This window comes from Photobacterium sp. Hal280, from assembly GCF_037162255.1.
Classification (GTDB): Bacteria; Pseudomonadota; Gammaproteobacteria; order Enterobacterales; family Vibrionaceae; genus Photobacterium.
Genome location: NZ_JARLUO010000005.1, coordinates 2805099 through 2902238, shown reverse-complemented (window position 1 = coordinate 2902238; position 97140 = coordinate 2805099). Strand labels below are relative to the sequence as shown.

The window sequence follows — 97140 nt, the reverse complement described above, 5'->3', positions numbered from 1 at the left end:
GAGCGGCGGACGGGTGAGTAATGCCTGGGAACATGCCTTAGTGTGGGGGATAACCATTGGAAACGATGGCTAATACCGCATAATCTCTACGGAGCAAAGCGGGGGACCTTCGGGCCTCGCGCGCTAAGATTGGCCCAGGTGGGATTAGCTAGTAGGTGGGGTAACGGCTCACCTAGGCGACGATCCCTAGCTGGTCTGAGAGGATGATCAGCCACACTGGAACTGAGACACGGTCCAGACTCCTACGGGAGGCAGCAGTGGGGAATATTGCACAATGGGGGAAACCCTGATGCAGCCATGCCGCGTGTGTGAAGAAGGCCTTCGGGTTGTAAAGCACTTTCAGCAGTGAGGAAGAGTTGGTGTTTAATAGATGCCATCTTTGACGTTAGCTGCAGAAGAAGCACCGGCTAACTCCGTGCCAGCAGCCGCGGTAATACGGAGGGTGCGAGCGTTAATCGGAATTACTGGGCGTAAAGCGCATGCAGGCGGCGTGTTAAGCCAGATGTGAAAGCCCGGGGCTCAACCTCGGAATCGCATTTGGAACTGGCAGGCTAGAGTCTTGTAGAGGGGGGTAGAATTTCAGGTGTAGCGGTGAAATGCGTAGAGATCTGAAGGAATACCGGTGGCGAAGGCGGCCCCCTGGACAAAGACTGACGCTCAGATGCGAAAGCGTGGGGAGCAAACAGGATTAGATACCCTGGTAGTCCACGCCGTAAACGATGTCTACTTGGAGGTTGGTGTCTTGAACACTGGCTTTCGGAGCTAACGCGTTAAGTAGACCGCCTGGGGAGTACGGTCGCAAGATTAAAACTCAAATGAATTGACGGGGGCCCGCACAAGCGGTGGAGCATGTGGTTTAATTCGATGCAACGCGAAGAACCTTACCTACTCTTGACATCCAGAGAACTTTCCAGAGATGGATTGGTGCCTTCGGGAACTCTGAGACAGGTGCTGCATGGCTGTCGTCAGCTCGTGTTGTGAAATGTTGGGTTAAGTCCCGCAACGAGCGCAACCCTTATCCTTGTTTGCCAGCACTTCGGGTGGGAACTCCAGGGAGACTGCCGGTGATAAACCGGAGGAAGGTGGGGACGACGTCAAGTCATCATGGCCCTTACGAGTAGGGCTACACACGTGCTACAATGGCGTATACAGAGGGCGGCAAGCTAGCGATAGTGAGCGAATCCCACAAAGTACGTCGTAGTCCGGATTGGAGTCTGCAACTCGACTCCATGAAGTCGGAATCGCTAGTAATCGTGGATCAGAATGCCACGGTGAATACGTTCCCGGGCCTTGTACACACCGCCCGTCACACCATGGGAGTGGGCTGCACCAGAAGTAGATAGCTTAACCTTCGGGAGGGCGTTTACCACGGTGTGGTTCATGACTGGGGTGAAGTCGTAACAAGGTAGCCCTAGGGGAACCTGGGGCTGGATCACCTCCTTACCTAAAGACTGTGTCACTGACGCAGTGTCCACACAGATTGCCTGGTCGAAATGTAGAGAGCCACTCATGCTGCCCAACAGCATGGGTACGAATTAGCGGAAATGTTTCGCTGACAGAATTAGAGTCCCATTCGTCTAGAGGCCTAGGACACCGCCCTTTCACGGCGGTAACAGGGGTTCGACTCCCCTATGGGACGCCACGGGTCGTTAGCTCAGCTGGTAGAGCAGTTGACTTTTAATCAATTGGTCGCAGGTTCGAATCCTGCACGACCCACCATTCCTGCCACGGGAATGAAAAAATACCGTGGGCGATTAGCTCAGTTGGGAGAGCACCTCCCTTACAAGGAGGGGGTCACTGGTTCGAGCCCGGTATCGCCCACCACTCTCTAAATACTTTCTGCACGGATACGCAGATTCAATAGCTTAATTGTTGTTGGATCGATTCTCTGACGCTGAAAGCCTTTAGAAAGTGGTTATTGAAAGATAATTCACATGCTCTTTAACAATCTGGAAAGCTGACTAGTAAATTCAATCCTAGAGATTGAATACAAACTGTTTCGAGAGAAACAGAGTTCTCAAGCAATACACATTCAAGTGTCTTGTGTTCGTTGTGTTCACTGCGGTGAAGACAACATGAGTCCGGCGAATAAACCAATTGTCTCTTTGTCAGAGACACAACCTTGGTTGTTTGAACATACGAAACCTCTTGGGGTTGTATGGTTAAGTGACTAAGCGTACACGGTGGATGCCTGGGCAGTCAGAGGCGATGAAGGACGTACTAACTTGCGATAAGCGGTGATGAGGCAGTAAGAGCCACTTGAGTCACCGATTTCCGAATGGGGAAACCCAGCTGCATAAGCAGTTATCATCAGGTGAATACATAGCCTGGTGAGGCGAACCGGGGGAACTGAAACATCTAAGTACCCCGAGGAAGAGAAATCAACCGAGATTCCGGCAGTAGCGGCGAGCGAAACCGGATTAGCCCTTAAGCGTTTTTAGTGTCAGGTGAAGGTCCCTGGAAAGGGCCGCGATACAGGGTGACAGCCCCGTAACCGACGATGCTTTAAGCGTGAAAACGAGTAGGACGGGACACGTGTTATCCTGTCTGAACATGGGGGGACCATCCTCCAAGGCTAAATACTCCTGACTGACCGATAGTGAACCAGTACCGTGAGGGAAAGGCGAAAAGAACCCCTGTGAGGGGAGTGAAAAAGAACCTGAAACCGTGTACGTACAAGCAGTAGGAGCACCTTCGTGGTGTGACTGCGTACCTTTTGTATAATGGGTCAGCGACTTAATTTCAGTAGCAAGGTTAACCGTATAGGGGAGCCGTAGGGAAACCGAGTCTTAACTGGGCGTACAGTTGCTGGGATTAGACCCGAAACCAGGTGATCTAGCCATGGGCAGGTTGAAGGTGAGGTAACACTTACTGGAGGACCGAACCGACTAATGTTGAAAAATTAGCGGATGACTTGTGGCTAGGGGTGAAAGGCCAATCAAACCTGGAGATAGCTGGTTCTCCCCGAAAGCTATTTAGGTAGCGCCTCGGACGAATACTACTGGGGGTAGAGCACTGTTAAGGCTAGGGGGTCATCCCGACTTACCAACCCTTTGCAAACTCCGAATACCAGTAAGTACTATCCGGGAGACACACGGCGGGTGCTAACGTCCGTCGTGGAGAGGGAAACAACCCAGACCGCCAGCTAAGGTCCCAAAGTATCACTAAGTGGGAAACGATGTGGGAAGGCTCAGACAGCCAGGATGTTGGCTTAGAAGCAGCCATCATTTAAAGAAAGCGTAATAGCTCACTGGTCGAGTCGGCCTGCGCGGAAGATTTAACGGGGCTAAGTGATACACCGAAGCTGCGGCAATGCGATTTATCGTATTGGGTAGGGGAGCGTTCTGTAAGCGGTTGAAGGTGTGCTGTAAGGCATGCTGGACGTATCAGAAGTGCGAATGCTGACATGAGTAACGACAAAGGGGGTGAAAAACCCCCTCGCCGGAAGACCAAGGGTTCCTGTCCAACGTTAATCGGGGCAGGGTAAGTCGACCCCTAAGGCGAGGCCGAAAGGCGTAGTCGATGGGAAACGGGTTAATATTCCCGTACTGCTTATTATTGCGATGGGGGGACGGAGAAGGCTAGGTGGGCCAGGCGACGGTTGTCCTGGTTCAAGGGTGTAGGCTGCAGAATTAGGCAAATCCGGTTCTGCACTAAGGCTGAGACCCGATGTCGAGTCACTACGGTGATGAAGTCATTGATGCCATGCTTCCGGGAAAAGCCTCTAAGCTTCAGATAATAAGCAATCGTACCCCAAACCGACACAGGTGGTCGGGTAGAGAATACCAAGGCGCTTGAGAGAACTCGGGTGAAGGAACTAGGCAAAATGGTACCGTAACTTCGGGAGAAGGTACGCTCTTGGCGGTGAAGTCCCTCGCGGATGGAGCTGCTGAGAGTCGCAGATACCAGGTGGCTGCAACTGTTTATTAAAAACACAGCACTGTGCAAAATCGAAAGATGACGTATACGGTGTGACGCCTGCCCGGTGCCGGAAGGTTAATTGATGGGGTTATCTTCGGAGAAGCTCTTGATCGAAGCCCCGGTAAACGGCGGCCGTAACTATAACGGTCCTAAGGTAGCGAAATTCCTTGTCGGGTAAGTTCCGACCTGCACGAATGGCGTAATGATGGCCACGCTGTCTCCACCCGAGACTCAGTGAAATTGAAATCGCAGTGAAGATGCTGCGTACCCGCGGCTAGACGGAAAGACCCCGTGAACCTTTACTACAGCTTGGCACTGAACATTGACCCTACATGTGTAGGATAGGTGGGAGGCTTCGAAGCAGGTACGCCAGTATCTGTGGAGCCGTCCTTGAAATACCACCCTTGTCGTGTTGATGTTCTAACGTCGCCCCGTTATCCGGGGTGCGGACAGTGCCTGGTGGGTAGTTTGACTGGGGCGGTCTCCTCCCAAAGCGTAACGGAGGAGCACGAAGGTGGGCTAATCACGGTCGGACATCGTGAGGTTAGTGCAATGGCATAAGCCCGCTTAACTGCGAGAATGACGGTTCGAGCAGGTGCGAAAGCAGGTCATAGTGATCCGGTGGTTCTGAATGGAAGGGCCATCGCTCAACGGATAAAAGGTACTCCGGGGATAACAGGCTGATACCGCCCAAGAGTTCATATCGACGGCGGTGTTTGGCACCTCGATGTCGGCTCATCACATCCTGGGGCTGAAGTCGGTCCCAAGGGTATGGCTGTTCGCCATTTAAAGTGGTACGCGAGCTGGGTTTAGAACGTCGTGAGACAGTTCGGTCCCTATCTGCCGTGGGCGCTGGATGATTGAAGGGAGTTGCTCCTAGTACGAGAGGACCGGAGTGAACGAACCGCTGGTGTTCGGGTTGTGTCGCCAGACGCATTGCCCGGTAGCTAAGTTCGGCATCGATAACCGCTGAAAGCATCTAAGCGGGAAGCGAGCCCTGAGATGAGTCATCCCTGAGGCTTTAAGCCTCCTGAAGGGCTGTTCGAGACTAGAACGTTGATAGGCAGGGTGTGTAAGCGTTGTGAGGCGCTCAGCTAACCTGTACTAATTGCCCGTGAGGCTTAACCATACAACACCCAAGGGGTTTTACGGACTCCATGAGCACTTGAATGTTGTGCTGAGAACACTAGTTACTTTCCAGAATTGTGAAAATATCCCATCTGCTCAGGTAGCGCCGGGATAAAGTTCGATAGCAAGGCAAGTTGTGAGTCGAGAGAGGGAGTTTAGTTCGCTAAATGACCGAACGAGAGAGCAACTTAACGCTGATAGCGGGCTTTATAACCAGCGGGATATTTTCAAACAGAATTTGCTTGGCGACCATAGCGTTGCGGACCCACCTGATCCCATGCCGAACTCAGACGTGAAACGCAGCAGCGCCGATGGTAGTGTGGGGTCTCCCCATGTGAGAGTAGGACATCGCCAGGCTCCCTATTTGAAAAGTCCGTCCGGCGACGGGCTTTTTCTTCGCTCCCGACCTTCGGGTGGGAGCGGAGTCAACACAGAGTTTTTTGCTTTCAGGCCGGGACAGACCGGGATGAAAAAAGATGAAAATTTTGTCTTGACTTGAAACGAGGGAAGCGTATTATACGCGTCCTGACTGGCGGAAGCACACAGTGCTAACGCATTGAAAGTCAACGTTCTTTAACAATTTGACCATGCAATCTGTGTGGGCACTCGACAATGATACAGTCATCAAAGATTTATCAGTGAACTGAGTGACCAATTGGTAGCACTTTTTATAAAAGGGTTACCGGCACAGTCAATTCGTTTCAACTTCGGTTGGAACATCAGTAATCACTGAGCCGCTTTCCTTCGGGAAGGCAACAAAACTTTAATTGAAGAGTTTGATCATGGCTCAGATTGAACGCTGGCGGCAGGCCTAACACATGCAAGTCGAGCGGCAGCGACATCAACAATCCTTCGGGTGCGTTGATGGGCGGCGAGCGGCGGACGGGTGAGTAATGCCTGGGAACATGCCTTAGTGTGGGGGATAACCATTGGAAACGATGGCTAATACCGCATAATCTCTACGGAGCAAAGCGGGGGACCTTCGGGCCTCGCGCGCTAAGATTGGCCCAGGTGGGATTAGCTAGTAGGTGGGGTAACGGCTCACCTAGGCGACGATCCCTAGCTGGTCTGAGAGGATGATCAGCCACACTGGAACTGAGACACGGTCCAGACTCCTACGGGAGGCAGCAGTGGGGAATATTGCACAATGGGGGAAACCCTGATGCAGCCATGCCGCGTGTGTGAAGAAGGCCTTCGGGTTGTAAAGCACTTTCAGCAGTGAGGAAGAGTTGGTGTTTAATAGATGCCATCTTTGACGTTAGCTGCAGAAGAAGCACCGGCTAACTCCGTGCCAGCAGCCGCGGTAATACGGAGGGTGCGAGCGTTAATCGGAATTACTGGGCGTAAAGCGCATGCAGGCGGCGTGTTAAGCCAGATGTGAAAGCCCGGGGCTCAACCTCGGAATCGCATTTGGAACTGGCAGGCTAGAGTCTTGTAGAGGGGGGTAGAATTTCAGGTGTAGCGGTGAAATGCGTAGAGATCTGAAGGAATACCGGTGGCGAAGGCGGCCCCCTGGACAAAGACTGACGCTCAGATGCGAAAGCGTGGGGAGCAAACAGGATTAGATACCCTGGTAGTCCACGCCGTAAACGATGTCTACTTGGAGGTTGGTGTCTTGAACACTGGCTTTCGGAGCTAACGCGTTAAGTAGACCGCCTGGGGAGTACGGTCGCAAGATTAAAACTCAAATGAATTGACGGGGGCCCGCACAAGCGGTGGAGCATGTGGTTTAATTCGATGCAACGCGAAGAACCTTACCTACTCTTGACATCCAGAGAACTTTCCAGAGATGGATTGGTGCCTTCGGGAACTCTGAGACAGGTGCTGCATGGCTGTCGTCAGCTCGTGTTGTGAAATGTTGGGTTAAGTCCCGCAACGAGCGCAACCCTTATCCTTGTTTGCCAGCACTTCGGGTGGGAACTCCAGGGAGACTGCCGGTGATAAACCGGAGGAAGGTGGGGACGACGTCAAGTCATCATGGCCCTTACGAGTAGGGCTACACACGTGCTACAATGGCGTATACAGAGGGCGGCAAGCTAGCGATAGTGAGCGAATCCCACAAAGTACGTCGTAGTCCGGATTGGAGTCTGCAACTCGACTCCATGAAGTCGGAATCGCTAGTAATCGTGGATCAGAATGCCACGGTGAATACGTTCCCGGGCCTTGTACACACCGCCCGTCACACCATGGGAGTGGGCTGCACCAGAAGTAGATAGCTTAACCTTCGGGAGGGCGTTTACCACGGTGTGGTTCATGACTGGGGTGAAGTCGTAACAAGGTAGCCCTAGGGGAACCTGGGGCTGGATCACCTCCTTACCTAAAGACTGTGTCGCTGACGCAGTGTCCACACAGATTGCCTGGTCGAAATGTAGAGAGCCACTCATGCTGCCCAACAGCATGGGTACGAATTAGCGAAGATGTTTCGCTGACAGAATTAGAGTCCCATTCGTCTAGAGGCCTAGGACACCGCCCTTTCACGGCGGTAACAGGGGTTCGACTCCCCTATGGGACGCCACGGGTCGTTAGCTCAGCTGGTAGAGCAGTTGACTTTTAATCAATTGGTCGCAGGTTCGAATCCTGCACGACCCACCATTCCTGCCACGGGAATGTAAAAATACTGTGGGCGATTAGCTCAGTTGGGAGAGCACCTCCCTTACAAGGAGGGGGTCACTGGTTCGAGCCCGGTATCGCCCACCACTCTTTCCTCTGGAAAGAGACCCAGAAAGACGGGGCTATAGCTCAGCTGGGAGAGCGCTTGCATGGCATGCAAGAGGTCGGCGGTTCGATCCCGCCTAGCTCCACCACTCTTTAAGTACATTCCCTTGCACAGGGTGAGTGTGGTTACAAAGTGGTTATCTGTCGATAATTCACATGCTCTTTAACAATCTGGAAAGCTGACTAGTAAATTCAATCCTAGAGATTGAATACAACTGTTTCGAAAGAAACAGAGTTCTCAAGCAATACACATTCAAGTGTCTTGTGTTCGTTGTGTTCACTGCGGTGAAGACAACATGAGTCCGGCGAATAAACCAATTGTCTCTTTGTCAGAGACACAACCTTGGTTGTTTGAACATACGAAACCTCTTGGGGTTGTATGGTTAAGTGACTAAGCGTACACGGTGGATGCCTGGGCAGTCAGAGGCGATGAAGGACGTACTAACTTGCGATAAGCGGTGATGAGGCAGTAAGAGCCACTTGAGTCACCGATTTCCGAATGGGGAAACCCAGCTGCATAAGCAGTTATCATCAGGTGAATACATAGCCTGGTGAGGCGAACCGGGGGAACTGAAACATCTAAGTACCCCGAGGAAGAGAAATCAACCGAGATTCCGGCAGTAGCGGCGAGCGAAACCGGATTAGCCCTTAAGCGTTTTTAGTGTCAGGTGAAGGTCCCTGGAAAGGGCCGCGATACAGGGTGACAGCCCCGTAACCGACGATGCTTTAAGCGTGAAAACGAGTAGGACGGGACACGTGTTATCCTGTCTGAACATGGGGGGACCATCCTCCAAGGCTAAATACTCCTGACTGACCGATAGTGAACCAGTACCGTGAGGGAAAGGCGAAAAGAACCCCTGTGAGGGGAGTGAAAAAGAACCTGAAACCGTGTACGTACAAGCAGTAGGAGCACCTTCGTGGTGTGACTGCGTACCTTTTGTATAATGGGTCAGCGACTTAATTTCAGTAGCAAGGTTAACCGTATAGGGGAGCCGTAGGGAAACCGAGTCTTAACTGGGCGTACAGTTGCTGGGATTAGACCCGAAACCAGGTGATCTAGCCATGGGCAGGTTGAAGGTGAGGTAACACTTACTGGAGGACCGAACCGACTAATGTTGAAAAATTAGCGGATGACTTGTGGCTAGGGGTGAAAGGCCAATCAAACCTGGAGATAGCTGGTTCTCCCCGAAAGCTATTTAGGTAGCGCCTCGGACGAATACTACTGGGGGTAGAGCACTGTTAAGGCTAGGGGGTCATCCCGACTTACCAACCCTTTGCAAACTCCGAATACCAGTAAGTACTATCCGGGAGACACACGGCGGGTGCTAACGTCCGTCGTGGAGAGGGAAACAACCCAGACCGCCAGCTAAGGTCCCAAAGTATCACTAAGTGGGAAACGATGTGGGAAGGCTCAGACAGCCAGGATGTTGGCTTAGAAGCAGCCATCATTTAAAGAAAGCGTAATAGCTCACTGGTCGAGTCGGCCTGCGCGGAAGATTTAACGGGGCTAAGTGATACACCGAAGCTGCGGCAATGCGATTTATCGTATTGGGTAGGGGAGCGTTCTGTAAGCGGTTGAAGGTGTGCTGTAAGGCATGCTGGACGTATCAGAAGTGCGAATGCTGACATGAGTAACGACAAAGGGGGTGAAAAACCCCCTCGCCGGAAGACCAAGGGTTCCTGTCCAACGTTAATCGGGGCAGGGTAAGTCGACCCCTAAGGCGAGGCCGAAAGGCGTAGTCGATGGGAAACGGGTTAATATTCCCGTACTGCTTATTATTGCGATGGGGGGACGGAGAAGGCTAGGTGGGCCAGGCGACGGTTGTCCTGGTTCAAGGGTGTAGGCTGCAGAATTAGGCAAATCCGGTTCTGCACTAAGGCTGAGACCCGATGTCGAGTCACTACGGTGATGAAGTCATTGATGCCATGCTTCCGGGAAAAGCCTCTAAGCTTCAGATAATAAGCAATCGTACCCCAAACCGACACAGGTGGTCGGGTAGAGAATACCAAGGCGCTTGAGAGAACTCGGGTGAAGGAACTAGGCAAAATGGTACCGTAACTTCGGGAGAAGGTACGCTCTTGGCGGTGAAGTCCCTCGCGGATGGAGCTGCTGAGAGTCGCAGATACCAGGTGGCTGCAACTGTTTATTAAAAACACAGCACTGTGCAAAATCGAAAGATGACGTATACGGTGTGACGCCTGCCCGGTGCCGGAAGGTTAATTGATGGGGTTATCTTCGGAGAAGCTCTTGATCGAAGCCCCGGTAAACGGCGGCCGTAACTATAACGGTCCTAAGGTAGCGAAATTCCTTGTCGGGTAAGTTCCGACCTGCACGAATGGCGTAATGATGGCCACGCTGTCTCCACCCGAGACTCAGTGAAATTGAAATCGCAGTGAAGATGCTGCGTACCCGCGGCTAGACGGAAAGACCCCGTGAACCTTTACTACAGCTTGGCACTGAACATTGACCCTACATGTGTAGGATAGGTGGGAGGCTTCGAAGCAGGTACGCCAGTATCTGTGGAGCCGTCCTTGAAATACCACCCTTGTCGTGTTGATGTTCTAACGTCGCCCCGTTATCCGGGGTGCGGACAGTGCCTGGTGGGTAGTTTGACTGGGGCGGTCTCCTCCCAAAGCGTAACGGAGGAGCACGAAGGTGGGCTAATCACGGTCGGACATCGTGAGGTTAGTGCAATGGCATAAGCCCGCTTAACTGCGAGAATGACGGTTCGAGCAGGTGCGAAAGCAGGTCATAGTGATCCGGTGGTTCTGAATGGAAGGGCCATCGCTCAACGGATAAAAGGTACTCCGGGGATAACAGGCTGATACCGCCCAAGAGTTCATATCGACGGCGGTGTTTGGCACCTCGATGTCGGCTCATCACATCCTGGGGCTGAAGTCGGTCCCAAGGGTATGGCTGTTCGCCATTTAAAGTGGTACGCGAGCTGGGTTTAGAACGTCGTGAGACAGTTCGGTCCCTATCTGCCGTGGGCGCTGGATGATTGAAGGGAGTTGCTCCTAGTACGAGAGGACCGGAGTGAACGAACCGCTGGTGTTCGGGTTGTGTCGCCAGACGCATTGCCCGGTAGCTAAGTTCGGCATCGATAACCGCTGAAAGCATCTAAGCGGGAAGCGAGCCCTGAGATGAGTCATCCCTGAGGCTTCAAGCCTCCTGAAGGGCTGTTCGAGACTAGAACGTTGATAGGCAGGGTGTGTAAGCGTTGTGAGGCGCTCAGCTAACCTGTACTAATTGCCCGTGAGGCTTAACCATACAACACCCAAGGGGTTTTACGGACTCCATGAGCACTTGAATGATGTGCTGAGAACACTAGTCAGATTTCCGAGATTGTGATTTATCGCCTGAGGGCGGTAGAGAAAGAATTTGCTTGGCGACCATAGCGTTGCGGACCCACCTGATCCCATGCCGAACTCAGACGTGAAACGCAGCAGCGCCGATGGTAGTGTGGGGTCTCCCCATGTGAGAGTAGGACATCGCCAGGCTTCCTATTTAGAAATCAGAGTCAATCTGGTTTCTGCCGTGTGGAGCGGTAGTTCAGTTGGTTAGAATACCGGCCTGTCACGCCGGGGGTCGCGGGTTCGAGTCCCGTCCGCTCCGCCACTTTTTAAAGAAACCCAGTCAGCAATGGCTGGGTTTTTTGCTATTTGGGTGTGCACAATCTTTGTTTGATCGTCACTGATGCATTGCTTAGGCTGGGCGCCCAAAAAGTGCGCCGCACTTTGGTCGCGGGCCGGAATGCCGGATCATCAAGTCTCGGTCGTGTGCGACCCCAGCCTCCGCCACTGATTAAAGAAACCCAGTCAGCATTGGCTGAGTTGTTTGCTACTTGGTATTTAATCCACCGCTTGTAGACGAAGCCGTCTACCTCACTGCGAGGGGCTGGGTCAGGACTATCAGAAATATCCTCAGATTACAGGATGGTACGTAGATGCCTCACTTGTAACGATAAAATGCTTATTGAGGAGCTCAGTCAGATGAATTTTATATTCTTCATTTCGGTGATTTCCAAGTAGCTGAGCAATCTCCTGGCCGACAGGAGAAAAGCGGTAATATAGCAAGCTTAAGCCATTTTTGGCGGGCTGGATTTGATAATCATTCCCCTGATAATGAAAAGGCAGGGGGATACCATTCTGGAGTTTTCCCGACTCTAATTCAGTATTTAATATCAGCCCCATACCCATTAGCTCCAGCAAATGTGAATACGGTAAGTGGTAGTGTCCCAGATTGAGCCTGTCGATGGATGACTGCTTAAGAAGGAAACCTGAGCGATATTTCAGACCTGTTAGCAGCTTTTTGCTGTTGTCTTGGCCGAAATGGCAGGCTAACAAGCAGGCTCGTCGAAATAACTGAGCGTCACGCTGCGTCATTTGCTGGAAGGTTATCATCGCTTTTAGGGAAACAGAGCCAGGATTAATAATCTCTTGACGAAGGATACGGCTCCATAGTTTCTGCATGGCGGGACTGTAGATATTCTGCGCTATGGTCATGAAATGATGGATCCAATCAGGGTCTGGCTCTCCTGCTGTTTCATCTGAGCAGTTGTCATAACAAAGCCTGAAGATACGCTCTAAGTTCTGCTGCTGGCGCTTCTGTATATTTTGTTGGCGGCTTTCACTGCGTTCTTGTAGCGTTTTATCGTGATCTTCGTCGATCTGAGCATTTACATCATTATGACGGGCGATGGATTGAACCCGAAAGCGGCTACTTTTTATCGCATTCTTTGAATGACTTTTCTTATCCGTGACCGGTACTACATGGCTTGGCTCATGACTGGCCTGACTTTCGGTTTGCATACAAGGTTCGCTCTCAACAGTTATACCTATAGTTTTTACATTTGATCGTAATCTTTGGCAAGAGGCGTGACTTTTATGTTAATAGATGGTTAAATCTATGGGTCGCCCGGTGTGATGAGGCTGTGCTATCAAGGAGGGGCTGATGACGAAAAAATTCAGTAAGCGATTAACAGAAGTGTTGCTATTACTTGGGTATGTCGTGATTTTGGCTTACCTTGCTGCACATGTATAAGATAAGCCAAAAGACAGTAAGGCTATTTATCCGGCATCATCGTATTCTTCAATGAGCGTGCCTTGGAGCAGGTAACCCGTTTCAGCTAACTCGTGCTCTATGGTTTGTACATTTAACTTTCCTACCACATAGACAACATCCCAGAGTTGCTGAACTGGTGCGCCTTTAGGAAATTTTACGTAAACAATCTGATTGGGTGGCGGCGGCGGCACATGAATGCATGCGCCAAAGTAAGGCACCAGTAAAAACTCGGTGATCGTATTTTCGTCCCCTTCCAAAGGGATGACAAAGCCGGGAATTCTGACTGTACTGCCATCCAACTCTGGACGGACAGACCCCATACGTTTTTGCAAAGCGGCCTGATTGTTTTCATGATCGACGAAAGGCATACCTTGCTGGTCAAATAGCTGGCGTTCTTTTTTCGGGATCAGATCAATCCAGTCGAGGGTGAGCGTTTCTTGTGCGCTGGCCACGAAAGGCAGCCAGCAATACAGCAGAATGACAACAAGCTTCATGTTTTCTCCTTAAATCCGAATGGTCATGCCATCGGCGAGTGACAGTCTATACGCACGGAATGCAGGGATCAGGCTGGTCAGCATACCTGCGCTTAAAATCATTCCCATCAGCAGCCATTCATAGGAACTGGGCGCCTGGACTGGCAGATAGAGCCCGAATGTATCCAGCAGCCAATTGTGACTCAGAAATAATCCACCATAAAGTGTCACCATGCCTGCCAGAATGCCTGTCAGAGTGAGGGCTGTGGTTTCAACAAAAAGTAGTCCCGCTATCCAGCCGGGGCGGGCGCCGGTTGCGCGCAGAATTGCCATTTCTCTTCGTCTTTCATTCAGACTGGTCAGTAAGCTCGATAACATTCCCAGTAAGCCAGCAATGACTACAAACACCGAAACGACCATGAGGGCCTGCTCTGCGACAGACATCATTCCCCACAGTTCGTGAAGGGCAACGCCTGGCATGATGGCGCTTAACGGTTCATCAGGGAAGGTATTGATGTAGCGCTGCAGGGCAAATGTCTGAATTTTGGAGTTCAATCCCAAAAGAACGGCAGTGATCTGTTGGGGCTGAAAGGTTTGCTGGCTCAGGATCGCTGCATCCGGAGTGTGACCTAAGTTTGCGCCTGATTCCCAACCGACATGAATCGCTTCGATGGCTGCCAGAGTAACATGCACGCTGCGATCAACCGGTGTCCCTGTAGGTGCCAGAATTCCTGTGACAGTAAAAGGCAGGTTGTCGTGGCGCGTGAATTTTTTATCACTGATACCATGGGCAATAATGATTTTATCGCCAATCTGATACCCGAGCTTTCGAGCGACTTCTGCCCCAATCACAGTGTCGAACAAAGATTGAAAGCTGCTGCCTAGCCGGAAGGCCAGGTGCTGTTTCTGACCATATTGGTAATATCTGAAGTAGTCTTCATTCGTGCCAATCACCCGAAATCCGCGATGTGAATCGCCAAGTGAGATCGGAATAGCCCATTGAACGGCTTTGTGTGCTTTTAAAGTCTGGAAACTCTGCCAGTCGATGTTATTGGTGGCGTTGCCGATACGAAAGACAGAGTACAGCAACAGATTTACCTGGCCTGAACGCGCACCCACGATGAGGTCGGTTCCCGAGATGGTATGTGCAAAACTGGCTTTGGCCTGTGTCCGGACTTTTTCCACACCCAGCAGTAAGGTTGTCGAAATGGCGATGGTCAGCACGGTCAGAATGGCCGTCGTCTTTCGATTCCGCAAACTTTGCCAGGCAAGGAGCATCAATGTTTTCATGTCTGCTTCTCCGACTCGCATTGGTTAAGATCTTTGAGGTTCAAGATGCGATCGAACCCGTTGGTCAGGGTTGGGTCGTGACTGACGAAAAGCAGACTGGCGCCGGCCTGTTCACATTCGTCCATCAAGAGTTGGATAAAGTGATTGCGATTGTCGTGATCCAGCGCTGAGGTTGGCTCATCGGCGATGAGTAATGCCGGGCGCCCTATCAGCGCGCGCGCAGCAGCCACACGCTGCTGTTGTCCGATGCTGAGCTGAGTCACCTGACGGGACAGGCAGGACTCTGGTAACTGTAAGGACCTCAGGAGTCGCTTTGCTTCTTGTTCAGGATTGTTCGTTTTCTTTTTTCGGAGCGCTGAAAAGCGGCAGGGTAACAAGACATTGTCTATCACGGAAAGATAAGGCAGCAGATTGAACTGCTGAAAAATATAACCCACATGGTCGGCCCGGCGACGATCCCGCTTGGATGCAGAAAGAGTGCTGAAGGACTCACCCAGAAGCCGGATATCACCATGTAAGGGTTGATGAATGCCTGCCATTAAGCTGAGTAAGGTTGATTTTCCGCTGCCGCTTGGCCCCTGAAGAAAGACTTTTTCGCCCTGAGACAATGAGAAAGAGGCGATCTTGATGATATCGTCAGTCTGATCCGGCCAGCGAAAGCGTACCTGATCGAATTGGATTACTGTCATGCTGCTCTCCTAAAAAGGGAGCGATTGCTCCCTTTTTTGAGTCATTCTGATTTAGAAACGAAATTCGGTCTGACTGGCCGTAAGCGTTGCGGCTTGTTGTCCTTGTGCTGTAATCGCTTGCAATTGAATTTTCTCTGTTGCCGGGAACTGAGCGAACCACTTGAGCGTCAGTGTGTTGAGCTTGTCGATGGTATCGCAGTGATAGGTATACTGAATACTGAATTCACCATGCTCACCATGCTCACCATGCTCACCATGCTCACCATGCTCATCATGCTCGCTGTGCTTCTCATGGTCATGGTGATCGTGCTCATCATGATCGTGATCACTGTGTTTTTCATGGTCATGATCATGGCTATGGGTTTCAGCGTGCTCTGAAAGGGTATGTGAAACATGGCGTTCATGCAGCTGACATCCTGCTGCGGCATTTAAAGCCAGCAGGTTGTCAGGGCGATTCAGTTTCAGAATGGCGTCTTTCAGCACTTGTTGCTCCGCTTCTGTTTCCGGCGGATGTTCAAATCCGATGACATCCGCAGCGGGTGCGGTGAACTCTAACAGCAGATCGTTGCCGTCCTGCGCCATATTCAGTTCAACCTGACCATGAACATGTGCTTCATGTTGTGTGTATGCCCAGGCCGGAGCGGCGCAGGTAGCAGCAGAAATCAGCAGCCAGCTGGCTGCACGGAAATGTTGAGTTGGCATGTGTTACTCCCAAAAAATTAAACTGTGAAATCAGGGTGGAACGGGTGGGAGAACACAGGCGGATCCCGGGCAGACGCTTGGGCATTGAGCCAGTCGGAAAGGGGGTGTCGATATCGGGTCACCGGGTGAGCGACAGGACGAATGACAGGAAGCTCTATCTGCGGCGGTGGCAAATCATTGGAAACAGCATGGTGACAGGGGCAGTCCTGCTCAGAATGTTGTGGCTGAGTGAGCGCATCGAGTTTGTGAAGCACCTGAAGGGGAAATGTCAGAATGAACAGGCTGAAGCATAGCGCCAGAAGCCCTTGATGCCATAACTGGTTGAGCGGGTTACGCACCTTCAAGTCGCTGCCCTCACACAAAAAGAAAGGATGTAATGATATATTATTACATCCTTTCCGGGAAGGCAGATTACAGCAAAGACTGAATTTTTGACATGGCCTGATCAATGTCACTGCGGCTTAGTTCGCCTTCTTTCACAAACACCACCTGACCTGCAGGATCCAGCACGATAATGGCAGAGCTTTCTTCTTTCAGCTCCCAGCGGGAACGAACCTGACCTTTGGCATCCAGGACAATCGATGACCAGGCAAACTCTTTTTTGCTGTCTTCTGCTGAGGATTTCACGAAACCGCCGGTGCCCCAAATCGCATCATCCTGATTGATGATGGTGGTGGTCTGGTACTTATCATGAGGCAGATTAGCGGACTTGATGGTTTCGATAAAAGGGGCATTGAGCTCTTTGGCTGAGCTTCGTCCGGCAATGGCTTGAATCACCCGGACTTTACCGCTTAGCTGGCTGGTTTGCCAAGGCTGATAGACAACATCGTTGCCTTGCAGAATCAGCTCACCTTGATCAGTTACGCTGGTACTGGGTAAAGGCTGACCGACTGTCAGATTATGGGCATGAGCCGGTAACGTGAGTGCGGGTAGCAATGCGCAAAGTGATAGCAGTGACTTCATGTTCATGAGTGTTATTCCTTGTTTAGGGTTGTGCTGCCTTATAGTAGTGGAGTTTTGGATAACTGGTAGAACCAGTTTGTTATCCTTGAAGCGTATCACTGTTTTCGCTTGTCAGTTACCAGAAATGTGAGGGGTGAAATACCGTGCTGGCAAAGAAATTGAGCAGGCTCAGGAGTCATGTCCTAAAGTTGGGCGTGGCTGCCGTGTCGCATGAAGAACAAAAAATACAACTGGCAGGCGTTTTGCATATTTTTGACACAAGCAAGGCAACTTTTTTGTCTATTAAGGGTCACAGGTTCTGAGTGTTGAGGGACATTATGCTGAAAATATTTAAACAATATCGTCCAAACCAGATTGCACGTTATGTGAAAAGTTACTTTCGGGGCCGGCTGTTTATCGTAGGTATCGGAGCTTTCGAGTTTGACTGCGGACGTTTACTCCCCCGTCAGCCGTAATAAAAAAGCATTGAGTGTATTGTCGGAGGTGAATAAAGAAATCCAGGTGCTGGCCGCCGCCACTTATAGCAGCTAGCGCCAGAGAACGGGCCTGACGCTGGCTGAGAGATTTACTGCGGGGGCATGCAAACCCCGGTTCCGCCCAGACCGCAATAGCCCTGTGGATTCTTCTCCAGATACTGCTGGTGGTAATCTTCAGCGTAGTAAAACGCTGCGGCAGGTAAGATTTCAGTGGTGATAGTAGCAACTCGTTGATCGGCCTGCAGGGCCGACTGGTACCTTTGCTTGCTGCTTTCTGCCTGAGCCTGTTGCTCCTGGCTGGTGGTATAGATGACAGAGCGATACTGGGTACCAATGTCATTACCCTGACGCATGCCCTGTGTTGGGTCATGACTTTCCCAAAACTGAGCAAGCAGTTGCTCCAGTGTGGTTTGTGCCGGATCAAAAATCACGCGAACCACTTCAGTATGGCCCGTCTGTCCGGTACAGACTTCCTGGTAGGTCGGATTGGGAGTAAAGCCGCCACTGTAGCCTACCGCCGTGTTGATGACGCCAGGTTGTTTCCAGAACAGACGTTCTGCACCCCAGAAACATCCCATCCCCAGCACGATTTCTTCCATACCTTCAGGTACAGCAGCATCGATTCGGGTGCCAAAAATGGCGTGAGTTTCAGAGGGAGTCACTGGCGTTGAACGGCCAGGCAGGGCTGCTTCCGGAGAGATTATCTGCTGTTTATCCATCACACTGTTTTCCTAATTGCACTGTTAATAAGCCTGAAAGTAGAGGATTCACAGCTGACAATCAATAGGTGCGTAATCCTGCTTATGTGCAGCGCTAATTTTCTTTCGTGCGTAAAGGTTGGCACTTCGCTCAGCTCTTGTCACAATAAAGTATGCGCGTAATCTAATAACATTCTAATAAGTGAAGACAAATAAGAATGATAATCTTGTTTCGGCGCTGCTTGTTAGCAGCCGTCGCTTTAATGGTAACCATGCCAGCTTTGGCAGAGACAGAACTTAATATTGTCGGGCTGAAAGGCAGCCTGAAGAAAAATGTGGATATTTATGTTGCTGCCATTCCGAAGGAAGATTACAGCACCTCTTTGCGCTTCAAAGGCCAGGTCGAGAAGGAAATCCGTACCGCGCTGAAAGCGCTGGGGCGCTATCAGCCTGATATCGTTTTTAGTGTTGAAGAAGACGGCGAGGACAGCACCCTGACGGTCACGGTTGATGCTGGTCCGAGTACCAAAATTGCCAGAAGTGATATTCAGATCAAGGGCGAAGCGGCGGATGATCTGGATTTCTTCGTTCTCAAACGCGACAGTGATTTAGAGCTGGGCCGAACCCTGAACCACGGCAAGTACGATGCATTCAAATCCAGCCTGGAGAGCCTGGCGTTGCGCAAAGGCTATTTCGATGCCGAGCTGAAAACCAGCCGGCTGGAAGTGGCACCTGGCCGTAATCAGGCGTTTATTCAAATCGAGTTTGATTCGGGAAAACGGTACACGTACGGCGATATCCTTATCACCGGCAGCCAGATCAATGAAACCAAAGTCCGTTCGTTAGCCCCGTTTGAGGAAGGGGACTATTATCTGGTCTCGCAAGTGGGGGAGTTCAATCAGCGTCTGTCGACGGTAGGCTGGTTCTCTTCCATTTTTGTCGGTGGGGATGTGAGCAACCTGCAGGATAATGAGGTGCCGATTCAGGTTAATCTCAGGCCGGAAGTGAGAAATAAAATCGAAACCGGTATCGGTTATTCGACGGATGTTGGTGCGCGATTAAAATTTAACTGGCGTAAGCCCTGGATAAACAGTGAAGGTCACAGCCTGGATGTTCGCACTGAGATTTCTAAGGTCCAGCCGAAAGTGGAAGCAACGTATAAAATTCCGCTCGACAATGTGCTGGATGATTACTACCAGCTTATCGGGGCGATCCGTTATGTGGATAACCACGACACTATCAGTACCGAGTACCATCTTGGCGTTGAACGGCACTGGAACTTTGATCGGGTCTGGGATGGTGTTGCTTCCGTGCGTTTATTGTATGAGGACTACAATCAGGGCGCTTTTGAGACAGGCTCCGCCTTTATGGTGATTCCCGGGGTCAGTATTGACCGTACCCGCTTGCGTGGTGGCAGTTGGCCGACCTGGGGAGACAAGCAACTGCTGAAACTGGAATACTCCGACCCTGCCCTGGGTTCTGATACCCGTCTGGCCAAACTGCGCGGACGCAGTGCCTGGATTCGCACCTTTGCTGAAGATCACCGGGGCCTGGCCCGTCTGGACGCCGGGGCCATCTGGGCAGAAAAAGTAGAAGACATCCCGCCGTCCATGCGCTTTTTTATCGGTGGCGATAGCAGCTTGCGTGGTTACAGCTATGAATCTATTTCACCCCGGGACAGTGAAGGCCAGCAGATTGGTGGTGAGTTTATGCTGGCGTCCACGCTGGAATATCAGTACCGGCTGACAGGCAACTGGTGGGGGGCTCTGTTTTACGATTACGGTTCGTCCTGGACAGACAGCCCGGACTGGCAGGCTGGCGCGGGGGTGGGCATACGCTGGGCATCGCCGGTCGGCCCGATACGGCTCGACTTTGCCTGGGGGCTGGATAAGCCTGCTGATCGTTTCCAAATCCACTTCGTGCTGGGGCCTGAATTATGATCGGGTTGAAGAGATTGATGATTGGCCTGCTGACGTTTGTGTTGCTGCTGACACTGGCGCTCTGGGCGCTGCTATATACCCATGCCGGGGTTCGCCTCGCCCTGTGGGGAGCCCAGAAAGCGGTTCCTGCATTCACAGTGCAAGGCAGCACAGGTGCTCTGCTGAAAGGATTTACACTCAGTGGTGTCCACTACAAGGATGATTTGCTGGCGCTCAATAGCGACAGTCTTACCCTGGCTATCAATGATGATTGTCTGCCGATTCCGGCCCTTTGCGTGCGAGAGCTGAGCCTGAGTGGTTTGACGTTCTCCATGCCTGAATTACCGCCAGGCGCACCGGAGGAAGAAGAACCGGGTGAGCCACTGACAGAAATCGCTTTGCCTGTCCCAGTTCGGCTGGATCGTTTGACGTTGAATGACATCGACCTGAATATTCTGGGTAATCATGTGCGCTGGCAGCATTTCAGTTCAGCAGCCCAGATGCAGGGCAGCCACTTGACCCTGAAACCCACCGACTGGGAAGGCATAGTGCTGAACCTGGCGCCGCCGGCCGAGCAAGAGATTCAGGCACAGACGGAAGAGCAGGCCGAACAAGTTGCCGAGGCTTATAGCCAGGAAAAGCGTGAGCGCATCGTACTGCCTGAGGTGGTGCTGCCGCTGAAAATCACTGTGGAGCGCTTTACCGTAAAAGACTTTCTGCTGGAAGGCGCAACGCCGCAGAAAGTGAATGAACTGGAGTTGATCGCAGAAGCAGAAAAAAGCAGCGTGACGCTGACCCGCTTGTTTGTCGATGTGCCGCAAGCCACACTGGATGCCGAAGGGGAAGCTGAATTAAGTGGTGAGTACCCACTTACATTGAAGGCGAAATCTGACATTGCGCTGGAACCGGTGCAGGGACACCATATCAATCTCTCAGCGTCAGGCTCATTGCAGCAATTGGTGCTGGATGCGGCGCTCAGTGGGAAGCTGGATGCCAGGGTGACGGGAAAACTGTCTCCGCTGGATGCCGATTTGCCTTTTGACTTTAAGGTGGTGAGCAGTCACTTACAGTGGCCGCTTGATGACAAGCCTGATTTTGTTGCCAAAGAGACGGTTCTCAATGCCAAAGGGAACTTAGACAGCTTTACCTTTGATGCCGCAACCAAAGCGGACGGCGAGCCTATGCCGGCCGTCGATGTCAGCCTGAAGGGAACCGGATCTCTGACTGAGGTTGTCCTGGAAAGTCTGACCGTCAATAGCCTGGGTGGTCAGGTTACGGGCAACGCTCAGGCGAGCTGGGCTAAAACCGTCAGCTGGCAGGGCAACCTCTCATTTCGCGATATTCAGCCTGGACTGGAATGGCCCGAAGCAGACGGCAAGTTGAGCGGCAAGCTCAGTACCTCAGGCGGATTAACGGCAACAGGTGGCTGGTTTGTTAAATTGCCCGAACTGAATGTGGATGGTGAGGTGATCGGTCAGCCTTTTACGCTGGCAGGTCAGCTTGATGCCCAGGATGTGAGCGGTAAAGGGGATCTGGAGCTGGTAACGCAAGGTCTGGTGCTGAAGCACGGGCCGAATGGGCTGAATGCAAAAGGGAGCCTGAAGCAAACCTGGGATCTGTCCGCATTGGTCAATGCGCCCGATCTTGCGCAGTCAGTGCCTGGTTTACGCGGCAGGGTAAATGGCGATTTGCGATTAAGTGGCACGCTGGCCGAGCCAACAATCGATCTGAACTTAGTGGGGCAGGCACTGGGCTGGCAGGATCTGGCCCAGCTAAAAAGCCTGAACCTGACCGGCCGGGTGACGCCACTGCCTGCCCTGACGGCAGATATTAAGCTGAGCGCCAGAGAAGGCAGCTACCAGGATGCGGCCAAGCTGGAAGCCTTAGATATCACCTTTCAGGGAACCGAAGCCCAGCACACGCTGCGAGTGGATCTGAGTGGTGAACCTGTCAGTACATCTCTGGCTTTGCAAGGCAGCCTGGACAGACAGCAAGGTTGGCAGGGGATGCTGCAACGCGGCAATCTCGAAACGCCGGTTGGTCCGTGGCGGCTGAATCAGCCCACGGCGCTTGCATATAGCTTGAGTAAGCAGAGCGTCTCCGTCGCACCGCATTGCTGGCAGCAACAAGACGCTTCTGTGTGTCTGACTCAGCCGTTGGATGCCGGTGCGAGTGGTCAGGCGAGTCTGGCTATCAATCAACTCGGCTTTTCCATCCTGCAGCCGTTCCTGCCACCAGAGATAAAACTGGATGGTGAAGCCAATGCCACTGTCAACGCCGCCTGGTCGCCGCAACAAACGCCTGTGTTACAGGCTCAAGTGATCCTGCCTGCGGGCGGATTCAGACAACAGGCGGCGGCGGATCAGCCACCGCTGGCACTTGGCTGGGATAAAATTACCCTCAATGCTGATATGCGCAATGACGAGCTCACGGCAGACTGGCTGGTGGCGGTAAAAGATAACGGGGATTTGTCAGGCAACGCCCGAATTACCCAGTTATCAGGTGAACAGCAAATCGATGCCAAAGTGAAACTGGATACGTTCCGGCTGGATTTTCTGCAACCTCTGGTCGCTGATTACGACATTTTTAAAGGCCGGGTGGACGCAGATTTGCATTTAACCGGACCGATTATGCAGCCTCAGGTGAACGGTGTATTTAAGGTCTCTGAGCTGAAAGCGATCGGCAGAAAAGTCCCGCTGGATCTTGAACGGGGCGAGATCGTCGCTACTTTCAGTGGCTACAGCGCCATACTGCGCGGCAAACTGGATACCCCGGATGGGCGTCTGGTGCTGCAAGGGGATGCGAATTGGGCCGATATGGCGAACTGGAGTACTAATCTGAAGGTGAACGGGCGTGAACTTGAAGTGAATGTCCCGCCTATGATTGCCATGAAGGTCTCGCCTAACCTGAAGATCAGTGCTGCTCCTCAGGTGGCTGAAATCAGCGGCACAGTGTCCATTCCATGGGGCCGGATCACGGTAGACCGCCTGCCGGAATCTGCGGTCCAGGTTTCTGATGATGAAATCCTGCTGACCGATGATCTCAAGCCGGTGGATACCGGAAACAAAGTGCCTTTTGCTATCAAAACCAACGTGATGGTCAAGATTGGTCCGGATGTGCGTCTATCGGCCTTCGGTCTGGATGCCGGGCTGTCAGGGAATCTGAAAGTCAATCAGCAGGACAAAGCCCCGCTCGTCTATGGCGAAATCCGGGTTGATGACGGTACTTACCGGGCCTTTGGCCAGGAGCTGGTGATCCGGAAAGGCCAGATCACCTTCAATGGGCCAGCGGATCAGCCTTATTTGTCGGTGGAAGCGATCCGGAATCCGAACAATATTGAAGACGATGTGACAGCCGGTATTCGGGTCACAGGCCCAGCCGATGAGCCCAAGGTGGACATTTTCTCTGATCCGGCCATGCCGCAACAGAATGCGCTGTCATACGTGTTACGTGGCCGGGATCTCGACAGTGAATCGCCGGAAGGGGGCGGTGCGATGACTACGGCGCTGATCAGCATGGGGTTGTCACGCAGCAGCCAGTTGGTCGGTAATGTCGGTGAGGCATTCGGGATTCAGGATTTGGCGCTTGATACCGCGGGTGCCGGCGATGACTCTCAGGTCACGATTAGCGGTTATGTCTACCCTGGGCTGCAGGTAAAATACGGCGTGGGTATCTTTAGCCCTATCGGTGAGTTTACCGTCAGGTACAAGCTGCTGCAGGATTTGTATATCGAAGCGGTATCGGGGCTCGACAGTGCCGTCGATTTACTGTATCAGTTTGAGTTTAACTAATAAGGATGTTGTCAGCAGTGTACACACGGGTTTTTGTTTACGGCAGTTTGCGCCGCGGCCAGTCTAATCATGGGCTGCTGTCCCGGGCCTGTTATCTGGGAGAGTGCCAGCTGGCAGGTTACGCCATGTATGATCTCGGACCTTACCCTGCTGCGATAAAGCAGCCTGGGTCTGAGGGCGTGCTGTTTGGCGAAGTGTATGACGTGGATGCCGACACTTTCCGCGAACTCGATATCCTTGAAGGGCTGGGAGAGGAATATTGCCGCGAGCAAGTGGATACGCCTTTCGGACTGGCTTGGATCTATCTCTACCTGCAGCCGCTTGAGCGTGCCTTGCTGATCCCGCGGGGAGACTGGTCGCGCTGGTCTTCACTGTGATGGCTTCGCCCACAAAAAACGCTCCCTCGGGAGCGTTTTTTACTGGACGACAATCACGCCGGATTATTTTTCCTGAGCGCGCTTGTAAGATTCCAGGATTTCAGCTTTAGCTGCTTCAACGTCAGCCCAGCCGTCAACTTTTACCCACTTGCCAGATTCCAGCTCTTTGTAGCGCTCGAAGAAATGCGTGATTTGCGCTTTCAGCAGTTCAGGCAGATCGTTCACATCTTTGATGTGGTCGTATTCTTTGGTCAGCTTGCTGTGCGGTACAGCAACCACTTTCGCATCTTCACCTGACTCATCAGTCATCTTCAGAACACCAACCGGACGACAACGGATCACAGCACCTGGGTGCAGCGGATATGGGGTCGGAACCAGAACGTCAACCGGGTCACCGTCCAGAGACAGCGTGTGGTTCACATAACCATAGTTGCATGGGTAGAACATAGGCGCAGACATGAAACGGTCTACGAATACCGCGCCAGAGTCTTTATCGACTTCGTATTTGATTGGATCAGCGTTTGCCGGGATCTCGATGACAACGTAGATGTCTTCTGGCAGTTCTTTACCTGCAGGGACGTTGTTCAGGCTCATGATGAATTCCTTAATAGTTTCAGATGATTTTGTCGCCGGGAATTATAACCAGTCGCTGTGAAAAAAACAGCTTCTAACACCAAGAGGGAGAGATGCGGGGGCAGACAGGAAAAATGCCCGGTGCTGAGACCGGGCATAGCAACGGGATTACTCGGCGTCCGGGAAGGCTTCCAGGAAGCTTTCCACTTTGCGAACCATCTTGGTTGAGCCGACAAAGAAAGGCACGCGCTGGTGCAGTTCAGTCGGTTTGATCTCCATGATGCGATTTTTACCGTCAGAGGCAATACCGCCCGCCTGTTCGATCAAAAATGCCATCGGGTTGCACTCGTATAACAGGCGCAGCTTACCGCTAGGGTGGGTCGCAGTGCTTGGATACAAATAAATGCCGCCTTTCAGCAAGTTGCGGTGGAAGTCGGCGACCAGAGAGCCAATATAGCGCGAAGTATAAGGACGGTTATCTTCCGGCACGTTTTCCTGGCAATATTTGATGTACTTTTTCACGCCTTGCGGGAAGCGGAAATAGTTACCTTCATTGATGGAGTAGATTTGGCCATCATCCGGGATCGTCATATTTTCATGCGACAGGCAAAATACCCCCAGTGACGGATCATAGGTGAAACCATGAACCCCATTGCCTGTGGTATACACCAGCATGGTGGATGAACCATAAATGATGTAACCCGCCGCCACTTGTTTGTCACCAGGCTGCAGGAAATCTTCGATTTCAGCCGGGCCGCCAACCGGGGTCACGCGGCGGTAAATCGAGAAGATGGTTCCGACGGAAACGTTTACGTCAATATTCGAAGAACCATCCAGTGGATCCATCAATACCACGTACTTTGCTTCGCGGTTCAGTTCTTTATTGAATACCACGAGTTCATCTTCTTCTTCGCTGGCCACACCGCAGACCTGACCGCGGGCTTCCAGTGCAGCTTTGAATTTCTCGTTGGCATACACATCAAGTTTCTTTTGGGCTTCACCTTGGACATTCTCGCTGCCAACATCACCAGTGATATCAACCAAGCCGGCTTTGTTGATTTCACGGTTGACGATTTTGGCCGCCAGTTTAATGGAACCCAATAGAGAAGACAGTTCACCGCTGGCATGGGGGAAGTCATGCTGATTCTCGACAATGAACTCGCCAAGGGTTCTAATATCGGACATATACAATCCTTGCATCGTGTTGTCATGGGGGGATAAATATTCGGTACAATGCCTCTTTTCGGGCAATTGAACTGTACCCTTGGCCATTGGCCAGTTATTGTTTGATGCAATTGTATCTAAAGATCTTTTTTATGGTAACGAAGTAACACTGAAGCGTGGTCGTGACCAATATTTATTTTGTGAGCTGACAGTTATGCATATCCATATTCTCGGAATCTGCGGCACTTTTATGGGCGGAGCCGCCATGCTGGCCAAACAGCTTGGCCATAGAGTGACCGGCAGCGATGCCAATGTATATCCGCCGATGAGCACAATGCTGGAGTCACAAGGCATTGAAATTATTCAGGGATATGATCCTTCACAGCTAGAGCCCGCACCGGATTTGGTGGTGATTGGCAATGCCATGAGCCGGGGCAACCCATGCGTTGAGTCTGTGCTGAATAAAAATCTGCGTTATACCTCAGGCCCGCAATGGTTACAGGAATTTTTGTTACATGACCGCTGGGTACTGGCCGTTGCGGGGACCCATGGCAAGACTACGACGGCCAGTATGCTGACCTGGATCTTGGAAGACTGTGGTTACCAGCCCGGTTTTCTGGTGGGCGGCGTGCTGGGAAACTTCGGTGTTTCCGCACGCTTAGGCGAGAGTTGTTTCTTTGTGGTTGAAGCGGACGAATACGACAGCGCTTTTTTCGATAAGCGTTCTAAGTTTGTTCATTATCGACCACGAACCTTGTTAATGAACAATCTGGAGTTCGATCACGCCGATATTTTTTCGGATCTGGCCGCTATTCAGCGCCAGTTTCATCATTTAGTCCGCACTGTGCCGGGCGAAGGCAAGATTCTGGCTCCACACGGCGTGCCGGCTATTGATGAAACGCTGGCGATGGGTTGCTGGAGCGAGCTGGAATACAGCGGTGAACATGGTGACTGGCAAGCGAACAAGCACCAGCCGGACGGCAGTGAATTTGATGTGATTTTTGCCGGTAACACCGTGGGCACTGTGCGCTGGGATCTGATCGGGGATCACAATGTCAGCAATGCCCTGATGGCGATCGCCGCCGCGCGGCATGTCGGCGTGCTCCCTGAACTGGCCTGCGAGGCGCTGGCGCGCTTTGTCAATACCAAGCGCAGGCTGGAGCTGAAAGGTGAGCAGAATGGCATTAAAGTGTATGACGATTTCGCCCATCACCCGACAGCCGTTGAACTGACACTGGGCGGCTTGCGGGCCAAGGTGGGGGATTCGCGCATTCTGGCGGTGCTGGAGCCGCGCTCGAACACCATGAAGCTGGGCGTGCACAAAGCCGATTTGGCTCCGGCTCTGGCAGCGGCGGATGAAGTTTTCCTGTTTCAGCCGGACACGATTCCCTGGTCGGTACAGGACATCGCTGATCTTTGTTCGCAGCCAGCAGTGTGCGACGCCGACCTTGATGCACTGGTCAGGCATATAGTCGCTGCCGCCCGGCCTGGCGATACGATTCTGGTGATGAGCAATGGCGGTTTCGGCGGGATTCATGACAAGCTGCTTGCCGCCCTGGCACAGGGAGACAAAGATGCAGGATAAGCGTATTACACTGGCCTGGACAGGGGCATCCGGTGCCCCTTACGGGTTGCGTTTGCTGGAATGTCTTCTGGCGGCCGATTATCAGGTTTACTTATTGATTTCATCCGCAGCCCGTGTGGTGCTGGCGACCGAGCATGGTCTGAAGCTGCCGGCGGGTCCTGAAGCGGCACAGGCCGCACTGGCGGAGCACCTGAATTATCGGGGCGATAAGCTGACGGTCTGCGGTAAGGAGGATTGGTTTTCTCCGGTGGCGTCCGGCTCGGCAGCGCCGAAAAAAATGGTGATCTGCCCGTGTTCCGCGGGCACACTGGCCTCAGTGGCTCACGGCCTGTCGGATAATCTGCTGGAACGCGCGGCCGATGTAGTGCTGAAAGAGCGCGGTCAATTGCTGATGGTGGTCAGGGAAACCCCGTTTTCTTCCCTGCATCTGGAGAATATGCTCAAGCTCTCCAACCTGGGGGCGACCATCATGCCGGCCGCACCCGGTTTTTATCATCAGCCGAAGTCTATCGACGATCTGGTCGATTTCATGGTGGCGCGGATACTGGATCATCTTGGTGTCGAGCAAGGACTGGTTCCGCGCTGGGGCTATGATCATCGCCCGTCCTGAATCATAAACCCGGTGGTTTAATGATCAGGATATTGCCTGGTGCATTTTCCACCACTTTGGCTGCCACTGAACCCAGCACCAGTTTATCCATCGTAGAGTGCTGGTGGCTGGGCATAATGATCAGATCGGCCTTAACCTGGCGGGCATATTCAACGATGGTCGTCCAGGTTTTACCTTCCGACACGGTTTCAATATGTTTTACATCAGCAGGGATGTGTTGCTCGGCAAATTGCTTGAGGTTTTTTTGGGTTTCCTGCAGCATTTTTCGCGCGGCATCTTTCGGAAAGTAGCTGGACACTAAGGCCATATGAATTCCCGGCAGGACGTTGAGCAAGTGAATCACAGCATCTGATTGTCGGGCATGCCAGACAGCAAGTTCGATCGCTTTATCACAAAAGCCGTCCTCATTGAGATCGACCGGCACCAGAATATGGGAGTACATGGCATCCTCTCTGTCAGGCAGCCACAGATCCGTGCTGGCATCTGTGGCTGTATGTTTACTCTGACTAGAGTTTAGTCCTGTTCCTCATTTTTGTGCGCTTTACCTTTGACGGGCACATCCAATCTGGCTTTTCGCCGCTGATTCCAGCCCAGCAAAGCCAGCAGCGCCAGAGCAGGTACGAATACCCATTCTTTCATTGGTCGGGCTGCTGGCAGGCTGACAGTGACAATTTCCCAGCCAAAATCGATACCTGCCTGCTCGGCCGGGCTGCCGAATTCGACCAGCTCTACAATCATTTTCTCGCCTTCCTGCTTGAGCATCAGGCCAGTTGAGGCAATCTTTGCATTTGGGTCTACTGCGTTTTGATCAAACGGCAACAGCACATGCTTGGTCACTTCATCACCCAGCATGTCCATGCCGGTTGCCTGTACTTCCAGCGGTTCACCTACCGCCAGTTTATCGGCGGCATCGACAATCAGGGTGCCCGGCATGTCGTGTTTGGGCGGATAGATCATGTCCCACCAGAAGCCGGGCCGGAACAGCGAGAAAGTGATCAGCAGCAGCAGAATCGTTTCCCACCATTTAACTTTGGTGAACCACCATCCCTGGGTGGCCGATGAGAAGGTCAACATGGCAATAATAGCGGACGCCACGGTCAGGAACAGATGCCACCAGGTATCAATGTCCATCAGCAAGAGCTGGGTATTGAAAATGAACATGAAAGGCAGAATGGCAGTGCGGATATCATAGGTGAAACCTTGAATACCGGTACGGATAGGATCGCTTTTGGCAATCGCCGCGGCAGCAAACGCAGCCAAACCGACCGGCGGGGTATCATCGGCCAGAATACCGAAATAGAACACGAACAGATGCACGGCCAGTAGTGGAATGATCAGGCCATTTTCAGCACCCAGAGTGACGATCACGGGGGCCATCAAGGTCGAGACCACGATGTAGTTCGCTGTGGTGGGCAAACCCATTCCGAGGATCAGGCTGATCACGGCGGTAAATAACAGCATCAGCATGATGTTGCCGCCAGAGATGAACTCGACGAAGTCGGTCATCACCAGTCCAACGCCCGTCAGCGTCACCACGCCAACGATGATACCGGCCGCGGCAGTGGCAACACCGATACCTATCATATTGCGGCCACCGGTGACCAAGCTGTCCAGCAGATCAAGCCAGCCTTGTTTAGCCGCTTTAGCCAGTGTTTGCTCTTTGGTAAAGAGGGCCATGAGCGGACGCTGGGTCAGCAGAATGAAAATCATAAACACGGTTGCCCAGAAAGCGGATAAGCCCGGAGAGAAACGCTCAACGGTCAGACACCAGACCAGCACCACGATGGGTAGCAGGAAATACAAACCGGATTTCACTGTGGGACCGGGATCGGGCACTTCGGTCAGTTCCTGATCCGGATCTTCCAGCAGGTGATCCTGGTAGTTGGCGGCCAGGCGAATCAGGGCGATGTAAGCGATCAGGATCACTACCGCAATCATAGGTGTCGCAGCGGCGCCAAACACGTCTTTGGTCCAGCCGATGCCGTAATACACGATGGCACTGAGCACCATCAGGCCGACTATGGTACCAACAAAAGAGGTCAGCTTTTGCGCCAGGGTAGGCTGATAATGGCGGGGCAAGCCTGACATGCCGGCTTTACAAGCTTCCAAATGCACGATGTAAAGCAGGGCAATATAGGAGATTAATGCCGGTAGTATGGCCGCCCTGATGACCTCAACATAAGAGACCCCGACATATTCCACCATTAAAAAAGCAGCAGCGCCCATGATTGGTGGCGTGAGCTGACCGTTGGTTGAGGCTGCCACCTCAACAGCACCGGCCTTATAACCTGGGAAGCCAACGCGTTTCATCAGTGGGATCGTAAAGGTTCCCGTCGTCACTACATTGGCAATGGACGAGCCGGATACCAGACCGGACAAACCGGATGCTACGACGGCTGCTTTTGCCGGACCACCACGCATATGGCCAAGTAACGAAAAGGCAACTTTGATGAAATAGGCGCCCGCACCTGCCCGTTCAAGCATGGAGCCTAATAGCACAAACAGGAAAACAAAGGCAGTAGAGACCCCCAGCGCCACGCCGAAGACCCCTTCAGTGGTCAGCCATAAGTGCGACATGGCTTTATTAAGGCTGGCACCTTTGTGCGCAATGACATCCGGCATGTAAGGGCCGGCAAAGGTATACAGCAGGAAAACTGAGGCAACCACCATCAGCGGAGGGCCCAGTGCCCGTCGTGTGGCTTCCAGAAGTAACAGCATTCCCATCACCGCAGTGACGACATCCAGCGTGGTCGGCGCGCCAGAACGGCCAGACAGTGCTTCATAAAACAGGAAGATATAGGATGCGGAGAAACTGGCCAGCAACGCCAGTATCCAATCCTGCAGTGGAATGTGATCCCTGGGAGAGCCCTTCAGAGCCGGGAAAGCTGTAAATGCCAGAAAAATAGCAAAGGCTAAATGGATAGAACGCGCTTCGGTGTCGTTGAAAATGCCGATATCAAATATAAAAGGGAGCGGTGAGGCGTACCAAAGCTGAAACAGTGACCAGCAAAGGGCAACAACCCACAAAATTTGTCCCTGCAATCCTTGTGGGCTGCGTGCGCCGGTATCCGCCTGTGCCACCATGTCCTGGACATCGTCATGGTTGGTTTTTGTCATGCTACTTCCTTATTTCAGGAGCGATCCGTGATTAACTGTTTGAGGTTTCAGTTTTTATTGTAGTCTGGCGAGTTAATCTGACAGGGGCATTTTTGTGCTCTGACAGACAAAAAGTGCACCGTCAAGACGGTGCACTTTGCAAGATGAGTAGCCGTTGGCTTATTTGATCAAACCCACTTCTTTGTAGTATTTCACTGCGCCCGGATGTAATGGGATGGAAATACCGGCTTTGACCATGTCTTCTTTCTTCAGATTGGCAAAGCTTGGATGCAGGCGGGTGAAAACATGGAAGTTCTCAAATACAGCTTTGACCAGCGCGTACACTGCATCATCCGATACTTTGGTTGAAGACACTAAAGTCGCGGCAACACCGAAGCTGTTGACGTCGTTGTCGGTACCGCGGTACATCCCGCCCGGCACAGTGGTTTTAGTGTAGTAAGGATTATCAGCAACCAGCTTGTCGATAGCGGCGCCAGTCGCCGGGATCAGCTTGGCATCACAAGAGGTGGTTGCTTCTTTGATTGAACCGTTTGGATGACCGACAACATAGACAAAGGCATCGATCTTGTTATCACACAGTGCCTGAGATCGCTCAGAGCCTTTCAGTTCGGCGGCCAGTTTGAAGTCATCTTTGTCCCAACCCATGGCATTCATCACCACTTCCATGGTGGCGCGGTCGCCAGAGCCCGGGTTACCTATATTGACGCGTTTGCCTTTCAGATCGTCCAGATTGTTAATACCGGAATCTGAACGGGCAATAATGTTGAACGGTTCTGTGTGCAGTGAGAAAACCGCACGCATTTCTTTGTACGGACCTAACTCTTTAAACTCACTGGTACCGTTATAGCCATGATATTGCCAGTCAGACTGCACCACGCCGAAATCCAGTTCACCGGCACGCATAGTGTTCACGTTGTATACGGACCCGCCTGTCGATTCGACAGAGCAGCGAATGCCATTGGTTTTACGATCGTTGTTCACCAGCTTACAGATAGCACCGCCGGTAGGATAATACACACCGGTGACAGAACCTGTACCTATGGTGATGAACTCTTCCGCTTGCGCCAGTCCTGAGGCAAGAACGGTGGCAGATAATGCGCTGACTTTTAACAGTTTTGTAAACGCCATTGTGATCCCTTCCTGTTATGTTATTTCTTATCAGTGGTGCAGGTACACGGCCCGCAATGCTTTAAACAAATCAAAGAGATAATAGCAAACGATCGGCGTATTATTGAAATAATGTAAAAACCTTTTTGTGAAAAAGTAATGAGATTGCGACAGCGGACCATATTTCAGAGCATAACTATCCACTGCAAAGCGGGGGAACCAAGCGGGAAAAGACAGGATGGCGAAGGGGGAAAGCACGCCCTCTCAGGGTAAACGGAGAGGGCGTTGCCTGAAGATTGACTTACTTACTGTAATCAAACAGCGAGCAGACAGAGTCGAAGAGTTCTTCGGCGGTTGTGGTCAGGGTTGGCGTGATGAAAATCGTGTCATCCCCCGCGACAACACCCAAGATACCTTCGGCGCGGCCCAGTGAGTCAAGCAGACGGGCGATCACCTGCGCAGCGCCCGGGCCGGTGTGAATCACGACCATGGCATGGTTATAACCCACTTCCATGACCAGTTCTTTCAACGGACTGCTGATGGTCGGTACGCCCAGCTCTACGGGCAGGCAATACACCATTTCCATTTTAGCGTTGCGGGTACGTACCGCGCCGAATTTGGTCAGCATCCGTGACACTTTCGACTGGTTAATGTTATCGAAGCCCTGCGCTTTCAAGGCATCGACTATCTCACCTTGAGAGCTGAATTTTTCTTCCTTGAGTATGGATTTGAATGCTTTTATCAAGCGTTCTTGTTTATCAGAACTACGCATAAGTAAATTTCATGTACAGGGAGAGGGTCCGTATTTTGTCACAACCTGTTGGCTGGTAGCAAACAATGTTCATTCGAACTTGGAACTAGGTTACTGTTAATAGCTTAGTCGACTGCATAACTATTAAATAAATCCACTGTTGAGACAGTTCTTAGCTTTTTCGGCGCAAGGAAAAGTCAACCGGCTCTCTGCGCAACTTCGCAAAGCTGAGGGGGTATGATTGTATTTCGTTTAGGCTTGCTATACCGTCTTGGTGCCCGAGAAACTGAGAGACATTAGTAAGGGTTTGAAACATTGGGTATATGGCCTGAATTCTATCTGAAGGGGTCTGTCTGATGAACCCTGACTTCTATCGTAAAGGAGAACGAAAATGAAAGTTGCTGTTATTGGTGCGGCTGGTGGTATCGGCCAGGCTTTGGCCCTGCTACTGAAGAATGAACTGCCTGCCGGCTCTGACCTGGCACTTTATGATATTGCCCCTGTTACCCCTGGTGTTGCTGCTGACCTGAGCCACATCCCAACTCCTGTTTCTATCAAAGGTTATGCTGGTGAAGATCCAACGCCTGCACTTGAAGGTGCGGATGTGGTACTGATCTCTGCTGGTGTTGCCCGTAAACCAGGGATGGACCGTGCGGACCTGTTCAACGTCAATGCCGGTATTGTGAAATCACTGGCTGAAAAAATTGCGGTTGTCTGCCCAAATGCCTGTATCGGTATTATCACTAACCCGGTGAATACGACTGTGGCTATCGCGGCAGACGTCCTGAAAAAAGCCGGCGTCTACGACAAGCGTAAGCTGTTCGGTGTGACGACGCTGGATATCATCCGTTCTGAAACCTTTGTTGGTGAGCTGAAAGGCCTGAATCCGCGTGACGTGAATGTGCCTGTCATCGGCGGTCACTCAGGTGTGACGATTCTGCCTCTGCTGTCTCAGGTTGAAGGTGTTGAATTCACTGAAGAAGAAGTGAAAGCACTGACGCCTCGCATTCAGAATGCGGGTACTGAAGTGGTTGAAGCCAAAGCGGGCGGCGGTTCTGCCACTCTGTCTATGGGTCAGGCGGCTTGCCGTTTCGGTCTGGCGCTGGTGCGTGCCCTGCAGGGTGAGCAAAATGTGGTTGAGTGCGCTTACGTGGAAGGTAACGGCCAGCACGCTCGCTTCTTCGCACAGCCAGTTCGTCTGGGCAAAGACGGCGTGGAAGAAGTGCTGGATTACGGCAGCCTGAGCGCGTTCGAGCAGAATGCACTGGACAGCATGCTGGATACCCTGAAAGGCGATATCGCTCTGGGTGAAGAGTTCGCGGCGAAATAAGCCCGTACCGACACCAGGCTGTCATAGCCTGACGACAATGAACAAAGCGGCCCTTCGGCCGCTTTGTTGTTTCTGGCACGGGTATTTAAGGGGATTGCTCAGTAATAGTCGCCGCAGCCGCTGTGCAGCTGAGGTTCGTCGGTCAGTTCACTGCACGGGATATGGATCCTTTTATGATCCTTCAGATTCTCGATCAATGCGGTGTCATGATCCGGATCGATCTCGATCACTTCCGCGATCCCCTGCGGATATTCAACCCACATTCCCTTTTTCAGTTGATTGGCTTGCATGCGTCACCTCCGTCTTGGGAAGAAACGGTCAGGGCACAGGTCTCCCTTTACCTTGTATAACTATAGCGTAAAGCGGATTTGAGCTGAGGGCTGAGCCACTTCGTGAGTGAAACCGTGTCGAACAGCTTGGCTACCGGGGCTGTGTAGCAAGAGAGCGTAACAAAAAACGGCCTGGACAAGTGTCAGGCCGTTTTCGCTGAAGGGGCAGGTTTATTTGGTGCGATTGACTGATAGTCGGGCGACGGCAATCAGCGCATCTTTGTATTCGCTTTCAGCCAGTACCGACAGGGCAGCAATGGCTTTATCTGCTTCTTCTTCAGCACGTTGCTGAGTGTAAGCCAGAGAGCCGTGCTCTTCCATACAGGCCAGAATCGGTTGCAGTTTATCCAGCCCGTTGCCTTGCTCTATCGCGGCACGAATCATGGCGGTTTGCTCTGGGTTACCGTGGTGCATGGCGTGCAGCAGCGGCAGGGTGGGTTTGCCTTCCGCCAGATCATCCCCCACGTTCTTGCCCATCTCCTCGCCATCGGCGTTGTAATCAAGTACATCGTCAATGAGCTGGAAGGCGGTCCCAAGATAACGGCCATAGTCCTGCAGGGCTGTCTCTACCTGTTCTGGTGCGTCAGAAAGAATGGCTGCCACCTGAGTCGCCGCTTCAAACAGTCGCGCCGTTTTGGAGTAGATCACCTGCATGTAGCTGGCTTCGGTGGTGTCAGGATCATTGCAGTTCATCAGCTGCTGGACTTCCCCTTCGGCGATCACATTGGTCGCTTCGCTCATGATGTCCAGGATCTTCAAGGATCTCAGGCTGGTCATCATCTGGAAGGAGCGGGTGTAGATATAATCACCCACCAGTACGCTGGCGGCATTGCCGAATGCAGCATTAGCGGTTGCTTTTCCGCGCCGCATATCAGATTCATCCACCACATCGTCATGGAGCAAAGTGGCGGTGTGAATAAATTCGATGAATGCCGCTGCGGTGATGTGTTTTTCACCCTGGTAACCCAGAGCCCGGGCGGCCAGAATTGCCAGAATGGGGCGCAAACGCTTGCCACCGCTGCTGACAATGTAAAATCCCAGTTGGTTGATCAGGGCGACGTCTGAAGTGAGTTGGGCCTGAATCTTTGCGTCAACCGCCGCCATGTCGTCAGCGGTGAGTGCTTGGATAGCTTTGAAATCCATGATACATCCAGCAAAATTGTTAGCCGTATCGGCGCAATCAAAATAAGAATTATGCACGCATACTACACTAAAATCTTCCCGGCTTCCTAACCTACATTGCAGCTATTTAGGCGACTTTTTCTGCTGAGCAGCTTTTCACCAATTTTCTTTAGCCAACGGCTTGCCATGTTCGGCGTTTTCCAGTAGTATTCGCGCCCTATTGATGACAAGATTAAGCGCATACCCATTGCCCAATTTTGCCGTGGCAAATGGCCTATGCGGATAAGCGGAGTAAGACATGTACGCTGTTTTCCAAAGTGGTGGTAAGCAACACCGAGTAAGCGAAGGCCAAACCTTACGCTTGGAAAAACTGGACGTTGAAACTGGTGCGAACGTTGAATTTGACAAAGTTCTGCTGGTTGCTAACGGTGAAGAAGTAACAGTTGGTGCACCATTCGTTGCGGGTGGTAAAGTGACTGCTGAAGTTGTTACGCACGGTCGCGGCGATAAAGTAAAAATCGTTAAGTTCCGTCGTCGTAAGCATTCTCGTAAGCAAATGGGCCACCGTCAGTGGTTCACTGAAGTCAAAATTACTGGCATCAGCGCTTAATAATAGGAGAGTTTAGAGATGGCACACAAAAAAGCTGGCGGTTCTACTCGTAACGGCCGTGACTCAGAAAGTAAACGCCTAGGTGTTAAGCGTTTCGGTGGCGAATCTGTACTGGCAGGTAACATCATCGTTCGTCAACGTGGTACTAAGTTCCACGCTGGTAACAACGTAGGTTTGGGTAAAGACCACACTCTGTTCGCTTTGACTGATGGCAAAGTGAAATTCGAAGTGAAAGGTCCTAAAAACCGTAAATTCGTTTCTATCGAATCTGCTGAATAAGTTCAGCTTCGTGAAGAACGTGAAAGCCCTGCCTATTGGCGGGGCTTTTTGTTATGGCACAGGACAATATCAGTTTGAGTGCCTGCGGGTGTAAAGCCCTGAGAATTATTCCGATTGGTATTACAATAAAGACAGTCAGGTGGTGACTACCCCTGGCTGGCGAAGTGAACGCCAGAGTGCGGAGAATAAGATGAAATTTGTAGATGAAGCGGTAATCCGGGTGGATGCAGGTGATGGCGGCAACGGTACTGTCAGCTTCCGCCGTGAAAAATATGTCCCCAAAGGTGGGCCTGATGGCGGTGACGGCGGTGACGGCGGTGATGTATACCTGCTGGCCGATGAAAACCTCAACACGCTGATCGATTACCGTTTCGAACGTTTTCATGCAGCTGAGCGCGGCGAAAACGGCCGCGGTGGTAACTGTACCGGGAAGCGAGGCGATGACCAGGTCCTGTCTGTCCCTGTGGGTACACGGGCCGTGGACGAAGAAACCGGAGAAGTGATCGCCGATCTGACCCAGCATGGTATGAAGATCATGGTCGCCAAAGGTGGTTTCCACGGTTTGGGGAACACCCGCTTTAAGTCCTCGGTCAACCGTGCACCACGCCAGAAGACGATGGGCACCAAAGGTGAGATCCGTCACCTGCGCCTGGAGCTGCTGCTGCTGGCGGACGTCGGCATGCTGGGTTTACCGAATGCCGGTAAATCGACCTTTATCCGCGCTGTATCGGCCGCTAAGCCAAAAGTGGCGGATTATCCGTTTACCACCTTAGTGCCTAGCCTGGGTGTGGTACGGGTCGATAGCGAGCGCAGTTTCGTGGTCGCTGATATTCCAGGTCTGATCGAAGGCGCTGCCGACGGTGCTGGTCTGGGGATTCGCTTCCTGAAACACCTGGAGCGTTGCCGTGTGCTGCTGCACATGATCGATCTGCTGCCGGCAGACGGTTCGGATCCGGTGGAAAACGCCTTCACTATCCTCAATGAGCTGGAGCAGTACAGCGAGAAGCTGGTGAACAAGCCGCGTTGGATCCTCTTTAACAAAGTGGATCTGCTGCCGGAAGAGGAAGCTCAGGCGAAGATCGAGGAAGTGCTGGAAGCCTTGGCATGGGATGAGAAGTACTTCTGTATTTCTGCGCTGAACCGTACCGGTATTAAACCATTGACCTATGAGCTGATGGATTTGATTGACTCCATTCCTCAGGCCCTGGTCGAAGAAGACGAAACCGAAGAAACCAAAGTCGATTTCAAGTGGGACGATTACCACGAGCAGCAACTGAAGAAAAGTGCTGCGAAAAGCGATGACGACGACGATGACGACTGGGATGATTGGAACGAAGACGATTACGACGTCGAAATCATTTACAAGCCGTAACTGGCCGTCTGAGGTGAAAAACCGCTCTTTGGAGCGGTTTTTTTGTGCCTTATCAAATTGATCTTTCTGTTCGCGGAGATAATGATCAACAGAAAAAAGTGCTCAGGGAGTCAGGATGCAGCCGGTTACAGTGAAAACAGAACGGGAGATTGCCCGAATCGTCGCTCAGGTTGGCCAGCGGCTGTTACAGCATGGCGCAGAATCTGCGGTGGTGGTGGATGTCAGTCAGCGTGTCGGGCTGGCGCTGGGGGGATGAGGTCAACATCGCGCTGACCGCCAATGCCATTGTGGTTACTGTGCATGTCAAAGGGCACTGCCTGACGACTACGCGTCGCTGTCGGGATCATGGGATCAATATGGCGGTTGTCACCCGGATCCACCATTTGTGCATCATGGCTGAAAAGGGGTTGCTGGATCCTGCAGCCATGACGAAACGTTTGTCTGCCATTCAGCCTCAGCGTTATCCGCCGCTGCTGGTGATCCTGATGATCGGCCTGTCCTGCGCTGCATTCTGCCTTCTGGCCGGCGGTGATTTCACGGTGGCCCTGATTACCCTGCTCGCCGCATCTGCCGCCATGGCGCTGCGCCTGGTGATGGCGCACCATCATTTCAATCCGCTGCTGACCTTTGCTGCCGCTGCGTTTGTCGCGACGACGGTGTCAGTCGCTGCCCCTTTGTTCGAGCTGGGCAATCAGCCCTTTCTGGCGATGGCGTCGTCCGTCTTATTGCTGGTGCCGGGTTTTCCGCTGATTAATGCTGTCGCCGATATGGTGTCAGGCTTCGTGAATCTGGGCATTTCCCGCTGGGTGATGGCCAGTTTGCTGACCTTGTCGACCAGCCTGGGCATAGTGGCGGCCATGAACCTGTTTAATGTCTGGGGGTGGCTGGCATGATGTTCTGGCAATGGGGATACGCACTGGCTGCAGATATGGCACTGGCGGCGATTCCGGCGGTCGGGTTTGCCATGGTGTTCAATGTGCCGGTCAGGGCGCTGAAGTACTGCGCCATGGCGGGGGCGCTCGGTCACGGTTGCCGTTTTGTACTCATGCAGCAGGGCATGCCGATTGAATGGGCGAGCTTCTTTGCCGCTTTGCTGGTCGGGATGACAGGCATCATCTGGTCGCGCCGGCTGCTGGCGCCACCGCATGTGTTCACCGTTGCGGCCGTGATCCCCATGGTGCCCGGCGTTTATGCGTTTAAGACCATGATTGCGCTGGTGGATCTCAATCAGCATGGCTTTTCCCCTGAGATCTGGCAGCGCATGGCCGAGAATGGGATCACCGCAGCCTTTACCGTGGCGGCGCTGGCCATAGGGCTGGCAATGCCCGGCTTAATGTTTTATCGTCGCCGACCAGTGATTTAAAAGGGAGTAGACGTGTGAAGATCAGTATGGTTGCCGCCATGGCAAAAGATCGTGTGATTGGCAAAGACAATGCCATGCCCTGGCACTTACCGGCCGATTTTGCCTGGTTTAAAAAAGTCACTATGGGCAAGCCTGTGGTGATGGGACGCAAAACGTTTGAATCCATTGGCCGGCCATTGCCGGGGCGCCACAATATCGTGATCAGCCGTAACCCGGACTTTACTGCCGACGGCGTCACTGTCGTGGCGGATCTCCGTGCCGCCCAGCTTGCTGCAGGGCAGGCCGATGAGTTGATGATCATTGGCGGCGGCAGCGTGTATGCTGAATGTCTGCCTGTCGCAGACTGCCTCTATCTGACCTTCATCGATCTCAGTGTCGAGGGAGACACTTGCTTCCCGGACTGGGGGGACGGCTGGCAGCAGACGTACAGTGAGCACTATGCGGCCGATGAAAAGAACGCGCATGACATGGAGTTTGTCATCCTGGAGCGCCAGTAAGCCTTACTGCGTTGCGATTCGGCCCGTGCACGCCAGAACATGGGCCGGTATCTTGTTAACCAGCCATGGGGGCCAGCGCCAATGAAGCTCCCAGCAGCATCAGAATACTGCCGATGGTTCGGTTGATCATGCCCTGGCGACTGAGCATGGCGGTTCTGAGGGATGCCTGAGAAAAGAACATCGCCACCAGGCTGAACCAGACCCCATGTGCGCCCGCCATAAAGAGTCCATAAGCCAGCTGGACCCATACCGGGGTGTCCGGATTGACCATTTGTGTAAAGGTGCTGAGCACAAAGAGGGTGGTTTTCGGATTGAGCGCATTGGTCATCAATCCCTGTCTGAATGCAGCAAAACCTGAAGGGTTCAGTGGCGTGTCTTCAGCGGCCGCTAAATGGGTTCTGCTGCGCAGCGTACTGAACCCGATATAGATCAGATACACCGCCCCGAGATACTGGATGGCCGTGAACAAAACCGGGGAGGTGGCGATAAGGATACCGACCCCGAGCATGGTGTAGCCGACATGAATCAACACGCCGGCAGCGATTCCCAGAGCGGCCAGCAATCCCGCTTTCCGGCCACACAGATAACTGCTCCGGGTGACCATGGCAAAATCAGCACCAGGGCTGATCACGGCCAGCACAGTAATCATGACAACGGCAAAAACTTCGGTCATTTCAGATTTCCTTTACAAATATTCAAGTTATTGTTCAGTTGATTTCGTCATATTGTTCTGTAAATTCTGTATCTTGAATATTGATAACTTCTCAATGAATACTTGCGGAAAACTCAACGATCATGAAATTACCTTCACTCAATGCCCTGCGTGTCTTTGAAGCTGCTGCGCGGCATCAAAGTCTGGTGAAAGCTGCGGATGAATTGTGCGTGACGCAATCTGCAGTCAGCCGGCAGATGACGCAGTTGGAAGGGACGCTGGGATTACAATTGTTTGAGCGGAGAAATCGGGGCATTTTTCTGACGCCACAGGGCGAGCAGTTGCAGGCTGGTTGTCAGGAAATGTTTGATATTCTCAAGCAAACGCTGAAAGCGCTGAAAGCACCGGACACCCGGTCTCCATTAGTGGTTTCCTGCGAACCGACGATCATGATGAAGTGGCTGATCCCACGTCTGGCGGACTTCCAGTCCCGGCACCCAGAGATAGAGCTGCACCTGAGCGCATCCGGCGGGCCGATTGATTTCTTGCACAGCCAGGCCGATATTGCAATCCGCCGGGACGATTTCAGCTGGAGTCCGAACTATCACGCCGCCATCATTGCTCCTGAGCTCACCGGCCCGGTGATGCTGACTGAACAGTGGGAGCAGCGTGCATCCGACACCGAGCCGGTGACACGGCTGCATAGCCAAACCCGGCCCAGTGCCTGGCAGGTTTGGCAGCAGCGCTCACATCAGATTGTCCCTGTCCGGGATGAGATCTGGTTTGAACATTTCTACATTATGCTTGAGGCGGTCTACGCCGGCAGCGGCTGTGGTCTGGGGTCAGTTTACATGGTGGGCAGTGATATCAAAAACCGACAGTTGGCCGCCCCGTTCGGATTTACGCCGGACGGCTCGTCTTATTGTCTGCTCTCACCGAATGCGATCGAGGGCGATGAGCGGGTTGTGGCTTTGCTGGACTGGCTGCGCCGGGCTTTTCAGGAAACGGCAGCGGGTGTGATGGCTTCATTGCCCGCTCGCCCTTAGTGGTCGACTGAGTTGGCGAGTCGGGTCTGTTCAAAACGTTGCTGGTCTTCCCAGCGCAGCATGGTGAGCTGATGGCCCCAGACACAGCCGGTGTCCAGTCCGATCGCCTTGTCATCCTGATAGCCCATCAGTGAGGCCCAGTGACCGAAAATAATGGTTTTACCCAGCGGTTGTGTGCGGGGAAACTGAAACCAGGGCAGCAGGTGATCTGTGCCTGGCTCGCCCGGAGGCAGTTTGCAATGCATCTCCAGCCGACCATCGGGATGCAGGTAGCGCATCCGGGTTAGCGCATTGATGGTGAAACGTAATCTGTCCAGCCCAGACAGCTCAGGATCCCACAGGGCAGGTTCATTGCCGTACATATTGCTCAGCAGCCATTGCTGGTGCTCGCTTTGCAGCATGGCTTCGACATCGCGCGCGCAGCGTCGGGCATCGTCGAGCTGCCATTGCGGGGGATACCGGCATGGACCATGACAACCGGGTGTGTGGGGTGTTCGGCCAGCAGAGGCTGGCGGCTGAGCCAGTCAAGCAATGCGTCGCTGTCGCTGGCTTGCAAAATCTGATCAATCTGATCTTTTTGCTTGGCTTTGCCGATGCCTCGGGCCACAGCCAGTAAGTGCAAATCGTGATTGCCCAGCACGCTGGTGGCACTGCTGCCCAAAGATTTCACCAGACGCAGAGTGGCCAGTGAATCCGGCCCGCGGGCAACCAGATCGCCGGCCAGCCAGAGTTCATCGTGCTGTGTACTGAAGCCCACACGCTCGAGAAGCGCGCAGAGTTCGCGGTAACAGCCCTGAATATCACCGACCAGATAGGTTGCCATGATCGACCCTGTTTAGTGCAGAATATTGGGGATAGCCAAACGGAAAGGCACGATTTCGGCATTGAACTCGTTACCATGGTCGTCAATCATGACGTAATGGCCTTCCATCACACCCAGTGGTGTTTCGATGATGGTGCCGCTGGTGTAGGTGTATTCATCATTGGGGGCGATGGTTGGTTGTTCGCCGACCACACCTTCACCTTCAACCACCAGTTTTTTGCCATTGGCATCTGTGATCAGCCAGCGGCGGCGAAGCAGTTGTGCGTTGCCCTGGCCCAGGTTGCAAATGGTAATGGTGTAGGAAAAAACGTAGCGGTTCTGTTCTGGCTCAGACTGGTCATCAATGTAATGCGTGATGACCCGGCATTTGATGGTAGGGATAACTTTGTTGTTCACCTTGCTGCTTCCTTTCTGATACGACAATGCCTTTGTGCTAGGCAGTTGCCGGGCGCGATGGCCCGGCACATGACTTAGTGGCTGTGGTTGGCATCCAGCCAGTTCGCCATAGACACAAACTGTTCAAGTGTCAGGTTTTCCGGACGCGAGCCGGGGTTAATCCCCAGGCTTTCCAGCGTGTCCACATCCATGATGGCTTTAAAGCAGTTACGTACCGTTTTACGGCGCTGGTTAAAGCCATCCCGGCAAACACGGTCCAGCCATTTCAGGTTAGTACAAGGATGCGGCAATGTTTCATACGGTGCCAGTCGAACCACAGCAGAATCCACCTTGGGTGCGGGTTTGAAGGCGCTTGGCGGCACTTCAAGCACTGGCATCACTTTGCAGTAATATTGTGCCATCACGGTCAGGCGACCATAGGCTTTGGTGCCCGGGCCGGCAGCCAGACGATTGACCACTTCTTTCTGCAGCATGAAATGCATATCTTCAATATGCTGATGGAAACTGAACAGGTGGAACATCAGCGGCGTTGAAATGTTGTACGGCAGGTTGCCAAAAATCCGCAGTTTGTTGTTTTCCCTGATCAGCTGAGTGAAGTCGAAACGCATGGCGTCGCCTTCATGGATCGTCAGTTTGCCGGACAGATCCGGGTGATTGCGTAAACGCTCGGCCAGATCGCGGTCCAGCTCAATCACAGTAAATTTATCGACCTGTTTACCGACAGGCTCGGTCAGTGCGCCCAGACCGGGACCGATTTCAACCAGATTCTGGCCCGGTTTCGGATTGATTGAGGCGACAATGTTGTCGATGATGTATTCGTCGTGCAAAAAGTTCTGGCCAAAGCGCTTACGGGCGCGGTGGCCTAAATGGACCTGATCACTGCTCATTGTTTTTTGTCTACCATTTCGATGGCGTGGGTAAGCGCTGTCCAGAGGCTCCCTGTGTCCGCCTGTCCGGTACCGGCGAGTTCCAATGCGGTACCATGATCAACTGATGTTCGGATAAAAGGTAATCCAAGAGTAATATTGACGGCATTACCGAACCCTTTGAATTTCAGCACTGGCAGACCCTGATCGTGGTACATCGCCAGCACGGCATCGGCTTCGGCCAGGTATTTATCCTGGAAAATGGTATCGGCTGGCAGCGGGCCAACCAGATCCATACCGTCCTGCTCTCTCAGAACATTCAGGGCCGGCGTGATCACTTCGATCTCTTCCCGGCCCAAGTGGCCATCTTCACCGGCATGCGGGTTGAGGCCACAGACATAAATTTTCGGCTGTTTGATGCCAAATTTGCTGATCAGATCGGCATGCAGCACCCGAATCACCTGATGAATACGATCTTCGGTGACCGCTTTGGCCACATAAGCCAGCGGAATGTGGGTGGTCACCAGCGCCACACGCAGCCCTTCGGTGGCCAGCATCATCACCACCTGATTGGATTGTGCCTGCTGGGCGAAAAACTCTGTGTGTCCGCTGAATGAAACGCCCGCACGGTTAATGATGCCCTTATGAACCGGCCCGGTCACCAGTGCGGCAAATTCACCGTCCATATTGCCTTCGGCAGCACGACGGAGGGTGTCCAGCACATAATGACCGTTATGCTCATCAAGCTGGCCAGGCGTGACACTGGCATTCAGTGGGTGGCTGTCCACCACCAGGGTGCCCGCACGATGCGGCTGTGCCGGACGGCTTGGATCATAGTTGATGATTTCCAGCGGTAAGCCCAGCAGGGCCGCACGTTCTGCCATCAGTTCGGCGTTGGCACACACGACCAGCTCGTGCGGCCACGGCTGTTGCGCCAGTGCCACGACGAGATCCGGGCCAATACCCGCCGGTTCTCCCGGCGTGATGGCAATACGTTTAACCTTGTTCATCATCAAATCCTGGTTGTTCAATATAGGCGCCGGCCCGCAGTTCCTGCAGCCACGCCTGGGCTTCCTCGTTAAATTTACGGCTGAAGAGAATCCGGTAAGCCCGGTTCTTCGCGGCCGCATCGGTGCGGTCAACCTGACGGCGATCCAGCACTTCCACAATATGCCAGCCGTGTACCGTCTGGAACGGTTCGCTGACGGTGCCTGCAGGCAGGGTTTCAACCTGCTGTTTGAATTCAGGGACGTAAATATCCGGCGTCTGCCAGCCCAGTTCACCGCCATTGGCCGCAGAGCCCGGATCGGCACTCAGTGCCTGGGCCGCATCAGCAAAGCTGCGCTTACCTGCGATAATGTCCTGGCGAACCTGCTCGAGCTGTTTCTTCGCTCCTTCATCGCTGAGGATGACAGAAGTTTTCAGCAGGATGTGGCGGGCATTGATTTCGGTGACTGAGACAGTCTCCTGGCCTTTCACATCATTGATTTTGAGAATGTGGTAACCCACACCGCTGCGGAATGGCCCTATGATAGCACCTTTCCCCTGACCTTGGATCTGATCGGCAAAGATAGTCGGCATTTCTTCCGGGCTCATCCAGCCCCAGGCGCCGCCCTGCAGGGCTTTGGGACCATTGGACGCACTGTAGGCCAGGTTGGTGAAATCCGCCCCCTGATTCAGTTGCGCCAGCAGATCGTTCGCTTTGCGCTCGGCCGTCTGGCGTTCAGACTGCGTGGCGCCTTCGCCCAGGCGGATCAGGATATGGCTGATATTGTATTGCACGCTTGCCTGTTGCTGCTGGCCCAGCTGGGTCACCAGGCTGTCGACTTCCTGCGGCAGAATGTTGATCCGGCGGCGCACCATAATGGTACGGGCTTCGCTGGCCGTCAGGTCGCGGCGGATTTGCTCGCGGAAAATCGGGTAGCTGATGCCACCGGCTGCCAGCTCCTGCTGCAACTGGGCCACGGACATGTTTTGCTCAGCAGCAATCTGGCTGATCGCCTGATCCAGGCGATTGTCATCAATCCGGATACCAAATTGTTCTGCCTGTTGCAGCTGCAGGGTTTCCATGATGAGCTTTTCCATCACCTGATTGACCAGAATGCTGTCGTCCGGCAGGGGCTGGCCCTGACGCGCCGCATTGAGATGGACGGTTTTCAGCATCGCATCGACATCGCTTTGCAGAATCACGCTGTCGTTCACAATCGTGACCACTTTGTCCAGTGGCTGCAGGGCGGCCAGTGAACCGGTTGTCAGGCCCAGAAGAGTCAGGCCGAGAATAAAAGACTTCCACATTTTCATAGCTGTATCCAGGGCGCTTCAATGCGCGGTTGGTTAGGGCGGGCCTGGGCCCGGCCTGTTAATTGTTCAGGTAGAAAGGTCGTCCGTATGCAATGGCATTACCACTGGCTGACGACGCGCCGACGGGAGCCACACCTGCCAGGCCAAGCAGCGAGAACGAGATACTGAAGTTCTGTTCGTACTCAACCGGCTGGGTGTTGACGTTGCTGCGGGCCACCATGTACTGGTTGTAGCCCAGCGTGATCATCCAGCAGTCGGAGCGGTAATTGAGCGAGACCTGGCCTTCCACCATCTGGTTTTCCGTGACATCGTGGTAGTAATCCCCCCGCACACTCAGTCCGGCGTGAATCGGGAAGCCGGTTGAGAAGCCAACCTGAGAGATCCCTTCTTCGGTGTAATTATCGATCTGGTTGTTATCCGGCAGGCTTTGCCGGATGTACTCTTTTGATACGTAGCGGTAGTTCAGCTGGCTGAACAGGTTGCCTTCGCGGTATTCCAGCGCGGCGTTGGCGAACTGCATGTCTTTTTCACTGGTATCGTATTGCAGGCCGCCGTGGAAGAAGAGCCAGTCATTAAAGTTGAAATCAGACTCGAACGCCGAGGCAGAATAATTGGGCTGAGATTCGCCTTCTTCTTGTAAATTCCGGCCGGAATCGTTGAGGTAAAAGATCTGGCCAAAGGAAAGGTTGAAGCGCTCTTTCAGATTACTGTCGAAAAAGCGGGTGGTGGCACCGACGGTAAACTGGTTGGCGGCGGCAATGCGGTCGACGCTGGAATAGCGGCGATCACGGAACAAACCGTAATAATCGGTTTGCAGAATTGTGGTGTCGTATGAGCCGTAAATGTCGCTCTGCTCTACATCCTTGATGTAGAGGTACTGGAGTTGCGGCTCCAGACTCTGGACATAGGCATCACCAAACAGGCCGGTATCCCGCTCGAAATACAAGCCGGTCAGCATCCGCAGGCTGGGCACAGTGCGGGTTGCAGTTTCTTCCAGATCTTCCAGACCGGCGACCGTAGGATCGAACTCCTGATTATAGTAGGTGTACATCAGCTTGGCTTCTGTGGTCATCGACCACCAGGGGGTCGCGAACGGCAGCGTCAGAGATGGTTCTAAATGGACACGATCGGCAGAGGGCTTCGTGTCGTCATCATTTTCAAACCGGCTGATATGGCTCAGGAAGCCAAAGTCCAAGTCATAGCCCAGCTCAGGCTCGTAGTAATTGAAGGTCAGCTGGGGCATCAAACGGTAGTTTGACGAGACGCCCGGCGTCAGCGGCTGGAAGTTCCTGACCCGTAAGGTCGAGTTCCATTTTTCTTCCTGGTAGGTCACTTCGCCGGTTTGCAGCAGGTTGTTGTCTTCCCGGCGGCCGATCTCTGAATCGACATCCGAGAAATAGGTCACGTCACTGACCTTGCTGTAATCTATGTTGAACAGCCAGTTATCTTCATAACGGCCGTTGTGGGACCAGTTGTAGGCCCAGCGAGCATCACTGTTGGCAGCGGCTTCGTCGTTGCCGAGATATTCCCCTTTCAGGCTGCCTTGTCCCAGATCGGTGAGATAGCGGAACTGGCTGTTGAGCTGCAGGCCGCGGTTACTCATGTATTTCGGGGTAAAGGTCAGATCGTAGTTGGGCGCAATATTCCAGTAAAACGGGGTTTCCAGCTCAAAACCGTCACGAGAGCCGTAACTCACGGTCGGGTAGAGAAAACCGGTCAGCCGCTCGTCACCGACAGGCACACGCAGGTAAGGCATGTAGAACACCGGCACATCCAGCACTTCAAACCGGGCGTTATACAGGTCGGCGAACGGCGAGTCGGCCTCACGTTCAATGCTGGTGGCGGTAAACTGCCAGCTTTTATCACCGGGCGGACACGTGGTGTAGGTGCCGTTGCGCAGGCGATAATAGGTCATGCCCTGTTTTTCAATTTTAGTGGCTTCGCCGCGACCGGCTTCGCAGGTCAGGCTGTAGACAGCGTTATTGATTTCGGCGTCGTCGGTATCCAGGTTGTTGTGCATGCTGTCGGCATAGACTTCTATGCTGCCATCGTGGAAATACACGTTGCCTTTGGCACTGACCGTATTGTTTTGCTGATTCATGGTCGCGACATCGGCCGCCACGGTCCGGTTGGCTTGCCGTACGACCACATCGCCGGAGTAGGTCACGCTGGCGTCACTGTCCGCCTCAGCCTTATCGGCAGTGATTCTGATCGGGGCATTATTGGGATCACCGTCATTGGGATCCGGGGTTAGACACATGCCTTTGACCAGGGCGAGCTCTTCCTCTGCCGTCGGGCTGGCTTCATTCTCAATGAGGGCGTCATTGGCGAAAGATGACGGGCCATATAAAGCTATGCTGATCATGGTCGCCAATAAGCTGCGAGAAGTGAATGACATTGAGATTTAATTTCCTGTGTTCATGATATAGCGCAAAGGTGTCCAGACCGGCCCTGCCGTCCCCTTAATCAAGGCTGCTATGATAAAGCAATTTCTGCTTATCGGCATCTCTATGGGACCTTGTAATCATCGGACCGGATAAATTCATTATTGTTTTTTCTGCTATTATGCCGCGAGGTCTTTATCAGACGGCGCTGTGCTTTATGGCAGCAAGTCACGCTGACAGACGGATCTCTTTTCGTAAGACTAGACGGCATTCGTGGGCACAATTTAGCAAATTACCAGAGAGTATAACATGCAGGTGTTGGGCAAGATTTTAGGGGCATTTTTTGGTTTCCTTCTTGGTGGACCTATCGGGTTGTTATTAGGCATCTTTTTGGGTCATAAGTTCGATCGGGCGCGTGCCGGTGTGTACCAGGGCGGCAGTTTTGGCCGTTTTAGCCAGGGTCAGGCTGATCAGCATGAACGTCAGGCGGCGTTTTTTCATGCGGCGTTTGCTGTGATGGGCCATATGGCCAAAGCGAAAGGTCGGGTCACCCAGGAGGAAATCCGTGTCGCCAGTGCCATTATGGACCGCATGCAACTGCACGGCGAAGCACGCCGGCTGGCGCAGGAAGCCTTCCGCGATGGTAAATCAGAAGATTTTCCCCTGCAGGAGGTGCTGGCCCGGGTGCGCCAGCAAGGGACGGGCCGGCTCGATTTGCTGCAGTTTTTCCTCGAATTGCAGATCCAGGCCGCGTTTGCCGACGGCAGCCTGCATCCGAAAGAGCGCCAGTTACTGTTTGTGATTGGCCGTGCGCTGGGTTTTTCCGATCAGCAGCTGGAAAGGCGCCTGCATATGCAGGAAGCAGCGTTTCGTTTCCAGCAGGGCGGCGGGTTCTATCGCCAGCAGTCACAGCAACAGCAGGGTGGTTTTCGACAGGCGCCAACCCGGGATCAGCTCAGTGATGCGTACGAACTGCTGGGAGTAGCAAAAGAAGCCAGTCCGAAAGATCTGAAACGCGCTTACCGCAAACTGATGAACGAGCACCATCCGGACAAACTGGCGGCCAAAGGCTTACCGCCAGAGATGATGGAGCTGGCGAAGCAGAAAGCCCAGGAACTGACGGCAGCTTACGAGCTGATCAAAAAAGAAAAAGGCTTTAAATAAGGGCTCAGGCCCTCAGACACAGTGCTGAGGGCGGCCGGCGACAAAGCCTTCCAGGTTGTCGATCAGCTGATGGGCCAGCGCCTGAATCGCCGAGTCCGCTCCCCAGGCCACATGGGGGGTCAGCAGCAGGTTTGGCAAATCTGCGTTGGCCAGCAGCGGGTTGGACGCGCCGGCGGGCTCCTGGGTAAACACATCGCACCCGGCACCGCCCAGGTGGCCGGAACGCAGCGCTTCAACTAAGTCCTGTTCGTTCACCAGTCCGCCGCGGCCGGTATTGATCAGCAGGCTGCCGGGCTTCATGTGTGCCAGCTCTGGTGCCGCAATCAAATGTGTCGTTTCGTCACTGAGCGGACAGTGCAGCGTAATCGCATCGGCGGTTTGCAGCACCTGCTCAAACGGCAGGTAACCGTCACGGCAGGTGGCCGCGCCTTTGCGTTCCGCAAAAACGACCTTCATGCCCAGGGCCGAGGCCAGTTTTGCAACGGCCTGTCCCAGACTGCCGCTGCCAATCACTCCCAGTGTACTGCCGGCCACATCGCCAATCGGGTGGCTGAAAAAGCAAAATTGCTTTTTCTCCTGCCAGACCCCTGCCTGAATATCTTTGTGGTACGCAAACAGGTTGCGCCTGAGCGCGAACAGCATGGCAATCACGTGCTCCGGCACCGAGCCGGTGGCATAACCGCGAATGTTACTGACCACGATGCCATGCGCGCGGCAGTAGTCCAGATCGACATTATTGGTGCCTGTGGCGGCAATGGCGATCATTTTCAGCTGCGGCAACTGACGCAGCGTGTCGGCATTGAGTACCACTTTATTGGTGATGGCGATGGTGGCCTGTTGCAGCCGTTCCACAATCTGCGCCGAAGAGGTGGCCGGGTATTCCTGCCAGTGGTGCGCAAAAGCCGGGCGGGGCAGGGTGATCTGGTGGGGGATGGTATCGCGGTCGAGAAAAACTATCTGGTGCATCACTCTGGCTCCCTGCTGATGCGTGTGCTTGATGACACACAGTAAACACCAGCGAGGGGCAGGCTGCAAGTTGGGCAAACAAGTCTGCCGACTCAGAGGTCGGCAGCTAAGTCAGGTTGTGCTTTACAGTGTCCGCTCGGGCGCGTCGGGGTAGAATTCGCACGGGGCGAACAGATGACGGGCTTCGTTGCTGTAGGGGTGGAAGAAGCTCAGTTCCGCCGCGTGCAGTTGCAGGCGGGGAGCCAGGGCTTTGGCCTGATCGTGGGCATAGAAACCATCGCCCAGGATCGGGTGGCCCAGCGCCAGCATGTGGACGCGAAGCTGATGAGAGCGCCCTGTGACCGGACGCAGCCTGACTAAGCTGCTCTGGCCGTCACTGGCGATCACTTCATAATGGGTCACCGAGGGTTTGCCGTCGTCAAAACACACTTTCTGCATCGGGCGGTTGGGCCAGTCGCAAATCAGCGGTAAGTCTATGGTGCCGCTTGGTTGTTCTGGTGTGCCCCAGACCCGGGCGTAATAGACTTTTTCGGTCTGACGATCACGGAACTGGGCTTTGAGGTGCCGTTCGGCATCCTTGTTGAGCGACAGGATGATCAGCCCGGAAGTGGCCATGTCCAGACGATGCACAATCTGCGCTTTGGGATGCTCGGCCAGCACGCGGTGAAACACGCTGTCGGCATGCGCCGGATCGCGGCCGGGATTCGACAGCAAACCGGAAGGCTTGTTGATTGCGATGATATCGCGGTCGACATACAGCACATCCAGCCAGGGGTCTGTCGGCGGATTATAGTCCAGTGGTGGTAAGGGGTTCATGTTCGGGCTATCTCAGGTTGTACGCACAGGCAGCGGCGAAATGGTAACACAGGGCGGCAGGGAGTACCTACCGCCCGGATATTGCCCTGTCAGTTATGGCTGACTGCGATGACACGCAGGGAATCGAGCTGAATCTGGGCTTTGCTGATGTAAGCACTCAGATCCTGAATCTGGCTTTGCAGCAATTCCAGCTCATCATCCCGGATGTTCGGGTTGACGGATTTCAGGGCCTGCAGACGGGCCAGCTCGGCACCTAAGGAATTTTCCATCTCCTGTTGCGCGGCCTGACGCACTTTGGCCAGCTCAGGTTCGATCAGCTGATCACCGGCGGCAATCAGGGCATGGATGTCTCTCTGGACCGAGTTGACCAGTTTGCTGCCCAGATGGCGGTTGACCGGACTCAGCTGGCGGTTGAAGCCTTCGAACTCGACCTTATCCGACAGATTGTTGCCTTTGGCATCCAGCAGGATACGGATAGGCGTGTGCGGCAGGAAGCGGCCGATCCCGGACTGTTTCGGCGCCTGAGCATCGACCACGTATACCAGCTCCAGCAACAGGGTGCCGGCAGGCAGGGCCTTGTTCTTGAGCAAAGACACTGCTGTGGTGCCGACGCCTTCTGACAGCAGCAGGTCAATCCCGCCCTGAATCATCGGGTGTTCCCAGCTGATAAAGTGCATGTCCTCGCGTGACAGCGCGGTATCACGGTCAAAGGTGATGGTGCAGCCATCCTGCGGCAATCCCGGGAAACTCGAAACCAGCATGTGCTCAGACGGGGTAATGACCAGGGCATTTTCGCCTCTGTCATCCTGATTGAGGCCCACAGTGTCAAACAGTCCCAGCGCAAAGGTCACCAGATTGGTGTCGCCGTCTTTGGCGGCAATCTGCCCGACCAGGTCACGGGCGGCATCGCCACCGTTGGAATGGATCTCCAGCAGACGGTCGCGGCCCTGTTCCATTTTGCGCTTGAGCTCAGTGTGCATCCGGGCACTGTCGGCGATCAGCGAGTCCAGTGCCTCTGGGCTGTGGTTGTCACTGGCCAGCAGGGAGATCAGCTGCGGCTGAATGGCTTCATACACCGCCCGGCCAGTCGGACAGGTTTCTTCAAAGGCATTGAGGCCCTCGTTGTACCAGTGCGCCAGCAGCGCCTGCGAGGTGCCTTGCAGATGCGGGACATGGATTTCGATATCCCGCTGCTGACCGATACGATCCAGACGGCCAATCCGCTGTTCCAGCAGATCCGGGTTGTTGGGCAGATCGAACATCACCAGCTGGTTGGCAAACTGGAAATTACGGCCTTCAGAGCCGATTTCCGAGCACAGCAGCACTTGCGCGCCGTCTTCCACCTGAGCGAAGTAGGCGGCCGCTTTGTCGCGATCCAGAATCGACATGCCTTCGTGGAACACAGTGGCGCGGATGCCTTCTTTTTCGCGCAGCGCCTGCTCCAGATTGAGCGCGGTTTGCGCGCGGGAGCAGATCACCAGCACTTTTTCATTGCGGTTGGCTTTGAGGAAGTCCAGCAGCCAGTTTACCCGCGGGTCGAAGTTCCACCAGGTGGCCGATTCGCCTTCAAATTCCTGATAAATATCTTCCGGGTACAACAGCTTGAGCACTTTTTCCTCTTCGCTGATTTTCCCCATCATCATGCCGGCCACACGCATGGCCGTGCTGTACTGCGACGGCATCGCCAGCGGGTACAGATTGAGGTGACGCTGAGGAAAACCCTGCACGGCGGCGCGGGTATTCCGGAACAGCACGCGGCCGGTGCCGTGGCGGTCCATCAGGTTGTCGACCAGCTCCTGACGGGCAGCACGCTGTGTGTCTTCATCGCTGCTACTGGTCAGCGTATCGAGCAGCGGGGCAATGTCCTGCTCAGGCAGCAGATTGATCAGGGTCGCGCGGCTGTCGGCGTCCAGTTTTTTGCCGGCCAGCAGCTCTGACACCGCATCGGCGACCGGGGCATACTGGCGCTCTTCATTGAGAAAGGCCTCGTAATCGTAGAAACGATCCGGGTCGAGCAGGCGCAGGCGGGCGAAGTGGCTCTGATGGCCCAGCTGATCCGGGGTGGCGGTCAGCAGCAGGCAGCCCGGGGTTTTCTCGGCCAGGGCTTCCACCACCTGATACTCACGGCTTGGCGCTTCTTCGCTCCACACCAGATGGTGGGCTTCATCGACCACCAGCAGATCCCAGTCGGCGTCCAGTGCCTGCTCGAAACGGCGGCGGCTCTTGCGCAGAAAATCCAGTGAGCACAGCACGTATTGCGCGGTATCAAACGGATTGGCCGCATCGGCAATCGCTTCGACACAGCGCTCTTCATCGAAGATAGAAAAATACAGGTTGAAGCGGCGCATCATCTCAACCAGCCACTGATGCTGCAGGGTTTCCGGCACCAGGATCAGAATGCGCTCGGCACGTCCAGCCAGCACCTGCTGGTGGATGATCATCCCGGCTTCAATGGTTTTACCCAGACCCACTTCGTCGGCCAGCAGGACACGGGGGGCAAAACGGCGGCCTACTTCATGGGCAATGAACAACTGGTGCGGGATCAGGCCGGCACGCATACCGCACAGACCGCGCAACGGGCTCTTGTGCTGCTGGTGCTGGTTTTTCAGGGCGCGGTAGCGCAGGGCGAAACGGTCCATGCGGTCAATCTGACCGGCGAACAGCTTGTCCTGTGGCTTGTTAAAACGGATCTGGTTGCTGAGGAAGATTTCGCGCAGCGATACATTTTCTTCCCCGGTATCGGTCCGGGTGCCGATATAGGTCAGCACCCCTTGTTGTTCTTCCACTTGCTCGACCTTGAGTGACCAGCCCTCCTGACTTTCAGTCACATCACCGGCGTTGAACATCACGCGGGTGACAGGGGCATCATGGCGGGCATACACGCGATTCTCTTCGCTGGCGGCAAACATAAGGGTGACAGTACGCGCATCCATGGCGACCACAGTTCCTAACCCTAAATCACTTTCCGTGTCACTGATCCAGCGTTGACCCAAAGCAAATGGCATAGTGGACAAAACCTTCTAAATATTTGAAATCAAGGAGAATTGGATCCCGGCGACGATGAATATATCAACTACACTGAAATTAAGTGTAAGCCACAAATGGCGCCGGCAAAAAAGGGGGCTAATGGTACTGCATGATGGGAGCCAGGTCACGAGCTAAGTGATGGACCCATCAAGTGAGAAAATTGTCACAATATTTTCATTTTTTGCGGTCATTAATGAAAAGCGGGTTTAGGCTTATTAGTGATAGCCTTTGCCAATGGCTATTTCAGGTGAACAAGGAGACGTCTATGGACGATGCTGATAGGAAAGTCTTTGTACTTGATACCAACATCCTGTTACATGAACCCCTCGCCATCTACTCTTTCAAAGAGCACGACGTCGTGATTCCCATGACGGTCCTGGAAGAACTCGACCGGATCAAAGACAGCAAGCGTGACGTTGCCCGCGATGCCCGTGTTGCGATCCGCGCCCTCGAAGATATCTTCCACGATGCCACACCGGAACAAATCTCAGCCGGGATCCCCCTGACTGAGCAAGGTGACCACAAAGGCCGTATCGCGATTTTCGCCGATTACGAAATTCACGAAACGGTACATGCCTTTGCCGACAAAGCCGGTGACAACCGGATTCTCAATGGGGTGCTCTACCTCCAGAACCATTATGCGCCGCGCAAGGTGGTGCTGATCACCAAAGACATCAACATGCGCCTGCGCGCCAAAGGCGCCGGGGTGTTTTATGTTGACGATTACCGGTCAGATCAGCTGATCGATGATGTCAGCCTGCTGACCAAAGGGTTCCACCGCTATCCGGCCAGTTTCTGGGAGCGGGTGGGTGAGTGTCATTCTGAAAAACGCGGCCGCTCAACCTTGCATACGCTGCCGCAAGAGCTGTTTGAATCCCCCTTCGTCAACCAGTACCTGATTGATGAAGACACCGATTTCGCGGCCCGGATCCAGAGTCTGGACGGGGAAATGGTCACCCTGAAAGATCTGGGGCAGGAGCGCCTGATGCACCGCCAGGCATGGGGTATTCATCCGAAGAACATCTATCAGGGCATGGCGATGGACGCGCTGCTCGATCCTGATATTGATCTGGTGATCCTGACCGGCCCGGCCGGGTGTGGTAAGACGATCCTCGCGATGGCTGCCGCACTGGAGCTGGTGATCGAAAAAGGCATGTACGACAAGATTATTGTCACCCGCAATACCCCGGACATTGCTGAATCGATTGGTTTCCTGCCGGGTACGGAAGAAGAGAAAATGATGCCCTGGCTGGCGGCAGTGACAGACACCATGGAGGCCTTGCACAAGCACGATGTCTGCACGGACGGCTCGATGAAATATATTTTCGAGAAAGCCAATATCCAGTTTAAATCCATCAACTTCATGCGCGGCCGCTCGATTCAGAACGCTTTCGTGTTGCTGGATGAGTGTCAGAACCTGACCGCGTCGCAAATCAAGACCATCATCACCCGCTGTGGTGAAGGCACTAAGCTGGTCTGTTCCGGGAACCTGGCGCAGATCGATTCCACTTACCTGTCGCCTGTGACATCAGGCTTAACCTATATCGTTGAGCGATTTAAGAACTTCGAGGGCAGCGCCAATATTTACCTCAATGGCGTGGTGCGCAGCCGTCTGGCGGAGTTTGCTGAAGAAAATCTGTAATTCACCGGGCGGGATCCGCTGAGCGGATCTCAAGCATTCATCGCCCGAGATACTTCCTTAATCTTTCATCTTCCGGCTCCCCCAGTACTTGCTGGGTGGGGCCGCATACCCGAATTTCCCCCTGATCGACAAAAGCACAGTGATCGGCAATTTTCAGCGCATCGTCCGGGCTGTGGGTGATCATCAGTACCGTGATCCCGGCTTCTTTGGCCAGATTGGCGATCAGAGCCAGCATTTCCTGTCGCAGCGCCGGATCCAGCGCGGAAAACGGTTCATCGAGCAACAGCAGGGGGCGGTGTCTGACCAGGCAGCGCGCCACGGCCACCCGCTGTTTCTGGCCGCCGGACAACTGTTCAGGCAGGCGATCCAGATAATGAGCGATGCCGACCCGCGCAGCCGCGTCTTTGACCTGTGCTTGATCCGCGGCGCTGAGGCGCAGCCCGGGATGGATCCCCAGCGCGATATTGTCAAACACACTCAGGTGCGGAAACAGGTTGTGATCCTGAAACAGAATCGACAGTGGCCGTTCGGCCGGATTCTGTCGGTCGATCACTTCACCGTTGATCCTCAGTTCGCCGCTGTCCGGCTTGAGAAAACCGGCAATCATCGCCAGCAGGGTACTTTTGCCTGCCCCGCTGGGGCCGATCACCGCCAGAATATCTCCCTGCGCGACCGACAGATCAAAGCTGAGCTGCATCGGCGCTTGGTTATGGTGACGGTAGCAGTGGCTCAGTTGAGCCAAAGAGAGCATAGGTGGCGTCATAAGTTATCCGTTAGCAGTGCGGGCTGATGAGGGAGTGCGGGACAAGAGCAGGCTTTCCACCACAGTGAAAATGCCCAGGCTGAGCAACAGCAGCAGCAGGGCGGCAACAGCGGCGGCTTCCATCTGATAGCTGTCCATCAGCTGAAACAGATACAGGGGGAGGGTCTGAAAATCCTGACTGCCGAACAGCGCAATGGCCCCCAGATCGCCCAGCGATAACACGAAACTGATCGCCATCGCCTGAGCGACAGGTTTGCGCAGTGCCCGCCATTCCACCAGATACAGACGCGACAGGCCGCGCATGCCCAAACTTTGACACAGCGGATTGTATTGCTGGGCGAGATGCAGCATCGGCTGGCTCAGGGTTTTGATCACATAAGGCAGTGCCATCAGCGCATTGACGGCCACCACCACCCAGAAGGCCGAGGCAAAGACGTCGGTGAATTCGCGCAGCAGCAGAAACAAGCCTGTGCTGATCACCAGCCCGGGGGTGACCAGAATGATGGTGCCGATCAGCTCCAGCCCGTCGGCAGAGAGGCGGTAGCGCTGCAGCCGCCAGTAACGGCTGGCACAGAGGATGGCAATCCCGCTGATCAGTGCCAGCACACAGGCCAGCGCCGCGATTTGTAACGAGTGAGTCACGGCCTGCCATAACGCGGGGGTTGTCAGCAGCTGCGGCAGCTGGGCGTTGAGCCCGGCGCCGAGCACCGCCAGCATCGGCGGCAGAACTAACAGGAGCACCAAGCCAATCCAGCATCCGTCCCACACTCTGGCCGAGCGGCTGTCGAGGTAATTCGGATGCCCCTGGCGAACCCGGCCACTGAGTGTGGACAGCGGCCTGGCAAAGCGCTGGCCGAACAGCACCAGCGAGCAGCACAGCAGCATCTGCCATAACGCCAGCATGGCACCGGCGGCCAGATCAAAGTCGTACCTCAGCGCCTGATAGATGGCCAGCTCGATCGTGGTGGCTTTCGGACCGCCACCGAGCGACATAATCACCGCAAAGCTGGTAAAGCACAGCATGAACACCAGTCCGGCGACCTGCGGCAGTTGCTGACGCAGCCGCGGCCAGGCGACCAGACGGAACAGCGGCCAGCCTTTCATCCCCAGATGGGCGGCGAGCTGATGCTGTTCGGCCGGTATGCCTTCCAGGCTTTGCAGCAGCAAGCGGCTGGCCAGCGGCAGATTCAGGAATACATGGGCAAGCAGAATGCCGTTGAGACCGTAAATGCTGAACGGCAGACGCATGTCCAGTATGGTCAGCCATTGGGCCAGCAAACCACTGTTGCCATAAATCGCCAGCAAGCCGAACACCGCCACCAGTACCGGCAGCACCACGGTCATGGCAAACAATCTGAGCAACACAGCCCGGCCCGGAAAGCGGCGCCGCGACAGGGCGTAAGCCACAGGGATCGCCGGTATCACACTGAGCAGGGTCGAGAGCAGCGCTTGCTTGAAGCTGAAAGTCGTGACATGACGCAGATAAGGATCCTGCCACAAGCTGAGCGGTTGCAGTTCGGTGGCCTGACTCAGCAGCGCGCTGAGCGCCCCGCCGACCACAAGCAGGATCAGCCCGGCGCTTAACAGGCCGGGCAGGCTGGAACGGGAGAGTAACAAGGTCTGTCCTATTGCATTACAGGTGCATTACTGGGTCAGGGCCGTCTGCCACTCGCGAATCCAGCTTTTACGCGCTTTGGCGACTTCATCGGCGGAAAACTCCAGCGACTTGGCAGGCCGGGTCAGCGTGCTGAATCCTTCAGGCAGTTCCTGATTGGTCACCGGATACATCCAGTTGCCGGTCGGAATGTGTGACTGGAATCCCGGGGTCAGCATGAAGGCAAGGAACTGATCAGCCAGCGCACTGTTGCGGCTGTTTTTCAGTTTGGCAGCCACTTCCACTTGCAGATAGTGGCCTTCGCTGAAGTTGGCGGCTTTGTACTTGTCGTCTTGCTCGGCAATCAGATGGTAGGCCGGCGAGGTGGTGTAAGAGAGCACCAGATCGGCCTCGCCCTTGAGGAACATATTGTAAGCCTCTGACCAGCCTTTGGTCACGGTCACGGTTTTTTTCGCCAGTTGCTGCCAGGCGGCGTCGGCTTGGTCGCCATAGACAGATTTCACCCACAGCAGCAGACCCTGTCCCGGCGTAGAAGTGCGCGGATCCTGATAAATCAGCGTCAGGTCATCGCGCTCAACCAGCGCTTTCAGGCTCTCTGGCGGGTTGCTCAGTTTCTTGCTGTCATAAATGAAGGCGAAGTAACCGTAATCGAAAGGCACAAAGGTGTCATCATTCCAGCCGCCCGGAAGGGTAACTGCCGCGGTATCCACCTGGTGGGTGGCCAGCAGGCCGGTTTTCTTGGCTTCCGCCATCAGGTTGTTATCCAGTCCTAACAGCAGATCGGCTTTGCTGCTGTTGCCTTCCAGACGGACCCGGTTGAGGATGGACACGCCATCGTCCAGCGCAACAAACTGCAGATCGCAGCCGCATTCTTTCTCAAACGCGGTCTCAATGGCCGGGCCAGGTCCCCAGTCGGCGGTAAACGAACTGTAAGTGTACACGGTCAAGGTCGGTTGAGCGGCCGCGGCAGACGTGGCGGCAGCCAGCAGGGGTAAAGCTATCAGTCGGTGTTTCACAAAGCGCTCCTGAGTTCCTGTTAAACAGGGAATTCCGATTTCTTCAAGGCGCGGGGTTGAGTGAGAGGGAAGGTTTCCCGGAAAGGCACGACAAGGGGATCAAAGTGTGCTTTCTTGTTTCTCAGTTTTTCTCAATTCCTCCGCCAGCATGATCTGGTTCAGGTTCAATGGGTCCCGTACACCGTACGATCTCAGCCCGAAGACTCCCCATGAGAACGGCTCTCATTGTAAACGCGGCCGACACAGGTTGCCAGCCACAATTGCGGCTGGCTGTTCATCCGGAGGCAATCGTCAGCAGCGGCTATTTGATCTCATTCAGCCGCCAGTCGTAATCATAACTGGGCGATGTCAGTGTCACCGGCCGGGTGAGGTATTGATTCAGATGCTTTTGCAGCTCAGCCAGGGTGCCGAAATCACTCTGATACCAGTCATAAATCGATGACAGACGGACACGCTGGCCGCGCACGTCGACCCCTTTATCACTGTTGATAAAGCGCCTGGCGGCCATTTCCAGTTGCTGCTCCAGTTTATTGGCCTGCATGACCTCAGGGAGCAGATCCGGGCAGCCCAAGCTGGCACAGTTCACCACATAGTGAATCCGCTTATCCTGCCAGATCGGGCGTAAAATTCGGTGTTCAATATCATTGAGCGACAGTTTTTGTCCGCTGATGGTGATCAGCTTTTCATCCCAGGGACCGAAGCTGAACATGCCGCCGAGTTTGGTGATCGAGCTGACCGGATAGTTGTCCAGAATCACTTTGACTGTCAGGGCGTTATACAGATTCACCCAGTAGGCAAACTGCTCATTGCGGTTATAGCGGCGCGGATCCAGCGCGGCGAGTTGGTCCAGATAACGTGCCAGCACGGCTTTATCCTGCGCACTGACCGCGGCATAACGAAAGCGGGTCTGCTTGGGGGCGACCAGCAGATAGTCGTTGAGCAGCGTTTGCCAGCGGGTGTGGTCAATTTTTTCGGGACTGCCCGGGTTGCTGGCTTGCCACAAAGGCCAGAGATCGGCTTTGGGGGCGGCCAGTGTCGCTGAGGACAGGCTGAGTAGCATCATCAGGAGCAAGACAGTCAGGGGTTGGCGTAACGGGGACATGTGAACACCTCTGTAAAAAGATTGATATTCAACAGACCGAAGCAAGGGGTGTTTCTTTCCGGTGCCGGCGCTGAACAAAACACCCTGCCGGAGCAGGGTGTCTGAGCCAGTCAGCACTGACAGTATAGATCAGGCCAGAAAGGCCGGGATCTGACTTTCATACGCAGCGATTTTATCTTCGTGCTGCAGGGTCAGGCCGATGTTGTCCAGACCGTTCAGCAGGCAGTGGCGGCGGAACTCGTCAATCTCGAAGCTGTAGGTTTGGCCGTTGGCGCTGACCGTCATGCTTTCCAGATCGACCGTCACCTCAGCGCCCTGGTTGGCGTCGACAAACTGGAAGATCTCGTCCACTTCGGCATCTGTCAGCCGTACCGGCACCATCTGGTTGTTGATCGCGTTGCCATAGAAAATATCGGCAAAGCTCGGCGCAATGATGATTTTGATACCGTAGTCAGCCAGTGCCCAGGGTGCGTGCTCGCGTGAGGAGCCGCAGCCGAAGTTTTCACGGGCCAGCAGGATACTGGCGCCCTGAAAGCGCGGGTGGTTGAGGACGAACTCAGGATTCGGCTGCTCGCCGGCGTCATCAAGAAAGCGCCAGTCGTGAAACAGGTGCTTGCCAAAACCGGTCCGGTTCACTTTCTGCAAAAACTGCTTTGGAATGATGGCGTCAGTGTCGACGTTCGCGGCATCCAGCGGCACCACCAGTCCTGTGTGTTGTTTGATTCCTGCCATGTTTGTTCCCTCTCAGATTAGGCGGTGGCGACTGGGGTGTTGTCCAGCTCGCGGATATCCACGAAATGACCGGCACAGGCGGCGGCGGCGGCCATCGCCGGGCTGACCAGATGGGTGCGGCCATCGCGGCCCTGACGGCCTTCGAAGTTACGGTTACTGGTCGAGGCGCAGCGCTCCCCTGGCCCCAGGCGGTCGTTGTTCATCGCCAGACACATGGAGCAGCCCGGCAGGCGCCATTCAAAACCGGCTTCGATAAAGATTTTGTCCAGCCCTTCGCGTTCGGCCTGTGCTTTGACCTGCTCAGAGCCTGGGACGACCAGCGCCTGAACATGGGGGGCCACTTTGCGGCCTTTGGCAACCGCGGCGGCCGCCCGCATATCCTCGATGCGGGAGTTGGTGCAAGAGCCGATGAAGACTTTATCAATCGGGAAATCGGCCAGTTTTTTACCCGATTCCAGTCCCATGTAAGCCAGCGCTTTGGCAGCAGAAGCGCGCTCAACCGCATCGCTGAAGCTGTCCGGTGCCGGAATCGGCTCATCAATGGCGATCACCTGACCCGGGTTGGTGCCCCAGGTGACCTGAGGTTTGATGTCTTTGGCATCCAGAGTGACCACGTGATCAAACTGCGCATCAGGATCGGATTTCAGGGTCTGCCAGTATGCAACGGCGGCGTCAAAGTTGGCGTCGGTCGGGGAGAAGTGACGGCCTTTGATGTAATCAAAGGTGGTCTGATCCGGGGCAATCAGACCGGCTTTGGCACCCAGCTCGATCGCCATGTTACAGACCGTCATCCGGCCTTCCATACTCAGATCCGTGATTGCTTCGCCACAGAATTCCACCACATAGCCGGTTCCGCCGGCGGCTGTGGTTTTGCCGATGATCGCCAGAATGATGTCTTTGGCTGTGATGCCCGGGGCCACTTTGCCTCTGACTTCAATTTTCATGGTTTTGGCACGGGCTTGTTTCAGGGTCTGGGTGGCCAGCACGTGCTCAACTTCAGACGTCCCGATACCGAAGGCCAGCGCGCCGAACGCACCATGGGTGGCGGTGTGGGAATCGCCGCACACGATAGTCATGCCCGGCAGGGTGATCCCCAGCTCAGGCCCCATGACATGGACGATGCCCTGATATTTGTGGTTCAGATCATACAGAGTGACGCCGAAATCTTGACAGTTCTTGGCCAGGGTTTCCATTTGGATACGGGCCATCTCGCCCGACGCATTGATGTCTTTGGTCTGGGTCGAGACGTTGTGATCCATGGTGGCGAAGGTTTTGCCGGTCTGGCGAACCTGGCGGCCTTTTTCGCGCAGACCATCAAAGGCCTGCGGCGAGGTGACTTCGTGCACCAGATGGCGGTCGATATACAGAATCGGGTTTTCACCTTCGGCGGCCACCACGACGTGGGCATCATAGACTTTTTCGTACAGCGTTTTGGCTGTGTGTGTTGTGTTTGACATTGCTCGTTTGCTCCTCGTCGTTCGGCTTACGCCTGGCGGATGTAGGCGGCGATTTTATCGCCCATGGCGTCGGTAGACAGGGCTGGGCGACTGCCGGCCAGATCGGCGGTCAGCTCACCGGCTTCCAGTGCCTGGGAGACGGCTTGCTCAATGGCGCGTGCCGCTTCTTCTTGTTCCAGGCTGTAGCGCAGCATCAGGGCGGCAGACAGAATCTGTGCCACCGGGTTGGCGATGTTCTTACCGGCGATATCCGGCGCAGAACCGCCAGCCGGCTCATACATACCGAACTTGTCCTGATTCAGGCTGGCTGAAGGCAGCATGCCCATCGAGCCGGTGATCATGGCGCATTCGTCGGAGATAATGTCACCGAAGATGTTGGAACACAGCATGACGTCAAACTGCGACGGATCTTTGATCAGCTGCATGGTGGCGTTGTCGATGTACATATGGCTCAGCTCGACATCCGGGTACTCTTTGGCGATCCCTTCCACCACTTCGCGCCACAGAATCGAGCTTTGCAGTACGTTCGCTTTGTCGATGGAGCAGACTTTCTTACGACGCAGACGGGCCGATTCAAAGGCGATGCGGGCAATACGCTCGATTTCATAGCGATGATAGACCTCAGTATCATAGGCTTTCTCCATCGCGCCTTCCCCTTCGCGGCCTTTCGGCTGACCGAAGTAAATGCCGCCGGTCAGCTCACGCACCACGACGATGTCAAAACCACGCTCTGAGATGTCGGCACGCAAGGGCGAAAAGGCTTCCAGACCATTGTGGATCTGCGCCGGACGCAGGTTACAGAACAGCTGGAAGTGTTTGCGCAGCGGCAACAGTGCACCGCGTTCCGGTTGCTCATTGGCGGGCAGGTGCTCCCATTTCGGGCCGCCCACCGAGCCGAACAGCACAGCATCGGCAGCTTCACAGCCTTTCAGGGTGTGGTCCGGCAGTGGCGAGCCGTGATTGTCGATGGCAATACCACCCACATCATATGCTTCACGGTCCAGGGTGAAGCCAAAACGGGCTTCAACGGCGTCCAGCACTTTGTGTGCCTGACGCATGACTTCCGGACCAATCCCGTCGCCGGATAACACGGCAATTTTATAGCGTTGACCTGCCATGGTTATACTGTCTCCATTTTTGTTTTCTGTTTAATTTCTGCAATCTGCTCGGCGCGGTGAATGCTGTTGATCACATGCAGCAGAGCCTGTCCGGATGCTTCAACAATGTCGGTTGCCAGACCGGTCCCGTGGTATTTACGGCCTTTGTAATTGGCGATGATATCCGCCTGACCCAGGCCGTCTTCCCCTTCGCCTTTGGCGGTCAGGTCAAATTTGTCCAGAGCAATTTCATAGCCGGTTAAGCGGTAGATACACTGGTACAGCGCATCCACCGGACCATTCCCGACGGCCGCTTCACATTTTTCTTCCTCACCGCACTGCAGCTTAATACTGGTGGTGGCCATCACGCTGCCTGACTGCACGCTCAGGTAGTTCAGCTTGAAGTAATCGTCTTCCTCGCGCATGTTGGCGAAGTACATCAGGGCTTCCAGATCGTAATCGAACACCTGGCCCTTGCGGTCGGCCAGTTTCAGGAAATCGGCGTACAGGGTATCTAAGTTGTACTCGTTGTCGTTGTAACCCATGCTGTCCATGTGGCTCTTGACGGCCGCACGGCCGGAGCGGCTGGTCAGGTTCAGCGCCTGATTCTTCAGACCGATGGATTCCGGGGTCATGATCTCGTAGGTGTTCTTGTTCTTCAGCACGCCGTCCTGGTGGATCCCCGACGAGTGGCTGAAGGCATTGGCACCGACAATGGCTTTATTGGACTGAATCGGCATGTTGCACAGCTGGCTGACCATCTTGCTGGTGCGGGAAATTTCTTCGTGCTTGATATTGGTGCTGACACCCAGCAGCTCGGCACGGGTTTTGATGATCATGGCGATCTCTTCCAGCGCACAGTTACCGGCGCGCTCGCCAATGCCGTTGATCGTCCCTTCCACCTGGCGCGCACCAGCCTGAATGGCGGCCATGGAGTTGGCGACCGACATGCCCAGATCATCGTGGCAGTGCACTGAAATGACCGCTTTGTCGATGTTTGGCACCCGGTTGAACAGCTGGCTGATAATACCGCCGAACTCGCTGGGCAGGGTATAGCCGACCGTATCGGGGATATTGACTGTGGTTGCACCGGATTTGATGGCGGCTTCGACCATGCGGCACAGGTTATCAATCGGGGTACGGCCGGCATCCTCACAGGAAAACTCGACATCATCGGTGTACTTACGGGCACGGGTCACGGCAGCTACGGCCATGTCAATCACATCATCATAGCTGCGGCGCAGTTTGTCCTGAACATGGATGGTGGAGGTGGAGATGAAAGTGTGGATTCGGAAGGCTTCGGCAACTTTTAACGATTCGGCAGCGACATCAATGTCGTTCGCCACGGCACGGGACAAGGCACAGACGCGGCTGTTCTTGATGTGCCTGGCGATGGTCTGCACCGACTCAAAATCGCCCGGCGAGGACACCGGGAAGCCAGCTTCAATGATATCGACGCCCAGACGCTCCAGTGCGTAGGCAATCTGCAGCTTTTCTTTTACGGTTAAGCTGGCGGACAAGGCCTGTTCGCCGTCGCGCAAGGTGGTGTCGAATATAATGACCTGATCGTTCATGATTGCTTCCTTTTTAGTTGGCCTGCCTGTCTATGATGGCTGGGTCGCGTCCTGTACGCCGGGCCTTTATACGAAAAACCCGCGCTTGGGCGCGGGTTCATCTGAATGTTTAGCGGTGAATTTCACCCATCAGCTACCCACGCGACTGGTCACGAGAAGGAGTAGGCTGAGTAGAAGGGTGAATTGTGTTTGCATTGTTTTTTTGATCCGCTGTGTTGTTGACCAAAGGAATATCAAATTGTACAGACTAGCGTCAAGCGATAATTGTATCTTTATGCATTTTCGATAGGAGAGCAGGGGAGTCTGGCCCGCTTTGGCCATAGGTAAGCAACCCTGGTGAGCGCGCAGCCGTCCCCGCTCCCTTCTGCCCGCGCAAAGACGTTGATTGTCATTATCCCTCCTCGAAATCGTCACCCGGATGTCATATCCGCTTCTTAATCTGGCAGCACAGGTTAAGAGGAGAATAGTGCGATGGCAGTGACTGTATTAGTACCTATCCAGCGCTTTGATTACGCCTTTTCCAGTTTATGTCTGTGTCACCGCTTTAATCAGCCAGTGGCGACACTGAGCCGGATGGTCTCCCGTTCGGGCGACGGGCCCTTGTACTTACTGTTCGGCTTGCTGGCCTGGGTATTTGACCGGCAACAGGGCGGTCAGGTATTCGGCTTGGGATTACTGGCATTCCTGTTGGAATTGCCTGTCTATCTGCTGTTGAAAAACACCTTTAAACGCAATCGTCCGGCGCAGTTGCCCAGTTTTATTCAACCTTCTGACCAATACAGCCTGCCGTCCGGTCACACCGCTGCCGCTTTTCTGATGGCGTCGTTAATTTCTAGCTTTTACCCGGCAGCGGCCTGGCTGGTCTGGCCCTGGGCATTCCTGATCGGATTCTCCCGTGTGCTGCTGGGGGTACATTTCATTACCGATATTGTGGCGGGCGCTTTGCTTGGCATGATGTGCTTTGCTGTCGTCAAGGGGGCGATATGAAGATACTTTACGGCGTACAAGGAACCGGCAACGGCCACATTTCCCGGGCCAGAGAAATGGCCAGAGCCTTTTCCCAGCTTGGCGTAACCGTCGATTTCCATTTCTCCGGCCGCCCGGCTGAAGACTATTTTGATATGGCGTGTTTCGGCGATTATCACACTTCCCGGGGACTGACCTTTATCACAGAACACGGCAAAGTGAGCCAATGGCAAACCTTCCGCCAGAATTCATTGCTGGATTTCTGGCGGGAGACCAGGGCCATGGATTTGTCCGGCTATGATCTGGTGCTCAATGATTTTGAGCCGGTCTCTGCCTGGGCTGCCCGCCGGCAGGGGATCCTCAGCCTGGGGCTCAGCCATCAGAGCGCTTTTTTGTATGATGTGCCGAAAGCAGGAGAAAGCTGGCTGGACAGAAAACTGATCCGCTATTTTGCGCCGACGGATCAGCAATTGGGCCTGCACTGGTACCATTTCGGCGCCCCGATCCTGCCGCCGATTGTGCCCCGGCATACTGACTCCCCGCAACAATCTGATGGCTCAATCCTGGTGTATCTGCCGTTTGAAGGGCTGGATAAAGTGCTGGAGATGTTGTCCCGCTTTTCTGCGGTGACCTTTTATTGTTATCACCCCTCGGTGCGGCAGGACTATCAGCAAGACAATGTCCAAGTCTGTGCGCTGAGCCGGACTGGCTTTCATCAGCGGTTAGCCGTGTGTGACGGGGTGATTGCGAACGGGGGCTTTGAGCTGCCGTCTGAAGCCATCGCACTGGGCAAGAAATTGTTGCTCAAACCGCTGCAAGGTCAGTACGAGCAGCTGAGCAATGTGGCAACGCTGGAGTTGATGGGTCTGGCGGTCGGTATGCATTCGCTGGATGCGACCGCGATACGCAACTGGCTTGACAGCCATTCGCCGGGTCAGGTGATCTGGCCGGATGTGGCGCTGGCCGTTGCCCGTTGGCTACAGGAGGAAAACCGGTCGTCAGTGGACGCGCTGTGCCAGTCACTCTGGGAACCTGTCAGCTTCCCGGAACCTGTCCTTGAAACCGTGGCGGATTTTGGCTCAGACGACGGGATGTCCAGTGAGCGTTCATTAATCACTGGGAGTTATTGATCCCCTTTTCTGCCTGGCGTGGCTGGCGCGCCAGGAGTTTGATTCCCTTCTAAGTGATTGAAATTCATCTCTAGTCATATTGTTTTATATCCTTTTAGATATTTTTATAACGAATTTATCTGCTTGTTTTTGTTTGGACTATCGTTCAATATTGACCTATATCATACTGTTAGAACCCGGTTGGGCGCGCTCAGGGTATTGGTGTCATCATTCTTTTGAATAATACTGATTGCCCCCAGTTTTCTAATGGGTATGTGAGGGTGTTGTGCCCTGGTGAGCGGGAGCAAGACTCTCAGGATTATTCGAAGAAGAGGTCAGAAATGGCGCGTAGAGGTATGTCTTTCCAAGCAGCAGAAAATCTTTCCATGGGCCTGAGCCTGCGGAATGTGGATCTGAATTTGCTGACAGTATTTGATGCGGTGATGCAGGAGCAGAATATCACCCGTGCAGCACATAACCTGGGGATGTCTCAGCCAGCGGTGAGTAATGCCGTTGCTCGACTGAAAACAACCTTTGATGATGAGCTGTTCATTCGCCATGGAAGAGGCATCCAGCCAACCACCCGAGCCAAGCAATTATTCGGCCCTGTGCGTCAGGCGCTGCAGCTCATTAAAAATGAACTGCCGTCGTCGACTTTCCTGCCGGAAACCTCGAACCGCTTGTTCCGCCTGGCGGTGTGTAATCCGCTGGACATCCGTTTCGCCCCTCACATCCTGCGGCAGCTGGGCGATCTGGCGCCCAAAGCACAGGTGGCGCTGGAAGCGGGGATCGAAAGTGACATGGTGCAGAAACTGCGCTATCAGGAGCTGGATTTCGTGATCGATTATCTGCGCTTTGACGATCAGGGCTTCACGTCGACTGAATTATTTAAAGACGAGTTGGTAGTGGTCGCCGCCGGTAACCACCCGCGCATTCAGGGAACACTGAGTACCGACGAGTTCGTGGCTGAAAAGCATGCCGTGCTGCAGCCAGTGCAGGGTGCGCGTGGCTTTGCAGAAGCTGTATACCATCAGGCGCCGGGCTGTCATGTTGCTTACCAGGGCGGCAGTCTGAGCAATATGATGTACGTGGTCGGCCAGTCCGATCTGATCGCCGTGATGCCAAAATGGCTGGCGCAATCCATGGCGGATACCTTGTCGCTCCAGCTGATGACACTGCCGTTTGAAGGGAAGACCATCAGCGGTTATCTGAGCTGGCATGATTCTTCGCAAAAAGACAAGGGCCACCAGTGGCTGCGCGAACAGCTACTGGCGATTTGTGATCAAGTCACCTGCTAAATCTCGCTAGGTTCACTGTGCTGAATACGGCTATTTCTCTTCGGGGAAACAGCCGTTTCTTTTTGGCTCTGAATTTGAGTGCGGATTGTCGCCGAATTGTCTGATGCCATCTGAAGGAGTGAGAGCCATGCAGCATTCTGCCTTTTGCGCTGCTGATCTCTGTTGCCTTTTGATGTCCGATCAGTAGACTTTCCGCTCCTTCAGCGAACAGCTGTAAGCTAATTTCATGACAGAGCCGTTTATGTCACAACTTGACTACCACATCGTTCACCGTATTCAGCACCAGATCGCCCGTTTGGGCAGCCGTGTTGCGCTTCGTTATCATCAGGATGGCCAGTGGCGGGACATCAGCTGGCAGATGCTGGGTGAGCAGATCCATCAGCTGTCACTGGCATTGCTGGCCCAGGGCGTCGGCGTTCAGGATAAAGTCGGGATTTTTTCGCCCAATATGGCCCGCTGGACGGTCGCCGATCTGTCGACCTTGTCCCTGCGCGGGGTGACGGTGCCGATTTATCCCACCAGTACCGCGCAGCAGGCGGCCTATATCATCAATAACGCCGACATTAAGGTGCTGTTCGTGGGCGAGGCTGCCCAGCTGGATGCGGTCTTGCAGATCGCGGCAGAGTGCCCGCAGCTCGAACGCATCGTGCTGATGGATGGCCACTGCGCTCCTGCCGATCATGCGCTGGTGTGTGATTATGAGCAGTTTGTCGCCGAGGCCGGAAACGGGGATGAAGAGGTGCTGCAGGCCCGTCTGGCTGATTGCCGGATGGATGATTTGCTGACGCTGATCTACACCTCAGGCACCACAGGCACGCCTAAAGGGGTGATGCTGGATTACGCCAATATTGCCGCGCAACTGCAGGGCCATGATCAGAAGCTGGCCCTGAACGCAGGGGATGTCTCCTTGTGTTTCCTGCCCTTGTCCCATGTGTTTGAACGCGCCTGGACTTTCTATGTACTGCACCGCGGCGGTATCAACTGCTATCTGACCGACACCAATGCTTTGCGTGAGGCGCTGGTGGAAGTGCGGCCGAATGTGATGTCGGCGGTGCCGCGTGTTTACGAGAAAATCTACAGTGCGGTGCAGGCCAAAGTGGCCAAAGCCCCGGTGCATCGCCGGGCGCTGTTTCACGCCGCGCTGGCCATGGGTCACCGTATGGCGGCATGCCGTCAGCAGAACCGCCGGCCTGCGGCCTGGTTAAACATCGCCCACAAAGTGGCAGACAAGCTGGTGCTGTCAAAGCTGCGAGACGTGCTGGGCGGACGCATCAAGTTCATGCCGTGCGGCGGCGCCAAGCTGGATGCCGGTATCGGACGTTTCTTTCATGCCATCGGCATCAACGTCAAGCTGGGCTACGGGATGACGGAAACCACGGCAACCGTCTCCTGCTGGGACGATATTGGTTTTAACGCCGATTCGATTGGCACCCTGATGCCGGGCGCCGAAGTGAAAATCGGCGACAACAGTGAAATTCTGGTGCGCGGTCCCATGGTGATGCGCGGGTACTACAAACTGGCGGAAGAAACCGCCGCGAACTTTACCGCGGACGGTTTCCTGAAAACCGGTGATGCCGGCGAATTCGATGCACAGGGGAATCTGTTCATCACCGACCGGATTAAGGAGCTGATGAAAACCTCAGGCGGCAAGTATATTGCGCCTCAGGTGATTGAAGGCGCGATCGGTAAGGATTCGATGATCGAACAGATTGCGGTGATTGCCGATGCCCGCAAGTTTGTGTCTGCCCTGGTGGTGCCTTGCTTCGAAACCCTGGAAAACCACGCCCGCGAGTTGAATATCAAGTATCACAACCGTATGGAGCTGCTCAGGCACAGCCAGATCATGGCCGTGGTCGAGAAACGCATTGCTGAGTTGCAAAAAGATCTCGCCAAATTCGAGCAGGTGAAAAAGTTCACTTTGCTGCCCCAAGCCTTCTCTATGGATGAGGGAGAGCTGACACCGACCCAGAAGCTGCGGCGCAAGGTGATCCTGCAGCGCTATCATCAGCAGATCGAAGCCATGTATCACGAGCACCCGCGCCAGGACTCACCCAAGCGCTAAGCAAAACCATCCGGAAATACTTTCCGTCGCAACGGCCTGCCAGCAGGCCGTTGTCTTGTCTGCGAGACTCCCGCCCGCCTTTTTCATGATTTTCTGCCACTATTCCAGCAGTACGATGGATTGTGTTGGGCGCATATGCTGATTTGTAACTGTGATACTGGTTCATTATCCTGCTCGATTTCTATTCGATGGCCGTTAATAAGGCTATTTACAGTCAGTACAGAAAATAACCACGAAATCGCTGTGGGGAATGGACGCCAGTGGTTAAAAAACGTTAAGGTGGCGACTGGGTTACTGCTGGTGGGAATGTCCGCTGGCAGTCACATAGTACGAAAAACACTGGATTTCTTTAGGCTAAAGATAAGCCCTAACTATGTTATACCCGTCTGTACCACTGACATTGTTGGTCTGCTCCCTACCGCTGTCTTGCTGACGGCGAAGATTGCCAAGCAAACCCGTTCGGTATTCTGGCGTAACCCGGTATGACTGCCCTTCTGCTGCTGCGGCACAGAAAGACAGCCCCAGCTCGCCATGATTACCCGGCACACAAGGTCAGAGGCTCCGGTACAGACGCAGGTATACGCAACCTGGAGACAAGAATATGGAAATGTTGTCCGGCGCTGATATGATCGTCCGTTCGATGATCGACCAAGGCGTGAAGCATATCTTCGGTTACCCTGGCGGTTCTGTTCTGGATATTTACGATGCGCTGCATGAAAAGAGCGACATCGAGCACGTACTCGTGCGCCATGAACAAGCGGCCGTTCACATGGCAGACGGCTATGCCCGTGCCACAGGTGAAGTCGGCGTTGTACTGGTGACCTCAGGTCCGGGTGCAACCAACGCCATTACCGGTATTGCGACCGCGTATATGGATTCTATCCCTATGGTGGTCCTGTCCGGTCAGGTGATGAGTCACCTGATTGGGAACGATGCTTTCCAGGAATGCGACATGGTCGGTATCTCCCGTCCGGTGGTGAAACACAGTTTTCTGGTGCAGCGAACCGAAGACATTCCGGCCATCATCAAAAAAGCCTTTTACATTGCAGCCAGCGGCCGTCCCGGACCTGTGGTTGTCGATATCCCCAAAGACATGCTGGATCCGTCAAAAGCCTATCCGTACCAGTACCCGGAAGCGATCAGCATGCGCTCGTACAATCCCACCCTGCAGGGCCACAAAGGTCAGATCAAGCGCGGCGTGAAAGCCTTGCTGGCTGCGAAGAAGCCGGTTCTGTACGTGGGGGGCGGTGTCATCATGTCGAACAGTGAGCAGCAGGTGCTGGCACTGGCGGAAAGCCTGAACATTCCTGTGGTCAGTACCCTGATGGGGCTGGGCGCTTTCCCCGGCACGCACCGCAACAGCGTGGGCATGCTGGGTATGCATGGTACTTATGAAGCGAATATGACCATGCACAATGCCGATCTGATTTTTGGGATCGGGGTTCGTTTTGATGACCGTACCACCAATAATCTGGAAAAATACTGTCCGAATGCCACCATCATGCATATCGATATCGACCCGTCGTCGATTTCCAAAACCGTCAAAGCAGATATTCCGATCGTCGGCTCGGCCGATGCGGTGCTCAACAGCATGCTGAAACTGCTGGAAGAGCAGCAGGGCAGTAATGATAGCGCTGCGATGGATGAATGGTGGAGCGAAATCGAATCCTGGCGGGCACGCAAATGTCTGAGCTACAAAACAGACAGTGACCGCATCAAACCTCAGCAGGTCATTGAAACGGTTTATAAATTAACCAATGGTGATGCCTACGTGGCATCGGATGTGGGTCAGCACCAGATGTTTGCCGCCCTCTACTATCCGTTCGACAAGCCGCGTCGCTGGTTAAATTCCGGTGGCCTGGGCACCATGGGCTTTGGCCTGCCGGCGGCGATGGGTGTGAAGTTCGCTTTTCCGGATGCGGAAGTGCTCTGCGTGACCGGTGACGGCAGTATTCAGATGAACATCCAGGAATTGTCGACCGCCCTGCAGTACGACATTCCGGTGAAAATCATTAACCTGAATAACCGTTTCCTGGGCATGGTCAAACAATGGCAGGACATGATTTATCAGGGCCGCCACTCGCACTCCTACATGGATTCAGTACCTGATTTTGCTGCGATTGCAGAAGCTTATGGCCATGTTGGTATCCGAATTTCGGATCCGGCGAAGCTGGAAAGTGAGCTGGAACGCGCTTTAGCAATGAAAGATAAGTTAGTCTTTGTCGATATCAGCGTGGATGAAACAGAGCACGTTTACCCGATGCTGATCCGGGGCGGATCCATGAGTGAAATGTGGCTGAGTAAAACGGAGAGAACCTAATGCGCAGGATTGTATCAGTATTATTAGAAAACGAACCAGGTGCACTTTCACGCGTGGTGGGGTTGTTCTCCCAGCGTGGTTACAACATTGAATCTTTGACTGTAGCACCGACGGATGATCCGACGCTGTCGCGGCTGAATATTACGACCAGCGTGGAGGATGCGGCGCTGGAGCAGATCGAGAAGCACTTGCACAAGCTGATCGATATTCTGAAAGTCAGCAATGTGACCGACTCAGAGCATGTTGAGCGTGAGCTGATGCTGGTGAAAGTGAAAGCCAGCGGCTATGCCCGTGCAGAAGTCAAACGTACCTCGGATATCTTCCGTGGTCAGATTGTCGATGTCACCAGCCAGATTTATACCGTCCAGCTGGCCGGCACCAGTGAAAAACTGGATGCGTTTTTGGATGCGGTCAGCGAAGCGACTGAAATCATTGAAGTTGCCCGCAGCGGTGTGGTCGGTATAGCCCGCGGTGAGCGTTCACTGAAAGCCTGATCCTTCTCCAGTTGATCCCCTTAGTATTCAAGCCCGCCAGGCACTGCCTGGCGGGCTTTTTCGTAGTGGCCTTTTCTGTCGACATTAGACTAAAGTCTAATAAGGGGTGTGGAGACATTTTCGGTTGAGCGTGTGGCTGTGCCATTGGATGCCAGAGGGTTTCAATGTGGCAGACAGCATGCGTGGAGGGCAGGTCGATGTTCAATACCGTTTTAGTTCGTTGTATGGCATTGCTGCTGTGTTGGCTCGGCTTTCACGTCAGCGCCTTGTATTTCCTGCTGGCTGTTATATTGCTCAATACGCATCACAAGGAAATCTTTGGCTGGTGAATCTTAGTCAGGCAATACAAAAGTCAGGCAATACAAAAACAGGCGGGCAGATAAACAAAACGGGAGCCGAAGCTCCCGTTTTCTATGCATCTTTCTGTATGCAGTCGTTGCATGCAGTCATTGCCGTAACGGCTGAAATTACAGCACGTGTACCGAGGCCGTGTTCGTCGTGCCTGAAGGGACCAGTGCACCGGAAACCATCACCACGATATCGCCTTTCGCACCCAGACCGGATTCCAGCGCCAGCGCTTTACCGCGTGCGTAGAAGGCATCCGTGCTTTCGATGGCATCGACCACCACTGGCGTGACGCCTTTGGTCAGGCACAGCTGAGCGGCGGTTTTGCTGTTCGTGGTGATCGCCAGGATATTAGCCGTCGGGAAGTACTTACGCACAGAGCGGGCAGACTTACCGGCTTCGGTGGCCACGACGATCAGCGGTGCATTCAGCTTCTCGGCGGTGTCTACCGCACCTTTACAGACCGCTTCAGTAATGCGCAGGCGAGGGCTGTCCAGACGTGCACTCAGAGACGCACGCATGGCTGAATCAGTACGGGCACAGATTTGCGCCATGATGGTGACCGCTTCAATCGGGTATTTCCCTTTCGCCGACTCACCAGACAGCATCACGGCATCCGTACCGTCCATGATGGCGTTGGCAACGTCACCGGCTTCGGCACGGGTCGGACGCGGGTTCTTGATCATCGAATCCAGCATCTGAGTGGCCGTGATCACCACTTTACGGGCACGGTTACACTTCTCGATCATCATCTTCTGCGCGAAGATCACTTCTTCTACCGGGATTTCGACACCCAGGTCACCACGGGCAACCATGATACCGTCTGAGGCTTCCAGAATCGCGTCGAAGTTATCCACACCTTCCTGGTTTTCGATCTTAGAGATGATCTGGATCTTCTCGCCGCCGTTCGCATTCAGCAGTTCGCGGATTTCGTTCACATCTTCTGCTTTACGGATGAAAGAAGCCGCAACGAAGTCAACGCCTTGCTCACAGCCGAATTTCAGGTCGGCTTTGTCTTTCTCAGCCAGTGCCGGCAGCTTGACAGACACGCCAGGCAGGTTCACACCTTTGTTTTCGCCCAGATCGCCGTTGTTCAGGACACGACATTTCACTTCAGTGTCTGTGGTGGCCAGCACTTCCATTTCGATCAGACCATCGTCAACCAGGATCGTGTCGCCGGCAGACAGGTCATTGGCGAAACCCGGGTAAGTCACGGCCACGCGGTCTTGGTTGCCGACAACTGTGGTGTCAGTGGTGAAAGTGAATTCCTGACCCGCGGTCAGTGAAACGTCTGCGCCGCCTTCCAGTTTGATGGTGCGGATTTCAGGCCCTTTGGTATCCAGCAAAATGGCCACAGGTTGACCGGTTTGCGCCATGACTTCACGAACGTTCTGGATACGCTGACCGTGCTCGGCGAAATCGCCGTGCGAGAAATTCAGACGCATCACGTTCATACCGGCGTTCACCAGTTTGGTCAGCATTTCAACAGATTCTGTCTTAGGACCAATCGTGCAGACGATTTTGGTTTTTTCATTGAGAATATTCTCCGAGAACTTGAAGGAAACTTCTGGCGCTTTTATACCTCAAAGGGCTGATCTGTTGATGTTGAATCATAGCTACAAAATGAGATCATGATCGTGTTTTTATCAACAAAGTCCTGAAAGGTATCACTGAGCCATACAAATTGTTTGGCAACATTACTTGCTTTATAAAAGCAGTTGCATTGCTTTGATAAAGCTGACGAAAAGGCTGTACAGACTGACTGAACCGTCGACACAAGGGCTGTGGAGATCCGCTGCCAGTGCCACAAAGTGGCTGAATTAACAAGGTCGTAAGTATAGCAGAGTTTCTTTTCCTTACCAGCATGTGAGTTGTGTCAACTTTTTGACCCGACCAGATATCTATGCGTCTGATTCCCCGATAAAAGCCACAGACGATAAGGCATTGGCCCGCTCATCAGCAGGATTGCGGGGATCGTCCGGCCAAAAAAGATTTTTATCAAATAACCAATTCTGTTGAAGCAAGATGGCTGTTTGATGACAGGCGCTGAATTTTATGTAGTTTTGGCCTGTTTACTATGCAGTGGAGCAAAGATCTGCCGAAAAAAACCGGCATCTGTATTCTCAAGGTTGAATATTTACTGCTTTTATTGATAATCATTATCATTAATGTTTGCATTGGCGTAATTGGACAGTCATAACATGCAGGAGCACCGGACGATGACAGGGGCAGATCAGTTCTATATCAAGCAAGTGGGGAGACTCTATCAGCAGCATCAAGGTTGGTTATCGGTTTTTATTCAGCGCCGTATGAGCTGTCCGTTTACGACAGCGGATCTGGTGCAGGATACTTACCTCAGGTTGCTGAGCAGCGGCAGGCTGCCGGCTTCAGGGGAATCCCGCCGTTACCTGACGCATATCGCCAAGGGGCTGGTGATTGATTTTTACCGCCGCCGCCGGGTGGAATCTGCCTATCTCGAATACCTGCAACAGCAGCCGCAACAAGTGGCGGTGTCGTCGGAGGAGCGGCTGCAAATGGTGCAAGCCTTGCTGGAGGTGGACAGGTTGATGCGCCATTTGCCGGATAAGGTCAGACAGGCGCTGCTGATGCGCCAGATTGACAACATGAGCTACAAGCAAATCGCTGCAGAACTGGAGGTGTCGGTATCTTCAGTCGAAAAATATATCGCCAAAGCGTTGCAGGCTTGCATGACGGCGAGCATGGAGGCCTTTTGACCCCGCAGCGTATTTCTGTCGAATCAATCCGGCAGGCGTCTCGCTGGATGGCGCGGCTCTGGGCTGATGATGTGACGGATGATGACAAGCGTGCTTTTGCAGCCTGGCGTACGGATCACCCGGACAACGAGTCAGCCTGGCAGCAGCTGACGCAGCTGCAGGGACAATTTGCTGCATTGCCCAAACAGACGTCCAGCCGGCGTATTCTGATGGCCCGCCACGGCACCGGTAGGCGAAGGCTGCTGTCTGTGGCCGCGTTGGGTTTACTGACAGCCGGTCTGGTGGCGGTCAAGGTACTTCATCACACACCCCGGGGGCAGGTTTATGCCACAGCTGTGGGTGAAATCCGCCAGCTGACCTTATCGGATGGCACGCAGTTGGTACTCAATACGGATACCGAGATCTATGTTGATTTCAATCGGCACGCGCGGCACCTGACACTGGAACAAGGCGAAGTCCTGATCCAAAGCGCTCATCATCTGACCCCGTTTACTCTGACCAGCATGCAGGGCCAGGTGACCCCCATCGGCACCCGGTTCAGTGTCCGTCAGCTTGAGGGCCGGACCGTGGTGAAAGTACAGGCGGGCAAAGTCCGGCTCAGCCCTTCGAATAATAAGCAACCTCAGCTGCTTTCAGCCGGGCAGTGGGCAGATTTTTCCGATCAGGCGGTGAGTGCCGTCAAAGCCTTGTCAGAATATGACGCCAGTTGGGCCTCGCATCGGCTGGTTGCCCGCAGTATGCCGCTGACGACCCTGATCAATGAGCTGTCCCGATACCGGACTGGTGTTGTCAGGGTGGATCCGCAACTGGCTGAACTTTCAGTGACAGGTGTGTTTGATCTGGACAATCCTGATCTGGTGCTCAGGCAGCTGGAAACCATCCTGCCGATCCAGGCCCGCTTCCTGACCCGTTATTGGGTAACAGTAATCCCGGCCCCTTCTCCTTGATTTTGTGAACGCGGTAACAAAATGGTCATCCCCTGTGATGACCGGTTACGGTTTTGTCCTTCTCGTGCGGTGTACGCAGGCAAAGACTAAGAATTTGAGAAGGAAATCACAGTGCATCACAAGGTTAAGCCCACTCTCACAGCCTTGCTGCTGAAAGCCCATCTGGGGTTGGCGGTCACCACTCTTCCCGGCATTGTCTGGGCGGAGTCTGCTGAACAACAATATGATATTCCGGTCGGGGATCTCGACACATCGCTCACTCAGCTCGCCCTGCAATCGAACCTCACCCTGCATATGGATGCCAGCCTGTCGCAGGGACTGCGCAGCGACGGGGTGCATGGCCGCTTCACCGCGGATCAGGCGCTGGAACTGCTGCTGGCCAGCACCGGGCTTCACGCCTCGCCGCAGGCCGATGGTTCGTACCAGATCGCGTCGAACGACATGGTGTCGAATGACAATACCATGACACTGGATACCATCAGTGTGTCTTACGGCGAATCCGGCGGCCTGACGCGGGACGAAGCCGGAGAATATGCGGTGTATGACGAAGATATTTCGACGGTCTATTCCGGCAAGGATGACATCGAGCGCTACAAAGGCAAAGATGCCGCGGATATGTTTAAAGGCATGGTCAACGTGTACAGCGGTGATGCCCGTAATGGCGGCGGGGTGGATCCCAGTATCCGCGGGGTACAGGGGCCAGGGCGGGTGCCTTTGTCGATTGACGGCACAGAGCAGGATCTGACGGTCTGGCGCGGTTACCGCGGGGTGTCGAACCGGAACTATATCGATCCCAATCTGGTCGGCGGCATTCAGGTGCTCAAAGGCCCGTCGCTGACCCCCAATGTGCATACCTCGGTGGGCGGTGCCGTGGTGGTCAATACCCTTTCTGCCTCGGATATTCTGAACGAAGGCGAAACCTTCGGCGGTGAAATTGTCGTTGAAGGCAGTAACAATGCCATCACTCCCAGAGAACCTGTGCTGCTGACCGGGCAGGATTACCGGGATGTCCCCGGCTTTCCGCAGGAGAGCCCTGAGTATGCCTATGGCGACCCGTCGCTGTGGAAAGTGATGAGCAACGATAAGGAGCACAACCCGTTCGCCGGCGAAGACTATGCTTACCGGCTGGCGCTGGCGGCCAAGAAAGAGAATTATGAGTTACTCGCCGCGTATGCCTATCGCAATAAAGGGAATTATTTCAGCGGTACCCGGAATGCGGATTTTTACAATCATCCCAATGAGTCTGAATTTTTGATGACCCGGATTAACCCGCGTTCACTCGCCAGGCGTCAGAAACCTGGGTATGAAGTGCCCAATACCTCCAGTGAGCTGGAATCTTATCTGCTGAAAGCCAAGTTCAATCTGGCGGATCAACAAACGCTGGAATTTGGTGCCCGCTATACCGATGCCAGTTACGGGGAAATCATGGCCAGCCGTTCCGGCAATATCGGCAGCAATGGCGAAATGGCCCAGTGGCCGCTGAGCCATGTTGAATCTCAGGCTTACAATATCCGTTATGCCTGGCAGCCGGACCATCCCTATATCAACCTCACCTCGAACCTGTGGACCACTTATACCGTCAGTGATACCAACACTGCCGGTGGTTTTCCCAACTATGCCAACCGTGTCGATGTGGCAGAGCCGGAGCCGGGTGCCAGCTCTATCCTGCGTAACACCGCTGCGACCAATGCCAAAGACAGCCGGATCGGTTTTGATCTCAGCAACCAAATGCAACTGACCGATGCCTTGGGCCTGACGCTGGCCGGGCGCTACCAGTACCACAAATTGCGTTCCGATGATGAATACCGCGGCACCATTGATGGCTGGCGCCACTGGCCGCGGGAAGGCCGCCGTCAGGAGTATGAAGGCCAGTTCAATTTTCAGTGGCAACCGGTCGATTTTCTGCGCTTCACCGCAGGTGCCAGTTACAAGAACTACTGGGCGATTGATGATTTTCTGTCGGATAGGATCGCGGCGGGCGACAGCCGTTTTACCCAAGAGCATTCTGCCGACAAAGGGATGTTGCTGGCTTATAAAACAGTGGAAAAGTACACCCCGGAAGAGATTGAACAGAAAGAGGCTGGGGTGGCCAAGGAGATTGAGACCACGAATTTCGTTAACAGTATTTTCGGCAAGCCGCCACTGACGCCGGAAGAAGAGGCGGCAATGTATGCGGAAGCCCGGCAGCCCACTTATGAAGTCGAACACCAGGAGAATGAGTGGCTGCATGATGGCAAAGGGCGTTACAGCCGCAGTAATAACCCCTGTGTCATTGCCCGGCAGGAAAAAGACAACTACGTCGAAGACTCCTGCAGAAGTCATGGTGCGCCAGTGGCGGCGTATGACAAGCAAATCTCCGGCGGCAAAAAGAAAGGCAGTGCCTGGGTGCCGGCTCTGTCCGCCACTGTGATGTTTACCGAGACCAGCCGGATGTATTACCGCTACACCGAAGCGGTTCGCTTCCCCAGCATGTTTGAAAGTACCCTGGGTTTTTCGGCCAATGAGAACCCTTACAGCGGTTTAAAGCCGGAGCATGCCTACAACCATGAAGTGGCCTTTGTTCAGAATTTTGACCTGGCCGATCTCAAACTGACCTATTTCCATCACCAGACTAAGGATGTGATCGAGCGGTCCGGCAACTTGCTGCGTTTTTATAACATTGATCAGCAAACGCTGGAGGGACTGGAGTTTCAGAGTCGTTATGACAGCGGCAGCTTCTTCTCTGATCTCAGCCTCTCTTACATGCTCAACAATGAGGTCTGTGATGAGAGCCTGGCCATCCTGGCCGATTTTAACGGCTCCGTTGCTGATTGTGTCCATGCCGGGTTTGAAGGCGGCTACCTGACCGATCAGGCGATCCCTGAATACTCGGTCAACCTGAACATTGGCGGGCGTTTCTTCAATCGACGGATGGAAACCGGCCTGCGCACTATCTATATCCCGGGCAGCAAAAATGAAGAACAACTGGCACGGGATGACGCGCTGACCTTTGATGCCTATGCCCAGTACCGCTTCAACGAGACGCTGGCACTGGAAGTGGTCGGCACTAACCTTACAGATCTCTATTACATCGATCCTTTAGTGCGCTCCAGCGTGCCGGCACCGGGTCGGACGGTGAAAGTGAAGCTGCAGGTGAATTTCTGACGGCGAGAAAAAAATGTCACTTTGTTTTACGGATTTGAAGCTGTGGCTCGGTATAGCTAATGAAGGCAATCACATGCTGCCTTTAAGAGCCAACTCAAATTTCAATAAGGATATGTAAAAATGAAAAAAGTTGTTATGACGATTGCTGTACTTTCTGCCTGCATCAGCGGCGCTGCCCAAGCCAATTTTGCCGGAAATCAGAGTTACAACACCCATGTTGAGGTGGGTGAATCTAATGTCAACGGAGGACCGCACGTCGCAGGCCGTGCCGGTATCGGTGCGGCTTCTCTGGGTTCGACCACGCAGAAAGTCGATTTTCAGGCCCTGAAAAATTACAGCAGCGTTCAGAACGGCGTCAATGTGCTGGGCGGCGGCCATTCCGGCATGGGCCAGTTCAACTTTGCCAAAGTGGGGGCCGGTGATGTGTGGTTCGGTGAGTGGGCCAGCGATATCAGCAGCGATGCGGATCGCGCTGTCTATTATGTCGGCGATACCACAGGCACCACACTCCCCACCAGCGGCACGGCGACGTATGCGGTGAAAGGGGTGAACAAGTTCTCCGGCAGCAACGATCTGAACGGTACCTTTACGGCGAATTTCACCAACAATACCCTGAGCGGCTCGATTGCCAACAGCCAGTATACCCTGGGTGTGAACGCGTCAATCAACAGTGCCACCGCTGCCTTTAACGGCACAGCCACAGTGGGCCCTGTCAGTGGTACCGCCAAAGGTCATTTCTTCGGCAACAATGCTGCAGCGCTGGCCGGTATCGCACAGTTTTCCGGCAATGCCAAAGCGCTGGATACTGCCTTTGGCGGCACCAAGCAGTGATCATCAGATGACGGGTCGCTTCCGATCCGACTGAGCGCAACAGGAGCAGTCGGCACTGCTCCTGTTTTTTTGTTGTATCGCCATCAGGTTTTAGCATGTTGATGATGTATCCGGATCGTCTGCGGTCCTGCGCCGCTCTGGCCATTCTTTATTTTTTATTTTTTTCGCCGATTGCCCGCGCCGATCAGGACACCAACCTGCGTCTGGAGCAGAGCACTGTGTTGCAGGCCAGGGAAAAAGAACAGCGTCTGCTGGAGGCTGAACAGGCCAGGGAAGATGCCGAAGCGCTGGTGATCGACGGGCAGGTGTATCAGGTCGAGGACAATCTCAACGCTCTGGGGCAGGCGGTTTATCTGTCGGTCAAAGCCCGGCGCTGGGTGGCGGCTCGTGGCTTTCTGGCCCGTTATCTGGCGCTGCCCGGTCATGACATGATGCTGGTGTATTACGCGCAGGGCGCGCTGGCCAGAGCGGCGGGCGCGTTAGACACAGCCGAGACGTCGTACCGGGCGCTGCTCGAACTGCAGCCGGACTTCCTGCCGGGTCAGCTCGAACTGGCGCGTGTGTTGTTCGAAAACCACAAAAACCACGATGCGTTGAAGCTGTTTGAGCAGATCCGTGCCTCGCTGCCGATCCATGATCCCAAAGCGCAGGGCGTGCTTGAAACCGTGGATGCATTCTCACAAGCCCTGCTTTACCGGGACAGCTGGCAGGGGGCATTCTCCTTCGGGCCCGGCTACAACACGAACCTGAACCTGTCGTCGGAAAGCTATACTTGTCTGCTGCTGATGCCAAACGGTGACTGCCTGGTCGAGCGCAAAACCCCGAAAGCGCAATCGGCATACGGTACCACCTTTGAAGCCAGTCTGAACAAACGCATCTCATTGGGCGGCCATCACGGTATCAGCTTTCAGGGGCTGGCTTACGGCGATAATTACCTTCACCACAGTCAGTACAATGAACACACTTTGCTGACCTATCTGGGTTACAGCTATCACACGGCGGATTATCAGTGGCTGGCAGCACCGCTGTTCGAATACCGGACACAGGGAAATGATGCCTTGTATCAGGCCTGGGGCGGCAAGCTGAGCGGGCTGTATCTCTTCTCGGCAGCCACAGCGTTCAAGCTGGAGGCCGAAGCGAAAGATCTGCGCTTTTTGCCCGACGGGCTGGATTTTCAGTCCGGCTGGCAGTACGCCGGATATGCCACGCTCTGGCATCAGCTCCCCGGGCAGTGGCTGTTGTTTGGCGGCCTGGACTGGACGGACAAACGCACCGATGAGGCCGTGTACGCCTACCAGATGGCCGGTGTGCGGCTCGGCGTTCAGCGCGCTTGGGAGATAGGGATTGAGACCTCACTTTTCACTTCGTTCCGCCGGCGGGACTATCAGGCTTACAGCCCATTGCTGGCAGCAAGGCGACAAGATGATGAGCAGAGTTACACCCTGGAAACTCGCTTGACCGGACTGAGTGTCTGGGATCTGACGCCGGTTGTGAGTCTGACGCACAACCGGGTGCACAGCAATGTGGACTGGTTGTACAGCCACGAGCAAAGCGAGGTGAGCCTGAAAATCGAAAAGCGTTTCTGACCCAATCCACCCCATGCTGAAAAAAATTCGTGACTGGATTACGGATTTGATGGGCTCGTTCGGTATCTCTCATAGGAGCGTTTTGCCGGACGTGTTTCGTCACGTCTGCTGGACTGGAAAAAATCACAATGGAAAGGGATATGAATCAGAGAAATGGATGGATCGCAGGACTGATGCGTCTTCAGGTGGCCGTGATGATTTTCGCGGGCATGGTGTGGTCTTGCCAGAGTGTTGCACAGTCGGAAACAACGCCGGGTTTGGCACACAGCGCAGCTGCTGCGGAACCTGCGTCTGAGCCTGTCCGGATGTTGGATCCCCAGGTGGATCTGCCGGGGAGTGAAGCGGTGCAATCGGAAGGCTTACAACCTGCTGCGAAACAACCCGTAGCGACTGAGCCAGAAACCGTGCAGCCTGACATGGCCCATCCGGCGCAAACCCATGCGGGCATGGATTTATCTCCCCTGGGGATGTATCAGGCGGCGGACTGGGTGGTGAAATCTGTGATGATTCTGTTGCTGGTGGCGTCTGTGCTGACCTGGGCGATGGGCGTTGCGAAGCAGTTACAGATTGTCACGGCGAACCGCCATGCGCGCCGGATCCTGCGGACGCTGGTTGCCGCAGACACGCTGGAAACCGGGGCGGACAATACACAAGCAGGCAAGGGAATGGGCATGGCGCTGCTTCATGCTGCCCGGCATGAGTTGGTCTTGTCTGGTCGCGGGGCGGCCAGTGACCATGGGATCAAGGAACGGGTTCAGGCCCGGCTGGACCGGGTGCAGGCTTCAGCGGGACGCCAGATGAATCAGGGGACGGGGATCCTGGCGACCGTCGGTTCCGTGGCCCCGTTTGTCGGACTCTTCGGCACTGTATGGGGCATCATGAATGCATTTATCGGGATTGCCGAGACCAAAACCACTAATCTGGCTGTGGTGGCCCCCGGGATTGCCGAAGCTTTACTGGCGACGGCCATTGGCCTGGTGGCCGCGATCCCGGCTGTGGTGATTTACAACCATTTCACCCGTGCCATTCAGGGTTATAAAGCGCTGCTGGCCGATATCTCAGTGGCTCTTCTGGTGCTGATCAGCCGGGATCTGGATCGCCAACCCTCCGCGGATGCAGAAACGGCCGCACCACAGCCGATGCAGAAAGCGGGGTGAGTGATGGCGTTTCAAACCCCGCAAGACAGCGACGAGCTGGTTGAAAACCATGATATTAATGTCACCCCATTCATTGATGTCATGCTGGTGTTGCTGATTATTTTTATGGTGGCGGCGCCCTTGTCGACCGTCAGCGTGCCGGTGGATCTGCCCAGCGCGGCCGCAGCGCCGCAACCCATGCCAGACAAACCTTTCTATCTGACCATTCAGAAAGATATGACCCTGACCCTGGGCGAAGAGATAACTGTCCCCTTGGCCGCACTGGCGGATGCGATGGCCGCGACGCTGCCGGATAAACAACAGCGCATTTATCTGCGCGCGGATCAGTCGCTGACATACGCGCAGCTGATGCAGGTGATGAATGCACTGGGGCAGGCCGGCTATCTCCACATTGCGCTGATTGGCCTGGAGCAACTCAAAGGACAGGCGTCATGAGTGAACTGGCCGGATACGACTTCAGTCAGCCCGGAGGAGACGCCAGTCGTCGATGGGTGCTGACGGGGATTGCTGCCAGCCTGTTGCTCCATGGCGGCGCTATAGCGGCGTACTGGTGGAAGCCTGCCGCCAATCATCTACCAGCGGCCCCGGCCGCTGCGCCCATGGTGGTGTCGCTGGTGATGCCACTGGCCTCGCCAGAAGAGGATGCGAGTGAATTGCCGCCTGCGAAGCAGAAATCACAGCAGACACCTGCAAAGCCGGTTGAAAAGGCATCACAGCCGGACGCACCGCACAGCAAACCCGTTGCCAAATCCCCCCGTCAGGACCCTGTCGCGTTGCCTGTTGCAGCATCGGCATCACCGTTTCGTGCGCAAGCGGAGCCGACAGACACGGCTCTGGCCAATCCCACCGAGAAATCTGTTCAGGAATCTGTTCAGGAAGCGCATGACCCCAAGCCGCCGGAAAAATTAACCGGGCAAACTCAGGTGGCATCCTTGAAACAGCAAGTGAAGCCGGTTCCTGAACCGTTACCGGAAACGATGCAAGACCCAGTGCCAGAATCAGCGGCGCGTGCAAAGATGGCTTCTGCTGCGCAGGCAGCCAGTGCGCCGAAAGGCGTGAAAGCGCCGGAGAAGGCCGAGTCTATTTCCGCGCCCATGCGAGGCCAGCTCAATTCGCAGGGCGCGCAGCAGAAGCTGACCTGGCAACGTTTGCTGCATGCCCATCTGGAGCAGCATAAGCAATTCCCGCGTCAGGCCAGGCGGTTTGGTCGTCAGGGCGTTCCGGTGATTGCTTTTACCATGGACAGAAACGGTCAGGTGCTGGCGGTGAAACTGGTGAAATCCAGCGGAACCCGCGTGTTAGATGATGAGGCGCAGGCCATGGTTCGCAGGGCCGAACCGCTGCCGCTGCCACCGGACAGTCTGGCAGGAGAGCGTCTGACCCTGACTGTCCCGGTGAGTTTCAGGCGTCCGGGCTAATTCGTCCAAGAGCATATACATTCAGGCGTGGCTGGCGCCTGAAACCCTTACAGCCAGCTGCTCTCGCAGTAGACGAGATGCGCTTTCGGCTCCGCCGGGAGGGCAACAGCATTGCCTTGTAAAGCCAGCTGGTATTGTTGCTGGCGCTGCGAATCTTCAGAAAGCCATTGCTCCGGAAAGTCGGCCTGAAACTGGGCCAGCGTGGTTAGCGCCCGCTCGGGATGCCCCAGTTCATACTGGGCCCGTGCCGTGTAAATGGCTTCCAGCCGTGTGATTGGTCGGGTGCTTGCCTCTGCAAGGGCTGCGGCATAATTTTCCTGTTCTAAATGAATACGCATTTTACTGTAGCGGACATAGCTTTGGGTCAGCGGCAGATTGAGGTCTTTCGCCATGCGTCCAGCCCGAACCAGATGCTGCATGGCCAGCTCTGTCTGGTGTTGATCAGTCGCGATCCAGCCCTGAAATAAGGCAATATTGGCCTGTAATAGGGGCGAAACGCCTTCCTTTTTCAACAGCGCCGTAAAAGCCTGGTCTGCCCGCGCCAGATGATGTGGTTGCTGCGCATGTTTGCCCAGCCATTGCAGATCGAGCCCCTGATCCATGGCCGCAAAGGCCAGATAAAATTCACTGTCGAGGAACAGCCGCTGCGCGCCAAGTTGTTCTGCCAAGGCTCTGGCTTCTGCAAAATAGCCTTCAGCCGCCTCACCCTGATGGGTCTGCATCAGATAAAACCCTTGATAGATCAACGCGAGGGCGAGCTCATAAGGCTGACCGAGTTCACGATACAGGGCAATGGCGTCACTGAGGGATGATTCACGGATGGGCGGCTCGATCTGATCATTCTGGGCAATCGCCAGCAAGGTGGCAGCCTGTCGCGGCCGATCATTGAGCTGGCGGTAAAAATTCAGCGCCTTGAACAGGCGTACCTGATTGGCTGCTAAATCATTGCCGGGGCTTCTTTCCAGACCCACACTGGCCGGACGTCCCAGATAAAATTGCTGATCGGCATCTTGTCGCAGCGCCTGTCCGGTGCCCAGCAGGGCGATCAGCTGTTCAGTTAAATGCTGATGGCCTTCCCAATCCATCTCATTCCATGCCATCTGCGCCTGCAGCTGATACGCCTGAATCAGCAACTGCGAATCATTGGCCTGCGTTGCAGCCCGGACGGCTTCGGCGGTCAGCGCAGCAGCGTCCGGCGCGCCACGGCGGTAACTCAGCTCACCGAGCCAGTAATGCTGTGCAGCAGACAAGGCCGGGTCTTTTTGGCGCTGCGCGTCCGGCATTGACTGCAATCGATGCGCTGCCTGTTGCCATTGGCCCAGCAGCACCTCCGTGCCAGCCAGCTGGAGCTGCGTCCACAGATTCTCCGGTTCCAGGATGTGGGCTGCTTCAAAATATTTCCGGGCAGTCTGTGCGCCTTGGGTCTGCAGCAACGAGCGCCCCTGCGCCAGGGTTTGTACCGCGATGGCCGGAGAGGACTGCGGCTTAACCTGAGGCTGGCCGGGCTGGAGCAGTCGCTGGAGCTGGTGGCTGACCGAGTGCATGGCCGCGGCTAATTGCGGATAGGTCATGCTGCCCTGCTGCGTCCGGCCATCGGCATAAATCACCTCAAAGGTCAGGACCTGTTGTTTGTTGTGCAACCGGACACTGGCGAACAGGGCCGCTTCATAGCCCCGTTGCCGGAGCAGTGTCCGGATCTGCGCCGGCAGGGCAGGCCAGCTCAGTTCTGCATCCAATAGCCAGGCTTTGGCGAGTGCCGGCGGGATCACTGTGAGGGTATTGCGCTGATTGAGCTGTACCGACAGCATGTCGGCCAGCCCGAGCTGCACCCAGTCGAATTCCGCTTTTCCGGTGTCATTGATCATCGGAAAGACCACCAGCCCGGTATTGTGCCGGGCATTTTCCTGCTGCGGGCCAGGCGCGGGCAAAGGCCCGGGATGGTGAACCAGCCAGAAACCGGCGACGAACAGCAGCGCAGCAACAAGCCCTGAAAGCACAAGAGGTCTGGACAAGCGGCGGGCGGGTGCGACAGGCGTTGTCGGCTGTTTTTCTGCGGGCGGTCGCGCGGGTGGGTGCGTGACTGGCTCCTGTGGCTCCAGCACATGAACCGGGCAGATCCACTGATAGCCCCGCTGCGGAAAAGTGCGGATAAAGTGCGGATTCTGGGCATTGTCGCCCAGCGCTTTTCTGAGTTCACGAATGCTTTGTGTCAGGGAGTTTTCCCGGTATTCACTGTGATCCCATAGTGCCTCCAGCAGGGTGTCTTTGGCGAGCACCTGATCCGGGTGGGTCAGTAAATACGTCAGAAGCAGGGACACTTTATGGCGCAGGTAGGTTTCGGTCTGACCCGTCGGCGTTTGGTGAAGCAGTTGGCCGGTGTCGGCGTCAAACGTAAATGCAGCAAACTGATAGCAGGCCATAAAGTGTCCGGTTGCGTCTGAAATTCTGAAGCTTCATTGTACGGACAACCCGTCTGAAATCAATCAGATAAGGCGATTAAGCTTGGCTTTTAACTCGTTGATTTCAGATGTTTTATCTTGATTTGATGTCGATTTTACCGCCATTTTAGGTCGATTTGAGAACGCATTTTCAATTGTCCGATATAACGGTTGCATCTTTCACGACAACGGATGTGACCTTTGATGGAAACTGCAATTCAGGCTGCGCTTTTTAGCCAGCAATTCGGGCTGTGGATTGTTGGCGCAGTCTTTCTGGCGGGGCTGCTGACCAGCCTGACTCCCTGTGTGTACCCCATGTTGCCGATCACTGTTTCTGTGGTGGGCAGTCAGGCCCGTGGCCGCAGACAGTCCTTTCTACTCTCTCTCAGTTATGTGGTGGGTCTGGCGGTGGTGTATGCCCTGCTGGGCGTACTGGCGGCGACCACAGGCCAGTTGTTTGGCGTTGTGGCTACGCATCCCGTCACCCTGATGCTGATGGGCGTGTTCTGCTTCGCGATGGCGGCCTGGATGTTGGGGTGGCTACGCTTACCCGGACTGTCGCTCAACCTGTCCCTGCCTCGGCTGGTCCGTCATCCGGCGCTCGGCACGTTTCTGGCCGGTGCCTGTTCGGGGCTGGTGATGGCGCCCTGTACCTCGCCGGTTCTGGGCATGCTGCTGATGTACGTGGCGTCTGCCGGGAATGCGTACTGGGCAGCGTTGCTGATGTTTGTGTTTGCGTTGGGAATGAGTGCCCTGCTGGTGCTGGCGGGCACCTTCAGCGGATTACTGACCTCACTGCCGCGATCCGGTCAGTGGATGAACCGGGTGAAAGGGCTGATGGCTGTGATGATGGCCGGCGCCGGGACCTTCTTTTTCTTTCAGATCATATCAATGGAGATCATATGAAAACTTCTGTTTTGTTTCACAAAGGCTGGCAAGCCATGCTGATGGCTTTGACATTGTCGCTGCCTGCGGTGCAAGCCGAAGAGACAGCGCAAGCGGCACCCTTGTTTACTGCGACGACCTTGTCGGGGCAGGCATTTAACCTGGCGGATTATCTGGGCAAGCAGCCGGTATATCTCAAATTCTGGGCGACCTGGTGCAGCTTCTGCAAGGCGGAGATGCCGCATCTGAATGCCATTGACGAGCAGTTTGGCGACAAGATCAAGGTGATTTCGGTCAATGTGGGCTTCAATGATTCGGTGGCCAATATTCAGAAGTTTTACCACCAGGAAGGGTATGACATCCCTACCATTTTTGATGCCACCGGAGCGATCACCCACAAGTATCAGGTGGTGGGGACCCCGCACCATATTCTGATCGATAAGGACGGCAACATTGCCTACCGCACTTTTCTGGCCACGGATCAGCTGGATCAGATCATTGAGCAATGGGCTCAGCAGTGAAGTGTTCTACGAATGGAAATGAGAGGATGAACGCATGAAACGAGTCAATTTTTTATACACTTTTTCTGTGCTGGCCTGCCTGCTGACCCCGGCAGTTGCTCAGGCTGAATCGAGTGTGGCTTTGTTGGAACAGCAGCAAACGATCGCGGGCAAGCCGATCGCGCTGTCTGATCAGACCCGGACCCATCTGGTGTTTCTGGATATCTGGACCAGCTATGCCGGTGAGGGGGCAGAAACCTTTGTCGCTCAGTTACCGGCATCATTCCGGCAATCCACGCAGCAGATCTGGATCCAGCCGGAGTTTAATGTGACGCGCGCGCAACTGCAGGAATTTCAGAGCTATTACCCGCAAGTTGCACCGCTGGTGCTGGATCATCAGCAAGCGCTGCTCAAGCAGTTCGGCTTCTGGCAAACCCCGGCACATGTGCTGATTGAACACGGCAAAGTGGTGTTTTCGGGCGGGAATGACGCTCTGCTGGCTTACCTGAATCCAGCGGCAAAGGCTGAAGCCCCCCGAAGCGGGATGCAGAAACCGACGCCTGGAAAGCGGTCCGGCCGCCAGCGGAATCTGAAAGTATGACGCGGCAGCCGCAGAAAAAGCCTGCACCATATGTGGTGCCGCAGGTCGGTGCTGAAGCGCCCCGGTTTGAGCGCCAGGCCCTCTCTGATCAGACGGTGTCGCTGACGGAATTATTGCAACAGAGCAAAGGCAAGCAATCCGTCTCTCTGGTCTTTGTGGATGCCCTGTGCCCGATGCCGCACTTCCCCGGATGTGAGGCAAAACTGGCGGCATGGCAGGATCAGGTGGCCTCGGAGCCTTCCCGTCAGTGGGTGGGCGTGATCAGTGGCTATTATATTGATGCCGGGATTGCCGCGGGTTTTGCGGAAAAATTTGGTCTGACGGCGCCGCTGATCTTTGATACGGACAATGCGCTGTACAAAGCCTATGGCGTCCATGCCACGCCGTATCAGATTGATGTCGGGCCGCAAGGCCGGATCCAGTATCGCGGCGATCAGCTGCGCTGATACCGGCGGGATTGTCCGTTATAGCTGGCGATGAAACAGCGTGGCCAAACGGGCAATCAGCGGGTCGATGGCATCGGACGCCACATTGCCAAAGCCGAGCACCGCACCTTGCCAGTCTCTGGTGCGGTGTGCCGGGTGCTCGTAGTAACTCATGGGTCGCAGCATGATCCCGGCGGCTTCTGCCTGCTGCGCCCAGTCATCTTCACTGATCCCGCCCTGCCACCTGAGCGTGATGTGCAGTCCGGCTGGCTGGCTGATCACCTCCACCTGATCCCCGAAAAAGCGGCTGATGGCATCCAGCATCAAGTGGTGTTTGTCTTTGTACAGCCGACGCATTTTGCGGATATGGCGCAGCAAATCGCCTTCCTGAATGAAATCGGCCAGTGCGGCCTGCGTGTGTGCTTGGGTGTCGCCGGTCAGCGCATCTTTGATCATCAGACACCGCTCAACCAGCGATTCCGGCACCACCAGATAGCCCAGCCGCAGGCTGTTGAACATGACCTTGCTGAACGAGCCGACATAGAGGATCTGATCATCACAGCCCATCTGACCGGCCAGCCCCTGCAGACAGGTATAAGGCCGGTGGGCAAACTGAAATTCGCTGTCGTAGTCATCTTCGATGATCCAGCGTTTGCCCTGAACCGCCCAGTCAATCAGCTTCAGCCGTTGCTCTGTGTTCAGGGTTGTGCCCATCGGGTATTGATTACTGGGGGTGAGATAGAGCGCCTCAGACTCACTGCTCAGGACGGCGTGAACGTCCAGCCCCTGATACGGCTGTATGCTGAGCGCTTGCAACTGATAACCCTGCCAGTCGATGATCTTGCGCATCTGCGTATAGCCGGGCTGCTCCATCAGGATTCGGTCATCCCGCCTGAGTGTTGCCAGCAGTGCCAGCGACAGCGCCTGCTGCGCCCCGGCAGTGATGATAATCCGGTCGGGATTGCAGTGCACCGATCGGCTGGTCGCCAGATAATCCGACAGCGCCTGACGCAGCACAGCTAACCCCTGCAGATCCTGATTTCCCATCAGAGACTGTCGGCCGGCGTGGCGCTGCAACAAGCTTTGCCATTTGGCTGCGGGAAAGGCGGCCAGATCCGGCACACCGGGTGCAAAAGGGGCGTTCAGATCCAAGGCTTGTGCCGCGGCCGGCGGCTTGCGGTCGGCCCGCGGCGGTTGCGCCGTCAGATAGTGTTCCGGCAGATCAACCGAGACGTAAAATCCCGAACCCAACCGGCTTTCGATATAACCCTCGGCGACCAGTTGTTCATAGGCCGCCGTGACGGTATTGCGGCTCAGGGATAACTCATCAGCCAGTTTGCGCGTTGACGGCAATTTTCCGCCCATTGGCCACAAACTGCCGACAATTTTGTCGCGGATCGCGTGAAACAGCCGCTCCTGACGGCTGCCCGTTAGCGTCGCGATTGTCAGATCGCCGGTTTCGATCAGTTGCGGGGAAAGAAGTGACATAACTGGCTCTATCAAATGTTTAAAACTGGCTCTAAAAAATAGACCAGTTTGCCAGTACATTGCCAGCACCATGACAGCGAAGTGAGCAAGGACGACAATGTTATCGCAAACAAAAAGAACCCAAGTCAGGAAGGGAGCACACAAAGCCGTGCAGGAACCTCAGGTTTTGTTCGACATTATTGATGAATGCCTAGTGGCGCATGTGGCGATTCAGGAAGCGCAGGGGCCAGTGGTGATCCCGATGCTGGCGTGGCGGGTGGGGGATTTTGTTTATATTCACGGCGCCAACAACAGCCGTTTGCTGCGCACACTCAGGCAGGCGGCGCAAACCTGTTTAACCTTCACCCTGTTCGATGGCTGGGTGCTGGCGCGGTCGGCGTTCAATCACAGTGCGCATTACCGTTCGGCTGTGGTGTTCGGCCAGTTTGAGGTGATAGAGGACAAGGCTGAAAAAGATCGGGTGCTGAACCATTTTGTCGAGCAGATTGCCCCCGGAAGAACGCAGGCTATCCGGCTGAGTAACCCAAAAGAGCTGGCGGCGACCACTGTGCTGCGGATGCCGCTCAATGAAGCCTCGGTGAAAATCAGCAATAAAGACGTGGGCGACGATCTGGCTGATCTGGAATTGCCGGTGTGGGCCGGATTTATTCCGTACCGGACTGTGGTTGGCCCGCTGAAGGCCACGGCGGGCTTACACGCGTCGATCCCGACGCCGGACTACAGTGCCGCTTACGGAGCGCGCTGGGAAAACTAAGAGAAGGCGCCCTCCCAGTGAGAGGGCGGCCTGGATTACTCTTTTGCCTGCTGCTGCTCGTCGTTTTCTTCTTCTTCCATGTTCCACGGCAGGATGCCGGGCGAGACGTGCAGGAAATGCAGGTAGTTTTCAAACTGATCCAGAATGTCGGAAATAATATCCTGCTGTTCATAGCCGTAAACATCATAAGCCCGACCACCCCGGCGCAGAAAGACTTCCGCCCGGTAATAATGCTCCGGATCTTCCGGGTCATGATCGGTTTCCGGGAAGGCAAAATCTGGCAGCAGGTAGCCTCTCAGCCTGACTTCGTACAGAAATTCCAGCTTCCCTTCCTGATACACTTCAAACTTGGCCCGGCCTTGCTCGTCATCATAAATGACTTCAGCCACCCAGCCTTGCTGCTCAAGCTCTTGCTCTACTTTCTGCATGCTTGGGTAGACTGTCTTCTGAATAAAACCGGAGACTTCTTCACGTCCGGGGAAATCGACGATGTTGGCCAGACGTTTTTCCAGTACCCAGGGCCGGTTTTTCCGCCGCTCTGGCGCGATCGGGATTGCACGTGCTGCTCCAGACTCTGGCTGTGATGGCTTTCAATCACTAGCGCCCGCCACATGCCAACGGCTGCGATCAGCATGATGATCGCAAAGGGCAGGGCGCTGACAATGGACGCCGTTTGCAGGGCACTGAGGCCACCGGCCAGCAGGAGCACAGCCGCGACCAGCCCTTCCATGGACGCCCAGAACACCCGTTGCCACGCCGGAGTATGGGCAACCCCGCCGGAAGCCAGCGAGTCGATCACCAGTGAGCCGGAATCCGACGAGGTGACGAAGAAGGTGACAATCAGGAACACGGTAATAAAGGAAACGATCGAGGTCAGGGGCAACTGTTCCAGTAATTTGAACAGCGCAATGGCCTGATCGTTCTGTACTTCCTGGATGAGCTGGGTGTAGCCCTCAACCATGATCATATGGAGCGCGGTATCGCCGAATACAGAGAACCACAGGAAAGTGAAGATGGTCGGCACCACCATCACCCCGACCACAAACTGGCGGATGGTGCGGCCGCGACTGATTTTCGCCACGAACAGACCGACAAAAGGCGCCCAGGCAATGGTCCAGCCGAAGATAAATAAGGTCCAGTTGCCAATCCAGTCGCTGGCGGTATAGGCCTGTAAATTAAAGGTCCGCTCAACGATGTTGCTCAGGTAACTGCCGGTGTTCTGCATGAAGGTATTGAGGATGAAGATGGTCGGCCCGACGGCAAACACAAACAGCATTAACGAGATGGCCAGCACCATGTTGAGGATTGACAGGCGCTTGACCCCTTTATCCATCCCGGCAACCACAGAGAATATTGCCAGTGCGGTGATCACCACAATCGCAATGATTTGCACTGTGGTATTGACCGGTATCGACGGCCAGAGGTAATTGAGCCCGGCATTGATCTGCGCCACCGAAAGCCCCAGTGTGGTGGCAATCCCGAACAGGGTGCCGAGGATGGCAAAGATATCCACGGTATGGCCAATCGGGCCGTGGATTTTTTCGCCGATGAGCGGATACAGGGTCGAGCGCATGGATAACGGCAGGCCGTGACGAAAGGCGAAATAGGCCAGCGTCAGCCCGACCAGGCCGTAAATGGCCCAGATGTGAAATCCCCAGTGGAAAAAGGCAATCTGCATTGCCTGCCGGGCGGCATTCACCGTCATGGCCGGGCCATCAGGCGGCGAAGCATAATGCAGTACAGGTTCTGCCACGCCAAAGAACAGCAGGGCGATCCCGTAACCGGCGGAGAACAGCATGGCAAACCAGGACGGAAAGCTGTATTCCGGCTCGGCGTGATCCGGGCCGAGCTTGATCTCTCCCCATTTGGTCAGCGCCACGGTGACGATAAAAAACAGAAAGATCGCCACCGACAACATATAAAACCAGCCAAAACTCTGGGTGACGTAACTGAGGGTTTCTGAAAAGACTTTTCCGGCAAGGATCGGATTACTGATGGTGCCGATCACCATGAGTAAAATCACCGCCACGGCGGGAATGAAAACCGGGATCAGGATAGTCGAACTGCGCTGCGTTTTTTCTTCTGACGGCTTTTCTGCTGACATAGTTTCGCTCCACGATTCAAACCTTGCTCCCAAGTATGGCATACGCAACGGCATGCTTCAGAGTGAATTGTCTTTTTCAGACAAGACATTACCGGCGAGCCCGGGAATGAGACGCCAGCGGCGGATTTAATCTGAGTGGAAAACATCCGCATTATGAGAGTAGCGCCTGACATTCGGGTGATCTCAAGCTCTCGGCACCTGCAAGAGCGAGTTTGAGATTATCCGGGTAGAACGATTTCGCTTTGGATCTTGAAGAGAGTACCGGATGCACGACAACAACATGGCAAATAATGAATTTTTATGGTCTAAGATCAAGAGCTTACTGGGCATGACAATTGCAACCATCGGCTGCTTTTTCTTTTGCCTGCAGGCCTACCAGAACTTTTTAGCTTCTTTTGAATATACGTCAACCAGCACCAGCTACACCTATATTGCAATCTCCATCGGCTCGGGCCTGATGGCCATTCCCTTGTTTCTGGGTGCAGTCAAATCTCTGCTCAATTTTCTGGGTCAGCGATAACACAGGCTTGTGAAGCGTTTCTGAAACGCTGTTCCCGGTCCGTTCAGACATGCCGGACTGGGATTTTCGAACGCTCGACAATGGGCTGTCTCCAGCCTGCCTCGATCAACACTTTTTCGTCTAACTCCCACATACGCAACACACTTCTCACTCGAAATGCACAAAAATGCCACCATGAGGTGTCCATGATTTGTCCGCGCTGCCTGACCGGTGCCACGCCAGCATGAGGCTGATATCCACTTCAACCATGTTGTGATGGCACAGGCTCAATAATGCGTTCAAAGCATACTTACAACCTGTATTTGCCATGAATGGGATATAACACAAGTTTTGAACAAATTTGTTGTCGTTATTTTATGTGTTTATGTCATTCCTTAACTACGCTTTCAATGTTCGTTTCAAATGTTCACATTTTTGTCATAACGCTGTGTATCGGCGCATAAGAACACAACAAAAGATGGAAAAATGATTATGGATAAAAAGCACTTGGCAATTGCAGTGGCAGCTGCATTTTATGGATCTCAGGCAGTCGCGGTTGAGTTATACAATGAAGGCGACACGACCTTCTCCGTCGGTGGTCATGTCTCTGTGGGCCTTGGCGGCTCTGAACAGGGCGAAACGGAAGTACAACAGGTTTCTCCGCGGATCAATATCAATGCAACACAGGATATCGGAAACGGCTATACCGCCGATGCAAAAGGCGAATGGGCGCTGAATTACCTGGAAGGCGGCGAAGAAACTTTCACCACGCGTCTGGGTTACATTGGTGTCTCACATAATGCTTATGGCCGCGGCGTGGTGGGCACGCAATGGTCGCCTTACTATGATGGTGCTGGGGTCGCCGATTTACCCATCGCGTTCGCGAACGACTTTCTGTACGACGATCAGGGCCCGCTGGGGACAGCCCGTGCCGAGCGCATGATCTCCTATCGTAACAGCTTGAACTTGAATGATGCCGGTGAGCTGATGTTTGGTCTGGGCTGGCAGGGAGCAACAACGGGTGAGGAATTGGCAGGTACAGCTGCAGACTATGATGATCGTCTCCAGATTTTGCTGCATTACGACATCATGGGCTTTGGTCTGAACTATTCATACAACACGGGTGATGTTCAGATCCCCAATACCACTTTTGACGAAACTGCGCGTTCACACATGTTCAGTGCCAATTACGGCACCTACGGTGACGGCCTGTACGTGGCTGTGGTCTATGCGATGAACGAATACATGAACCGTGGCCTGGAAGAGTCGGTGGCGATTGAAGGCCTGCTGGCTTATGCCCTGCCCAGCAGCTTGAACCTGAGCGTGAACTATGAATCGGTTGAAGATGACAAGAACAGCAACACCATCTTCAGCCAGATGGCGCTGCAGGCGGAATATAACTTCACGCCTAGTTTTGTCGGCTTCGGGGGTTACCAGTTTGATCTGGGCAACGATATCGACGTTGAAGAAAACGACATGTGGATTATCGGTATGCGTTACTACCTGTAACCGCAAGACTGTAATCCCCATCAACACGGCGCTGCGGGGCAACCTGCAGCGCTTTTTTATGTGTCAGATG

Annotated in this window: 74 protein-coding genes, 8 tRNA genes, 6 rRNA genes, 3 pseudogenes and 1 riboswitch (1 of these 92 cut by a window edge); of the genes and pseudogenes, 51 read left to right on the top strand and 40 right to left on the bottom strand. The window is 54.4% G+C overall.

From position 1 onward, the window contains the following. The 14 genes from P4S53_RS22540 to P4S53_RS22475 all read left to right on the top strand — a co-directional run. A 16S ribosomal RNA gene (locus tag P4S53_RS22540) occupies window positions 1-1443 on the top strand; the annotation flags it as partial. A gap of 123 nt (window positions 1444-1566) precedes the next feature. Then, window positions 1567-1642: transfer RNA gene (locus P4S53_RS22535), tRNA-Glu, on the top strand. A 1-nt stretch (window position 1643) separates the two neighbouring features. Beyond that, window positions 1644-1719: transfer RNA gene (locus tag P4S53_RS22530), tRNA-Lys, on the top strand. 29 nt (window positions 1720-1748) lie between these two features. After that, window positions 1749-1824: transfer RNA gene (locus tag P4S53_RS22525), tRNA-Val, on the top strand. Window positions 1825-2160: 336 nt separating this feature from the next. Next, window positions 2161-5050 (top strand): 23S ribosomal RNA (locus tag P4S53_RS22520). Between the two features lie 240 nt (window positions 5051-5290). Then, window positions 5291-5406, top strand: a 5S ribosomal RNA gene (gene rrf / locus P4S53_RS22515). Between the two features lie 407 nt (window positions 5407-5813). Continuing rightward, window positions 5814-7365 (top strand): 16S ribosomal RNA (locus tag P4S53_RS22510). A 123-nt stretch (window positions 7366-7488) separates the two neighbouring features. After that, window positions 7489-7564 (top strand) — tRNA-Glu (locus tag P4S53_RS22505). Window position 7565: 1 nt separating this feature from the next. Beyond that, window positions 7566-7641 (top strand) — tRNA-Lys (locus P4S53_RS22500). 29 nt (window positions 7642-7670) lie between these two features. After that, window positions 7671-7746: transfer RNA gene (locus P4S53_RS22495), tRNA-Val, on the top strand. A gap of 31 nt (window positions 7747-7777) precedes the next feature. Continuing rightward, a tRNA-Ala gene (locus tag P4S53_RS22490) sits at window positions 7778-7853 on the top strand. A gap of 292 nt (window positions 7854-8145) precedes the next feature. Next, window positions 8146-11035: ribosomal RNA gene (locus P4S53_RS22485) — 23S ribosomal RNA — on the top strand. A gap of 114 nt (window positions 11036-11149) precedes the next feature. Further along, window positions 11150-11265: ribosomal RNA gene (gene rrf, locus P4S53_RS22480) — 5S ribosomal RNA — on the top strand. Between the two features lie 41 nt (window positions 11266-11306). After that, a tRNA-Asp gene (locus P4S53_RS22475) sits at window positions 11307-11383 on the top strand. Between the two features lie 305 nt (window positions 11384-11688). Here the strand turns inward: P4S53_RS22475 and P4S53_RS22470 are convergent. The 7 genes from P4S53_RS22470 to P4S53_RS22440 form a co-directional block, all read right to left on the bottom strand. Beyond that, window positions 11689-12576, bottom strand: coding sequence for a TIGR03899 family protein (locus P4S53_RS22470; RefSeq protein ID WP_337114456.1), 888 nt, complete (start codon window positions 12574-12576; stop codon window positions 11689-11691). A gap of 258 nt (window positions 12577-12834) precedes the next feature. Beyond that, window positions 12835-13323, bottom strand: a complete 489-nt coding sequence (locus tag P4S53_RS22465) for a DUF3299 domain-containing protein (RefSeq protein WP_337114455.1) — start codon at window positions 13321-13323, stop codon at window positions 12835-12837. A gap of 9 nt (window positions 13324-13332) precedes the next feature. Continuing rightward, window positions 13333-14592, bottom strand: a complete 1260-nt coding sequence (locus P4S53_RS22460; protein ID WP_337114454.1) for an ABC transporter permease — start codon at window positions 14590-14592, stop codon at window positions 13333-13335. Further along, the gene (locus tag P4S53_RS22455) at window positions 14589-15281 is read right to left on the bottom strand and encodes an ABC transporter ATP-binding protein (protein WP_337114453.1); all 693 of its coding nucleotides are present in this window, start codon (window positions 15279-15281) and stop codon (window positions 14589-14591) included. Before P4S53_RS22455 ends, P4S53_RS22460 begins: the two co-directional genes overlap by 4 nt. Window positions 15282-15332: 51 nt before the next feature. Next, window positions 15333-15983, bottom strand: coding sequence for a zinc uptake protein ZrgA (gene zrgA, locus P4S53_RS22450; protein WP_337114452.1), 651 nt, complete (start codon window positions 15981-15983; stop codon window positions 15333-15335). 17 nt (window positions 15984-16000) lie between these two features. Continuing rightward, window positions 16001-16327, bottom strand: coding sequence for a hypothetical protein (locus P4S53_RS22445; RefSeq protein ID WP_337114451.1), 327 nt, complete (start codon window positions 16325-16327; stop codon window positions 16001-16003). A 67-nt stretch (window positions 16328-16394) separates the two neighbouring features. After that, a complete protein-coding gene (locus P4S53_RS22440) occupies window positions 16395-16952 on the bottom strand; it encodes a YtfJ family protein (RefSeq protein ID WP_337114450.1) in 558 nt (185 codons plus the stop codon). A 311-nt stretch (window positions 16953-17263) separates the two neighbouring features. Here P4S53_RS22440 and P4S53_RS22435 point away from each other — a divergent pair. Beyond that, window positions 17264-17477: pseudogene (locus P4S53_RS22435) on the top strand (DUF1107 domain-containing protein). Window positions 17478-17511: 34 nt separating this feature from the next. On the opposite strand, the gene msrA reads toward P4S53_RS22435, so the two are convergent. Then, window positions 17512-18144: a peptide-methionine (S)-S-oxide reductase MsrA gene (msrA, locus tag P4S53_RS22430; protein ID WP_337114449.1), complete on the bottom strand. Its 633-nt coding sequence runs from the start codon at window positions 18142-18144 to the stop codon at window positions 17512-17514. Window positions 18145-18392: 248 nt separating this feature from the next. On the opposite strand from msrA, the gene tamA reads away from it, so the two are divergent. Genes tamA through P4S53_RS22415 form a run of 3 tightly spaced genes read left to right on the top strand, consistent with a single transcriptional unit; the run spans window position 18393 to window position 24207 of the window. Beyond that, window positions 18393-20060, top strand: coding sequence for an autotransporter assembly complex protein TamA (gene tamA, locus P4S53_RS22425; protein WP_337114448.1), 1668 nt, complete (start codon window positions 18393-18395; stop codon window positions 20058-20060). After that, window positions 20057-23830, top strand: a complete 3774-nt coding sequence (gene tamB, locus P4S53_RS22420; protein WP_337114447.1) for an autotransporter assembly complex protein TamB — start codon at window positions 20057-20059, stop codon at window positions 23828-23830. Before tamA ends, tamB begins: the two co-directional genes overlap by 4 nt. Window positions 23831-23847: 17 nt before the next feature. Further along, the gene (locus tag P4S53_RS22415) at window positions 23848-24207 is read left to right on the top strand and encodes a gamma-glutamylcyclotransferase family protein (RefSeq protein ID WP_337114446.1); all 360 of its coding nucleotides are present in this window, start codon (window positions 23848-23850) and stop codon (window positions 24205-24207) included. Between the two features lie 63 nt (window positions 24208-24270). Here P4S53_RS22415 and ppa read toward each other — a convergent pair whose 3' ends face one another. Both ppa and fbp read right to left on the bottom strand, forming a co-directional pair. Beyond that, window positions 24271-24801, bottom strand: a complete 531-nt coding sequence (gene ppa, locus P4S53_RS22410; RefSeq protein WP_027251823.1) for an inorganic diphosphatase — start codon at window positions 24799-24801, stop codon at window positions 24271-24273. Between the two features lie 147 nt (window positions 24802-24948). Further along, window positions 24949-25965, bottom strand: coding sequence for a class 1 fructose-bisphosphatase (gene fbp, locus P4S53_RS22405; protein ID WP_337114445.1), 1017 nt, complete (start codon window positions 25963-25965; stop codon window positions 24949-24951). 193 nt (window positions 25966-26158) lie between these two features. Between fbp and mpl the strand changes: the two genes are divergently transcribed. Both mpl and P4S53_RS22395 read left to right on the top strand, forming a co-directional pair. Then, entirely contained in the window at window positions 26159-27529 is a 1371-nt protein-coding gene (gene mpl, locus P4S53_RS22400) for a UDP-N-acetylmuramate:L-alanyl-gamma-D-glutamyl-meso-diaminopimelate ligase (RefSeq protein WP_337114444.1), read from the top strand. Continuing rightward, window positions 27519-28139, top strand: coding sequence for a flavin prenyltransferase UbiX (locus P4S53_RS22395; protein WP_337114443.1), 621 nt, complete (start codon window positions 27519-27521; stop codon window positions 28137-28139). The genes mpl and P4S53_RS22395 overlap by 11 nt, the downstream gene beginning before the upstream one ends. Window position 28140: 1 nt before the next feature. Here the strand turns inward: P4S53_RS22395 and P4S53_RS22390 are convergent, their stop codons facing one another. From P4S53_RS22390 to argR, 4 genes are all read right to left on the bottom strand, one after another. Further along, window positions 28141-28581 (bottom strand): universal stress protein, encoded by a 441-nt coding sequence (locus tag P4S53_RS22390; protein ID WP_337114442.1) that lies wholly within the window; start codon window positions 28579-28581, stop codon window positions 28141-28143. Between the two features lie 71 nt (window positions 28582-28652). Next, entirely contained in the window at window positions 28653-31256 is a 2604-nt protein-coding gene (locus P4S53_RS22385) for a TRAP transporter permease (RefSeq protein ID WP_337114441.1), read from the bottom strand. A gap of 159 nt (window positions 31257-31415) precedes the next feature. Next, a complete protein-coding gene (locus P4S53_RS22380; protein WP_337114440.1) occupies window positions 31416-32384 on the bottom strand; it encodes a TAXI family TRAP transporter solute-binding subunit in 969 nt (322 codons plus the stop codon). Between the two features lie 280 nt (window positions 32385-32664). Then, window positions 32665-33135: a transcriptional regulator ArgR gene (argR, locus tag P4S53_RS22375; protein WP_027251817.1), complete on the bottom strand. Its 471-nt coding sequence runs from the start codon at window positions 33133-33135 to the stop codon at window positions 32665-32667. A gap of 370 nt (window positions 33136-33505) precedes the next feature. On the opposite strand from argR, the gene mdh reads away from it, so the two are divergent. Beyond that, window positions 33506-34444, top strand: a complete 939-nt coding sequence (gene mdh, locus P4S53_RS22370) for a malate dehydrogenase (RefSeq protein WP_337114439.1) — start codon at window positions 33506-33508, stop codon at window positions 34442-34444. Between the two features lie 98 nt (window positions 34445-34542). Here mdh and P4S53_RS22365 read toward each other — a convergent pair whose 3' ends face one another. Continuing rightward, on the bottom strand, window positions 34543-34734 hold the full coding sequence (locus P4S53_RS22365) for a hypothetical protein (protein WP_218383580.1): 192 nt from the start codon (window positions 34732-34734) through the stop codon (window positions 34543-34545). Window positions 34735-34944: 210 nt separating this feature from the next. Beyond that, entirely contained in the window at window positions 34945-35916 is a 972-nt protein-coding gene (gene ispB, locus P4S53_RS22360) for an octaprenyl diphosphate synthase (protein ID WP_337114438.1), read from the bottom strand. 277 nt (window positions 35917-36193) lie between these two features. Between ispB and rplU the strand changes: the two genes are divergently transcribed. The 6 genes and pseudogenes from rplU to folA all read left to right on the top strand — a co-directional run bounded on the left by rplU (window position 36194) and on the right by folA (window position 40016). After that, window positions 36194-36505 carry a 50S ribosomal protein L21 gene (gene rplU / locus P4S53_RS22355; RefSeq protein ID WP_027251813.1) on the top strand — a complete coding sequence of 104 codons (312 nt, stop codon included), beginning with the start codon at window positions 36194-36196 and terminating at the stop codon, window positions 36503-36505. 18 nt (window positions 36506-36523) lie between these two features. Then, complete coding sequence (rpmA, locus tag P4S53_RS22350; protein ID WP_027251812.1) at window positions 36524-36784, top strand: 50S ribosomal protein L27; 261 nt, start codon at window positions 36524-36526, stop codon at window positions 36782-36784. A 190-nt stretch (window positions 36785-36974) separates the two neighbouring features. Continuing rightward, window positions 36975-38156 carry an Obg family GTPase CgtA gene (cgtA, locus tag P4S53_RS22345; RefSeq protein ID WP_337114437.1) on the top strand — a complete coding sequence of 394 codons (1182 nt, stop codon included), beginning with the start codon at window positions 36975-36977 and terminating at the stop codon, window positions 38154-38156. A gap of 115 nt (window positions 38157-38271) precedes the next feature. Then, window positions 38272-39049, top strand: a pseudogene (locus P4S53_RS22340) (threonine/serine exporter family protein). Next, window positions 39046-39519 (top strand): threonine/serine exporter family protein, encoded by a 474-nt coding sequence (locus P4S53_RS22335; RefSeq protein ID WP_337114436.1) that lies wholly within the window; start codon window positions 39046-39048, stop codon window positions 39517-39519. Before P4S53_RS22340 ends, P4S53_RS22335 begins: the two are co-directional and overlap by 4 nt. A 14-nt stretch (window positions 39520-39533) precedes the next feature. After that, on the top strand, window positions 39534-40016 hold the full coding sequence (folA, locus tag P4S53_RS22330; protein ID WP_337114435.1) for a type 3 dihydrofolate reductase: 483 nt from the start codon (window positions 39534-39536) through the stop codon (window positions 40014-40016). Between the two features lie 55 nt (window positions 40017-40071). On the opposite strand, the gene P4S53_RS22325 is transcribed toward folA, so the two are convergent. Then, window positions 40072-40689 carry a LysE family transporter gene (locus P4S53_RS22325; protein ID WP_337114434.1) on the bottom strand — a complete coding sequence of 206 codons (618 nt, stop codon included), beginning with the start codon at window positions 40687-40689 and terminating at the stop codon, window positions 40072-40074. Between the two features lie 122 nt (window positions 40690-40811). Between P4S53_RS22325 and P4S53_RS22320 the strand changes: the two genes are divergently transcribed. Continuing rightward, window positions 40812-41714 (top strand): LysR family transcriptional regulator, encoded by a 903-nt coding sequence (locus P4S53_RS22320; protein ID WP_303565468.1) that lies wholly within the window; start codon window positions 40812-40814, stop codon window positions 41712-41714. Here P4S53_RS22320 and P4S53_RS22315 read toward each other — a convergent pair. The 6 genes and pseudogenes from P4S53_RS22315 to lptD form a co-directional block, all read right to left on the bottom strand. Further along, window positions 41711-42537: pseudogene (locus P4S53_RS22315) on the bottom strand (symmetrical bis(5'-nucleosyl)-tetraphosphatase). The gene P4S53_RS22320 and the pseudogene P4S53_RS22315 overlap by 4 nt on opposite strands. Window positions 42538-42549: 12 nt before the next feature. After that, complete coding sequence (gene apaG, locus P4S53_RS22310; protein ID WP_046222219.1) at window positions 42550-42933, bottom strand: Co2+/Mg2+ efflux protein ApaG; 384 nt, start codon at window positions 42931-42933, stop codon at window positions 42550-42552. A 74-nt stretch (window positions 42934-43007) separates the two neighbouring features. Next, window positions 43008-43820, bottom strand: coding sequence for a 16S rRNA (adenine(1518)-N(6)/adenine(1519)-N(6))-dimethyltransferase RsmA (gene rsmA, locus P4S53_RS22305; RefSeq protein WP_027251805.1), 813 nt, complete (start codon window positions 43818-43820; stop codon window positions 43008-43010). Then, window positions 43817-44809: a 4-hydroxythreonine-4-phosphate dehydrogenase PdxA gene (gene pdxA / locus P4S53_RS22300; RefSeq protein WP_337114433.1), complete on the bottom strand. Its 993-nt coding sequence runs from the start codon at window positions 44807-44809 to the stop codon at window positions 43817-43819. The genes rsmA and pdxA overlap by 4 nt, the downstream gene beginning before the upstream one ends. Beyond that, window positions 44796-46100: a peptidylprolyl isomerase SurA gene (gene surA, locus P4S53_RS22295; protein WP_337114432.1), complete on the bottom strand. Its 1305-nt coding sequence runs from the start codon at window positions 46098-46100 to the stop codon at window positions 44796-44798. The genes pdxA and surA overlap by 14 nt, the downstream gene beginning before the upstream one ends. Before the next feature lie 58 nt (window positions 46101-46158). Then, on the bottom strand, window positions 46159-48498 hold the full coding sequence (lptD, locus tag P4S53_RS22290) for an LPS assembly protein LptD (RefSeq protein ID WP_337114431.1): 2340 nt from the start codon (window positions 48496-48498) through the stop codon (window positions 46159-46161). A 295-nt stretch (window positions 48499-48793) separates the two neighbouring features. Between lptD and djlA the strand changes: the two genes are divergently transcribed. Next, complete coding sequence (gene djlA / locus P4S53_RS22285; protein WP_337114430.1) at window positions 48794-49648, top strand: co-chaperone DjlA; 855 nt, start codon at window positions 48794-48796, stop codon at window positions 49646-49648. Between the two features lie 12 nt (window positions 49649-49660). On the opposite strand, the gene P4S53_RS22280 is transcribed toward djlA, so the two are convergent. The 3 genes from P4S53_RS22280 to rapA all read right to left on the bottom strand — a co-directional run bounded on the left by P4S53_RS22280 (window position 49661) and on the right by rapA (window position 54435). Then, window positions 49661-50614 carry a D-2-hydroxyacid dehydrogenase gene (locus P4S53_RS22280; RefSeq protein ID WP_337114429.1) on the bottom strand — a complete coding sequence of 318 codons (954 nt, stop codon included), beginning with the start codon at window positions 50612-50614 and terminating at the stop codon, window positions 49661-49663. A 123-nt stretch (window positions 50615-50737) separates the two neighbouring features. Continuing rightward, entirely contained in the window at window positions 50738-51430 is a 693-nt protein-coding gene (gene rluA, locus P4S53_RS22275; RefSeq protein ID WP_337114428.1) for a bifunctional tRNA pseudouridine(32) synthase/23S rRNA pseudouridine(746) synthase RluA, read from the bottom strand. Between the two features lie 89 nt (window positions 51431-51519). After that, on the bottom strand, window positions 51520-54435 hold the full coding sequence (gene rapA / locus P4S53_RS22270; RefSeq protein ID WP_337114427.1) for an RNA polymerase-associated protein RapA: 2916 nt from the start codon (window positions 54433-54435) through the stop codon (window positions 51520-51522). Between the two features lie 287 nt (window positions 54436-54722). Here rapA and P4S53_RS22265 point away from each other — a divergent pair, with 287 nt between their 5' ends. Further along, a complete protein-coding gene (locus P4S53_RS22265; protein ID WP_337114426.1) occupies window positions 54723-56099 on the top strand; it encodes a PhoH family protein in 1377 nt (458 codons plus the stop codon). 37 nt (window positions 56100-56136) lie between these two features. On the opposite strand, the gene thiQ is transcribed toward P4S53_RS22265, so the two are convergent. The 8 genes from thiQ to leuA form a co-directional block, all read right to left on the bottom strand. After that, window positions 56137-56862 (bottom strand): thiamine ABC transporter ATP-binding protein, encoded by a 726-nt coding sequence (thiQ, locus tag P4S53_RS22260; RefSeq protein ID WP_337114425.1) that lies wholly within the window; start codon window positions 56860-56862, stop codon window positions 56137-56139. 3 nt (window positions 56863-56865) lie between these two features. Further along, entirely contained in the window at window positions 56866-58479 is a 1614-nt protein-coding gene (gene thiP / locus P4S53_RS22255) for a thiamine/thiamine pyrophosphate ABC transporter permease ThiP (RefSeq protein WP_442958681.1), read from the bottom strand. A gap of 27 nt (window positions 58480-58506) precedes the next feature. Then, a complete protein-coding gene (thiB, locus tag P4S53_RS22250) occupies window positions 58507-59493 on the bottom strand; it encodes a thiamine ABC transporter substrate binding subunit (RefSeq protein WP_442958680.1) in 987 nt (328 codons plus the stop codon). Window positions 59494-59610: 117 nt separating this feature from the next. Next, window positions 59611-59713, bottom strand: a riboswitch (TPP riboswitch). An 81-nt stretch (window positions 59714-59794) separates the two neighbouring features. Further along, on the bottom strand, window positions 59795-60574 hold the full coding sequence (locus P4S53_RS22245) for a DUF547 domain-containing protein (protein WP_442958706.1): 780 nt from the start codon (window positions 60572-60574) through the stop codon (window positions 59795-59797). 150 nt (window positions 60575-60724) lie between these two features. Next, window positions 60725-61327 carry a 3-isopropylmalate dehydratase small subunit gene (gene leuD, locus P4S53_RS22240; RefSeq protein WP_337114424.1) on the bottom strand — a complete coding sequence of 201 codons (603 nt, stop codon included), beginning with the start codon at window positions 61325-61327 and terminating at the stop codon, window positions 60725-60727. A gap of 17 nt (window positions 61328-61344) precedes the next feature. Further along, a complete protein-coding gene (gene leuC / locus P4S53_RS22235; protein WP_337114423.1) occupies window positions 61345-62784 on the bottom strand; it encodes a 3-isopropylmalate dehydratase large subunit in 1440 nt (479 codons plus the stop codon). Between the two features lie 26 nt (window positions 62785-62810). After that, window positions 62811-63902 carry a 3-isopropylmalate dehydrogenase gene (gene leuB, locus P4S53_RS22230; RefSeq protein WP_337114422.1) on the bottom strand — a complete coding sequence of 364 codons (1092 nt, stop codon included), beginning with the start codon at window positions 63900-63902 and terminating at the stop codon, window positions 62811-62813. A 2-nt stretch (window positions 63903-63904) separates the two neighbouring features. Continuing rightward, entirely contained in the window at window positions 63905-65455 is a 1551-nt protein-coding gene (gene leuA / locus P4S53_RS22225; protein ID WP_337114421.1) for a 2-isopropylmalate synthase, read from the bottom strand. A gap of 471 nt (window positions 65456-65926) precedes the next feature. On the opposite strand from leuA, the gene P4S53_RS22220 reads away from it, so the two are divergent. The 6 genes from P4S53_RS22220 to ilvN all read left to right on the top strand — a co-directional run bounded on the left by P4S53_RS22220 (window position 65927) and on the right by ilvN (window position 73704). Then, window positions 65927-66442, top strand: coding sequence for a phosphatase PAP2 family protein (locus P4S53_RS22220; protein WP_337114420.1), 516 nt, complete (start codon window positions 65927-65929; stop codon window positions 66440-66442). Beyond that, the gene (locus tag P4S53_RS22215; protein WP_337114419.1) at window positions 66439-67551 is read left to right on the top strand and encodes an MJ1255/VC2487 family glycosyltransferase; all 1113 of its coding nucleotides are present in this window, start codon (window positions 66439-66441) and stop codon (window positions 67549-67551) included. Before P4S53_RS22220 ends, P4S53_RS22215 begins: the two co-directional genes overlap by 4 nt. Window positions 67552-67871: 320 nt before the next feature. Beyond that, entirely contained in the window at window positions 67872-68828 is a 957-nt protein-coding gene (gene leuO / locus P4S53_RS22210; RefSeq protein ID WP_442958679.1) for a transcriptional regulator LeuO, read from the top strand. Between the two features lie 241 nt (window positions 68829-69069). Continuing rightward, window positions 69070-70890, top strand: coding sequence for an AMP-dependent synthetase/ligase (locus P4S53_RS22205; protein ID WP_337114417.1), 1821 nt, complete (start codon window positions 69070-69072; stop codon window positions 70888-70890). Between the two features lie 601 nt (window positions 70891-71491). Next, entirely contained in the window at window positions 71492-73210 is a 1719-nt protein-coding gene (locus P4S53_RS22200; protein WP_337114416.1) for an acetolactate synthase 3 large subunit, read from the top strand. Continuing rightward, window positions 73210-73704 carry an acetolactate synthase small subunit gene (ilvN, locus tag P4S53_RS22195; protein ID WP_337114415.1) on the top strand — a complete coding sequence of 165 codons (495 nt, stop codon included), beginning with the start codon at window positions 73210-73212 and terminating at the stop codon, window positions 73702-73704. The genes P4S53_RS22200 and ilvN overlap by 1 nt, the downstream gene beginning before the upstream one ends. 467 nt (window positions 73705-74171) lie before the next feature. Here ilvN and pykF read toward each other — a convergent pair whose 3' ends face one another. Continuing rightward, window positions 74172-75590, bottom strand: a complete 1419-nt coding sequence (pykF, locus tag P4S53_RS22190; protein WP_337114556.1) for a pyruvate kinase PykF — start codon at window positions 75588-75590, stop codon at window positions 74172-74174. A gap of 678 nt (window positions 75591-76268) precedes the next feature. On the opposite strand from pykF, the gene P4S53_RS22185 reads away from it, so the two are divergent. From P4S53_RS22185 to P4S53_RS22150, 8 genes are all read left to right on the top strand, one after another. Beyond that, window positions 76269-76784: a sigma-70 family RNA polymerase sigma factor gene (locus P4S53_RS22185; RefSeq protein WP_337114414.1), complete on the top strand. Its 516-nt coding sequence runs from the start codon at window positions 76269-76271 to the stop codon at window positions 76782-76784. Continuing rightward, window positions 76781-77731: a FecR family protein gene (locus tag P4S53_RS22180; RefSeq protein ID WP_337114413.1), complete on the top strand. Its 951-nt coding sequence runs from the start codon at window positions 76781-76783 to the stop codon at window positions 77729-77731. The genes P4S53_RS22185 and P4S53_RS22180 overlap by 4 nt, the downstream gene beginning before the upstream one ends. 111 nt (window positions 77732-77842) lie before the next feature. Beyond that, complete coding sequence (locus P4S53_RS22175; RefSeq protein ID WP_337114412.1) at window positions 77843-80875, top strand: TonB-dependent receptor; 3033 nt, start codon at window positions 77843-77845, stop codon at window positions 80873-80875. A 120-nt stretch (window positions 80876-80995) separates the two neighbouring features. Further along, entirely contained in the window at window positions 80996-81706 is a 711-nt protein-coding gene (locus P4S53_RS22170) for a Slam-dependent surface lipoprotein (RefSeq protein ID WP_337114411.1), read from the top strand. A gap of 95 nt (window positions 81707-81801) precedes the next feature. Continuing rightward, window positions 81802-83292 carry a surface lipoprotein assembly modifier gene (locus P4S53_RS22165; RefSeq protein WP_337114410.1) on the top strand — a complete coding sequence of 497 codons (1491 nt, stop codon included), beginning with the start codon at window positions 81802-81804 and terminating at the stop codon, window positions 83290-83292. A 305-nt stretch (window positions 83293-83597) separates the two neighbouring features. Next, window positions 83598-84449, top strand: a complete 852-nt coding sequence (gene exbB, locus P4S53_RS22160) for a tonB-system energizer ExbB (protein ID WP_442958705.1) — start codon at window positions 83598-83600, stop codon at window positions 84447-84449. 3 nt (window positions 84450-84452) lie between these two features. After that, window positions 84453-84884, top strand: coding sequence for a TonB system transport protein ExbD (gene exbD, locus P4S53_RS22155; protein ID WP_337114408.1), 432 nt, complete (start codon window positions 84453-84455; stop codon window positions 84882-84884). Next, window positions 84881-85867 carry a TonB family protein gene (locus P4S53_RS22150; RefSeq protein WP_337114407.1) on the top strand — a complete coding sequence of 329 codons (987 nt, stop codon included), beginning with the start codon at window positions 84881-84883 and terminating at the stop codon, window positions 85865-85867. Before exbD ends, P4S53_RS22150 begins: the two co-directional genes overlap by 4 nt. 47 nt (window positions 85868-85914) lie before the next feature. Here the strand turns inward: P4S53_RS22150 and P4S53_RS22145 are convergent, their stop codons facing one another. Then, window positions 85915-88287, bottom strand: a complete 2373-nt coding sequence (locus P4S53_RS22145; RefSeq protein WP_337114406.1) for a winged helix-turn-helix domain-containing protein — start codon at window positions 88285-88287, stop codon at window positions 85915-85917. A gap of 222 nt (window positions 88288-88509) precedes the next feature. Between P4S53_RS22145 and P4S53_RS22140 the strand changes: the two genes are divergently transcribed. The 4 genes from P4S53_RS22140 to P4S53_RS22125 are packed head-to-tail and all read left to right on the top strand — an operon-like array spanning window position 88510 to window position 90737. Beyond that, entirely contained in the window at window positions 88510-89211 is a 702-nt protein-coding gene (locus P4S53_RS22140; protein ID WP_337114405.1) for a cytochrome c biogenesis protein CcdA, read from the top strand. Further along, complete coding sequence (locus tag P4S53_RS22135) at window positions 89208-89711, top strand: TlpA family protein disulfide reductase (RefSeq protein ID WP_337114404.1); 504 nt, start codon at window positions 89208-89210, stop codon at window positions 89709-89711. The genes P4S53_RS22140 and P4S53_RS22135 overlap by 4 nt, the downstream gene beginning before the upstream one ends. Window positions 89712-89745: 34 nt before the next feature. Further along, the gene (locus P4S53_RS22130; RefSeq protein ID WP_337114403.1) at window positions 89746-90291 is read left to right on the top strand and encodes a hypothetical protein; all 546 of its coding nucleotides are present in this window, start codon (window positions 89746-89748) and stop codon (window positions 90289-90291) included. Next, the gene (locus tag P4S53_RS22125) at window positions 90288-90737 is read left to right on the top strand and encodes a peroxiredoxin family protein (protein WP_337114402.1); all 450 of its coding nucleotides are present in this window, start codon (window positions 90288-90290) and stop codon (window positions 90735-90737) included. Before P4S53_RS22130 ends, P4S53_RS22125 begins: the two co-directional genes overlap by 4 nt. An 18-nt stretch (window positions 90738-90755) precedes the next feature. Here P4S53_RS22125 and pdxR read toward each other — a convergent pair whose 3' ends face one another. Continuing rightward, a complete protein-coding gene (gene pdxR, locus P4S53_RS22120; protein ID WP_337114401.1) occupies window positions 90756-92204 on the bottom strand; it encodes a MocR-like pyridoxine biosynthesis transcription factor PdxR in 1449 nt (482 codons plus the stop codon). 97 nt (window positions 92205-92301) lie between these two features. Here pdxR and P4S53_RS22115 point away from each other — a divergent pair, with 97 nt between their 5' ends. Then, window positions 92302-92958, top strand: coding sequence for a pyridoxamine 5'-phosphate oxidase family protein (locus P4S53_RS22115; protein WP_337114400.1), 657 nt, complete (start codon window positions 92302-92304; stop codon window positions 92956-92958). A gap of 35 nt (window positions 92959-92993) precedes the next feature. Here the strand turns inward: P4S53_RS22115 and P4S53_RS22110 are convergent, their stop codons facing one another. Further along, window positions 92994-93386 carry a hypothetical protein gene (locus P4S53_RS22110; RefSeq protein WP_337114399.1) on the bottom strand — a complete coding sequence of 131 codons (393 nt, stop codon included), beginning with the start codon at window positions 93384-93386 and terminating at the stop codon, window positions 92994-92996. Continuing rightward, window positions 93374-95062 (bottom strand): BCCT family transporter, encoded by a 1689-nt coding sequence (locus tag P4S53_RS22105; RefSeq protein ID WP_337114398.1) that lies wholly within the window; start codon window positions 95060-95062, stop codon window positions 93374-93376. Before P4S53_RS22105 ends, P4S53_RS22110 begins: the two co-directional genes overlap by 13 nt. A 265-nt stretch (window positions 95063-95327) precedes the next feature. Between P4S53_RS22105 and P4S53_RS22100 the strand changes: the two genes are divergently transcribed. Together P4S53_RS22100 and P4S53_RS22095 are read left to right on the top strand one after the other, a co-directional pair. Then, window positions 95328-95582, top strand: a complete 255-nt coding sequence (locus tag P4S53_RS22100) for a hypothetical protein (RefSeq protein WP_337114397.1) — start codon at window positions 95328-95330, stop codon at window positions 95580-95582. 471 nt (window positions 95583-96053) lie between these two features. Continuing rightward, window positions 96054-97070 (top strand): porin, encoded by a 1017-nt coding sequence (locus tag P4S53_RS22095; protein WP_337114396.1) that lies wholly within the window; start codon window positions 96054-96056, stop codon window positions 97068-97070. Window positions 97071-97126: 56 nt separating this feature from the next. On the opposite strand, the gene P4S53_RS22090 is transcribed toward P4S53_RS22095, so the two are convergent. Then, on the bottom strand, window positions 97127-97140 hold the final stretch of the coding sequence (locus P4S53_RS22090) for an AI-2E family transporter (RefSeq protein ID WP_337114395.1). It continues 1123 nt past the right edge of the window; the window shows 14 of its 1137 coding nt (coding positions 1124-1137); its start codon lies off the right edge, out of view; its stop codon occupies window positions 97127-97129.

Coding starts and splice junctions, on each gene's coding strand:
- P4S53_RS22280 (WP_337114429.1), bottom strand. CDS start 50,614: ATGCACCAGATAGTTTTTCTCGACCGCGATACCATCCCCCACCAGATC.
- P4S53_RS22205 (WP_337114417.1), top strand. CDS start 69,070: ATGTCACAACTTGACTACCACATCGTTCACCGTATTCAGCACCAGATC.
- leuB (WP_337114422.1), bottom strand. CDS start 63,902: ATGGCAGGTCAACGCTATAAAATTGCCGTGTTATCCGGCGACGGGATT.
- zrgA (WP_337114452.1), bottom strand. CDS start 15,983: ATGCCAACTCAACATTTCCGTGCAGCCAGCTGGCTGCTGATTTCTGCT.
- P4S53_RS22325 (WP_337114434.1), bottom strand. CDS start 40,689: ATGACCGAAGTTTTTGCCGTTGTCATGATTACTGTGCTGGCCGTGATC.
- rluA (WP_337114428.1), bottom strand. CDS start 51,430: ATGAACCCCTTACCACCACTGGACTATAATCCGCCGACAGACCCCTGG.
- surA (WP_337114432.1), bottom strand. CDS start 46,100: ATGAAAATGTGGAAGTCTTTTATTCTCGGCCTGACTCTTCTGGGCCTG.
- P4S53_RS22335 (WP_337114436.1), top strand. CDS start 39,046: ATGATGTTCTGGCAATGGGGATACGCACTGGCTGCAGATATGGCACTG.
- P4S53_RS22100 (WP_337114397.1), top strand. CDS start 95,328: ATGCACGACAACAACATGGCAAATAATGAATTTTTATGGTCTAAGATC.
- tamB (WP_337114447.1), top strand. CDS start 20,057: ATGATCGGGTTGAAGAGATTGATGATTGGCCTGCTGACGTTTGTGTTG.
- argR (WP_027251817.1), bottom strand. CDS start 33,135: ATGCGTAGTTCTGATAAACAAGAACGCTTGATAAAAGCATTCAAATCC.
- P4S53_RS22095 (WP_337114396.1), top strand. CDS start 96,054: ATGGATAAAAAGCACTTGGCAATTGCAGTGGCAGCTGCATTTTATGGA.
- P4S53_RS22395 (WP_337114443.1), top strand. CDS start 27,519: ATGCAGGATAAGCGTATTACACTGGCCTGGACAGGGGCATCCGGTGCC.
- P4S53_RS22170 (WP_337114411.1), top strand. CDS start 80,996: ATGAAAAAAGTTGTTATGACGATTGCTGTACTTTCTGCCTGCATCAGC.
- rapA (WP_337114427.1), bottom strand. CDS start 54,435: ATGCCATTTGCTTTGGGTCAACGCTGGATCAGTGACACGGAAAGTGAT.
- P4S53_RS22165 (WP_337114410.1), top strand. CDS start 81,802: ATGTTGATGATGTATCCGGATCGTCTGCGGTCCTGCGCCGCTCTGGCC.
- mdh (WP_337114439.1), top strand. CDS start 33,506: ATGAAAGTTGCTGTTATTGGTGCGGCTGGTGGTATCGGCCAGGCTTTG.
- P4S53_RS22105 (WP_337114398.1), bottom strand. CDS start 95,062: ATGTCAGCAGAAAAGCCGTCAGAAGAAAAAACGCAGCGCAGTTCGACT.
- P4S53_RS22115 (WP_337114400.1), top strand. CDS start 92,302: ATGTTATCGCAAACAAAAAGAACCCAAGTCAGGAAGGGAGCACACAAA.
- rsmA (WP_027251805.1), bottom strand. CDS start 43,820: ATGAGCAGTGATCAGGTCCATTTAGGCCACCGCGCCCGTAAGCGCTTT.
- thiQ (WP_337114425.1), bottom strand. CDS start 56,862: ATGACGCCACCTATGCTCTCTTTGGCTCAACTGAGCCACTGCTACCGT.
- leuA (WP_337114421.1), bottom strand. CDS start 65,455: ATGAACGATCAGGTCATTATATTCGACACCACCTTGCGCGACGGCGAA.
- P4S53_RS22470 (WP_337114456.1), bottom strand. CDS start 12,576: ATGCAAACCGAAAGTCAGGCCAGTCATGAGCCAAGCCATGTAGTACCG.
- pdxA (WP_337114433.1), bottom strand. CDS start 44,809: ATGAACAAGGTTAAACGTATTGCCATCACGCCGGGAGAACCGGCGGGT.
- P4S53_RS22135 (WP_337114404.1), top strand. CDS start 89,208: ATGAAAACTTCTGTTTTGTTTCACAAAGGCTGGCAAGCCATGCTGATG.
- P4S53_RS22215 (WP_337114419.1), top strand. CDS start 66,439: ATGAAGATACTTTACGGCGTACAAGGAACCGGCAACGGCCACATTTCC.
- P4S53_RS22150 (WP_337114407.1), top strand. CDS start 84,881: ATGAGTGAACTGGCCGGATACGACTTCAGTCAGCCCGGAGGAGACGCC.
- P4S53_RS22130 (WP_337114403.1), top strand. CDS start 89,746: ATGAAACGAGTCAATTTTTTATACACTTTTTCTGTGCTGGCCTGCCTG.
- leuO (WP_442958679.1), top strand. CDS start 67,872: ATGGCGCGTAGAGGTATGTCTTTCCAAGCAGCAGAAAATCTTTCCATG.
- P4S53_RS22365 (WP_218383580.1), bottom strand. CDS start 34,734: ATGCAAGCCAATCAACTGAAAAAGGGAATGTGGGTTGAATATCCGCAG.
- ppa (WP_027251823.1), bottom strand. CDS start 24,801: ATGAGCCTGAACAACGTCCCTGCAGGTAAAGAACTGCCAGAAGACATC.
- pdxR (WP_337114401.1), bottom strand. CDS start 92,204: ATGTCACTTCTTTCCCCGCAACTGATCGAAACCGGCGATCTGACAATC.
- ilvN (WP_337114415.1), top strand. CDS start 73,210: ATGCGCAGGATTGTATCAGTATTATTAGAAAACGAACCAGGTGCACTT.
- leuD (WP_337114424.1), bottom strand. CDS start 61,327: ATGGCAGGAATCAAACAACACACAGGACTGGTGGTGCCGCTGGATGCC.
- P4S53_RS22140 (WP_337114405.1), top strand. CDS start 88,510: ATGGAAACTGCAATTCAGGCTGCGCTTTTTAGCCAGCAATTCGGGCTG.
- P4S53_RS22465 (WP_337114455.1), bottom strand. CDS start 13,323: ATGAAGCTTGTTGTCATTCTGCTGTATTGCTGGCTGCCTTTCGTGGCC.
- P4S53_RS22320 (WP_303565468.1), top strand. CDS start 40,812: ATGAAATTACCTTCACTCAATGCCCTGCGTGTCTTTGAAGCTGCTGCG.
- cgtA (WP_337114437.1), top strand. CDS start 36,975: ATGAAATTTGTAGATGAAGCGGTAATCCGGGTGGATGCAGGTGATGGC.
- rpmA (WP_027251812.1), top strand. CDS start 36,524: ATGGCACACAAAAAAGCTGGCGGTTCTACTCGTAACGGCCGTGACTCA.
- mpl (WP_337114444.1), top strand. CDS start 26,159: ATGCATATCCATATTCTCGGAATCTGCGGCACTTTTATGGGCGGAGCC.
- P4S53_RS22380 (WP_337114440.1), bottom strand. CDS start 32,384: ATGGCGTTTACAAAACTGTTAAAAGTCAGCGCATTATCTGCCACCGTT.
- P4S53_RS22265 (WP_337114426.1), top strand. CDS start 54,723: ATGGACGATGCTGATAGGAAAGTCTTTGTACTTGATACCAACATCCTG.
- P4S53_RS22460 (WP_337114454.1), bottom strand. CDS start 14,592: ATGAAAACATTGATGCTCCTTGCCTGGCAAAGTTTGCGGAATCGAAAG.
- lptD (WP_337114431.1), bottom strand. CDS start 48,498: ATGTCATTCACTTCTCGCAGCTTATTGGCGACCATGATCAGCATAGCT.
- P4S53_RS22390 (WP_337114442.1), bottom strand. CDS start 28,581: ATGTACTCCCATATTCTGGTGCCGGTCGATCTCAATGAGGACGGCTTT.
- P4S53_RS22455 (WP_337114453.1), bottom strand. CDS start 15,281: ATGACAGTAATCCAATTCGATCAGGTACGCTTTCGCTGGCCGGATCAG.
- djlA (WP_337114430.1), top strand. CDS start 48,794: ATGCAGGTGTTGGGCAAGATTTTAGGGGCATTTTTTGGTTTCCTTCTT.
- exbD (WP_337114408.1), top strand. CDS start 84,453: ATGGCGTTTCAAACCCCGCAAGACAGCGACGAGCTGGTTGAAAACCAT.
- P4S53_RS22145 (WP_337114406.1), bottom strand. CDS start 88,287: ATGGCCTGCTATCAGTTTGCTGCATTTACGTTTGACGCCGACACCGGC.
- P4S53_RS22200 (WP_337114416.1), top strand. CDS start 71,492: ATGGAAATGTTGTCCGGCGCTGATATGATCGTCCGTTCGATGATCGAC.
- ispB (WP_337114438.1), bottom strand. CDS start 35,916: ATGGATTTCAAAGCTATCCAAGCACTCACCGCTGACGACATGGCGGCG.
- P4S53_RS22125 (WP_337114402.1), top strand. CDS start 90,288: ATGACGCGGCAGCCGCAGAAAAAGCCTGCACCATATGTGGTGCCGCAG.
- fbp (WP_337114445.1), bottom strand. CDS start 25,965: ATGTCCGATATTAGAACCCTTGGCGAGTTCATTGTCGAGAATCAGCAT.
- tamA (WP_337114448.1), top strand. CDS start 18,393: ATGCCAGCTTTGGCAGAGACAGAACTTAATATTGTCGGGCTGAAAGGC.
- P4S53_RS22110 (WP_337114399.1), bottom strand. CDS start 93,386: ATGCAGAAAGTAGAGCAAGAGCTTGAGCAGCAAGGCTGGGTGGCTGAA.
- rplU (WP_027251813.1), top strand. CDS start 36,194: ATGTACGCTGTTTTCCAAAGTGGTGGTAAGCAACACCGAGTAAGCGAA.
- P4S53_RS22385 (WP_337114441.1), bottom strand. CDS start 31,256: ATGACAAAAACCAACCATGACGATGTCCAGGACATGGTGGCACAGGCG.
- P4S53_RS22440 (WP_337114450.1), bottom strand. CDS start 16,952: ATGAACATGAAGTCACTGCTATCACTTTGCGCATTGCTACCCGCACTC.
- leuC (WP_337114423.1), bottom strand. CDS start 62,784: ATGTCAAACACAACACACACAGCCAAAACGCTGTACGAAAAAGTCTAT.
- P4S53_RS22185 (WP_337114414.1), top strand. CDS start 76,269: ATGACAGGGGCAGATCAGTTCTATATCAAGCAAGTGGGGAGACTCTAT.
- P4S53_RS22220 (WP_337114420.1), top strand. CDS start 65,927: ATGGCAGTGACTGTATTAGTACCTATCCAGCGCTTTGATTACGCCTTT.
- exbB (WP_442958705.1), top strand. CDS start 83,598: ATGTTGGATCCCCAGGTGGATCTGCCGGGGAGTGAAGCGGTGCAATCG.